The 82431-nt window shown below is 70.3% G+C and carries 68 protein-coding genes and 2 pseudogenes; 18 read left to right on the top strand and 52 right to left on the bottom strand.

Annotation, left to right across the window (positions count from 1 at the left end; genetic code table 11):
• Positions 1 to 86: 86 nt before the first annotated feature.
• From ACFQ6X_RS29380 to ACFQ6X_RS29310, 15 genes are all read right to left on the bottom strand, one after another.
• Positions 87 to 1853 (bottom strand): discoidin domain-containing protein, encoded by a 1767-nt coding sequence (locus ACFQ6X_RS29380; RefSeq protein WP_383185794.1) that lies wholly within the window; start codon positions 1851 to 1853, stop codon positions 87 to 89.
• A 92-nt stretch (positions 1854 to 1945) separates the two neighbouring features.
• A complete protein-coding gene (locus tag ACFQ6X_RS29375; RefSeq protein WP_383185792.1) occupies positions 1946 to 3061 on the bottom strand; it encodes a DUF1996 domain-containing protein in 1116 nt (371 codons plus the stop codon).
• 593 nt (positions 3062 to 3654) lie between these two features.
• Positions 3655 to 4788: a S1 family peptidase gene (locus tag ACFQ6X_RS29370; RefSeq protein ID WP_383185803.1), complete on the bottom strand. Its 1134-nt coding sequence runs from the start codon at positions 4786 to 4788 to the stop codon at positions 3655 to 3657.
• A gap of 231 nt (positions 4789 to 5019) precedes the next feature.
• Positions 5020 to 6528, bottom strand: coding sequence for a carboxylesterase/lipase family protein (locus tag ACFQ6X_RS29365; protein WP_383185790.1), 1509 nt, complete (start codon positions 6526 to 6528; stop codon positions 5020 to 5022).
• Positions 6529 to 6714: 186 nt separating this feature from the next.
• On the bottom strand, positions 6715 to 8199 hold the full coding sequence (locus ACFQ6X_RS29360; protein WP_383185801.1) for a UDP-N-acetylmuramoyl-L-alanyl-D-glutamate--2,6-diaminopimelate ligase: 1485 nt from the start codon (positions 8197 to 8199) through the stop codon (positions 6715 to 6717).
• Positions 8200 to 8564: 365 nt separating this feature from the next.
• A complete protein-coding gene (locus ACFQ6X_RS29355; RefSeq protein ID WP_383185788.1) occupies positions 8565 to 10118 on the bottom strand; it encodes an ABC transporter ATP-binding protein in 1554 nt (517 codons plus the stop codon).
• A complete protein-coding gene (locus ACFQ6X_RS29350; protein ID WP_383185786.1) occupies positions 10115 to 10924 on the bottom strand; it encodes an ABC transporter permease in 810 nt (269 codons plus the stop codon). Before ACFQ6X_RS29350 ends, ACFQ6X_RS29355 begins: the two co-directional genes overlap by 4 nt.
• Complete coding sequence (locus tag ACFQ6X_RS29345; protein WP_383185784.1) at positions 10921 to 11874, bottom strand: ABC transporter permease; 954 nt, start codon at positions 11872 to 11874, stop codon at positions 10921 to 10923. Before ACFQ6X_RS29345 ends, ACFQ6X_RS29350 begins: the two co-directional genes overlap by 4 nt.
• A complete protein-coding gene (locus ACFQ6X_RS29340; protein WP_383185782.1) occupies positions 11871 to 13466 on the bottom strand; it encodes an ABC transporter substrate-binding protein in 1596 nt (531 codons plus the stop codon). Before ACFQ6X_RS29340 ends, ACFQ6X_RS29345 begins: the two co-directional genes overlap by 4 nt.
• 39 nt (positions 13467 to 13505) lie before the next feature.
• Positions 13506 to 14309, bottom strand: coding sequence for a class I SAM-dependent DNA methyltransferase (locus tag ACFQ6X_RS29335; RefSeq protein WP_383185780.1), 804 nt, complete (start codon positions 14307 to 14309; stop codon positions 13506 to 13508).
• Positions 14306 to 15580 (bottom strand): MFS transporter, encoded by a 1275-nt coding sequence (locus tag ACFQ6X_RS29330; protein WP_383185778.1) that lies wholly within the window; start codon positions 15578 to 15580, stop codon positions 14306 to 14308. Before ACFQ6X_RS29330 ends, ACFQ6X_RS29335 begins: the two co-directional genes overlap by 4 nt.
• Positions 15577 to 16653, bottom strand: coding sequence for a dipeptide epimerase (locus ACFQ6X_RS29325; RefSeq protein WP_383185776.1), 1077 nt, complete (start codon positions 16651 to 16653; stop codon positions 15577 to 15579). The genes ACFQ6X_RS29330 and ACFQ6X_RS29325 overlap by 4 nt, the downstream gene beginning before the upstream one ends.
• Positions 16650 to 17735, bottom strand: a complete 1086-nt coding sequence (locus ACFQ6X_RS29320; RefSeq protein WP_383185774.1) for a PLP-dependent cysteine synthase family protein — start codon at positions 17733 to 17735, stop codon at positions 16650 to 16652. Before ACFQ6X_RS29320 ends, ACFQ6X_RS29325 begins: the two co-directional genes overlap by 4 nt.
• Complete coding sequence (locus tag ACFQ6X_RS29315; RefSeq protein WP_383185772.1) at positions 17732 to 18616, bottom strand: Rossmann-like domain-containing protein; 885 nt, start codon at positions 18614 to 18616, stop codon at positions 17732 to 17734. Before ACFQ6X_RS29315 ends, ACFQ6X_RS29320 begins: the two co-directional genes overlap by 4 nt.
• Complete coding sequence (locus ACFQ6X_RS29310) at positions 18613 to 19869, bottom strand: ATP-grasp domain-containing protein (RefSeq protein ID WP_383185770.1); 1257 nt, start codon at positions 19867 to 19869, stop codon at positions 18613 to 18615. The genes ACFQ6X_RS29315 and ACFQ6X_RS29310 overlap by 4 nt, the downstream gene beginning before the upstream one ends.
• A gap of 274 nt (positions 19870 to 20143) precedes the next feature.
• Between ACFQ6X_RS29310 and ACFQ6X_RS29305 the strand changes: the two genes are divergently transcribed.
• The 7 genes from ACFQ6X_RS29305 (at position 20144) to ACFQ6X_RS29275 (ending at position 26503) form a co-directional block, all read left to right on the top strand.
• A complete protein-coding gene (locus tag ACFQ6X_RS29305; protein ID WP_383185768.1) occupies positions 20144 to 20617 on the top strand; it encodes a DUF5709 domain-containing protein in 474 nt (157 codons plus the stop codon).
• 64 nt (positions 20618 to 20681) lie between these two features.
• A complete protein-coding gene (gndA, locus tag ACFQ6X_RS29300; protein ID WP_383185766.1) occupies positions 20682 to 22124 on the top strand; it encodes an NADP-dependent phosphogluconate dehydrogenase in 1443 nt (480 codons plus the stop codon).
• A 101-nt stretch (positions 22125 to 22225) separates the two neighbouring features.
• A complete protein-coding gene (locus tag ACFQ6X_RS29295; protein ID WP_383185765.1) occupies positions 22226 to 23296 on the top strand; it encodes a Dyp-type peroxidase in 1071 nt (356 codons plus the stop codon).
• Entirely contained in the window at positions 23296 to 24093 is a 798-nt protein-coding gene (locus tag ACFQ6X_RS29290; protein ID WP_383185799.1) for a family 1 encapsulin nanocompartment shell protein, read from the top strand. The genes ACFQ6X_RS29295 and ACFQ6X_RS29290 overlap by 1 nt, the downstream gene beginning before the upstream one ends.
• A 71-nt stretch (positions 24094 to 24164) precedes the next feature.
• Positions 24165 to 25556 carry a diaminopimelate decarboxylase gene (locus tag ACFQ6X_RS29285; RefSeq protein WP_383185763.1) on the top strand — a complete coding sequence of 464 codons (1392 nt, stop codon included), beginning with the start codon at positions 24165 to 24167 and terminating at the stop codon, positions 25554 to 25556.
• Positions 25557 to 25589: 33 nt separating this feature from the next.
• Entirely contained in the window at positions 25590 to 26072 is a 483-nt protein-coding gene (locus ACFQ6X_RS29280; protein WP_383185761.1) for a MarR family winged helix-turn-helix transcriptional regulator, read from the top strand.
• Entirely contained in the window at positions 26069 to 26503 is a 435-nt protein-coding gene (locus tag ACFQ6X_RS29275; RefSeq protein ID WP_383185760.1) for a hypothetical protein, read from the top strand. The genes ACFQ6X_RS29280 and ACFQ6X_RS29275 overlap by 4 nt, the downstream gene beginning before the upstream one ends.
• A gap of 338 nt (positions 26504 to 26841) precedes the next feature.
• Here the strand turns inward: ACFQ6X_RS29275 and ACFQ6X_RS29270 are convergent, their stop codons facing one another.
• From ACFQ6X_RS29270 to ACFQ6X_RS29200, 15 genes are all read right to left on the bottom strand, one after another.
• On the bottom strand, positions 26842 to 27198 hold the full coding sequence (locus ACFQ6X_RS29270) for a GNAT family N-acetyltransferase (protein ID WP_383185758.1): 357 nt from the start codon (positions 27196 to 27198) through the stop codon (positions 26842 to 26844).
• Between the two features lie 47 nt (positions 27199 to 27245).
• On the bottom strand, positions 27246 to 27671 hold the full coding sequence (panD, locus tag ACFQ6X_RS29265) for an aspartate 1-decarboxylase (protein ID WP_383185756.1): 426 nt from the start codon (positions 27669 to 27671) through the stop codon (positions 27246 to 27248).
• A gap of 169 nt (positions 27672 to 27840) precedes the next feature.
• Positions 27841 to 28824: a terpene synthase family protein gene (locus ACFQ6X_RS29260; protein ID WP_383185754.1), complete on the bottom strand. Its 984-nt coding sequence runs from the start codon at positions 28822 to 28824 to the stop codon at positions 27841 to 27843.
• A complete protein-coding gene (locus tag ACFQ6X_RS29255; protein WP_383185752.1) occupies positions 28821 to 30182 on the bottom strand; it encodes a cytochrome P450 in 1362 nt (453 codons plus the stop codon). The genes ACFQ6X_RS29260 and ACFQ6X_RS29255 overlap by 4 nt, the downstream gene beginning before the upstream one ends.
• A gap of 56 nt (positions 30183 to 30238) precedes the next feature.
• A complete protein-coding gene (locus ACFQ6X_RS29250) occupies positions 30239 to 31801 on the bottom strand; it encodes a prenyltransferase/squalene oxidase repeat-containing protein (protein WP_383185751.1) in 1563 nt (520 codons plus the stop codon).
• 53 nt (positions 31802 to 31854) lie between these two features.
• Positions 31855 to 32931 carry a polyprenyl synthetase family protein gene (locus tag ACFQ6X_RS29245; RefSeq protein WP_383185749.1) on the bottom strand — a complete coding sequence of 359 codons (1077 nt, stop codon included), beginning with the start codon at positions 32929 to 32931 and terminating at the stop codon, positions 31855 to 31857.
• Between the two features lie 142 nt (positions 32932 to 33073).
• A complete protein-coding gene (locus ACFQ6X_RS29240) occupies positions 33074 to 34384 on the bottom strand; it encodes a cytochrome P450 (protein WP_383185748.1) in 1311 nt (436 codons plus the stop codon).
• Positions 34381 to 34938, bottom strand: coding sequence for an ATP/GTP-binding protein (locus ACFQ6X_RS29235; protein WP_383185798.1), 558 nt, complete (start codon positions 34936 to 34938; stop codon positions 34381 to 34383). The genes ACFQ6X_RS29240 and ACFQ6X_RS29235 overlap by 4 nt, the downstream gene beginning before the upstream one ends.
• A gap of 40 nt (positions 34939 to 34978) precedes the next feature.
• A complete protein-coding gene (locus ACFQ6X_RS29230; RefSeq protein ID WP_329205137.1) occupies positions 34979 to 35350 on the bottom strand; it encodes a DUF742 domain-containing protein in 372 nt (123 codons plus the stop codon).
• On the bottom strand, positions 35347 to 35775 hold the full coding sequence (locus tag ACFQ6X_RS29225; protein WP_329205139.1) for a roadblock/LC7 domain-containing protein: 429 nt from the start codon (positions 35773 to 35775) through the stop codon (positions 35347 to 35349). Before ACFQ6X_RS29225 ends, ACFQ6X_RS29230 begins: the two co-directional genes overlap by 4 nt.
• Positions 35772 to 37151 carry a sensor histidine kinase gene (locus tag ACFQ6X_RS29220; protein ID WP_383185746.1) on the bottom strand — a complete coding sequence of 460 codons (1380 nt, stop codon included), beginning with the start codon at positions 37149 to 37151 and terminating at the stop codon, positions 35772 to 35774. Before ACFQ6X_RS29220 ends, ACFQ6X_RS29225 begins: the two co-directional genes overlap by 4 nt.
• 1103 nt (positions 37152 to 38254) lie before the next feature.
• Positions 38255 to 38935 carry a DUF998 domain-containing protein gene (locus ACFQ6X_RS29215; RefSeq protein WP_383185744.1) on the bottom strand — a complete coding sequence of 227 codons (681 nt, stop codon included), beginning with the start codon at positions 38933 to 38935 and terminating at the stop codon, positions 38255 to 38257.
• A 129-nt stretch (positions 38936 to 39064) separates the two neighbouring features.
• Positions 39065 to 40504: a gamma-aminobutyraldehyde dehydrogenase gene (locus tag ACFQ6X_RS29210; protein ID WP_383185743.1), complete on the bottom strand. Its 1440-nt coding sequence runs from the start codon at positions 40502 to 40504 to the stop codon at positions 39065 to 39067.
• Between the two features lie 17 nt (positions 40505 to 40521).
• Positions 40522 to 40923, bottom strand: coding sequence for a nuclear transport factor 2 family protein (locus ACFQ6X_RS29205; RefSeq protein WP_383185741.1), 402 nt, complete (start codon positions 40921 to 40923; stop codon positions 40522 to 40524).
• Between the two features lie 79 nt (positions 40924 to 41002).
• A complete protein-coding gene (locus ACFQ6X_RS29200; RefSeq protein ID WP_383185739.1) occupies positions 41003 to 42565 on the bottom strand; it encodes a purine-cytosine permease family protein in 1563 nt (520 codons plus the stop codon).
• A 77-nt stretch (positions 42566 to 42642) separates the two neighbouring features.
• Here ACFQ6X_RS29200 and ACFQ6X_RS29195 point away from each other — a divergent pair, with 77 nt between their 5' ends.
• Positions 42643 to 44094: a PucR family transcriptional regulator gene (locus ACFQ6X_RS29195; protein WP_383185738.1), complete on the top strand. Its 1452-nt coding sequence runs from the start codon at positions 42643 to 42645 to the stop codon at positions 44092 to 44094.
• Positions 44095 to 44148: 54 nt separating this feature from the next.
• Here ACFQ6X_RS29195 and ACFQ6X_RS29190 read toward each other — a convergent pair whose 3' ends face one another.
• The 4 genes from ACFQ6X_RS29190 to ACFQ6X_RS29175 all read right to left on the bottom strand — a co-directional run bounded on the left by ACFQ6X_RS29190 (position 44149) and on the right by ACFQ6X_RS29175 (position 49931).
• Positions 44149 to 45063, bottom strand: a complete 915-nt coding sequence (locus ACFQ6X_RS29190; protein WP_383185736.1) for an adenosine kinase — start codon at positions 45061 to 45063, stop codon at positions 44149 to 44151.
• A 172-nt stretch (positions 45064 to 45235) separates the two neighbouring features.
• Positions 45236 to 46807, bottom strand: coding sequence for a GMC family oxidoreductase (locus ACFQ6X_RS29185; protein WP_383185735.1), 1572 nt, complete (start codon positions 46805 to 46807; stop codon positions 45236 to 45238).
• A gap of 32 nt (positions 46808 to 46839) precedes the next feature.
• The gene (locus tag ACFQ6X_RS29180; protein WP_383185797.1) at positions 46840 to 48348 is read right to left on the bottom strand and encodes an APC family permease; all 1509 of its coding nucleotides are present in this window, start codon (positions 48346 to 48348) and stop codon (positions 46840 to 46842) included.
• A 113-nt stretch (positions 48349 to 48461) separates the two neighbouring features.
• Entirely contained in the window at positions 48462 to 49931 is a 1470-nt protein-coding gene (locus ACFQ6X_RS29175; RefSeq protein WP_383185733.1) for an aldehyde dehydrogenase family protein, read from the bottom strand.
• 222 nt (positions 49932 to 50153) lie between these two features.
• On the opposite strand from ACFQ6X_RS29175, the gene ACFQ6X_RS29170 reads away from it, so the two are divergent.
• The gene (locus tag ACFQ6X_RS29170) at positions 50154 to 51473 is read left to right on the top strand and encodes a geranylgeranyl reductase family protein (RefSeq protein ID WP_383185731.1); all 1320 of its coding nucleotides are present in this window, start codon (positions 50154 to 50156) and stop codon (positions 51471 to 51473) included.
• Between the two features lie 42 nt (positions 51474 to 51515).
• Here ACFQ6X_RS29170 and aroQ read toward each other — a convergent pair whose 3' ends face one another.
• From aroQ to ACFQ6X_RS29125, 9 genes and pseudogenes are all read right to left on the bottom strand, one after another.
• Positions 51516 to 52133, bottom strand: coding sequence for a gamma subclass chorismate mutase AroQ (gene aroQ, locus ACFQ6X_RS29165; RefSeq protein WP_383185729.1), 618 nt, complete (start codon positions 52131 to 52133; stop codon positions 51516 to 51518).
• Between the two features lie 37 nt (positions 52134 to 52170).
• Positions 52171 to 54276, bottom strand: coding sequence for an MMPL family transporter (locus tag ACFQ6X_RS29160; protein ID WP_383185727.1), 2106 nt, complete (start codon positions 54274 to 54276; stop codon positions 52171 to 52173).
• 112 nt (positions 54277 to 54388) lie between these two features.
• The gene (locus ACFQ6X_RS29155; RefSeq protein WP_383185726.1) at positions 54389 to 54883 is read right to left on the bottom strand and encodes a MarR family winged helix-turn-helix transcriptional regulator; all 495 of its coding nucleotides are present in this window, start codon (positions 54881 to 54883) and stop codon (positions 54389 to 54391) included.
• 120 nt (positions 54884 to 55003) lie between these two features.
• Positions 55004 to 55900 carry an RNA polymerase sigma-70 factor gene (locus ACFQ6X_RS29150; RefSeq protein WP_383185724.1) on the bottom strand — a complete coding sequence of 299 codons (897 nt, stop codon included), beginning with the start codon at positions 55898 to 55900 and terminating at the stop codon, positions 55004 to 55006.
• 323 nt (positions 55901 to 56223) lie between these two features.
• Positions 56224 to 57423 carry an NAD(P)/FAD-dependent oxidoreductase gene (locus ACFQ6X_RS29145; RefSeq protein ID WP_383185722.1) on the bottom strand — a complete coding sequence of 400 codons (1200 nt, stop codon included), beginning with the start codon at positions 57421 to 57423 and terminating at the stop codon, positions 56224 to 56226.
• Positions 57424 to 57831: 408 nt separating this feature from the next.
• Positions 57832 to 58770: a hypothetical protein gene (locus ACFQ6X_RS29140; protein WP_383185721.1), complete on the bottom strand. Its 939-nt coding sequence runs from the start codon at positions 58768 to 58770 to the stop codon at positions 57832 to 57834.
• On the bottom strand, positions 58767 to 59249 hold the full coding sequence (locus ACFQ6X_RS29135; protein ID WP_383185719.1) for a hypothetical protein: 483 nt from the start codon (positions 59247 to 59249) through the stop codon (positions 58767 to 58769). Before ACFQ6X_RS29135 ends, ACFQ6X_RS29140 begins: the two co-directional genes overlap by 4 nt.
• A 3-nt stretch (positions 59250 to 59252) precedes the next feature.
• Positions 59253 to 60476: a macrolide family glycosyltransferase gene (locus ACFQ6X_RS29130; RefSeq protein WP_383185717.1), complete on the bottom strand. Its 1224-nt coding sequence runs from the start codon at positions 60474 to 60476 to the stop codon at positions 59253 to 59255.
• A 511-nt stretch (positions 60477 to 60987) separates the two neighbouring features.
• Positions 60988 to 61650: pseudogene (locus ACFQ6X_RS29125) on the bottom strand (nitroreductase); the annotation flags it as partial.
• A 137-nt stretch (positions 61651 to 61787) separates the two neighbouring features.
• Between ACFQ6X_RS29125 and ACFQ6X_RS29120 the strand changes: the two are divergent.
• Positions 61788 to 62438: an FMN-dependent NADH-azoreductase gene (locus ACFQ6X_RS29120; RefSeq protein ID WP_383185716.1), complete on the top strand. Its 651-nt coding sequence runs from the start codon at positions 61788 to 61790 to the stop codon at positions 62436 to 62438.
• Between the two features lie 367 nt (positions 62439 to 62805).
• Here ACFQ6X_RS29120 and ACFQ6X_RS29115 read toward each other — a convergent pair whose 3' ends face one another.
• The 3 genes from ACFQ6X_RS29115 to ACFQ6X_RS29105 all read right to left on the bottom strand — a co-directional run bounded on the left by ACFQ6X_RS29115 (position 62806) and on the right by ACFQ6X_RS29105 (position 66742).
• Positions 62806 to 63291, bottom strand: a complete 486-nt coding sequence (locus ACFQ6X_RS29115) for a MarR family winged helix-turn-helix transcriptional regulator (RefSeq protein ID WP_383185714.1) — start codon at positions 63289 to 63291, stop codon at positions 62806 to 62808.
• 84 nt (positions 63292 to 63375) lie between these two features.
• Positions 63376 to 65877 carry a SpoIIE family protein phosphatase gene (locus ACFQ6X_RS29110; protein WP_383185712.1) on the bottom strand — a complete coding sequence of 834 codons (2502 nt, stop codon included), beginning with the start codon at positions 65875 to 65877 and terminating at the stop codon, positions 63376 to 63378.
• A gap of 505 nt (positions 65878 to 66382) precedes the next feature.
• Positions 66383 to 66742, bottom strand: coding sequence for an alpha/beta fold hydrolase (locus ACFQ6X_RS29105; RefSeq protein ID WP_383185710.1), 360 nt, complete (start codon positions 66740 to 66742; stop codon positions 66383 to 66385).
• 155 nt (positions 66743 to 66897) lie between these two features.
• On the opposite strand from ACFQ6X_RS29105, the gene ACFQ6X_RS29100 reads away from it, so the two are divergent.
• From ACFQ6X_RS29100 to ACFQ6X_RS29080, 5 genes are all read left to right on the top strand, one after another.
• The gene (locus ACFQ6X_RS29100; RefSeq protein ID WP_383185708.1) at positions 66898 to 67371 is read left to right on the top strand and encodes a carboxymuconolactone decarboxylase family protein; all 474 of its coding nucleotides are present in this window, start codon (positions 66898 to 66900) and stop codon (positions 67369 to 67371) included.
• Between the two features lie 527 nt (positions 67372 to 67898).
• On the top strand, positions 67899 to 68798 hold the full coding sequence (locus ACFQ6X_RS29095; protein ID WP_383185795.1) for an RNA polymerase sigma-70 factor: 900 nt from the start codon (positions 67899 to 67901) through the stop codon (positions 68796 to 68798).
• Positions 68799 to 69319: 521 nt separating this feature from the next.
• A complete protein-coding gene (locus tag ACFQ6X_RS29090; RefSeq protein ID WP_383185706.1) occupies positions 69320 to 70240 on the top strand; it encodes an RNA polymerase subunit sigma in 921 nt (306 codons plus the stop codon).
• Between the two features lie 252 nt (positions 70241 to 70492).
• Positions 70493 to 71995, top strand: coding sequence for an SDR family oxidoreductase (locus tag ACFQ6X_RS29085; protein ID WP_383185704.1), 1503 nt, complete (start codon positions 70493 to 70495; stop codon positions 71993 to 71995).
• Entirely contained in the window at positions 71992 to 73380 is a 1389-nt protein-coding gene (locus ACFQ6X_RS29080; protein ID WP_383185702.1) for a cryptochrome/photolyase family protein, read from the top strand. Before ACFQ6X_RS29085 ends, ACFQ6X_RS29080 begins: the two co-directional genes overlap by 4 nt.
• Before the next feature lie 5 nt (positions 73381 to 73385).
• On the opposite strand, the pseudogene ACFQ6X_RS29075 reads toward ACFQ6X_RS29080, so the two are convergent.
• The 4 genes and pseudogenes from ACFQ6X_RS29075 to ACFQ6X_RS29060 all read right to left on the bottom strand — a co-directional run.
• Positions 73386 to 73672: pseudogene (locus ACFQ6X_RS29075) on the bottom strand (hypothetical protein); the annotation flags it as partial.
• 135 nt (positions 73673 to 73807) lie between these two features.
• On the bottom strand, positions 73808 to 75103 hold the full coding sequence (locus ACFQ6X_RS29070) for an MFS transporter (protein WP_383185700.1): 1296 nt from the start codon (positions 75101 to 75103) through the stop codon (positions 73808 to 73810).
• A gap of 219 nt (positions 75104 to 75322) precedes the next feature.
• Entirely contained in the window at positions 75323 to 76165 is an 843-nt protein-coding gene (locus tag ACFQ6X_RS29065; RefSeq protein ID WP_383185699.1) for a DUF1206 domain-containing protein, read from the bottom strand.
• A gap of 58 nt (positions 76166 to 76223) precedes the next feature.
• Positions 76224 to 76751, bottom strand: a complete 528-nt coding sequence (locus ACFQ6X_RS29060; protein ID WP_383185697.1) for a DoxX family protein — start codon at positions 76749 to 76751, stop codon at positions 76224 to 76226.
• Positions 76752 to 76979: 228 nt separating this feature from the next.
• Between ACFQ6X_RS29060 and ACFQ6X_RS29055 the strand changes: the two genes are divergently transcribed.
• Both ACFQ6X_RS29055 and ACFQ6X_RS29050 read left to right on the top strand, forming a co-directional pair.
• Positions 76980 to 78995, top strand: a complete 2016-nt coding sequence (locus tag ACFQ6X_RS29055; protein ID WP_383185695.1) for an FAD-dependent oxidoreductase — start codon at positions 76980 to 76982, stop codon at positions 78993 to 78995.
• A 34-nt stretch (positions 78996 to 79029) separates the two neighbouring features.
• Positions 79030 to 79587: a PadR family transcriptional regulator gene (locus ACFQ6X_RS29050; protein ID WP_383185693.1), complete on the top strand. Its 558-nt coding sequence runs from the start codon at positions 79030 to 79032 to the stop codon at positions 79585 to 79587.
• 24 nt (positions 79588 to 79611) lie between these two features.
• Here ACFQ6X_RS29050 and ACFQ6X_RS29045 read toward each other — a convergent pair whose 3' ends face one another.
• Positions 79612 to 80661 carry a hypothetical protein gene (locus ACFQ6X_RS29045; protein ID WP_383185691.1) on the bottom strand — a complete coding sequence of 350 codons (1050 nt, stop codon included), beginning with the start codon at positions 80659 to 80661 and terminating at the stop codon, positions 79612 to 79614.
• Positions 80658 to 81515, bottom strand: coding sequence for a phosphatase PAP2 family protein (locus ACFQ6X_RS29040; RefSeq protein ID WP_383185689.1), 858 nt, complete (start codon positions 81513 to 81515; stop codon positions 80658 to 80660). The genes ACFQ6X_RS29045 and ACFQ6X_RS29040 overlap by 4 nt, the downstream gene beginning before the upstream one ends.
• A 165-nt stretch (positions 81516 to 81680) precedes the next feature.
• On the opposite strand from ACFQ6X_RS29040, the gene ACFQ6X_RS29035 reads away from it, so the two are divergent.
• Positions 81681 to 82331 (top strand): TetR/AcrR family transcriptional regulator, encoded by a 651-nt coding sequence (locus ACFQ6X_RS29035; RefSeq protein ID WP_383185687.1) that lies wholly within the window; start codon positions 81681 to 81683, stop codon positions 82329 to 82331.
• Positions 82332 to 82431 lie beyond the last annotated feature (100 nt).

Raw genomic sequence — 82431 nt, 5'->3', positions numbered from 1 at the left:
GGGCCACGGATCTCCGTGGCCCGCCGCGGACTTCCCTGCCGCACCGACAGCGGGGAGAGAGACGGCGCGGCAGGTCCTACGAGCGCTCAGCTCCGGTAGACGCCGAACTCGTAGAGCGAGTAACCCCAGGGGGTGTCGCGTACCGAGGTGTTCACGCGCACGTAGCGCGCATCGCCCGCGACGTCGATGTCGTCGATGCCGCCGTTGCCCTCGGTCACGGTGTGCACGGTGGTCCAGTCCTGGCCGTTGTCCGAGGTCTGCAGCGTGTACCCCTTGGCGTATGCCGCCTCCCAGGCCAGCTGCACGTGGTCGAACGAGGTCTTCGCCCCGAGGTCGACCTGCAGCCACTGCTGGTCGGCCCAGTCGCTCGCCCAGCGGGTGTCGAAGGACCCGTCGACGGCGTTGCCCGCGGGGCAGGGGCAGCCGACGCTGTCGGGCTGGAAGGTGGAGGCGGTGGCCGGCTTGCCCGCCGCCACGTTCGTACCGCCGACCTCCGGGGGCACGACCTCGAACGACTTCGTCTCGATGCCGACGTTGCCCTTGCCGTCCGACGTCTTGAGGTAGACCTTCCACACGCCGAGCCGGTCGGGGGCGGTGACCTCGAAGGTGCCGTTGCCCTTGTCCGTGAACGGCGCGTCCGTCAACTGGCCGTTGTTGTCGAGGTACTTGCTGCCGAACAGCACCTGGTGGGTGAGCGCGTCACCGTCCGGGTCGGAGAGGGAGGCCTTCACGGTGAACGGCTTGCCCGCCTGGACCGCCGAGGCGTTGTCGACCGTCATCCCGGTGATCACGGGCGGCGTGTTGTCGCCCGAGGTGTCCGCTCCGTACGCTTCCTTGACCGCGTAGTACGAGAGCCTCTTCTGGCCGGCCGGGAGCAGGTTGAACCAGACACCGCCGAAGTCGTACTCCGTGCCGTAGTGGAAGAGCGTCGCGCCGAGCGCCACTCCGCTGTGCCCGGTGATGCACTGCCAGGCCCTGCCGTAGCCCTCGGCCTTGGCCACGTCGGTCGGCTCGTCCGGTACGCCGTTGGCGTCGTCCGGAACCTCCCACTCACCGGCGGGGCCGCCCTCGGTGACGATGTAGGGCTTGTCGAAGCCCCCGTTCTCCCAGGTCTGGCGGATGTCGCAGACGGCGCCGTAGGAGTTCACGGCGTACAGGTCGAGGTCGGGCGCGTTCTTCTTGTAGTACGGCCAGGCGCCGGTCCACGCGTCCGTCGACGTGACGGGGTGGTTGGGGTCGACTGCGTGGATCTTCTTGGTGATGTCGTTGACGAACGTCGTGTACGCGTCGCGCTGCTGCTCCAGGGCGTCACCGCTGTAGCAGTTCTGCAGACCGAGCACGGACTCGTTGCCTACGTTCCACATCAGGACACCCGCGTGGTCCTTGTAGGTCTCCACCCACTTGGGGAACTCGGCGAGCATGTTGTTCTTGTACTCGGTGTCCGTCAGGTAGTTGACGCACCCACCGCTTCCCGGACCGCCGCCCGGCTGGAGCCAGAAGCCGGCGATGACCTTGATCCCGTTGTCGGCGGCGCTGTCGAGGAGGGGTTTCGTCGTGGCGTCCGTGCCCCAGGTGCGAATGGTGTTGACGCCCATGGACTTGACGTCGGGCATGTACTTTCCGGCGTCGGCTACGGCAGGGCCCCAGGTCAGACCCTTGACCGTGTACGGCGATCCGTCGACGGTGAGCCGCCAGGCGCCCTGCGATCCCTCGACTTTCACCACGCTTCCGGCCGCCTGCGCCGCGGGCACGGGCATGATGGCCGCTCCGGCGGCTACGAGTGCGGCCACGGTGAGGCGGGCCGTCGTACGCCTGCGGCGGTGGGCCGACAGGTTGAGATGTGGCAACTTCATGGGGGGAGACACTTCCTTGCGGGAGTCGTAAGCGTTGGAGAGCGCTCTCCCCGATGGGCACACTGCACCCATCAGGGAGAGCGCAGTGGGGGTCAGGGCAGTTCGTAGTTCTCGTCCAGGACAGCACCGTCACCGGGACGGTTCTGGTCGTAGCCCCGGGCGTCGCACTGGAGACCGCCGACGACACAGTGCCTGACCATGGCGTTCAGCGTGGCGTCGTCCCAGGCGTTGAAGAAGTCGTAGTGGAAGGAGTGGCCCGTACCGCTGGCCAGCCTCACCTGCGACATGTCACCGTTGACCGGCCACGCCATCTTGAACTCGATCATCGGCAGAGCCACCGGATGCGACGTCGGGCAGACGTTCTGGTTGGCTCCCTGGGCACCCGGATAGGCCATGTGGGCCTTGTGGTCCGGGGTGTCGAGGTTCTTCCCGTCCCAGCAACTGGGCGCCTGCATACGGAGGTTGAGCTGCACGTCCGGACGGGACGGGCAGGTGGCCGGGAAGTCGAAGTTGTGGTAGCTCTCCCCGCACTCCCAACCCTCCACCCTGCCCGGGTGGTTGCGGAACTCCTCCAGCGTCTGCGTCGGACTGCCGACGACGAACCGCAGCCCCTTCGGGAAGGGCCTGACGCTCCGGTAGTCGGTCACCCCGGACTTGTAGTAGATGGTCTGCGGTCCGACCGGGCGCACCTCCTGGTTGCCGTTGTAGAGGGTCGGCATCCAGTACGCGGACAGGTCACCGGGCGCCTTGCAGGCGGTTCCGCCCCCGCCGAGCGAGGCGGTGGTGCTGTTCTCGTCCGTGGTGTCGTTGCCCATGAAGGTGTGGTTGTGGGACTTGCCGGTCTGCCCCGGGTAGACGATCGGGTCCACGGAACCGGTGTGGTTGACCGAACAGTTCGCCTGGAACTCGTGGAAGTACCGGACCGGAGGGATCTCGGCGGACGGCGTCACCCCGGTGACCGGTGGATTCGCCGGAATGTATCCGTCGCCGTCCGGGTCGTCGCCCGACGGAACGGGATCGGCCGCCGCCATGACGTGTCCCTGCATGACATGCGACGCCGCGGCGGGCTCGCCGGCCGTCTGCGGGGAGGCATCGGTTGTTCCGGCACCCGCGTTCGTGATCGCGTTGAGCCCCAGGGCCACCAGGGCCAGGGCCGTGGCGACGATGAGGGCGGACACCAGAGTGGTTCTGCTGAATCTTTCGGCCATGCGGACCTCCATGCCGCTCTTCATCCGCGCACATCGGGTGCGCAGTGGGGGGAGAGTGGAGCTGGATGGTGCACCCGGGAGGGACCGACCCAGTGCGGCTCGAGGCCGGGCCCCCTTGCGGGGACCCCTGGGAGAGCGCTCTCCAAAGCGGTGCCAGTGTTACGCCGCCGCTGAGAGCATGTCAATACTCTGTGAACGATGCGCCATGCAAGGGCAGTTGGTGCGGGCCCGCGGCAACGGCGCGAGGAGGGCCGTCTCCCGGTCGAATTCCAGCACCGGACAGCACACGCGACAGCGGGCGGGAAAGACGGGTCTCCGCCGACGGGGTGCGGGCGCACAACCCGCACGCGCAGAGTACGGGCGGAAGGGCGGGCACCAGGCCGGCGCGCGGGGTGAGAACCACCTCCGGTGCGCACGCCGTTCGGGAGAGACCGGCCGCATGGAGGAACAGGCAGCCACCTCGGCCGACGCACGAACGGCCTGCTGCGGCAGGGGGCCACCCTGACTGCCGCAGCAGACCGTCGTATTGCCGCCGGATCGCCGGGAGACCGGCGACGGCATGGGGCGGGGGCCGTGCGCGCCCCCGCGGATCGTCAGGCCGTGTGGAGCGTCAGCCCGTACCGGTTGAGGATCTCGTTGATCGGCTGGTGCCAGGTCTCGCCACCGCCGCTGCAGTTGCCCCAGCCGCCCGAAGTGACACCCTGCGCCTGGTCGCCGCTGATGAACGAGCCGCCCGAGTCACCCGGTTCGGCACACACGCTGGTCTTGGTCATCTGGTGGACGGCGCCCTGGCTGTAGTTCACCGTCTCGTTCTTGGCCAGTACGTTTCCGCAGTGCCAGTGCGTGGTGGAGCCGGAACGGCAGATCGAGGCACCTATGGGGGCCTCGTTGGAACCGCGGACCAGCTGGTCGGAGACGGTGCCCCAGCCGAGGACCACCGGGACGGTCCACCAGCCGCTGCCCACGTTCACCCAGGCGTAGTCGTTGTCCGGGAAGGACGATCCCTGGAAGTTGCCGATGGCCGAGCCGTCCCAGCCCCTGACCGCGCCGCCGGCGCCGCCGCAGTGCCCGGCGGTGACGAAGCCGCCGTGCACCGAGAAGCCGATGGAACAGCGGACGTTGCCCGTGTAGTACGGGTCGCCGCCGACCGTTCCCGCGGCAAAGGTCTGCGGTGCCGCGGCGGTCTGCTTCACTGTGACCGGCCCGGCCTTCCGCGCCTTGGCGACGAAGGCGCGGACATCGTTGTCACCCTGCTCGGAGGCGACGACGTTCACCACGACGCTGTTCGCCCTGGGATCGACGTGCCAGCTGCTGACCCCGCTCGGCGCGGAGAGTGCGTCCAGCCGGCTCTTGGCCGCGTCGAGCTGCTTCGCGGTGTGGTCGACGACGCGGACGTCGGCGCCGGTCGCCCGGACGGAACGGGCCGTCCCGCTGTCGGTGACTGCCACCGTCAGCCTGCCGCTGTCCGCGTCGAACCAGGAGCCGCCGAACGACGCTCCCGCAGCGCGTTGCGCAGGGCCCTGCAGGGCCGTTGCCGCCTTCTCGGCGGTGAGTCGCGCCTCGGCCTGACTTTTCGTCAAGCCCAGGTCCTTCTGCATCGCCGCGATCAGGGCGGCGCCGGCCCGGGGTTCGGCGGCGGAGGGGGAGTCCGCCGCGCTGGCCTGGGTGAGGCCGGCGGTTGCCCAGGTGCCGATGATGAGCAGGGCGGACAGACCGGTCCGCACCATCGTCGTATGTCTCAAGGGAGTGCCCCTTCGTGTTGTTCCAGCTTCGTGGGGGTGGAACAGGAAGCATCCGAGAGTGTTCTGAGAGCGCTCTCAGAAGTGCCGCAACGGACTGTAGTGCAGATCGATAGACAGGTCCATGCCAATGACAGCCCGGTTGGGCAGATGCACTCATCCGGTGAGCCGTCAGCAGTCCTGCTGTCACAGGAAACGGACGACTCGGCAGGGTCCCGGTCAGGGTGCCAGCAGCGGAAGCCCGGCTCCGCGCCACCCTGTACGGAACGTCTCCCATGCGTCGCGGGAGTCGCCGGCGGCGGTGTCCCAGATCCTCACCGCGCCCGTGGAATCGTCGATCGTCGGCCACCCTGGATCGCCGGTGGCGACGAAGCCGGCCCACGCCCGCACCATGCGCCCCGAGAGCTCGTGATCGGCGGGGGCCGGAGGGCCGCCCACAAGGAAGTGGACGCTCTCCTCGTGGAGGTTGCCGAAGGCGAACGGGATGTCCGCGCAGTGCCAGGCACGGACGGGTTCGCCCCGGCCACCGCGCTGCCGGGCGAACCGGGACAGGAAGGCCCGGCCGCCTGCCCGTGCGTGGGATTCGGCGAGTCTGCTGCTGTACTCGCCGAACAGCAGGTCTCCGTACACGGCGAGGAAGACATCGAGTACGGGAGCACCGGGCATGAGTGCGCGGTAGCCGTCCAGCAGCGCCGCGGGCAGCTGGAAGTCCGAGGCGAAGAGGGCGAGTTGTTCCTCCGTGGTGATCTTCGCGCTGCTGCCGACGGCGTCCAGCAGCCAGTACTCCTCGGTCGTGTGGCAGACAAGCAGGTCGACACCGGACGCGCCGCCGGCGGCGGACGCCGTCAGGGGGTCCAGCGGAAGTGTGTCACCGCCCGACACCGGCCCGTAGATGGCCGGGTCGTAGTGGCGCTGTCCCGATGCCGGATCACGGCGGTAGGCGTCGGCCACGGCGTCCGAGGCGTCGACGAGGGCGCCCGGGGAGGCGGAGAAGAGGCCGTCGTACGTGGCCGGTACGCCCGCTGCGGCGGCCACCTCCCGGGTGGTGCGGGCGGCGGATTCCGGGGAGGCGCAGGAGTTCACGGCGCTGTGTGCGACGGCACGTCGGAACAGTCCGCGCGCCCGGTCCATCGCCATCAGGCAGGCCACTGATGTCGCTCCGGAGGACTGTCCGGCCACGGTGACGTTGTCGGCGGCGCCGCCGAACGCGGCGATGTGCTCCCGCACCCACTCCAGGGCGGCGATCTGGTCGAGCAGGCCCCGGTTGTCCGGGCAGGGCTCCCCGCCGACGGGCGGGACGTGTCCGAACCCCTCGAAGCCGAGACGGTAGTTGAGCGTGACCACGACGAGTCCGTGTCCGGCGACGGCCGTGCCGTCGAAGTCGGGCTGCGCGGAGGAGCCGAAGACGTAGGCTCCGCCGTGGATCCAGACGAGCACCGGGAGCGCGTCGCCGAGGCCGCCCGGGGTCCAGATGTTGAGGCTGAGGACGTCCTCGTCGCCGGGTGACCAGCGGGGCGCTCCGGGCAGTTGTGCGGACTGCGGGGCGACGGGTCCGAACGCCGCGCAGTCCCTGATGCCGTCCCAGGCGGCGGCAGGGCGCGGGGCCCGGAACCGGCCGACGCCGAACGGCGGTGCGGCGTACGGGATTCCGCGCAGCACGACGACTCCGGGATTGCTCGCGGCCCGCAGTCCGCGGACCGCTCCCGACCTCGTCCTGAACACCGTCATCCGCGCTCCCCCGTTGCGTCCACCGCCCCCTCGGACGGCACGGTGTTCAGCCTTTCATCGGGCGGGCTGTCCTGGCCAACACCAAGATCGCATCCGCTGACGCACTTCCGATGTGAATCGGGGCCCGGCCCTGTGGGGCCGGGGTGACGTGTCCCGCCGGGGCCTGCCGCGGGACGTGCGGCGGACCTACAGCGGGCTCTGCGGCAGGGCGATCTCGCGCACGGTGGCCATGTCGCTGAACGGGATCAGCTCGTCGCCGACGATCTGGTGGGGCTCGCTCCCCTTGCCCGCGATCAGCACGATGTCGTCCGGGCCTGCCGCGGACAGGGCGAACTCGATGGCGCTGCGGCGGTCGGCGCGGCGTTCGAAGGGGGTGCCGGTCGCCTCGATGCCGGGTGCGACCTGGTCCAGGATCGCCTCGGGGTCCTCGTGGCGCGGGTTGTCCGAGGTGAGGACGCACAGGTCGGAGTGGGTACCGGCGATCGTTCCCATCTCGGCCCGCTTGGTGGTGTCCCTGTCGCCGCCGCAGCCGAAGACGGTGATGACCTTGGCCGGGGCGAAGCCGCGGATGGTGCCGAGGACCTTGTTCAGCGAGTCCGGGGAGTGCGCGTAGTCCACGATCACCGATGTTCCCTGCGGTGTCGTGAAGCGTTCGAACCGGCCCGGGATCTGCGGCATCCGCTCGAGCGCGGCGACCAGCCCGGCGAGGTCGTGTCCCAGGAGGTGGCAGGCGGCCACCGTGGCCAGCGCGTTCGCCACCGAGAACCGGCCGGGTGAGGGGATCGCCGCCGGGTACTTACGGCCGTCGTGGTGCAGCGTGAAGCGGGTGCCCGAGGCGTCGACGGAGAGGTCGGTCGCCCGGTAGTCCGCATCGGTGTCGAGGGCGTAGGTGGTCACCGCCCCGGGCATCAACGCCTGGATGCCGGCTCCCACCGGGTCGTCCGCGTTGACCACGGCACGCCGGCACAGCCCCTGGAAGAGGCGCAGCTTCGCGTCCCGGTAGTGCTCCATCGTTCCGTGGTCGTCCAGGTGGTCCTGGCTCAGGTTGGTGAAGACACCCACGTCGATGAAGGTGCGGTCCACACGGTGGGTGAGCAGGCCCATCGATGTGGCCTCCAGGACCACATGGCCCACTCCCCTGTCGCGCATGCACCCCAGCAGGTACTGCAGGTCGGGCGATTCCGGTGTGGTCAGCACGGACTGGGGCATCGGGATCAGCTCGTCGCCGATGCGGCTGCCGGCGGTGCCGATGACGCCGCTGCGCACGCCCTCGGAGATCCGCAGCACGGACTCGACCATGTACGAGACGGAGGTCTTCCCGTTGGTGCCCGTGATCGCCACCATGTCCATCTGCTTCCCCGGCTCGCCGAAGTAGCGCGATGCGACGACCGCGGCCGCGACACGGGTGTCCGGCACCCGCACGACGCAGACGTCGGCCGCTGCGGCGGGCAGCACGCAGTTGTCGTCCACGATGACCGCCACCGCGCCCCGGGCAAGGGCGGGGGCCACGGATTCCGGGCCGCCCTCGACATGTCCCGGCACCGCGATGAACAGGGATCCCGGTGCCACCCGGTCGGCGTCGAAGGTCGTTCCCGCGGTGATCCAGGTCTTCTCCGGGTCTCCCTGGAGTAGGTCGTGGTCCTGCCCGGCCAGCAGCGCGCTCAGCTTCAAGATGTTCCCTTCGAGGGTGGCTGTGGCCGTGGTGGGGCCGTCGCCGGGGCGCAGCGACGGCGGTGCGCCGAAGCTGCGGTGGTGAAGTGGGGCTCGTGCGCCGTTGCGACGAGCGGTGTGCGACGAGCGAGGTGCCATGGGCGGTACGCGTGGCGGAGCAGCGGGACGGGGCAGAGCCCAGGTCAGGAACCGCTGAAGATCGCTAGCCGTGTCCGTGCAGGACGGTGCGGCAGCTCGCGGACGCATCGAGGGCGGCCTGGTGCAGGCACTTCCCCATGACACTGATGCGACCCATGAGCCGAGTGTACGTCCGTACAGGTGATCCGGATTCCGCTTTGCCGAGGTGAGGCGGCCGTGCGGCCCGGTCAGGGGCGTGCGGCCGCCCCCCGGCGCCTCGACGCACCGAGCAGCGCCACGGTGAAGGGGTGGCTCGGTGCGGTCAGGATCTGTTCCCCGGTGCCCTCCTCGACCACCTCGCCACCGTCCAGTACGACGATGCGCTCCGCCCGGGCCGCGGTGTCCAGGTCGTGGGTGACGAGCACGATGCCGAGACCGTTCACTCGCCGGACCGGTGCGGCGAGCAGGTCCAGCAGGGAGCGGCGGGCCACCGGGTCGAGTCCCGAGGTGATCTCGTCGCACACCAGCACCCGGGGCCGGGCGAGCAGTGCCCTGGCGAGCGCCGCACGCTGGAGTTCGCCGCCGGAGAGCCGCCCCGGGAGCCTCCGTACGAGCTCGTCCCCCAGCCCCAGGTCCGCGAGGGTCTGCCGGGCCTCCCGCACCGCCTCCTCGCGGCCGGTTCCCCGCAGCCGTACTGCCGTGCGTGCCACCTGGTCCAGAACGGGCCGGTGTTCGTCGAAGGCCGCCCGCGCGTCCTGGAAGACGTACTGCACGGCGGCGAGCTGCTCGCGGCTCCGGGCCCGCAGGCTCCGCGGCAGGGCCTCGCCGTCGAGCGACACGTCCCCTTCGTGGTCGCGGTGGAGTCCGGCGAGGCACCGCGCGAGCGTGGTCTTGCCGCTGCCCGAGCGGCCGACGACGGCGAGGCATTCACCGGTACGGAGGACGAGTCCGGCCACACTCAGCACCCGGACGGGTGCGCCCCCGGCGCGGTGGTGGGCGACGAGCCGGTCGACCCGCAGCACCTCCGTCCCGGGGCCGGTGCTCCGTGCTTCCGTTTCCGGCACGGTCGCCGGTCCGGCCAGCAGCTCCTGCGTCCACGGATGTGCGGGGGTCGCGAGCACGCGGTGCGTCGGCCCGTGTTCCACCACACGTCCGCCCCGCATCACCAGTACCTCGTCCGCGAGTTCGCGTACGACGTCCATGTCGTGGCTGAGCAGCACGACGGCGATGCCCCTGCGGGCCACCGCCGCCAGCCGGCCGACGATGCGGCGCTTGGTCAGGGCGTCCTGCCCGGTGGTGGGCTCGTCGGCGACGACGATGCGGGCGCCGAGCAGCAGCGCCTGGGCGATGACGACACGCTGCTGCTGCCCCCCGGACAACTGGTGCGGAAAGCGTTCCAGCAGCGCTTCGGCATCGGGGAGCTGGGCGTGTCCGAGCGCTTCGATCACGCGCTGTCTCGCTGCCGTACGACGCCGGGCCAGGGGCAGGCCGCGCACCTGCTGCCGTGCCATGTCGTGCAGCAGGGCGCCGATGCGGCGGGCCGGGTTGAGGACGGCCGCGGGATGCTGGGGGACATGGGCGACCCGGGTGTCGTGCACCCGTACCTCGCCCGTCACGCGGGCGCCCGCGGGGTACTCACCGAGGAGGGCGAGGCCGGTCGTCGTCTTGCCGCTGCCGGACGCGCCGACGAGTGCCGTGACCGTGCCGGCCCGGACCTGGAGGCTGACGCGGTCGACGAGGGCGCGTCCGTCGATCTCGACGCTCAGGCGGCTGATCTCGGCGAGTACGGGGTGCTGGTTCATGGGCGTCGGCCCTTCCTGGGCGGCGTGCGGCTTTCCATGGCCGCGTCGACGAGCAGGTTGCTGCCCATGGTCAGCGCGACGATGAGCAGGGCGGGTACGAGGACCGCCCACGGCTGGACGAGCAGCCCGGTCCGGTTGCGGTCCACCATCACGGCCCAGTCCGTGGCGTCCGGGGCGACCCCGATGCCCAGGAAGGCAGCTGTGGCGACGAGGTAGAGCACTCCGGTCAGCCGGATCCCGGCGTCGGCTGCCAGGGTCCGCAGGATGGACCGTCCGACGTAGCCGACGGCGATGCGCCACCAGTTCTCGCCCTGCATCCGCAGCGCCTCCACGGCGGGCCGGGAGGCCGCTTCCGCGGCAGCCGCGCGCACGATGCGGGCGGCGTCCGGGACGGAGACGAAGGCGACCAGCAGGGCGAGGCCGAGGGCACCCGGCGGGAAAGCGGCCGCGACCAGAAGGATCATGAGGAGCGAGGGCACGGCGAGCAGGACGTCCAGCGGGCGCATCAGCAGTTCCTCCAGCCAGCTGCGGTGGGTGAGGGCGCTGATCAACCCGAGGGGCAGGGCGACCAGGTAGGCGAGGGCCGTCGCCACGAGCGCGACCAGGACCACGGACCGTCCGCCGAGCATCACCTGGTCCAGGACGTCACGGCCGACGAAGTCGGTGCCGAGCCAGTGGCCGCCGCCGAGTGTGAAGGAGGCGGCGCGGGCCGAGGGTTCGCCCGCGAGGAGCGGCCCGAGGACGGCAAGGCCGAGCGGCACTCCGGCGACGGCCGCACCGGGGCCGTACCTCCCGAGCCGCTTCACGCCGCCACCCCCGACCGAGGCGCGAAGCGGTGGGTGACGAGGTCGGCGCCGAGGTTGATGACGACCGTGGCGAGGCCGAAGACCACGGCGAGCCCCTGCACCACGGGGATGTCGCGGTCGGCCACCGCGTTCATGAGTACGGTGCCGAGTCCGGGGATCACGAACAGCGCCTCCACGACGACGACTCCGCACAGCAGCCAGTCGACGGTGCGGGCGAGCTGCTGGGTGGCGGGAGCGAGGGCGTTGGGCAGTGCGTGCCCGTACCGGATGCGTGCGCCGGAGATTCCGTAGCGGCGCGCCTGGGCGGAGTACGGGGCGGCGAGCGCCTCGATCATTCCCGCCCGGACCAGCCGGGACAGCGAGCAGACCGGCCGCGCGAGCAGCACCAGGACAGGCAGCACGAGGGCGGCCGGATGGGCGAGCAGATCGGTGCCGTAGCCCACGGCGGTCGGCGGGAACCAGCCGAGCCGGAGGGCGAACACGCTGACCAGCAGTACTCCCAGGGCGAATTCGGGGACGGCGTAGACGCCGAGGGTCGCCGAGCTGATGAGCCGGTCCGTGAGGCGGCCCTCGTGGCGGGCGGCGAGCACTCCGAGGCCGACTCCGACGGGGACCAGGAGGAACAGGGTGAGGGCCGCGAGGAGCAGGGTCGGTCCGAAGCCGTCCGCGAGGAAGGCCGCCACGGGCCGGCCGGAGGTGAGCGAGGTCCCGAAGTCACCGTGCAGGAGGCCCGTCGCCCAGTCGGCCAGCCGGATGTGCGCGGGTTCGTCGAGTTCCATCGCCTCGCGTACGGCGGCGATGCGTGCCGGGTCGGGCTGGTCACCGGCGAAGGCCACGGCGGCGTCGCCGGGCAGTGCCTCGGTGAGTGCGAAGACCAGCAGCACGACGGCCCCGGTCTGCGCCACGCCGAGGAGCAGCCGCCGGGCGATCCAGGAACGCAGTCCGTTCACGCCAGCCAGACCTTGTCGAAGCGCGCCCAGTCCAGGGTGTTGGCGGGTGCCTCGCGCGCGACGCCCCGTACGGAGCGTGCGGTGCCGAGGATCCAGTCCCCGAACCCCCAGACGAGGAACCCGCCCCTGGAGTGCAGTTGTCGCTGCATGCGGCCGTAGAGGGCATCGCGTCCCGCCTTGTCCTTGGTGGACTGGGCCTGCTGGTAGAGCGTGTCGAAGCTCTTGTCCTGCCACTTGGTCGCGTTGGTGGTGGAGCCGATGAGCAGCCGCTGGGAGATGTGCGACTCGATGGGCATGGCCCCGGACCGGTAGCAGCACAGGGTGCCGGAGTCGAGGATGTCCTTCCAGTAGGAGTCCTTGCTACCCATCCGGACGGAGACGGTGACCCCGGCGCGGGCCGCCTGGTCGCGGAAGATCCCGGCGGCTTCGGTGAACCCCGCGGCGACGGCCGATGTGTCGAGGGTGACCTTCAGGTTCTCCGCGCCGGCCTGCTTGAGTAGGTGGCGGGCGCGGTCGATGTCCTGTACGCGTTGCGGGAGTTCGTCCGCGTAGTACTCGTACCCCTTGCCGAAGAGGTCGTTGCCGATCTCGCCCGCGCCGGAGAGCGCACCGTCCACGAGTTCCTTGCGGCCGGCGATGTGGAAGAACGCCTCGCGGACGCGGGGGTCGTCGAAGGGCGGCCGGTCGGTCTTCATGGCGAAGGCCTGCATGGCGCTGTTCCGCAACCGGACGATCTCGATGCTGCCGGCCTTCTCGTGTGCGCGGCCGGTGGCGGGGTTCAGCTCGTGCGCGTACTCGACCTGGCCGCCGAGGAGGGCGTTGACGCGGGCGGACTCCTCGTTGGCGACGACGAACTCGAGCTCGTCGAGGTGCGGGGCGCCGTCCCAGTAGTCGTCGTTGCGGCGCAGGACGGTGGAGCGACCGGGCGCGAAGGAGACGAACCGGAAGGGCCCCGAGCCGACCGGCTGCCGGTCGAATCCCGTGGCGCCGTCCGGGACGATGTACGTGCCGAACGCGGCGAGCACGTTGGGGAATTCGGCCGTCGGCCGCTTGAGTACGAACTCGACGGTCCGCTCCCCCGTGGCGCGACTCGCCTTCAGGTCGATGGGCTCCAGGGAGGCCCGTGCCCGGTACGCCTTCTCCGGATCGGCGATGCGGCGGTAGCTGTACAGGACGTCGGCGGCGGTCACAGGCTTCCCGTCGTGGAAGGCGGCCTGCCGCAGGGTGACGGTCCAGCGGTCGAGCCCTGCGTTCGGCTCCCACTTCTCGGCCAGTCGCGGCGTGGCGGACAGGTCCGCGCCGTAGTCGGCGAGTTTGTCGAAGAGTGCCTTGGCACGGGCCGCGTCCGCGAAGAGGTTGCCCAGGTGGGGGTCGAGCGTCTCGCTCGCACCACCGCCCGCGAAGGCGGCGCGCAGCCGTCCGCCGCGTCGTGGCGTGCCCTCTCCTCCGCCGGCGGCACTGTCGGTGGTACCGCTGCCGGAGCATCCGGTGAGTGCGAGGGCGCCGAGGCCGGCCGCTCCCCCGGCCGCGGCCAGGAAGCCGCGCCTGCGAAGGCCGGGGTAACTGTCTTGTGTACTGGGAGAATTGGGCATGACTGATCTCCTGTTGACGGAAGGTGTGGAAGGTGGTTCTCAGGCGGTGCGGCGGGCCACGACGTGGAGGCGGTCACCCTCGGCCGTGCGTCCGGGGCCGTCGCCCGGCCGCCAGGCCGGTTCGGTGCGCGGCCCGGGACCGTCGTGCAGGGCAAGGACCTCGAAGCCGTGGGCGGTAAGGAAGTGGCTCAGTTCCTGGGGGAACAGCAGCCTCCATGCGGAGTGCTCCTCGACGGGCGGTGTGCCGTCGTCCGTGCTCCACGTGCGGGTACGCCGCAGGAGTTGGGCCGTGCGGTCCACGTCCAGGACGGTGCTTGAGCGGTAGGTGGTGCCGTGCCAGGTGAATTGCGCGACGGCAGGCCCGGCGGATGGTTCGTTCCGGCCGAGGAAGTACGCGCCGTTGCGCATCTCCGCGACCAGCAGGCCACCGGGCGCCAGGGCGCTTCGGCAGGACGTCAGGAAGCCGTCGAGCTGTTCGTTCGTGTGGCAGTACAGCAGCGAACTGTCCAGGCATACCGCGGCGTCGAAGGCCCGCCGGCCGAGATCGAATCCGCTCAGGTCGGCGCGTGCGTAGACCGGTCCGGGATGGTGGACACGGGCGTGGTCGAGCATCGTGGCGGAGAGGTCGACCGCCGTGACGTGGCGTCCGGCACGGTGGAGGTGGGCGGCGTCGCGTCCGGTGCCGCAGCCCAGGTCCAGGACCTCCGGGCCTGCCCCGTACCGACGCAGGCAGTCCTCGGCCCATCGGCCGGCGAGCCGGCCGGGGTCCGGGAACCGGGCCTCGTACAGCGCGGGACGGTCGGTGAGCAGGTTCCCCGCCTCTTCGCTCCCCATGTGCTTCATGCCGTCACCGGTACGGGTGCCGGGTGCGCCACGGGAAGGGTGCCGGTGCGGTGGAGCCATGCCACACCCCCTGCGGATACGAGGCCGAGCACGAGGCAGCAGACCCAGGGCAGCAGGCCGGCGGCGCTCCCCGCCCCACCGCGCCCGGCCGCGTCCATCGCCCAGCCGACGGCCGCGTTTCCGACTGCCGCGGCGATGCCGGACACCGCGTAGAAGATCCCGAAGTACGTTCCCGTCAGCTCGGGCCGCCCGAAGCCGGGGATCAGTTCCATGACGAACGGCTGCGCGGTCATGATCCCGAGATGGAGCAGGAGCGCTCCGGCCAGCACGGGCAGGGCGCGCAGGACGGCGTCCGTGGGACCGCTGGGCGCTGCTCCGGTCCCGGCCAGTGCCATCGGCGGTACGAAGGCGAGGGCCATGAGGGCAAGACCGGTGGCTATCCAGCGGCCCCTGCTGCCGCGCTGCTTCAGTACGCGGGTGATGCGGAGCTGCAGGGCGAGGCCGGCGAGCGTACCGACGAGGAGGACAAGACCAGCAGCACCGTCCCAGCCGGTGGCCCGGCGCGCGCTGTCGGGCAGCAGCAGATAGAGCTGGTTCTCCAGGGTGAACATGCCGACCATGACCAGGGCGAAGGCGAGGAAGGCGCGGTTGCCTACGGCCTCCCGCCAGTCGGCGGTGACGCTGCTCGTGGCCGGTGGCACGTCGCGGGCGGGGAGAACCATGGCCTGGGCGACGGTGAGCAGGACGAATATCGCGGCGGCGGTGAGAGCGGAGGCCCGGAAGTCGACGAGGAGCAGGGCGCTGCCCAGGAGCGGTCCCAGCAGGGCGCCCGTGGTCGCGAAGACGTTGAAGAGCGCGAAGGCCTCGGCCCGGCGCTCCCCCGCCTCCTGGGAGAGGTAGGTGCGGACGGCGGGGTTGAACAGGGCTCCTGCCACCCCACTGAGTACCGAAGCTGCGAGGAGGACGGGCAGTCCGTCGCCGAGGGCGAACAGGGCGAAGCCGACGGTGCGTATCGCGCAGCCGGCGATGATGACGCCGCGCGCCCCCAGCCGGTCGGCGGCCGACCCGCCGATGAGGAAGAGGCCCTGCTGGCTGAGGTTGCGGACACCGAGGACGATGCCGACGACGGCCGCGGACATACCCAGGTTGTCGCCGAGGTGGACGGCGAGGAAGGGGATGAGCAGGTAGAAGCCCGTGTTGACCCCGAGTTGGTTGACGAGGAGGAGCCGGATGGCGAGCGGGAAGCTGCGGATCTCGTGCCAGGTCCTCATGACGCCGTCTCCTCGGACACCCCGTGCTCCACGGCGGTGCGCTGTCGCACGCCGAGCCCCGGCCGGCCGGTCGTTCCCACAAAGCCGTCGGTGCCGCCGATGCCGGTCCAGGGGTCGTGGGCGAGCAGCAGGTGCCCGTCGAGGTCGATCCAGCGGGCACGGTCGGCGATATGGACCGCCGGGGCGATCCCGAGGGTGCTGGCGGTCAGACAGCCGAGCATCAGGTCCGTGCCGCTGCCCTCGATCAGGGTGGCGATCCGCAGTGCGGCGTGGACTCCCCCGCACTTGGCGAGTTTGACGTTGATTCCGTGGACGCGTCCGGCGAGCCTCCGGGCGTCCTCGTAGGTGACCGCGTCCTCGTCGGCGATGACGGGCAGCGGGGACCGGGCCGCGAGTCGCGCCAGGGCCTCCGGGTCGCCGGGGGCGAGCGGCTGCTCCACGGCCTCGATGCCGAGTTCCGCGAACCGGGGCAGGAGCCTGCGGGCCTGGCCCGCGGACCAGGCGCCGTTCGGATCGAGGAGGAGCCGTGCACCGGGGGCTGCCGCACGGACGGCCCGTACGCGGTCCAGATCGGTTTCCTGGTCCCGGTCGCCCGCCTTGATCTTGATGACGGAGAACCCGGCGTCGGCGAGCAGGCGGGCCCTGGCTGCCGCCCGGCCCGGCGAGGTGAGGGAGATCGTGCGGGCGGTGGCGGCCCTCGGTGCTTCGGGGGAACCGAGGAACCCGTGTACGGAGGTGGCGGTGCGCTTGCCGACCAGGTCGAGGAGCGCCGCTTCCGTTGCTGCGGTCACCGCGGCGGGGGTCTCCGGGGTGGTGAGCTCACCGACGCGTAGCGCGTGCAGGGCGGTCTCAGGTCCGGAGAAGCGTGTGAGCCGCCCCGCCATGTCGGCCAACAGCCGTTGCAGAGCCGGGGTGTCGAGGCCGTAGAAGACGCTGGTGACGGCCTCGCCGTGACCGCGCAGACCTTCGTGCTCGACGGTCAGCCGCACGGCGTCGCGCGAGGTCATGGTCGAGCGCGAGATGCGCAGCGGTTCCGCGAGGACGAGCCGGCCGGTGTGCTGGGTGACGTTCACCGCTGCCTCTCCAGGTGTTCGGCGAGGGGATCGGTGACGGTGGTGCACCTGGCCCATCCGGTGTTCTGGGCGGCGCGCGGGTGCGGGATCTCGACGGGTTCGGTGGCCGCGAGGTCCGGGGCGATCCCGTGGGCGGTCGTGAAGTCGTCGTCGTAGACGCTTCCGAGGTAGCGGTGGGGTCCGTCGGGGAAGACGGTGGCGACGGCCGCGCCCGGATGGGTGCGGGCGGCCCACGCGGCGACGCGTGCGACGGCGCCGGTGCTCCAGCCGCCGCTGACGAAGTTGCCCCGGGCGAGGCGCCGGCAGGCGTCGGCGGCCTCGGCCGGACCGATCCAGTGGACCTCGTCGAAGACGTCGTACGCCACGTTGCGCGGAAGGATGCTGCTGCCGAGCCCGCGCATCAGGCGGGGTGCCGCGGACTGCCCGAAGATCGTGGAGCCGGTGGAGTCGACGGCGATCATGCGCAGGGCGGGCCAGTGCCTGCGCAGCGGTCCGGCGATCCCGGCACTGTGCCCGCCGGTGCCGACGCTGCACACGAGGATGTCCAGGTGGTCGAGCTGCGTGGCCAGTTCGGCGGCGAGGGAGGCGTAACCGGCAGTGTTGTCGGGGTTGTTGTACTGGTCGGGCCAGTACGCATCGGGCAGTCGGCCGAGCAGGTCGTGCAGTCGTTCCAGGCGGGCGCCCTGCCAGCCGCCCCGTTCCGCGGGACGGTCGACGAGCTCCAGCCGGGCGCCGTAGGCGCGTAGCAACTGCCGCATGGACGGTTCGAGTTCACTGTCGCCGACGAGGACGACGGGGTGGCCGAGCGCCTGCCCGGCGAAGGCGAGACCTATACCGAGGGTGCCGGAGGTGGACTCCACCACGGGTGCTCCGGGGCGCAGTTCGCCGCGTTCCTCGGCTCCGAGGAGCATCGACACCGCGGCCCGTGCCTTCATACCGCCGACGGCGTGCCCTTCGAGCTTGGCCCAGAAGCCGGGGTGGGGCGCCGGGAGACCTGTCGTGATCCTGGCCAGCGGGGTGCGGCCGAGGAGTGCGAGGAGTTCGCGGTGGGGAGCGAGGGCCTGCGGTGCTGCTGTGGTCACAGAGTGCCTCCGTCGTCCGCCGGGTGGTCGTGTTCGGTACCGGGGCCGACATCGCCCGCCCGGTAGCGGTGGACGGTGCCGGGTCCGCCGTCGAGCCAGAAGAAGGGGTACGGCTCCGCGCAGACCGCGGCCACTCCGGCGCCGAGGAAGCGGGGCAGCACCGCGCTCCCTGTCTGGGCGAACATGACGAGGGGCTTGCCGTGGTCCAGGGCGTGCCGACGCAGCGGATCGAAGGTTCCGTTGCCGAGCGTCATGCCGGAGGCCAGCACGGCGTCGCAGCGTGCGACTCCGTCCATGGCGTCGGTGGCGACGGTTTCGCCCCATTCGGTGGTGCCGCCCTTCAGGTCGCACGGCAGGACGGTGAGGCCCCGTGTGCGCAGTTCGGCCAGCAGGGAGTTGACGACGCCGACCACGAGGACGGTGCCGCCGGGTGCGACGGCCAGCAGGTCGACGACGGCCTTCGCCCGCGCACGGGAGCGCTCGATCGACGTCCCGGCGGGTACGGCCACGGCGTGCGCACCGTCCGCCCGGGTGTGGGGCAGGACGTCCATCAGGTAGGCGTCCAGCGCCGCGACCCGTACCGGCAGCAGCGGATGGGCGAGGAGGCCGGCCACGTCCGCACCGGCGCACTCGTCGACCGTCCCGGCAGGGAGCGCGCCGGGTTCGACGGAGCACGAGCCGACGGCCCGGCCGAGCCGGAGGCTGAGCACCTCGTTGCGGTACCCGCCGCGCCGCCCGTCGTGCCGTACGGCCTGGGACGTCGTGAAGGCCACGGCGATCCGGCGGGTACGGGGATCCGGACCCAGTTCCCCGGCCAGTGCGCGGTGCACGAGCACGTCGAAGGTGAGGGTCTCGGCCTCGGTGGGAGGGGTCCTCGTCATGACCGCACCAGCCGGGGGCGCAGGCCCGCGAGCAGCGACTCGACGCGTTCACGGGCACCGAGTCCTACGGTGTCGCCCGCCATGACGTGGCCCAGGTAGGCGTTGTTGCTGTCCACCGCCTCGACCGTCCGTCCCGGCTCGGCGAGCTGGACCTCGAGCACTCCGTCGGCGTCGCGCATCCCGGCGGCGCCCTCGACGGAGGCGAGCGTGCCCGTGGTGTCAGGGACCAGGAATCCGATGGCGGCGCTGCGCAGTCCGGTGTCGCGCCGAAGGAGATCGGGCCGGCGGCCGAGCGCCACGTCGACACAGGCGGCGGCGAGGTCGATGCCGGTGACGTGACGTACGAGTTCGGTGATGCGGTTTCCCGCGGGGCGCGGGTTGACCTCCACGACGCGCGGCCCGTCGGCGGTCAGTTTGATCTCGGTGTGCGCCACGACGTCGTCGAGTCCGAGTGCGGCTCCGGCGCGTACGGCGGTGTCCGCGACGGCGGCGATCCCGTCGGGCGTGAGGTCGGCGGGGAACATGTGACCGGTCTCAACGAAGGCCGGCGCACCGCCGACGCTCTTGTCGGTCACCCCGACGACATGGACGGTGCCGTCGTACGTCACGGTCTCGACGCTGACTTCGGGGCCCCGGAGGAACTCCTCGAGGAGGATGTGGGCCGTGCGGCGCTGTCCACGGGCGTTGACGGGGAACGCTTCCAGGGCACGGCAGGCCGCGGCCAGTTGTGCCGCGTCGTCCACCCGCCGGACGAGCATGCCCGCGCACAGGTCCACCGGCTTGACCACCAGCGGGTAGCCGATGTCCCGCGCGGCCACGTCCGCGGCGACCGCGTTCTCGCAGACCGCGAACCGGGGTCCCGGGACACCTGCGTCGGCCAGGATCCGGCGGGTGGCGTCCTTGCGGCAGGCGTTCTCCATCGCGACAGGTGCCGGACCCCGCAGACCGAGCCGGGCCGCGATACGGGCGGCCGCGGGCAGGTAGTAGTCGCAGGAGGTGATCACCCCGTCGAAGGGGAGGGCTCCGTGCAGCCGCTCGGCCAGCGGAAGCAGCGCGCCGAGGTCATTGGTCGGTGCGGTGACGACGTTCCGTGCGGTGAGCAGCGGATGGGCCGTGCCCTCGGGTGCGGAGCGGAGGTAATGCTGCAGGTCGCGGGTGAGGAAGGTGAAGTGATGCCCACCCTCACCCAGAGCCCGCGGCAGCAGCCTGCTCATCGATCCGACCCAGCTCTCGACCACCAACAGGTGAGCCACGAGCTCCCCCTTCTCACAGTGCCGTTGGGAATGGCGGGCAGGCAGATCTCACCCCTGCACGGGGGCTGCCCTGTCCGACGCTTCACACGCTATCGATAATCGTTTTCATTGTCATCTAAGACTTCGTCACGCCCTTCCGTGCACCGCTTCCGTTGCGGTGCGCCCTCGACCGGAGTGGAATTGCGTACAGGGACCCGGAACGGGCGCGACGAACCCCGGCGCCCCGCGGACGCGGCGGCAGCCCCACCCACCCCCGGATCGAAAGGAAGACACCATGAGCGACACCGACCGGGGGGACGACGTCTACCAGCCCCAGGAACCGGAAGCCTCCGACCCCGACGACCTGCTCGATGTGGAGGACACCCTGGACACCACAGGGGTCACCGACGTCCTCGACGAGGGGTACACACCGCCCGAGCGGCCGTGGGCGGTGAACGACGAAGGCACCACCGCGACGGAAGGACACACGGGCCAGTCCCTCGACACCCGTCTGACCAGGGAGGTTCCCGAGGTCTCCGAAGACGGCGACGGGCCGGGAGATCTGGCCGACGGTGACGGCGAGCTCTACGACACGGAAGTGGGCACCGACCGCGCCGGCCGCCTCACCCAGGGTGGCGACGGCCACGTCCCGGCCACCCTCACCGCCCAGGACGTCGGCATCGACGGTGCGGCGGCATCGGCCGAGGAAGCGGCGATGCACGTGATTCCCGAGGAGGAGGACCTCCTGGGCGAGGAGACCGCCCGCTGAACACCCACCCGCCGAAACCCGTATCCCTGACCGGCATCCCCGAACAGATTGCAGGAGCACCCACATGAGCGGCACTGCGCAGATCGGCGTCACAGGACTCGCGGTGATGGGCCGCAACCTCGCCCGTAACTTCGCCCGCAACGGCTTCACCGTCGCCGTGCACAACCGCACCACCGCGAAGACCGACGCCCTCGTCGAGGAGTTCGGCCAGGAGGGCACGTTCGTCGCCGCGCACACCCCACAGGAGTTCGTCGCCGCCCTGGAGCGCCCCCGCCGCCTGGTGATCATGGTCAAGGCGGGTGAGCCGACCGACGCCGTGATCAAGGAGTTCGCCCCGCTCCTGGAGGACGGCGACGTCATCATCGACGGCGGCAACGCCCACTTCGAGGACACCCGGCGCCGCGAGAAGGAGCTGCGCGAACGCGGGATCCACTTCGTCGGCGTGGGCATCTCCGGCGGCGAGGAGGGCGCGCTGAACGGGCCGAGCATCATGCCGGGCGGTTCCGAGGAGTCCTACGCGTCCCTGGGACCGATGCTGGAGAAGATCGCCGCCAAGGCGAAGGACGGCTCACCGTGCACCACCCACATCGGGCCGGACGCCGCCGGGCACTTCGTGAAAATGGTCCACAACGGCATCGAGTACGCGGACATGCAGCTCATCGCTGAGGCGTACGACCTGTTGCGGTCCGTCGCGGGCTACTCCCCCGCCCGGATCGCCGAGACTTTCCGCAGCTGGAACACCGGGCGCCTCGACTCCTACCTGATCGAGATCACGGCCGAGGTGCTCGCCCACACGGACGAGGCGACGGGGCGGCCCTTCGTCGACATCGTGCAGGACCGGGCGGAGCAGAAGGGCACCGGCCGCTGGACCGTGCAGATCGCGCTCGACCTGGGTGTGCCGGTGTCCGGGATCGCGGAGGCCGTCTTCGCCCGCTCCCTGTCGGGCCACGCCGATCTGCGTGAGGCGGCCCGTGGTCTGCCGGGACCTTCCGCCACCGCACTGGACGAGGCGGACGCGGCGGCCTTCGCCGACCGGGTCGAGCAGGCGCTGTACGCATCGAAGATCGTCTCGTACACGCAGGGCTTCCACCAGATCAGGGCGGGCAGCGACGCCTACGGCTGGGACATCGACCTCGGGGCGGTGTCGGCGATCTGGCGGGCCGGGTGCATCATCCGCGCCGCGTTCCTGGACCGGATCCGGGCCGCGTACGACACCCGCCCCGACCTGCTGAGCCTGCTCTCCGACAAGCAGTTCGCCGAGGAGATCGGCGCGGCACAGGACGACTGGCGCTCGGTGGTCGCCGAGGCCGTACGCCAGGGTGTGCCGACCCCCGGTTTCGCCGCGGCTCTCTCGTACTACGACGGGCTCCGCGCCGACCGGCTGCCGGCGGCGCTCACCCAGGGCCAGCGGGACTTCTTCGGGGCCCACACCTACCGGCGCACGGACCGCGAGGGCTCGTTCCACACGCTCTGGGGCGGCGACAGGTCGGAGACCGCCACCGGCTGACAGGAGCGGTGTCTTCGCCCGGCCGGACCGCCCGGGGTGCGGCCGGGACGGGGCTGTGGATAAGTGGCAGGGAGCCCTGCCACCACCCACGGAGTGCGCGCATGCCCGAGGCCGTCCCGGATCCCGTCGCCGTCCAGCCCGTCGTCACGCCGCTGACCAGCGCCGCGCTGGTCCTGGTCGCCACGATCGAGCCGGGGGGCGAGTCCGCGGTGCGCGAGGTGCTGCCCGATCTCGCCGCCTTCGCCCGCTCGATCGGCTTCCGGGTGCCGAGCGCCGGGCTGGCGTGCGTGACGGGTTTCGGCTCGGACGCCTGGGACCGGCTGTTCTCGGGTCCCAGGCCGGCCGCTCTGCATCCGTTCCAGGAGTTGCGGGGTCCGCGGCATCATGCTCCGGCCACCCCCGGCGATCTGCTGTTCCACGTCCGGGCGGAACAGATGGACGTCTGCTACGAGTGGGCGTCCCAGCTGCTCAGCAGGCTGGGCGGCGCGGTGAAGGTCGTCGACGAGGTCCACGGGTTCCGCTACTTCGACCACCGGGATCTGCTCGGCTTCGTCGACGGTACGGAGAACCCCGTGGGCAAGGACGCCCTGACCGCGGCCCTGGTCGGCGACGGCGATCCCGACTTCGCGGGCGGCAGCTACATCATCGTGCAGAAGTACCTCCACGACCTCACCGGCTGGAACGGTCTCAGCACCGAGCAGCAGGAACGGATCATCGGCCGCACCAGGTTCAGTGACATCGAGCTCGCCGACGACGTCAAGCCCGCCGACTCCCACGTCGCGCTGAACACCATCACCGATCCGGACGGCACCGAACACGACATCCTGCGCGCCAACATGCCGTTCGGCAGCTTCGAACAGGGCGAATTCGGCACGTACTTCATCGGGTACGCCGCCGATCCCGGGGTGACCGAGCAGATGCTCCGCAACATGTTCCTCGGCAGCCCGCCCGGCACTCACGACCGCATCCTCGACTTCTCCACGGCCGTCACCGGCACGCTCTTCCACGCCCCCAGCGCCGATTTCCTCGACGCCCCTCCGCCGTTGCCCGCCCCCGCCGGTTCCGAGGCCCTGCCGGAGCCGGCGTCCGCGCCGGTGCCGCAGTCCCCGTCCGCCGCCGCGGTCCGTGACGGTTCGCTGCGCATCGGCAGCCTGCAAGAAAGCTCCCCATGATGAACAACCTCCACCGCGAACTGGCCCCCGTCACCGGCGCCGCCTGGGACCAGATCGAAGAAGAAGCCCGGCGCACCTTCAGCCGCCATGTCGCCGGCCGTCGTGTGGTGGACGTCCAGGACCCGGCAGGTCCCGGTCTGGCGGCCATCGGCGACGGGCACCTGCGCGACATCGACCCGCCCACCCCCGACGTGATCGCCCGCGCCCGTACGTCCACGCCCGTCATCGAGTGGCGGGTGCCGTTCACGGTGACCCGCGCGGCCGTCGACGACGTGGAACGCGGCTCGGAGGACAGCGACTGGCAGCCCGTCAAGGACGCGGCCCGCACCTGTGCGTTCGCCGAGGACATGGCCGTCATCGACGGGTACGCGGCGGCCGGCATCACGGGCCTGCGGGACGGTTCCTCGCACACCCCTCTCGCGCTTCCCGCCGACGCCCGGGACTACCCGGCCGCCGTGAGCCAGGCACTGACCCGGCTGCGGCTGGCCGGTGTCGACGGGCCGTACCGGCTGCTCCTCGGCGCCGACGCGTTCACCGAAGCCACCGAGACCTCCGACCACGGCTATCCGGTGGCCACCCATCTGGCCCGGGTGCTCGACGAACCGATCCTGTGGGCGCCCGCGGTCAAGGGCGGGGTGCTGCTGTCCACCCGCGGCGGCGACTTCGAACTGTGTCTGGGCCAGGATCTGTCCATCGGCTACCTGGACCACGACGCCACGGACATCCGGCTCTACTTCCATCAGGCCTTCACCTTCCGGATGCTGACGCCCGAGGCAGTGATCGGGCTCATCGCCTGACGCGCGTGCCCGGGACCGGCGGCCGGGAGCAATCGCGTGCCCAGGGCCTGCGCAGGACCGACACTGGCCGTATGACGTCGACGACTCCCGTGAGCGAAACGGATTCCCTGCGCACCCCGTCCTCCACCAGGTTCACCGAGACGATCCGCCGGGCGGTCGCCGACGGTCTGCTCAGCGAGGAACAGCCCGTCGCGGGCTTCCTCGACGCGGACGGCGTGCGCGACTCCGTCGCCGCGCTGCACGACGCGTTCGCGGCCGTCCCCGGGGTACGGGTGCTGCACACCTTCGCGGCCAAGGCCGCGTCCCTGGTCCCCGTACTGCGGTTGCTCGCCGACTGCGGCATGGGGTGCGAGGTGGCGAGCCCCGGCGAGCTGAGGCTCGCCGTCGAGGCGGGATTCGCCCCGGCGAAGATCGTCCTCGACTCGCCCGCCAAGACCCGCGACGAACTCCGGCTGGCCCTGTACCTCGGCGTCGCCGTGAACGCCGACAGCTTCTCCGAGCTCCGCCGCATCGGGGAACTGCGTTCGACCGGATCGGCGTCCGTGATCGGGCTGCGGATCAATCCGCAGGTGGGAGGTGGTTCCATCGGGGCGATGAGCACAGCCACCCCCACATCGAAGTTCGGTGTCGCCCTGGGTGATCCGGGCGTCCGCAAGCAGGTGGTCGAGGCGTTTGCCGAGCGCCCCTGGCTGACCCGGCTGCACGCCCATGTCGGCTCGCAGGGCTGCCCGCTCGAACTCATCGCGGAGGGGATCGCCGAGACCTACCGGCTCGCCGAGGAGATCAACGAGTCGGTGGGCACCCAGCAGATCACCGGCATCGACATCGGCGGCGGGCTGCCCGTCAACTTCGACGACGACGACGTCCGCCCGTCCTTCACCGACTACGTCGCGGCGCTCCGCGCGGAGGTCCCGGGCCTGTTCGACGGCCGGTATGCCCTGGTCACCGAGTTCGGCAGGTCCCTGCTCGCCAAGAACGGCTTCATCGGGGCGCGCGTCGAGTACACGAAGGACGCGGGCGGACGCCGTATCGCACTCACCCACGCGGGGGCGCAGATCGCCACCCGTACGGTCTTCATGCCCGACGCCTGGCCGCTGCGGGTCGGCGCCTTCGACGCCGAGGGCCGCCCCCGGACCGGGCCGCCGATGGTCCAGGACGTGGCGGGGCCCTGCTGCTTCGCCGGAGACGTCGTGGCCCACGCCCGGGAACTGCCCGAACTGCGGGAGGGCGACTTCGTGGTCCTGTACGACACCGGGGCGTACTACTTCTCGACCCACTGGGCCTACAACAGCCTGCCCCGCCCCGCCGTGTACGGCTTCGTCGACGACCCGGGCGGAGGCGGTGTGCGCTTCGCTCCGGTCCGGGACGCGCAGTCGCTGGACTCGGTGGCGGCGGAGAGCGGGCTGGGCCACGCAGCCGCGCTGGTGGGCCTGAGCGCGGGAGCGACCCATGAAAAACAGTAGCCATGTACATAATATCTATGTACCGTATTTCTCATGAGCAGCACACCCTCCAACAGCACTCCCGAAGGGCCGACACCCGGGTTTCTCGTCTGGCGCCTCTCCATGAAGTGGCGCGTAGCCGTGGACAGGGCGCTGGCTCCACTGGGCCTCACGCACGCGCAGTACTCGCTGGTGGGATCGCTCCACGGCATGCAGCGGTCCGGCGTACGCCCCAGCCAGCGCCGCCTCGCGGACCACACAGGCCTCGAACCCCTGTACGTCTCCAAGCTGGCCCGCTCCCTGGAAACGGCCGGCCTGGTGGAGCGCACACCCGACCCTGCCGACACCCGGGCGGTCCAGCTGGCCCTCACGGACGAGGGCAGCGCGGTCGCACTGCGAGCGGTCGAGGTGGTCCGGGAGCTCATGGACCGGCTGCTGGCACCGCTGGGCGGGCCGGCCGGATCGGAGGCGGAAGCGTTCACCCGGACGCTGACAGCACTGCTGGACGAGCCGAACACTTCCAAGGAGCAGCCATGACCAGCACCATCACCGTCAACGGCCAGATCATCGGCAGGGCCCACTACGCCACGCGAGCCGTGCTCGAACGTGTCCTGGCCCGGTCCGGAATCACGTTCCACCAGGCGGTGGCGCTCAACGCGACCGCCGACGACGGCGGCGCGACGGAGCGCCACCGGCTCACCGACCGTATGACCGGCACCCTCAAGGTCGACGCGGACACGGCTACAGCTGCGATCGACACGCTCATCGCGTCCGGGCTCCTCGCGGACACCGGCTCCCGCCTGGCACTCACGACGAGCGGCAGCGCTCTCCAGCACGACATCCGGACCGGGACAGCCGAGATCACCGCCGGTCTCTACGCGGACCTGTCCGCCGAGGACCTGGCCACGGCCGGGCGCGTCCTGGCCACGGTCACGGAGCGGGCCGACGCGGTACTGGCCGCCGGGTGACGCGGCGCCCGCGGCTCATCCCGCGGGCTGCGGCGAGGGCTCCGGCTCGGGCACGGGCTCCGGGTTCGGGCTCGGCGGCGCCGGAATCGGATCCGGAGCCGGACCGGGCGGTACGGGACCCGGCCGCACGGGCGGCGGCGAAGGCACCGGCGTCGGTGGCCCCGGCACGGGCGGCGGCGTCGGCGCGGGCGGTACGGGGTCGGGATACGGGTGGGTCATCTCGGGCCTCCAGACTGCGGCGAAAGGCGGAGTGGATCTCATCTCCACCGTCTCCCCGTGCGGCTGCCCGCGCCTGCCGAGTCCATACGTACGGACCGTGCGACTGGAGGTCGCAGGGGTCAGAGCAGCTCGGGATGCGACTCGAGCTGCTTCCTCGCCCCTTGCACGAGCTCTTCGGGGGCCTCGGGCGCCTGCTCGGGATGACGCTGGGCCCATTTGGCGACGTACGGGCAGAGGGGGACGACGGGAACACCCTCGCGCGCGGCCATGACGTAGAACTCGGCGGCCAGGGCGCCCGCGATGCCCTTGCCCGCGTGCTCCGGCTCCACGACGGTGTGCACGGCGACGAGGGCACCGGGCTCGGGGTGCATCACGAAGTACGCGATGACCCCGATGGCCTTTCCGTCCTCGTACGCCTCCAGCCTGCCGCATTCCCGGTCGTCCCGGATCTCGACTGCGGTGTCTCCTGCTGCCATGGCGGCTACTCCCTCGATCCGGTACGGCGCGGGCGGGGCGGGTGGCGTCAGCCGTGCGCGGGAACGGCGTGCGGGCTGCGCTCGGTGCGGGTGCCCGGCACCGGCGCCGAGGCATCCGTGCCCAGAGCGACCACGCGGTTGTCGGCGTCGACGTGCACGATGCTCGGCGTGAGCGCACGGGCCTCCGCGTCGTCGACCTGGGCGTAGCTGATGAGAATGACCAGATCGCCGGGGTGCACGAGGTGTGCTGCCGCCCCGTTGATCCCGATGACGCCGGAACCGCGTTCACCCTCGATGACGTACGTCTCGAGCCGGGCACCGTTGTCGATATCCACAATATGGACAAGTTCGCCGGGAAGCAGATCGGCGGCGTCCATCAGATCGGCATCAACCGTCACAGATCCGACGTAGTGCAGGTCGGCCTGGGTCACCGTGGCCCTGTGGATCTTCGACTTGAACATGGTACGCATCATCGAGGCACTCCAGAATCTAGGCTCCCTGCCTGCGTATATGCAGGTCAAGTGCGGTGCCCATACCTTACATCGAGACGCTTGTCCGGTCAGCTCCCCCAGGCTCTTCGGAACTCGTCCTGACCGCTCGTCACCGACCACGTCCCCACGCCGTCGGTGCCGGAGCGGATCGTCAGGGAGCGTAGCGGGAATGTTCGATGTGCCAGACGTAGGAGGCGGCGACGGCCTCCAGAGCCCGAGCGTGATCGGCAAGCTCTCCGACGGAACCGGTGGTGAGATCGGTGATGCGGCTGCGCAGGATGACGGCCTCGTCTTCACACATCCGGGCAGCTCGCCGGAAAGCCGTCTCGAGGTCGCAGTCGTACTCACGCATCAGTAGCGTGGGCAGGCTCAGCGGGCTCGGCCCCTCGTGGGCTGCCTCCTTCGCATAGGAAGCGACATCGTTGATCCATCCGGCGAGGTCGGCCACGGCCGACTCCAACTCCCGGACCGCCGCCGAGGAACGCTGCTGCCGGGTGAGTTCGTATCCGCGCGCTACCTCCACGGCAGCCATGACGGTGCGTACGAAGACCGTGTGGGGACGCATGGCCCGGTAGTCGCGGAGCGTGACGTGGCCGGGGGTGTGGAGGTGGTGCGCCTCCCAGAGGATTCCGAAGAGGTTGTCGCGCAGGTGGGCGGTGATCCTCAGGTACTGCGTGGGCGTGGCCCTTTCCTCGAAGCGGACCAGGAGGTCTCGCAGGGAGGCGCCGAAGACACTCGGCTCGGCGGCGGACTGTTCGTCGTGGTGTCCGGCGAGCAGCTCGATGAATTCGCCGCTTCTGCGGACCAGTCCGGCGAGGTCGTCGGCTCCCGCGGTCTCGCCGCAGGTGTCGTCGAACGCGGTCAGCCACAGGAAGAGGTCCGCGCAGAGAAAGAGGCTGCCGATGTCGGCCGTCGGGAGGGTGCGGGCGATGCCCCGGCTCGTGATGTTGCACAGCGCCCTTCGCGCGCGCGGCGAGCCGATCAGGGGATAGGTGTCGAGCCAGTCGTTGGTGTGCCGCTCGATGGCGTCCACGTGAGGGCTGATGGGGAACGGGCCCGGGAAGGAGTCGCGGAGGTCCGGCATCGGCAGTGCGGCGGGGCGCGAAGGAGACGTCTTCGAAGGGAAGTCACTCATGCCGCGGCCTCCACGACCGCGGGCTTCCTGACCTCGATGATCATGTCGAGGGAGGACGGGTGCACGGTGATCTCGGGTACCGGGCGGACCGGCTTCCCGGGAGCTGGGCGCAGTCGCCACCGGGACGCGACGAGTGCCGTGATGACGACGGCCTCGGTCAGGGAGAACTGGTCGCCGATGCACATCCTCTTGCCGACCCCGAACGGGATGAAGGCTCCTCGCGGCGGCTGGGGCCGTTCCGGCAGCCAGCGGTCGGGGTCGAAGCGCAGTGGTTCGGGAAACAGTTCTGCGTCCCGGTGCATGGCGTAGGGGCTCCACATGACGTCTGTCCCTGCCGGCAGGCGGAATTCGCCGAGTTCGACGGGCGAGATGGCCTGCCGGGTGAGGATCCAGGCGGGATTGTGCAGACGCAGTGTCTCGTCGATGAGCCTGCGGGTGAAGACGAGTTGGGGGATGTGTTCGAGGGTGATCGGTTCGCCGGCGAGCACCGAGTCGACTTCCTCGTGCAGTCGGCGCTCCAGTTCCGGATTGCGGCCCAGCTCGTGGAAGAGCCAGGCCAGGGTGACCGCGGTGGTCTCGGATCCTGCGGCGAGCAGCGCTGTGACCTCTGCCATGACCTCCGCGTCGCTCAGGTGGCCGCCGGTCTCGTCGGGGACGGTCATGAGCAGGGACACGAGGTCGTTGTGCGCGTCGGGGTTCGCCCGGTGGTCGGCGATGACGGCCGTGATCGCCTCGCGCAGTACGGCGTTGGCTGCCTGTGCCCTGCGGTTGCCGCGGGTCGGCAGCCGTTCCAGGGCCGAGATGGGCACCATGGCGTGCGTCAGCGCCGCCTTGAACACGGTGTCGACGCTGTTGAGGATCTTCTGTGCCGGTCCGGGTTCCGGGGTGGAGGAGAACAGGGCAGCCATGACGACGCCTTGGGCCATCAGCTGCATTTCGTTGCACACGTCGATGGTTCGGTGGTGGTGCCACCCCGAGATGAACGGTTCCACGGTGTCCCGCATCGCCTCGATGTAGCCCTTGACCTGTTCGCGGTGGAGGGCCGGGGACATCATGCGCCGTCGGTTCAGGTGCTGCTTCCCCTCTGCGACAGGCAGCGGGTTACCGCCGAAGAGCTTGAGCTTTTCGAAGAGCAGCCCCTTGTTGAAGTGCTGGGAATGCCGGGTGAGTACGTCGTGGAGCAACTCGTGCGAGTTGATCACCACCATCGGCTTGGGGCCGATGTTCATGCGCACGATGGGCCCGTAGGAGCGGAGTTTCTGGACGTATGCCAGCCGGTCCCTGATGAGAGGTACCGCGTGTCCTACGAGTGGCAGTCGACCCGGTGCGGTCGGCGGCAGATACTTCTCGGCGCTCAAGTGCCTGTCCTCATTGCTGGATGATTCACGGGTGTCCGTAGTGATGGTCGAGCGGCTCAGAGGTGACGGATCCGCAGCATCTCCCGCGCTGCGAGGATCTCGGCTTCGATCATCGCGGAGGGCGCGTAGAGGGTCTTGTCGTGCCACAGGGCAGGGTGTCGGGTGCCGGCGTCCCGGACGGCGTCCAAGTACGCCTCCGCACGATCGAGGGCGCGGACCTGGCCGCGTCCGGGTGTGGGAGGGGCTGTGGAGAGCAGGATCTTGACGGCGTACGCGGTCTCCTCGGCGGTACCGCCCCAGACGCCCCATGAACCGTCGTCCCGCTGGGTGTCCGCTGTCCAGGCGACGGCTCGCGCGACCGCGGCGGAGGCATGATGTCCGCCGTGCTGGGCCAGTGCGCTCACGCACCGCTCGGTGGAGTAGTACGGAGAGGCGTGCCACTTGTCGGGCCAGTGTCCTTCGGCCCTCTGCTGGCCGATCAGCCAGTCGCACAGCTTGTCCGCGCGGGGATCGTCGATGCCGTCCTCCGGGGGGAGGCGTCGCGAGCAGCCGGCCAGTGCCTGGAGTGCGTGGGCATTCGCTGTGACCGACCCGGTGTCCTCACCGATGTAGCAGTCGAAGTGGCTGCCGTTGTGGAACGCGTCGAGCGGGCCGGGCCCGTACGGTCGGCCGACCAGTGACGCCACCAGCACGGCCATGGCGGTGTCGTCGGCGTCCTTCATGAGGCCGGGTGCGCCTCGTACGCCTTCGGGATCGTAGATTTCGTCGACCCACCTGCGCATCGTGGGCAAGGTGGCGGTCGGCAGTCCGGCCCGGGCCAGCGCAGCGGCTACCCAGAGCCGTTCGAAGACACGGATCGGGGCTGCTTCGGGGAAGAGGCCGTCGTATCGATGTGCGACGGGTTCCAGGTGCGCGACAGCCTGCTTCACGGCGGCAGGTGTACGTGATGCGGCCCAGGCGGCGGTCGCGGCCGGTGAGCTCCCCAGGAGACCGTCGATGTCGGGTGTGAGAGTCCGGGGTATGTGCCCGGCTATGCCTTCGAAGGTGTGGTGGAGCTTCATGGGAAGGGCACCCGCTGCCTTGAACCGTGCGGCGACGTACGCGGGTGCTCCCTCGTGATACCCGCCCGGTGTCGCCAAGGGGTCTGCCACGGCTCCGCCGAGGCCCGGCACCTCTTCGGAGGCGAGGGCCAGGTGTTCGTTGACCTTGGAGATCAGACCGGGAACGAGGAGCTCGGCTGCGGCCGTGTCGGGCCACGGGCCGTCCGGCGGAAGGGCGCGCAGCGCGGTCAGACCTCTGGCCGCTGCGCCGGTGAGCCGGGACCTGACGTCCCCGGAGACGGTGGCCCGCCGGAGAACCGCCAAGGCGGCCTCCACCCCACTGAGTGTCGGGAGCAGACGATAGGGCTCCGGGCCTTCACCCCAACTGCCGTCGGATGCCTGCTCATCGAGCAGATATCCGACCCGTCGCGCCTCACCGGGCAGCCAGGGTGCCGCTGAGATGACACGGGCTGTCTCGTACAGGGAGGGCCGGACACTGCCCCACCTGTCCTGGTCGACCCTGGCCGCCAGATCTGCGGCCTGCTCGGGAAAGGTCGTACCGGCGTGCGCGTTGCTCATGGGGGTGATGTCCTCCTGATGGTCGGGATACATGGGGATGGGCGATGCCGCCCTTATGCCTGGCGTGTGGTCGCGGCGTCGGCGAGCCGGCGCAGGGAGGCCGTCGTGACGCCCGGGAAGGGGGCCTCGTCCAGGGCCGCGAGCGCGGTGGTCCGTCGCACGGCGATCATTTCCTCCACGCTCTCCCGGGCGCCTGTGGAGTCGAGGACGGTACGGACCTCGTGGGCCTGGTCCTCGTTGAGGTCGCTCCGGCCGACGAGGCTGCGCAGGGTGCTCAGCTCGGCGGGAGACGCTCGTTGCACCGCGAGTGCCATCAGTACGGTGCCCTTGCCGGCACGTAGGTCGTCGAGTACCGACTTGCCTGTGTCGACGGAATCACCGAAGACGCCGAGCAGGTCGTCGCGCAGCTGAAACGCTTCTCCCAAAGGGATTCCGAAGGCGGTGCACGCTTCCAGTACCGGTGGGGCGGCGCCGGCCAGTGCGGCCCCGATGTGCAGAGGGCGCTCTATCGTGTATTTCGCCGTCTTGTACCGGATGATGTGCAACGCCGTCTCGACGTCGTCGGACAGACGGCCGGTGGTCTGAAGATCCAGGAGCTGGCCGTACATGACCTCACTCCGCATTTTCGCCAGGAGCGGCCGCACCTGGGCAAGTCGGCGAGGGGCGGCCCCCGCTGTCTCCAGCAGTTCGTCGGACCACACGAGCGCCAGATCTCCGAGGAGTACGGCGGCGCCGAGGCCGTGGGCCTCGGCCCTGTCGCGGCGCCCACCGCTGTCGGTGTAGGCCGTGGCCAGCGCGCGGTGGGCGGACGGCTGCCCGCGGCGGATGTCGCTGTCGTCCATGACATCGTCGTGTATCAGGGCGAACACCTGGAAGAGTTCGAGACTGGCAGCCGCGCGTACGGCGGCCGCCGGGTCTCCTGTCGCCCCTGCCGCCTGCCATCCGTAGAGGCACAGCCGGGAACGCAGGCGCTTGCCGCCTGCCAGGAGCCTGCGGAGGGTGGACGTCAGGTGCAACAGCTCGGTACCCGGCGCCGTTCGGTCCTTGGAGTCCAGGAAGCCCGTCAGGGCGGAGCCCACCTTGTGGTGCAGAGGAGAGAGGTCAGGGAGGGCGGGAAGTATTTCCGTCATCGGTCGATCCCTTAATCGAGAGCCGTCGTGATGTTTTTCGTGCGCACAGGGGACGGGCCCGGGACAAGGACTCTCCTGGATGACGCGGTGGTGCCGGCCGCTTCTACGGACGGCACCACCGCGTCACAACGGCCGTGTGGAGCTAGGCCGATGGCCTCGACGTCGCGCTGAAGTCCGCATCCGCGGTGGCCGACCCGTCCTTGTTCCTGGGATCGACGGGACTCCGGGACCAAGGCGTTGCCCCCTTGGCGTCGGGGGTCAGCGGGGTGAACCGTGCGGGCAGCGCGGTGAGTGTCCGGTGAACGGCCCCGGCCCGGTAGGCGAGTTGGTCCTTGGGAACAGCCAGTTCGATGTCCGGCAGATAGCTGACGAGCCGTTCGATCGCCGTGGTGGCGATGAGCAGTGCCACGTCACTGGCGGGACAGGCATGTGGACCGGCTGCGAAGGCCAGGTGCGCCTTGGTACCCGAACGGTAGCCGTCCGACGGGGTGCCCGAGTGGGGACAGGTGTTCGCGGCGGCGTACGAGACCATGACGGGCGAGCCCGCGGCGATGGCGGTCCCGTGGAAGTTGATGTCCTCCTTGGGCACGTGGAAGCTGTAGTTCGCCAAGGGCGACTCGTTCCACAGCGCGTCGTTGATCGCATGCTGGATGGGCAGACTGCCCGTGGTCAGCGTGCCGAAGTAGCGCTCGTCACTCAGCATGCGCACGAGTGTGTTCGCGATGAGGTTGACCAGCGGCTCGTTACCCGCGCCGAGCGTGATCAGGATCTGGTTGGTGGCCTCTTCCTGGTTCAGGCCGTTGGGGTGGTCGATGAACCACGAGGTCAGATCCTGGCCGCGCTGGACGGACTTGGTGGCGTAGAGCGTCTGGAGGTAGGCGCCGAACGTCTGCCCCCCGGCCGCCTGCTTCTCCGGATCGCTGTCCATCATCGCCGCGAGAGCCCACACGAGCTGTGGGCCGTGTTCGTCCGGCATGCCGAACAGGGCGTTGAAGATCATCAGGGGCAGCTGCTGCGCGTACTGCCGGACGAGGTCGACGTTCCCCGTGTCGGCGAAATCCTGGAGCAGCGTGTCCGCGTACCGGCACGTCAGGGCGCGTACCTCGTGGGGGTCCAGGAGGCCGAAGCTGTCGGTGATCACACGTCGTAGGTGTGCGTGCTGCTCGCCGTCGGCGAAGAAGAGGCTCGGCCGCCACTCCACGAGGGGCCTGATCGGGCTGTCCTGCGGCACCTGGTGCAGCCAACTGCGGGTGTCCTTGGACCATGTGTCCGTGTCCCGCAGGAGTTCGACTGCGGCTTGATAGTCGGTGACCAGATGGACAACGACACCGGGGGCGACCTCGGCGACGCCGACGGGTCCCTGCCGGCGCAGCAGTTCATAGCTGCGCTGGGGGTCGGCAGCGTGCTCGGCCCCGTGGAGGGACACGGGCGCATCGGTCGGGGTGATGGTCACGAGGTTTCGGCTCCGGCTACGGCAGAGGAGATGGAATGGGCGGTAAGGGCGATGAGAGCTTCCAGGCTGCTCTTCATGTCACGTGCGTCGCAGGTGACCAGGGGGGTGGCCGGGTCGAGGTCGAGCTTCGAACGGAGCAGCTCTATCGGGTAGTCGGGTGAGTCAGGGAAGGTATTGACTGCGACTGCGTACGGCAAACCGCGCTCCTCGATGAGATCCATCACCTCGAAGGATTCGTCCAGGCGCCGGGTGTCGGCAAGGACGAGGGCTCCGAGAGCTCCGAAGGCGATGCCCTCCCACAGGGGAAGGAAGCGGCGCTGCCCCGGCGTCCCGTACAGGTACAGGACGATCTTGTTGCCCGGCAGGGTCCGGCGGCCGAAGTCGATGGCCACCGTGGTCGTGGTCTTGTTGCGCAGCCCGACGAGGCTGAGGTCGTCGGTGGTGGCGGCAGCGTCGGTCATGACCTCGTCGGTGTGCAGTGTCGGTATCTCCGACAGCGTTTGTATCGACGTCGTCTTGCCTACACCGATGGGACCGGCGACAAGAATCTTGATGCGCTTGTGCGTCCCCTCCGGCAGGTAGACCGGGCGCGGGCTAGGCGACGAGGAGTTGGCGGAGTCCACTCAGAACCTCTTCCATGACTGCTTTCGACGGACGGTCTGCGCGCAACGCGGAGAGAGCGTCCGGGACCGGGTCGCTCGCCTCTAAATGCCCCTCGCTGACGAGCTGCCCCGCGATCATGAGGCTCGCTCCGACCGGGAGCTTGAGGTAGCCGGCCACCTCGATGACGCTGAGGGAGCCGTCCAGGACAAGCTCGACCATGCGCAGTTGTATCGGTGTGTGATAAGAGGGGAGAGGAAGGCCGGTCGCACGGAGGGCTGTCAGCCTGTCGAGGCTGCCGGCCGTAGGGGCCTCGGAGCCCCCCGTTCCCAGATAGGGCGGAAGCAGCCTCCGCTCCCGACTCATGACAGGCCGTCCTGGGCGCGGGCGGGAACGGACATACTCTGCTGGCCGAGCTTCATGGCCTGGCGGGCCATGGCGCCCGCCACCACGCCCATGGGCATGTCGTCAGTGCCCGCAGCCGCGATCAGGGTGTTGTCCCCGGCCGGCATGACCATATAAATCCCGTGCTCGTTCTGCGTGGTCGCGGTGACGAGCGGTGTGTTCTCCGGCTGGCCCAGGGCCGTATTGGTGGCAGCCCGCGCGGCGGCGTAGAAGGCGGACGTCATCGCGCCTATGCCTTCCGCGTCGTCCCGCCCGAGATTCTCCGAGGTGGCCTGGACCATCCCGTCGCGGGTCATCGTCAGGGCATGCAGGACGCCCTTGATCTCGGTGATGGGTTTCAGGTACCAGGCGGCCTGATCGGGCTGGCTGTAGTTGTTGAGCGTCACGGTGTTTCCTCCGAATCGGTGGTTGCTCGGCCGCTGGCCAGCCCCTCCTGGAAGTCGTTCCAGGTGTCCTGGGCACGGCGAGGATCCTGGGGCCGGTACCGGGGAGCGACATCCTCGGTGGCGGACACCGCAACGGTGCGCCTGTTGCGCTGGGGCAGTTCCGGCGCGGCGTCAGCAGCAGCCGGGCTGCGGCTCGGCTCGGAGGAGGACGCAGGCTGGGCAGGGACGGAGCGCTTGCGGACCTGGGGTGCCGAGGCGGGCAGCGGAGCCATCGCGGAAGGAGGCTTCGCCTCCTCGTTCATCGAGGTGAGCAGGTTCGGCGGAATCGACAGCACGGCACGCACCCCTCCATAGGCGGATTGGTGGTTGATGGAGACGGAGAAGCCGTAGTCGGCCACCAGCCGGCCGACGGCGGCGAAGCCCTGCGACGGTGGGTCACCGAGCTCGGTGAGCATCACTTCCTGCTGGTCTCCCGACAGCAGGCGCGTCCCGCGGATGGTTGCCTCCGCGGTCATGCCCGTGCCCGAGTCGTCGAACGTGATGCACACGTTGCCGTTCCCGGTCTGGATCACGCTGACCTCCACCATCAGGTCGTCGCGTGAATGCTCCAGCGCATTGGCCATCAGCTCCGCACAGGCCATCGCGATGGGCTCGGCGGCACGTCCGACGACGCCGATGTCGGAGGACCGGAGCCGGGAGATGATCTGGATGCGTTCGAAGCCACGCAGTCGCGAGGAAGCGCCACCGATGATCTCGGTCACGTACGTGTCCTTGCGGACGTGTCCCGGCCAAGCCCCGTACGCCACGGCGGACTTCTGCAGGAGCCGCAGAAGCTGCTCGTTGAGGTGGTCCGCCTGGAGCAGCCTGCTCGTCAGGCTCTGCGGAGCGCTGAACTCGTGCTGCAGCTCGTCGATCTCCGTCTGCAGACGGTAGGAGAGCGCCTGCGCGTCCTGGTTCGTGCCTCGCAGGGCGGCCCGGGCAGCAGCGTCCACGCGGCGTCGTTCCTTGAGCAGACTGACCGATACGTGCTCGAGTACGGAGTCCAGGAGAAGACCGTCGTCGGAACCGGCAAAGTTCTCGTGCAGCAGGCCGGGAACGGGGTGGTGCGAACTGATCAGATTCAGTGCCAGCGCGGGCAGCCGCGCGGAGACGAGGTGACGTACCTCGTCACGGAAATCCGCTGCATAGGCTTCGACCTCGTCGGCATGGGTCTCAGCAGATTTCCTTTCCTTCGCTGCCGTCAGCGCACGCCCTTCGGCATCTCGCATACGGGATTCGAAGCCGTCGCGGGCTGATTCATATTCCTTGCCGCGCCGTATGTGTTTCTTGCGCGAGCGTGCCAGCAGCACGACGGCGACGGCCAGAAGGACTGTCACGGCGCCGAGTGCTATGGCGGATTCTGATTCCAAGGTCACGGGAGAGGGGTCCTAGGGTCGGGTTCGAGCTTCCGGGAACTTGCCCGGCGGACACGGTCACAGAAAGGCCGGCTGCCATTTCCGGATACGCCTGGAGGGACTGTCGGGCCTGTGGTCGAGCGGTTCATCCATGGGGTGTGAATGATCCGTGAAGATTGAGAAAGCGGAGGCGACCCTGCCGCTCCTCGGCCGCCGAGGTGGCGCGGAGCCGACGAAGACAGCCACAGGGGCGGCAGCGCGATGCCTGGCGGGCTTTCCCGGTCGACTATCGGACGCCACGTCACAACCACTGTCACGACGGGCCCTTGCACGGGCCGAGGGGCCGTGTCCGGCCATCGGTAACAGGGCGTCAGGATCCATCAGGGCTCCGTTGGGGACGGGGTCACAGGCGATATCCGGGCTCTCCGCCATCGAGCGCGGTGGTGCAGCAGCGACCTGGCATGCCAAATCGCGGTCATTGTACGGGGGTTGAAGCGCTTGCGCAGGGTGGGGCGAGTGCGACAACCGGAACCTATTCAGGGCGAAGTGGATCATCGCCGCAGGGGCCGCGGGCCGCGGACGGGAGCACCTTCCCCGCACGCCACGGGAAGTTCATCACCGCTCATCAGACAGAGAGAGCTCGGATGCGCCAACTCGGATGGTAATTCGCGAGTTGGTGTCGGTTTCGTGATTACGTTCGAGTGAGGTGCGGCGGGTAGCGGGCTTGTGGCTGCTGCTACGGACGGAGCCGGACGAACAATCCGGGCCCGTTTCGATGACGATGCTGCAGCTGACCGGAGGTGAAACGGTGCAGGCCCGGCCCACCGCCCGGTGGGGGCAGGAGACAGCCCGTCAAGGGTCCTCGCTCTGCGCCGCGCCGGCTTTATGGCACCCGCTCCCCGGTCAGTGAGAACCGGGGAATCCCGGACGTGCCTGAATTCATGGACACCCGGACGACAATCCAGGGAGCGGGTTCGTCCCGGACTCGAATCCGGAGAATTCCGGAGAATATCGAGGTCCGGTTCTCCCCCGCGGTGAGCGGAACGAGGCGGTTCCCGCACACGGCACCACCGTCCCCCGGTTCGTCAACGGCGGGGAACGTCTGCGGCGCCTCCGCCCTGCTCTTCGTCGCGATCGGTCTGCCGTACGCAGGAGACGACCACCACGAGCGGCCAGAACGACTGCGCGAAGGTCAGGACGCGCTCGGCGGCTCCAGCCGTGTCGTGCGCGAACAGGGCCAGCAGGAACCAGACACCGCCGATCCACATCAGCACGGTCGCCATGAACGACGGACCCGGGCGAAGACCCCACGGCGTGCTCCGGGCCAGAAGCATGCCCATCGGACGCCGCTCGCCTGCACGGCGTTGGCCCGGGCCCCGCCGTACCGCCAGAATCGGCCAGACCGCGAGAAGCGAGAAGCCGACCGCCACCACCGCGCCGTGGTCCAGGGATCCCCCGCTGCTCGGCGCAGGGAACAGGACCAGCAGCATCGCCGACACCCCTCCGCCGGCCAGCGCCACACGTCCTGGGGGTGCTGCGGACCGCAGCCCGCACGCGGTGATCACATGGCAGGCGCCCAAGGCCACCAGGGCCGAGGTCATCACCCAGTACCCGTCGGCGCCCCTGGCGGCAAGGGTGCTGATCGTTCGCGACGCGGGATCGTAGTCGCGCCCCTGGAGCACTGCCGAGATCGCCCAGCCGCCGACCAGCAGAATCGGAGCGCACACCGAGGAGAAAAGGGCCCACCAGGGGACAGACCGGCGCATCAGAGCACCGTAGAACATCCCGTCCATCGGTTCCCGGCGCACACGCGGCCCCACGGGCCATTCAGCAATGTGGCCTCGCACCGCCCGCCCCGCTGGACAGTGCCGGGGCGGGCGACGGATTCCCTGATGTCAGAGCGACGTCATGACGTGCTTGATCCGGGTGTAGTCCTCGAAGCCGTACGCCGAAAGGTCCTTGCCGTACCCGGACTTCTTGAACCCGCCGTGCGGCATCTCGGCGACGAGTGCCATGTGGGTGTTGATCCACACGCAACCGAAGTCGAGGTTCTTCGACATCCGCATCGCGCGGGCGTGGTCCTTGGTCCACACCGAGGAGGCCAGCGCGTACTCGACCCCGTTGGCGTACTCGAGCGCCTGGGCCTCGTCCGTGAACGACTGGACGGTCATCACGGGGCCGAAGACCTCGTTCTGGATGATCTCGTCGTCCTGCTCGAGGCCGGAGACGACGGTCGGGGCGTAGAAGTAGCCCTTGTCACCGACCCGGTGGCCGCCCGCCTCCACCTTGGCGTGCTCGGGGAGCCGCTCGATGAAGCCGCTGACCTGCGCCAGCTGGCCCGCGTTGTTGAGCGGGCCGTACAGCACGTCCTCGTCGTCCGGCAGGCCGGTCTTCGTGTCGGCGGCAGCCTTGGCGAGCGCGGTGACGAACTCGTCGTGGACGGACTCGTGGACCAGGATGCGGGTCGCGGCCGTGCAGTCCTGTCCGGCGTTGAAGAATCCGCCCACCACCAGGTCCTCGACCGCCTTCGCCAGGTCGGCGTCCTCGAAGACCACTGCCGGGGCCTTGCCGCCGAGCTCCAGGTGGACGCGCTTGACGTCCTTGGCGGCGCTCTGGGCGACCTGGATGCCGGCGCGTACCGAGCCGGTGATCGAGGCCATCGCGGGCGTGGGGTGCTCCACCATCAGGCGGCCGGTCTCACGGTCGCCGCAGACCACGTTGAAGATTCCGCGGGGCAGCTCCAGCTCCTCGAGGACACCGCCGATGATCTCGGCCATCAGCACCGTGGAGGCCGGGGTGGTGTCCGAGGGCTTGAGGACCACCGCGTTGCCCGCCGCGAGCGCCGGGGCGAACTTCCACACCGCCATCAGCAGCGGGTAGTTCCACGGCGCGACCTGTGCGCACACACCGACCGGCTCACGGCGGATGATGGAGGTCAGGCCCTCCATGTACTCACCGGCCGAGCGGCCCTCCAGCAGCCGCGCCGCGCCCGCGAAGAAGCGGACCTGGTCGATCGCGGGGGCCAGTTCCTCGCTGAGGGTGAGGTGGAGCGGCTTGCCGGTGTCCCGGCTCTCCGCGGCGACCAGCTCGTCGGCCCGTGCCTCCATCGCGTCGGCGATCTTCAGCAGTGCGCGCTGTCGCACGGACGGCGTGGTGTCGCGCCAGACGGGGAACGCCGCGGCCGCGGCGGCCATCGCCGCGTCGACGTCTGCCGCCCCCGAGAGCGGTGAGGTCGCGTAGACGTCGCCGGTGGCGGGGTCCACCACATCGAGCGTGCGACCGTCCGAGGCGTCGGCGAGTGCACCGTCGATGTAGTTGCGGAACGTGGTGCTCATAGAAGCGTTTCTCCTGCTCAGGCGGCGGTACGGGCGGACAGGTGCTCGTGGACGGCGGTCCAACGGCCGTCGTCGGCGCGGGTGAAGACGATCGTCTCCCGCTCCTGGACGGTCTCCTCGCCGGCCTCGGTGGCGACCCGGGTCTCCACGTCGTGGCTGAAGACGGCCGTGTCGCCGAAGTGCTGGATCAGCTGCGCGGACGAGGTGCAGCCGAGGATGCGGAAGCCGTCCTGCTCCACCCACCGCTGCCAGAGCGCGCGGTACTCGGCCGTGGAGCCGAGCCGCTCCGGGGTGGTGTGGAAGACGAAGGTCGCGTCCGGGGCGAAGGCGCCGAAGTAGTCGTCGAGGCGGCCCTCCGCGAAGGCCGCGACGAGCGCGTCGGCGGCGGCCCGGACTTCCTGGACGGTGGTGGTGCTCATGCACAGCTCCTGGTCACGGGCGTTCCGGCGGGCGGTGCCGGAACGCCCGGCTTGCGGTTACGGGGGGGTCGGCGGGGGTTCAGTGGGCCGCGGCGGGCTCCGTGACGGTCTCCTCGGCGCCGCCGGTGATCGGCGGCACGGAGGCGTCGGACGCCCGGACGAAGCGGGGGCCGGCCGGTCCGTAGACGGCGCGCGGCTCGGGGAACACGGCGAGCAGGGCGAGGTAGAGCACGGTCGCGAGGACGAGGCCGACCGGCAGCGAGATGTCCGTACCGTTGGCGAGGTTGCCGAGCGGGCCGACGAACTGGCCGGGCAGGTTGGTGAAGAGGAGCGCCACGACGGCGGAGACGAGCCATGTGGCCATGCCGCGCCAGTTCCAGCCGTTCGTGAACCAGTAGCGGCCGCCGCGCTGGCGGCGGTTGAAGACCTGCAGCGCCTCCGCGTCGTACCAGCCGCGCCGGGTGACGTAGCCGAGCGCCATGACGATCATCCACGGTGCGGTGCAGGTGATGATCAGCGTGGCGAAGGTGGAGATGGACTGGGCGAGGTTGAGCGCGAAGCGGCCGACGAAGATGAACGCGATGGACAGGGCACCGATGAAGAAGGTGGCCTGGACGCGGCTGAAGCGCGTGAAGACGCTGGAGAAGTCGAGGCCCGTGCCGTAGAGGGCCGTCGTGCCGGTGGAGAGGCCGCCGATGAGGGCGATCAGGCAGAGCGGCAGGAAGTACCAGCCGGGCGAGATCGCGAGCAGTCCGCCCACGTAGTTGGGGGCGGCCGGGTCGACGTACTTCGCGGCCTTCGACGCGATGATCGACGCGGTGGCCAGGCCGAAGAGGAAGGGCAGCAGGGTGGCGATCTGGGCGAGGAACGCGGCCCCCATCACCCGGCGGCGCGGGGCCCCGGCCGGGATGTAGCGGGACCAGTCACCGAGGAAGGCGCCGAAGGAGACCGGGTTGGACAGCACGATCAGCGCGGCGCCGATGAACGACGGCCAGAACAGCGGGTCGGCGGTGGAGGCGAAGGCACCCGCGTACCCGGGGTCGAAGTCGCCGGCGAAGGCGAAGGCACCGAGCACGAAGAGGGCGGAGGCCGCGAGCACCGCGATCTTGTTGACCAGCAGCATGAACCGGAAACCGTAGATGCAGACCACGAGGACGAGCCCGGCGAAGATCGCGTACGCGATGCCGTAGGTGACGTCCGACTCGGGGAGGTCGACGAGCCGGTGCGCGCCGCCGACGAGCGCGTCGCCGGAGGACCACACCGAGATCGAGAAGAAGGCTATGGCGGTGAGCAGGGAGAGGAACGAGCCGACGACCCGGCCGTGCACGCCCAGGTGCGCGGAGGAGGAGACGGCGTTGTTCGTGCCGTTGGCGGGGCCGAACAGTGCCATGGGGGCCAGCAGCAGCGCACCGGCGACGAGGCCGAGGACGGTCGCCGCGAGCCCCTGCCAGAAGGAGAGGCCGAAGAGGATCGGGAAGGCGCCCAGCACACAGGTCGCGAAGGTGTTGGCACCGCCGAAGGCGAGCCGGAACAGATCGATCGGGCGGGCCGTGCGGTCCTTGTCCGGGATCCTCTCGACACCATAGGTCTCGATTTCGGTGATCGAGGTCGTCACGGGTGGCTCCACCTTCCGTTCATGCATGGGGACGGTCCCACAGTGTGTGGCCCATGCACGATCATCGACAACTGTGCCGATCACGGAGCAGTAGGCTCTCTTCTGTGGCCAGCAACAAACTAACCGTCGAGGATCTGCTCTCCTTCCCCGCCCTTCAGCTCACCGTGAAGGCAGGGGGCGACGGTCTGGGCCGGTCCGTGTCCTGGGCGCACGCCATCGAGCTCGCCGATCCGACACCCTGGCTCCTGGGCGCCGAGATGATCATGACGACGGGTCTGGCGGTGCCGCGCACCGCCGCCGGGCAGCGGGCCTACCTGGAGCGGCTGGACGATGCCGGGGTGTCCGCGCTCGCGCTCTCCGCGCAACTGCACATGCCGCCGCTCTACGACGCGTTCTTCCGCGCGGCCGAGGAGCGGGGCTTCCCGGTCCTCGAAGTGCCACTCTCCGTTCCGTTCATCGCGGTCGCCCAGGAGGTGGCAGCCTCGGTCCAGGAGGACGCCAGACACCGGCTGGGCGCACAGCTCCAAGTGTTCGGCTCGCTGCGCTGGCTGGTCGCCGAGGGCCTGGACACGCCGACACTCCTGCGCCGGCTGGAACGCCTGTCGGGTTACGACGTCTACCTGTGCACGCCGCAGGGCCGTCCGCTCCTGCCCGGCGTCCCCACGCCGGATCCCGCAGTCCTGCCCGCCTCCGTCGACGCCCCACCGACGATCCCCGGCGGATTCGTCCTCCCGGTACCCGCGCCCGGCGGCCCGGCGGGCTTCCTCGTCGCGTACGAGCGTCAGGGCGCCCAGCCCGCGGGCATCGCCGTCGTCCAGCACATCGCCACCGTGGCGGCGCTACGGCTGGCGATGGTGCGCAACGAGCGCGAGACCCTGCGCCGCGAGGGCGCGGAGACGCTGGCCGAACTCCTGCAGGAGGTGCTCGACCCGGAGGCGGCACGCCGCCGGCTCGCCCGGCACGCGATCGAGGGCGACACCGTGCTCCTCGTGGTCCGCCACACCACCGACGAGGCACTGCTGCTCTGCCTGGAGGACCATCCCCATCTGCTGCTCACCTGGGGCGAGGACCGCTATGTGCTGGGAGCGCCGGAGCTGGCGGCAGCCGTCGGTGAGCTGCCGGGCGTGGCGGCCGGGATGAGCCGCCCCTTCCTGCCGGGCGCCGCGCTGAAGGTCGCCCAGCGCGAGGCGCTCTGGGCGGTCTCCAAGGCCGCGGAGTCCGGCCGCCCCGTCGTCCGGTACGGCGACGACTCCACCGGCCGGTGGCTGCCCGACGACCCCGCCGTCCTGACCGCGCTGGTCGAGCATGTGCTCGGCGAGGTCCTGCGCTACGACGAGGCCCACGACTCGCAGTTGCTGGTCTCCGCGCGCACCTGGATGGAACGCGACCGCCGCACGGAGACGGCGGCGGCGGCGCTGCACATCCACCCGAACACCCTCGCCTACCGCCTGCGCCGCTTCGGCACACTCGCCCGGCGCGACCTGGCGTCGACGGGGGCCCTGGCCGAGGTCTGGCTGGCGATCCAGGCAGCGGGAGCGCTGGGCCTCACCGACTGACCGGGCGCGGGGCAGGGCAGGAGCCGGGCGTACCTGTCGGGGCGGGTGACGGCGTCACGCCGCCGCCTCGTACTCGGCGACCCGGGCGAGGAGCTCGGCCCGGCCGATGGGGTCGGCCCGCGTCGCCGGAACGGTGCACGCGTGGGCTCCGGCGACCGCGCCGTAGAGGCCGCACCGCCGGGGCGGTTCGCCGGTCAGACGGCCGAGGAGATAGCCGGCCGCGAAGGCGTCGCCGGCACCGTTGGAGTCCACCACGGGTCCGGGCGGCGTGACGGCCGGGATGTGGCTCAGCTCCCCGTCGACCAGCAGGTACGCGCCCTCGGCCCCGGCCGTCGCGACGACCGCGCCGGCCCGGCCGCGCTCCGCTATCCGGCGCATGGTCCCTTCCGTGTCCGTCAGGGCGGTGGTGGACAGGAAGACGATGTCCGCCTCGTGGGCGAAGGCCTCGTGGTAGGCGTTGGCACCGTCCCAGTTGTGCAGGTCGGTCGAGATGCTCACGCCGGCCTCCCGCAGCTCGGGGAGGGCGAAGGCGCACGGGTAGGTGATGGAGACATGGGCGTGGCGGCTCTTCGCGGCCAGGGCACGGACCGTCGCCGGCGGCAGCCGGTCCTCCTCCCGCGAGCGGCTGTCGTCATACAGGGACAGCCGCCGTCCGTCGGGGCCGACGAGATTGACCGCCCGCTTGGTGCCGCCGGGCAGGGGTACCTCGGTCAGTGCGATGCCCCGGTCCCTGTGCAGAGCGCGCACCAGGTCGCCCGCGTGGTCGTCGCCGATCATGTCGAGGTGGTGGGTCCGCAGACCGAGCGCGCTCACCCCGAGAGCGACGAAGTCCCCGGTCTGCCCCGCCCGCGTCTCGATCCCCGGCCGCACCATGTAGCTGTCGGCGTAGGGCAGCGGCAGCTCGGGGACGTACACGATCGTGTCCACACCTGCGCCTCCCAGGACGAGCACGTCGGTCTCGGTGTTCATGGCGTTCCTCTCGGACCTGACGCGGGGCGAGGGTGGGGCGTCGACGTCCCTCGCGGCCGACCGGACGCACCGTCAACTGTGGTCACCGACGGGTGAGTCAAGCAGGCCGTCACGGTTCGAGCAAGAACGTGCAGAGAATTTCCGCAACTTATTGCAGGGGTGGCCGGGCGGATCAGTCCCGGTCCTCCCTGATCATGTCCGCGCACTTCTCCCCGATCATCATCGTCGTGATGCACGGGTTGACCGCGGGCAGGAACGGCATCACGGACGCGTCGGCCACCCGCAGACCCCGCACACCCTTCACACGCAGCCGCGGATCGAGGACGGCCTCGGGGTCGTCGGTGGCCCCCATCCGTACCGTTCCCGCCGGGTGGTAGACCGTGTTGTGGGTCCGGCGGATGTAGTCGAGGAGTTCCTCGTCGGTCCGGGCGTCGGCCCCGGGCGCCAGTTCCGTGCCTGCCCAGGAGGCCATCGGCGCCCGGGAGACGATGTCCCGGGCGAGCCGCAGGCCGTGGGTCATCACCCGTACGTCGTGCTCGTCGGTGAAATAGCGCGGGTCGACCCGCGGCTTGTCCCGGAAGTCACGGGTGCGCAGCCGGACCGTGCCCATGGAACGGGCGCGGGTGACGTTGGGCGTGAGACAGAAGGCGTTCTCGGAGGTCGGGTAGCCGCGCCGGTAGGTGTTCATGTCGAAGGGTACGGACCCGTAGTGGAACATCAGGTCCGGGCGGTCGAGGCCGGATTCGGTGTCGGCGAAGATGCCGATCTCCCACCACTGGGTGGACGTGGTGACCATGGGCTGCAGCGCCTCCCACATGATCACACCCTCGGGGTGGTCCTGGAGATGGGCGCCGACCGCCGGGGAGTCGACGCGTACCTCCACCCCGGTCTCCCGCAGGTGCTCAGCCGGGCCGATCCCGGACAGCATCAGAAGCTTCGGCCCGTCGATGGAGCCGCAGGACACGACAACTTCCCGTCGCGCGCCGACGGTACGCGTGTGGATGAGGTCGGGTGCCAGGTACTCGACGCCGGTGCACCGCTGTTCGGCGTCGAGGATCAGGCGCTTGGCCTGCAGTCCTGTGCGTACTTCCAGGTTGGGACGCCGACCGAGAATCGGGTGCAGGTAGGAGACGGAGGCGGACGAACGCGTCCCGTCGGGGCGGGCGTTGATCTGGAACCAGTGCGCCCCGCGGACGACCGTCGTACCGGTATTGAACGGCGTGGTGGGGATTCCGGCGGCGGCGCAGGCCTCCAGCAGGGCTGTCCCGCAGGGGTCGTTCGGCTGGATCGAGCGGATGGTCACCGGGCCGTTGCGCCCGTGGTGGTCGCCGGGCGCGTCGTTGGTCTCCAGCCGCTGGTAGAGCGGATAGCAGTCCGCGGCACTCCATCCCGTGCACCCGAGGGCGGCCCATTCGTCCAGGTCCTCGGCCGGCGCCCAGAAGGCGATGCAGGAGTTGTGGGACGAGCAGCCGCCGAGGACCTTGGCGCGGGCGTGCCGCATGAAGCTGTTGCCGTTGTCCTGCGGCTCGACCGGGTAGTCCCAGTCGTAGCCGGATTCCAGCAGCCCCATCCACCGGTCGAGCCGCAGGATGTTGTCGTCGCCGACGTCGGAGGGGCCCGCCTCCAGTACGCAGACGGTGACGGACGGGTCCTCGGACAGCCGGGCGGCGACGACCGCGCCGGCCGTACCCCCGCCGACCACCACGTAGTCGAACTCGTCCTGCGCTTGGCTCTCAGCCGGCATCTGTGTCTCCAGAGGTCATGGGGTGCGGGCGGCTAGCCGCGCGGTGGCGCGGGCGGGGTCGGGTCGGGCACCTCGGTGCGGTGGGCCTCGAGTACGCCCGTCTTGTGCCGCTGCACGAACCAGTAGTAGGCGAAGCCGCCGACCGCGACGACGCCGATGAAGAGGAAGGCGCCCCAGCGCAGATACCAGTGCTGTGCCCCCGTCGCGTTGTAGACCTCGGCGCGGGGCCAGGCGAGGTTGAGCGACATGGCCGCTCCCCACAGCACGGCGACGATGTTGATCGGCAGCCCGAACCTGCCGAGCGAGAAGCTGCCTTCGACGGGCTTCCAGGTGCCCCGCAGCCGTCGGATCAGCATGGGGGTCGTGACCATCAGATAGGCCAGATAGATCATGATGATCGCGATGCTCGTGATCACCGAGAAGATCTGCGGCTGGTTGACGTTGATCACCAGGATGATGACGCCCACCACGCCGATCACGACGGCAGGCACCACGGGGGTCTGGAATCGGGGACTGACCCGGGCCAGGATCGAGCCCGCTGGAAGGTTGTTGTCGCGTGCCATGGCGAACATCAGCCGGATGCCCGCGGCCTGCACGGCCAGCACGCAGACCGTGATCGCGATGACCACGCACCACAGGAAGATCTCGCCGATGGTCGAACCGAGAACCTCCAGCACCACATACTGCAGGCCGCCCGTCGACAGCTCCTTCGCGGCCAGGTCCGGCACCGACAGCAGCGCGAAGAGCAGGATCAGACCGCCGATGATGAATGACGCGACGAGCGCGCGCAGGATGGCGCGGGGCGCGTTGCGGGTCGGGTTGTGCGACTCCTCGCCGAGCGACGACGCCGTATCGAATCCGTACATGACGTACGCGGATGCGAGCGAGGCGGTGAGGAACGCACCGAAGTAGCCGAGGGTCTGTCCCTCTCCGAGCCCGTATGTGTCCGTCAGGGCGGTGCTGGGGCCCCGGGTGATGTGCGCCGCCAGAAAGATGATCAGGCCGACCGCGGCGATCAGCTCGATGAACACGCCCGCCGAGTTGATCCGAGCCATGAGCTGGACGCCGAAGGCGTTGACCAGGGTCGAGAAGAGGATCAGGACCGTGCCGAGGAGAACGGCGTTGGCCGCCGCATCGTTCTTGCCGGTGCCGTCACCCACGAACTGGAACCCGCTGTCGATCGCCGGCAGCGTGATCTGGTAGGCGAGCGCCACGGCCGAGAGCGTGACCATGGTGGCGGTCATCATCATCCAGCCGCCGAGCCAGCCGATGTGCGGGCCGCCCATGCTCTTGGCCCAGTTGTAGACCGAGCCGGCCACCGGGTAGCGGGCGGCGAGCTCGCAGAAGCACAGGGCGACCATCAGCTGGCCGGCGAAGACCATGGGCCAGGACCACCAGTAGGCCGGGCCGCCGAAGCTGACGCCGAAGTAGAACAGCTGGAAGGTGCCGGTCAGGATCGAGATGTAGCTGATGCCCGCGGCGAAGGTGTGGAAGTTGCCCAGGGTTCGCTTGAGTTCGGGCTTGTAGCCGAGTTCGTGGATCGAGTCGTCGTCGTGGGTGCCGTCGGCCCGGGTGCCGGGGGGCGGCGTGCTGGTCGCGCCGGGACCTGTCGCGCCGGGACCTGTCGGGTCGGGACCTGTCGGATTGGAATGACTCACTCGAACCACCTCTGCGGCCGGGCTGCGGTGTTGCGCCAGATGTGCTTGGCCTCCTGGTACTCCGCGAGACCGGCGGGACCCAGTTCGCGGCCGACGCCGGACTGCTTCATTCCGCCCCACTCGGCCTGCGGCACGTACGGATGGAAGTCGTTGATCCACACGGTCCCCGCACGCAGTCCGGCGGCCACCCGGTGGGCACGCTCGCCGTCCTGCGTCCAGACGGCCCCGGCCAGTCCGTAGACGGTGTCGTTGGCCAGGGCGACGGCCTCGCCCTCGTCCCGGAACCGCTCCACGGTCAGGACCGGGCCGAACGACTCCTCCCGTACGACCGTCATGTCCGGGGTGCACTCGTCGAGCACGGTCGGCAGGTAGTAGAAGCCGCTCTGCAGCGAGGGGTTGTCGGGGCGGGCGCCGCCGCAGCGCAGTACGGCGCCCTCCGCCAGTCCCGCGGCCACGTACGCCTCGACCTTGTCGCGATGCGCGGCCGAGATCAGCGGACCGCTGCGGGCGTCCTCGTCGAACGGTCCGCCGAGCCGGATGGCCCGGGCGCGCCGTACGAGCTCGTCGACGAACGTGTCGTGCAGCTCGTCCTGGACGAGCAGCCGCGCACCGGCCGAGCAGACCTGCCCGGCGTGCAGGAACACCGCCATCAGCGCGTAGTCGACCGCGGTGTCGAACTCGGCGTCGGCGAACACGATGTTGGGGTTCTTGCCGCCCAGTTCGAGCGCGATCTTCTTCACGGTGGGTGCGGCCGCCGCCATGATGAGCCGGCCGGTGACCAGGCCGCCGGTGAAGGAGACCATGTCCACGCGCGGGTCCTCGCTCAGCGGCGCGCCCGCGGTGGCTCCGGCGCCGAGCACCAGGTTCGCGACACCGGGCGGCAGTCCGGCCTCGCTGAGCGCCTTCATCAGGAGGATCGCGGTGTGCGGCGTCAGTTCACTGGGCTTGAGTACGAAGGTGTTGCCCGCGGCGAGCGCGGGGGCCACCTTCCAGGCCGTCTGCAGCAAGGGATAGTTCCACGGAGTGATCAGCGAGCAGACGCCCACCGGTTCGTGGACCACCCTGCTGTCGATCCCCCGGTCACCGGTGTCGACGACGCGGTCGGTGCCGCCGGAGGCGGCCAGGTTCCCGAAGTAGCGGAAACAGTTCGCGATGTCGTCCATGTCGTACTCGCTCTCCACGAGCCGCTTCCCCGTGTCCAGGGTCTCGGCTCTGGCGAACGTGTCCTTGTCCCGTTCCACGAGGTCGGCGACGCGGAGCAGCAGTCGGCCGCGATCGGCGGCAGGCGTACTCGGCCATGGCCCCCGGTCGAAGGCCTCACGCGCCGCGGCGACTGCCGCCGCGGCGTCCTGCGGCCCCGCCTCGTCGACGGTGGCGACCGGGGCGCCGTCGGCAGGGCAGCGGATCTCACGCGTTCCGCCCTCGATCGCGGCGCTCCATCGTCCACCGATGAACAGATCGGGCATGCGTCCCTCCGGGCCCGCACGAGGAAGGGGAAGGAGATGTAGCCGACCGTGCTGAGCTCGACACCCAAAGTAAGCTCCCGTCGGCATACTCGCGCGCCGAACGGCGCCGTCACCCCGCCCGGACCCCCGGGCCTTGTTCCGCACCGGCTCGTCCTGATCAATGATGAGGTGCCGGGCTGCCGTCCTCGGTACGGCACCGGCTGACCCAGGAAGGGGTTCCGCGTGCGGGAAACGAAGCCGGACCGTTCGGACGATCGCGCCGTCCACGGCTCGGACGAAGAAGCCGACGTGATCGTGGTGGGGGCGGGCCCTGCGGGCTCGTCCGCGGCCTTCCACCTCGCCCGGGCGGGCGTCGATGTCCTGCTCCTGGAGAAGGCCGAGTTCCCTCGGGAGAAGGTGTGCGGGGACGGCCTGACCCCGCGGGCGGTGCACCAGCTCATCCGGATGGGTGTCGACATCAAGGCTCCGGGATGGACGCGTTCACGCGGTATGCGATGGGTGGCCGGGGACCATCAGGTGCACATCGACTGGCCCGACCTGGGGCGCTATCCGGACTTCGGCCTCTCGCGCAGTCGTCATGACTTCGACGACATCCTGGCCCGCCACGCCGTTGCCGCCGGAGCACGTCTGCGCAACGGGGTGAAGGTGACCCGGCCCGTGACCGACCGGGCCGGCCGCATCACCGGCGTCGGCGCCACGGCCGGGGACAAGCAGCAGGTGGCCTTCCGCGCGCCGATCGTCATCGCCGCGGACGGCGCCTCCGCCCGACTCGCCCTCGGTATGGGCCTGCAGCGGGACATGAACCGGCAGATCGCGACGGCTGCCCGCCGCTACTACCGCAGCCCGGAGCGGTCCCAGGAGGAGTACCTGGAGTTGTGGGCGGATCTCCGCTTCCCGGGGAGCCGTCACTACCTGCCCGGGTACGGCTGGATCTTTCCCATGGGGGACGGCCGCGTCAACGTCGGGCTCGGTGCACTGCCCCACCGACGGCACGGCACCGCGGACCTGCGGGCCACGCTGGACGAATGGCTGGCCCGCACTCCGCCCGAGTGGGGACTGCGTGAGGAGAACGCCGAGGGCCCTGTCCGGAGCGCGGCGCTGCCCCTGGGATTCAACCGCCACCCGCTGTACACCCGCGGTCTTCTCCTCGTCGGCGACTCCGGCGGCATGATCAGCCCCTGGAACGGGGAGGGCATCGGCCAGGCGATGGAGGCCGGCGAGGTCGCAGCCGAGAGCGCGGCGCTGGCCCTCGCCCGCCCCCCGGGCCCGGGGCGGGAGCGGGTGCTGCACGGCTATCCGGTCGAGATGAACCGGCGCTGGGGTCGCTACTACCGTCTCGGCAACGCGGCCGCCGACATCGTCTTCAGCCGTTCGGGTTTCCAGCCGATCCTCAACCGCTACGTCATGGGATCACCTTTCCTGCTCAACACCTTGGCCCGGATGCTCACCAACCTCACGGACAAGCCCTCGCACGACGTGATCGACCATGTGCTCAACACCGTCGTCCGGCTGGTCCCCTCACCGAAGGTGCGCAGGCGCTGACCTCGTGCCCCGCGCGGCCGGCTGACGATCGCTCGCGGCCGGTCAGACCGGGCCGGCGAACGGCCGCGAGCAGACGGAGCGCAGAGCGTGCGTCAGTGCCGTCGTGCGGAGACGGTCGAAGTGCCGGTCGCGCCGTACGAGCGCCTCGGCAACCCTCAGTATGCCGCCGCAGGAAGGGGCCGCGCGTGCCGTCGCGGAGCCGGCGATCGTGCGGACCAGGTCGGCGTTGACGCGGTTGATCTCCTCGCGCACGTCCGTGAGGTCGGGGCGGCCCGTCGGTGCGCCGGCGGGGTTCGCGTCCCAACTGCGGTGCAGAGCACGCTGTACGCGCTTGTTCGCCTCGATCTGGTCCCGGAGGATCCGTACCGTCGCACCGGGATCGGCTCCCGCTTCGCGGGCCTGCCGCGCCGCCGTGTCGAGGACCTGTTTCTCACGGACCGGGTCGTCGACGGGGCTGCCCGTCCCCCATTTGGCGGCGGCGACAAGCTCGGCCGTGGCGAGACGCCGGGCCGAGAGGTCGGCGAGCGGGCGGAGCCGCGCGAGGGTGTCCCCGCCGTGGCGCGCGCCTGCTGCGGGGGCAGGGGCGGCCGGGCCGGCGCAGACGGCGGCCGCGACCACCCCGACGAACAGGAGGCGTCCTGCGTACGCGGGCGGCTGCATGGGCGGATCGTACGGTTCCGTGCCGGCCCGCCCGGCGTCACACGCGGTCCGCTGTCGCCTCCGTTTCCCGGCTGAGTGCGCCCGGCCACCACGCGACGCGTCCGATGTCCCTGACCAGGGCGGGCACCAGCAGTGAGCGGACGACCAGGGTGTCGAGCAGTACGCCGAAGGCGACGATGAACGCGATCTGGACCAGGAACGCGAGGGGGATCACGCCCAGGGCCGCGAAGGTGGCCGCCAGGACGACGCCGGCCGAGGTGATGACCCCGCCGGTGGTCGTCAGCCCGCGCAGCACGCCCTGCCGTGTGCCGTGGATCAGGGACTCCTCGCGGACCCGGGACATCAGGAAGATGTTGTAGTCGACCCCGAGGGCGACCAGGAAGACGAATCCGTACAGCGGCACGGAGGAGTCCGTACCGCTGAATCCGAACACGTGCTGGAAGACCAGGGACGAGATCCCGAGGGTGGCCAGGAAGTTGAGTGCCACCGTCGCGACGAGGAGGAGCGGCATGAGCAGGGAGCGGAGGAGCCCGATCAGGATCACCAGAATGATCACGAGTACGACCGGCACGATGAGGGCGCGGTCCTGCTCGGCGGTCTTCTGGGTGTCGTACTGCTGCGCGGTGTAGCCGCCGACCAGCGCTTCCGCGCCGGGCACCCCGTGCACCGCGTCGCGCAGGCGGGTGACGGTCTCCTTGGCGGCGTCGCTGTCGGCCGCGCTCCTCAACGTGGCGTTGATACGGACCCGGCCGTCCACGACGAGCGGCGCTCCCACTCCCGGCCGCCCGGAGACGGTCACCACGGAGACGTCCGCGACACCGGCGACCTGATCGGCGGCCTCGGTCACCTCCGCCGCCCGATCGGCCTCCGCGATCACCACGGCGGGGTTGCCGGATCCGCCGGGGAAGTGCTTGCTCAGGGTCTGCTGGGCGGCAACGGAAGGTGCGTCGTTGACGAAGATCTCCTCGAGGGGCACCCCCTTCGAGTTGAGGGTCGGCATGAATGCGGCGCAGGCGAGAAGGACGACCAGGGTGACTCCCCACACCTTGCGCGGGGCCCGGTCGACCAGGGCCGCGATCCGCGACCAGATTCCCGCCGAACCCGATGCGGCTTCGCCCTTCTTCGGCCGGGCGGGCCAATACGCGGTCCTGCCGAGCAGCACGAGTACGGCAGGGAGGAAGGTGAGCGTGCTCAGGACGGCGCAGACGATGCCGATGGCGCCCACCGGCCCGAGCGCGCGGTTGTTGGTCAGGTCGCTGAGCAGGAGGGCGAGCAGCCCCAGGGCGACGGTGGCGGCGCTGGCGACGATCGGTCCGGCGGACTCACGCAGCGCGGCACGCATGGCGGTCCACCGGTCGGAGTGGCGGCCCAGTTCCTCCCGGAACCGTGCGGTGAGGAGGAGGGCGTAGTCGGTGGCGGCGCCGATGACGAGGATCGACAGGATCCCCTGGACCTGGCCGTCGACCCGTACGAGGTCGTGGTCCGCGAGTACGTACACGAGCGCGCAGGCCACACCGAGCGAGAAGACGGCTCCGATGATGATGACCAGCGGCAGCAGGACGCTCCGGTAGACCAGCAGCAGGATGACCAGCACGGTCACGAGGGCGACACCGAGCAGCAGTCCGTCGATTCCGGCGAAGGCTTCGGAGAGGTCCGCCTGGCTGGCCGCGGGGCCGGCGACCTGCGCACGTGTTCCGGGTACCCCGTCGGCCGCCTTCCGGATCTGCTCGACCGCGTCGGGGAGCTCGTCCCCCAGGTCGGATTCCAGCTGGACGATGCCTTCGAGTGCCTTGCCGTCCGCCGACGGCAGTGCCGGGGTCACGTCACCCGCCACCCCCGGCCCGCCGTTGAGCGAGTCCAGGGCGGCCGTGGCCGCCTGCCGCTGCTTCGGGCCGAGGTCCGCGCCGTCCTTCTCCGACGTCCAGACGACGATGGCCGGGACGGTCTCCTGCCGGCTGAACGCCTTCTGCTCCTCGACGACCCGGGTGGACTCGGCGCTCTGCGGGAGGAACGAGGCCTGGTCGTTCGTGGCCACCTCTCCGAGTTTCCCGGCGTACGAGCCGAACGCACCGCCGACGGCGAGCCAGACGGCGACGAGGAATACGGGGATCAGCCAGCGAACCGGCCTCGATGCGATGGGCATGGTGCTCCCGGGTCGGGGGAAACTCTTTCAATCATCGAGTATCTCAATTATTGAAACATATGGGCACCCGGCTCCTGCCCGGCGGCCGAGGACAGTCCGGCGGAGGGGCGGGTCAGCGCTGGGGGGCCTGCATACGGGCGAGTTCCGCGTTCATGCGGGCGAGGAAGCGGAGCGTGGCCGCGAGTTCTTCCGGATCGGACGAACTGCGGGCCCCGGACGCGGCTTCGGCGAGGGGCATGAAGAACGAGCGTGCGGCCGCCTTGGCCGTGGGCTCGTAGTGCAGATGCACGACGCGCCGGTCGGCGCTGTCCCGTGAGCGACGGATGTGGCCGACGCGCTCCAGACGGTCCAGACACGCCGTCACCGCACCGGAGGTCAGACCGAGATGATCGCGCAGCCGGCCGGGAGTCAGCGGAACATCCGCGTCCAGGATCGCCGCGAGCGCCTGGACATCCGTGGCGTGCAGGCCCTGGGTGTGCGCGAAGGCGTGCACCAGGCGGTTGATCTCGCCGTTCATACGGCGCAACTGCATCGCGAGCGCCTGGAGCTCCGCGACCGCCGACGCTCCCGTGCGTGATCCCTCGCGAGCGTCGTCTGCACTGTCCACCGGACCATACTAGGGTCTTTCGTTTTGGATCAGGCCTGATCAGGGACGCCTCGTCCGACGAGCTGGTCCGGAAGGAAGGTGTTCGCTCCGTTGGTGCGAGCCGACCTGGCGGGGGGACGGTCAGCGGGAGGTGAGGGGGGTTTCGAACTCGACGCGGGTGAGCTTCTCGGGGTTGCGGACGTAGTAGAGGCCCGTGACGCAGGCGTTCTCCACGCGGAGGGCCAGCACACCGTCGATCACGCCGTCCAGGCGCAGGATGATTCCGGGGTTGCCGTTGATCATCGTGGGCTCACCGGTGAGGGTGCCGCCGGCCTTGTCGATACTGCCGGCCATGTAACGGAGCACCTTGTCGGCGCCGACGACCGGGCGCAGAGCCGCCAGCCTGAAGCCGCCGCCGTCGCTGACGAAGACAACGTCCGGGGCGAGTACGTCGAGCAGCCCCTGCAGGTCCCCGGTCAGGAGCGCGCGCCGGAACGAATTCAACGCTTCCCGGCCTTCTTCCGGGGAAGCCGGTGTGCGCGGTCGGCGGGCGTCGACATGTCGGCGGGCGCGGTAGGCGATCTGGCGTGCGGCGGCGGGGCTCTTGTCGACCGCGGCCGCGATCTCGTCGTAGCCGAAGTCGAAAACCTCGTGCAGCACGAAGACGGCGCGTTCGGTCGGTGAGAGGGTTTCAAGGATGAACATGAGTGCCAGCGACAGGCTCTCGGACAGCTCGACGTCCTCGGCCACGTCCGGTGCGGTGAGCAGAGGCTCGGGCAGCCAGGGGCCGACATATGCCTCCTTCCGCCGTTTCAGGGTGCGTAGCCGGTTGAGCGCTTGCCGGGTCGTGATCCGTACCAGGTAGGCGCGCTGGTCCCGCACTTGCGCCAGATCGACCTCGACCCATCGCAGCCAGGCTTCCTGAAGGACGTCCTCGGCGTCCGCCGCCGATCCGAGCATCTCGTAGGCGACGGTGAACAGCAGATCTCGGTGGGCCACGAAGGCCTCCGTAGCGGGGTCGGTGACGTGGTTGTTCATGTCGTGCGCCTCACTCTTTCGTGGTCGGCCCAGGGACCGGAAGCAGGCCGTGGAACATGTACCCGGTCCGGTGGCGGGTCGTCGGAGCAGCCTCCCCACCTGTCAGGCCACGCCGGGTGGGCGGGGTGGTGGGAATGGCGTCGCGGCGCCCGGCTCTGGCATACGAGGCCGTGGCGTTGTGTGCTTGGGAGCGGGGCAGGTGCGTGCAGTCGCAAGGCGGAGGAGGGAGCCCACGCGACGGGGCCCCCTGCTCGAACGGGGCCGAGAGCTTGGGCGAATGCGTGCCGGACCCCGCGAGCCCGCCATGATCCAGACGAGAGGCCCTAGGCCGCGGGTCGGGTGCTGGACGGCGTCGTGCGGTGTTCCGGCTGAGGCGAATCCGGGCGGTCGGTGCTGTTGCCGTGGGATGCGCGGGCACCGGCTTTTCGTGCCCCGGACACCAACTTGTTGAGGGTGAACCGGCAGGCGATCTCCTTGACGCCGGCTCCGGCCCGCCCGCTGATGCTGAGCGCGTTGACCTTGTCGCTCGGGTAGGAGAACTGGGTGACGCCCTCGTTTCGGCCGAGGCTGAGGCACTGCCCGGCGAACCACATCCGGACGGGGGAGGGCGTTTTCCCCGCGATCCGGCGCAGGATCGTGTCGGCGGCCGCCGGGCCCAGCTGCACGGCCGCCTGGCAGCTCATCCGGAACGGATGCTCCGGCATCACCCCCGCGTCCCCGGCGGCGACGATGCGCTCGTCGTCCACACAGGTCAGCGTCGTGTCGGTGACCAGACGGCCGGCGGCGTCGGTACGCAGCCCGCTGCGGGCAGCCAGGTCCGGAACCTTGAATCCCGCGGTCCAGATCGTCACCGCGCTGGGCAGCTCGCGGCCGTCGCCGAGCCGTACGGCGCCGTGCGTCACTTCCGTCACCTGCATGCCGGGACCTTCGAGGACGGTCACTCCCAGTTCGGCGAGCCGGCGGGCGACCGGGCGGCGGACCCGGGCATGCAGGGAGGGGCCGAGCACGTCGCCGCAGACCAGGGTGACCTTACGACCCGCTTCCGCCAGCTCGGCGGCGGTCTCCAGGCCGGTCGGGCCGGCCCCGACCACGGTCACAGGAGCCGACGCGGGCGCCACATCCAGCGCAGCCCGCAGTCGTTCCGCCCCCTCGAGGTCCGACACCCAAGAGGCGAACTCCGCCGCTCCGGGCACTCCGGGATCGGCGGCGCCGCTGCCCACCGCGTAGACGAGGTAGTCGTAGGAGACCGTGCCACCGCCCGCCAGCGACACCTGGCGCTCGGCAGCGTCGATCCGGGTCGCGGTGTCGACCACCAGCCGGACGTTTCCGCCCATGACCTTCCCGAACTCCTCGGTCGCGTCATCGGAGCCGGTCACGCGCTCGTGCAGGCGGATCCGCTCGACGAACTCGGGACGTGGATTGACCACGGTCACCGACACACCATCGCGCCGCGCCAGGCTGTTCGCCGCCGTCACGCCCCCGTACCCGCCGCCGATCACGACTACCTCTACGTTCCCGTTCATCATGTCTCCCATGTGTTGTGGACTCGGCATTGAGACACCGGCCGCGCCTCCCGTGTAACAGCCCGCGGATGAGATGCGGCCCACATCGGACGCGTCGGAGACTGCCTCTCCGCCTCGAGTCGCCTGACGCGACCCTGCTCCGGTCGGGCAGGGGCGGGGAGTCTCGCGGTAGCGGGGAGCTGGACCCGGAATGGAGGTCCGGAGAACGGCTGGGCCGCCACCGCCGGAAGATCGGGCGGTCGATCTCGTGACCGGGTGAGGTCCGCATCCCGCGGGCGGCATCGGCACAGCGGCTGAGGTTCTCGACTCCGTTGCTCGTGGATTCCTCCGGGGGCGATCCGGTCGGCGACGTCACGGTCGAGGTTCCCGGCCCGGTCGACCCTGCAGTACGCACTCCGGTCGAGGCGCTCATGGCGACGGGTGATCCGTCGCCACGGTCGCGCTGTGATGAGCGCGGATGAGCGAGATCACGGTGTCGGCCGTGCGGTCGAGGTGGCTGCGGCCGTCAGGCAACCGGGCCGTCGTGCTGATGTAGCTGTGCGGCCCGACGTGCGTGGCCGGGTCGAGTCGGTGCACGGTGATCTTCCCCGCGCGGTCGGCCCGGTTCCATGCGCTGCCCCTGAACAGGCGCCAGCGCTGAGGGAAGATCCAGGTACCGACTCGCTCGATCCGGTCGCTCGCACTGGTCAGGCGATGCAGGTGCTCGGCTCGGCCGAGGTCGTTGGCGCCGTTGTGGAACCCACCGAGGGTGATCAGCAGGAGCGGACATCGCAGCTGGGTGTGCAGTTCGTCAACCGCGCCGCTTGCGACCTGGGCACCGCCGCTGTAGCTGAGCAGCACCACGGGAATGCCGCTGTCGGGCTGATAGCCCGCGAGCCTGAGTTGCGTGGAAGTTTGGGAGCCGACGGCCCGGTTGTACAAGGGGCGGTACCGCTGGTCGGCGGCGACGAAGATCTGCATGACGTTGTGCAGGAACAGCAGCAGCTCGGTGCGGCGGCGCAGCCACGCCCACACCGGTCGCTCAGCAAGCGGATCGGCCAGTGGCGAGTAGGGCTGTACCTGACCCAGCACCCGGAGCTCCGGCGCTCCGGCGATCAACGCCTTGACCAGCTGGCCGCCGTCCCGACTGTCGCGAACGCGGCGTTTACCGATGCCGTCGAGGTAGACCAGGTAGGCATCCGGGGGACTGTCGGACGCCGCGCCCCGTGCGTAGGGCACACCCGCCGGAAGCCGGGAGACGGGGGCCCGCCAGCCGGCACCGTAGGCCAGTACCTCGTAGCGGGCCAACAAGGCTTCGGCAAGGAGAGCCGGCCCGATCGCGAAGACCCAGAGCAGGAAAGCACTCATGCGATCGACCCTCGCCCTTCGGCCGCGCTGATCCTCACGACCACGCGCCGAACTGCCTCCACAGCGACACCAAGCCCTGCCCCGGCGACGGCCGCACAACCAGCGGCGCCCCACCAGCCCAGCTCGGTCGCCTCTGCGAGCGGGCCGGCCAGACCGGCTCCGACCCCCACAAAGAGCAACAGGTGGAGGAGGGGCCCGAGCAGGGGGAAGGCAAGGACGGCAGCCAACACCAGCGGAGCGACCAGATCCGGCGTCCAGGCCAACCCGGCGCCCGTCGGTGCAGAGGACAGCACCAGCTCGGCCAGGGTCCACGCGGTCAGCGGCCACAACGCGAACACAGCGCCCTCGACCAAGCCGCCTGCACAGAGCAGCGCTGCCACCCGAGTCCGCGACATGCCAGGTCGGCGCACTGCCAGGGGCAGGATGCGCCCGGCAGCCTCCGACATTCCGGCGAACAGCAACAGGACCACGAGTGCCATGGCTCAGCCTCTCTGTGACGGATCGACAGGAACTGGTTGACCGGCCGAGCCTGTCTCGTACAGGTACCGTTCCAATGCGTCGGCGGCGCGCCGATACCCACCCGCCTCGTGCTGGGCAACCCGCAGTGTGGCGGCGGCTGCCCGGAACCGGGGGGCGTGGAGAAGGCGCCCGGCGAGGGCAGTTACGGATTCGTGGGTGACGTCCTCGGTACCGATCGACAGACCGGCGCCGAGCTCTGCGACGCGACGGGCCACCATCGGCTGGTCCGCGCCCTGTGGGACCACCAGCATCGGAACCCCGGCGTACATGGCCTCGTTGACGCTGTTCATCCCCCCGTGGGTGACGAAAAGCGCCGCGCGGGCGAGCACCTCGGGTTGGGGAACGAAGCGGCGGGCGAGCACATTCGCGGGCAACAGACCCAGTGCGGCGGGATCGGTCTGCCCGGTGGAGACGATGACGGTGCCGCCCAGTGTCGCGAGCGCGGTGGCGAAGGTGCGCAGAAGCTGCGGGTCGGCGTTGAACACCGTGCCCAGCGACGCGTAGAGCACCGGGCCCCGCAGCCGATCGGCCGGGAACGACGGGTCAGCCGGACGGGCGCCGATGCACGGGCCTACGAACTGGTAGGACCGGTCGAATTCTTCGGCGGCAGGCTGGAACGCCCGCGAGGTGTAGACCAGATTCAGCGGCTGACTGATGTTCCCCAAGTCGAGCAGGGGCAGCCCACCCGTGTCGTAGCGGCGGCGCAACCCCCAGCGCGATCGCAGGTACCCCTGGACGCTGCCCGGTCGCCTCGTCGCCGCGGCCAGCAGGTCCCACGAGCCTCGGGTGGGGCTGGGCACGTGCCGGTCGAAAGCGAACGTGGTGAACGACGACGCCGCGGGCACCTTGAGTTCGCGGGCGGCAACCGCGCCCCACGGACAGGCGTTGTCGTGCACGATCAGGTCGGGCCGAATGCGGCGCAGGTCTGTGAGCACCGCAGGCAGCAGGCGGACGGCTGTGCTTGCGAGCCCCTCGATCAAGGTGACCGGCGTCGGCGGATCGGGGAGCGGCTGGTCGCCCCCGGGGTAGAGGCACACCGTCGCGCCGACAGTCTCGATCTCCTCACGGAAGGCGGGCGAGGTGTGGTACGTGACGGAGTGACCGCGCCGAACGAGCTCGGCGACCACCGGCAGCGTCGGGTTGACGCGTCCGTGCATGGCGATGTTGAGAAACGCGATGGTACTCACAGGACAACCTCCGATTGCGCCGCTCCGAGCACGCCACCGGCGCCCACCACTACGGCGACGGGACGGGGAAGTGCGTCCAAGCCGGCCGCCGCGAGCCCCTGGGGCGGCAGGCTCGATGACAGGGGAGGCGCACCTTTGTCGCTCGTCAGGGTTCGACGCCTCTCACGGCCACGACCACTCGTCGAGACGCCCCCACTGAAGCCCGAACGGGCCCATGAGACCGGTGTCCGACCACAAGCAATCTTAATGATCAACATTCTCACCACAGCACGAAATCGAATTGGCTTTCTCAGCCATGTCCGGGCGGCAGCCCGATCTGTGACACCAACCGCCGGATCTGTTCGGTGAAGGCGCCATTGAGACGTGTGGAAATGCGCCGCGCCAGTCGGCATCGAGGTGCATGGCGCCTCCCGAGATCCGCGGTTCCGGCTCCTGGACCAGGAGGCTGCGAGGTCGAGGAGATCGCCGCCGTCCCCGACGTGGAGCGAACTCGCCCTGAGTTGTCCACCGTGTCGACGAACGTGACCGTTTCGTCGAGCGGCGCCCGACCCGTTCGGGCTTCACCCACCGTCACGTCTTCGAAACCGATCGACATGCCACAGAAGAGCATGAGCTCGTCCGGGGGCGTCAGGATCTCGGCGACGGTCCTGTGATATTTCGCCCACGCCATCTGCGCGCAACTGTGCAGCCCTTCGGCGCGGAGGAGCAGCATGACGGTCTGCAAGTACATGCCGACGTCGGACCATTGGGGCCGGCCCAGGTCGCGGTCTATGTAGCAGAACAGGGCGGCGGGCGCGCCGAAGCATTCCCAGTTCGCGGTAGCGGCCCTCTGGCGCGCCTCCAGGTCGTCGCGCGCAACACCCTGTGCGCCGTAGCGCTGCTCACCGAAGGCGGATCGACGTTCGCGATAGGGAGACTTCAGTGCGGGCGGGTACTGCTCGTACTCCGGCTCGTCCCAGGGGCCACCCGCCGAGACGCGCCGACCGACGCGCTTCTTGAGTTCGGCCAGCGGCGCGCCGGTCAGCACGAAGGCGCGCCACGGCTGGAGGTTCGACGCAGACGGCGCCCAGGCCGCGGCGGACAACACGCGCTCGAGCACCTCCCTCGGGACGTGCCGGTCGGTGTATCCGCGCACCGCCCGTCGGCTGGTGACCGCTTCATAGACGTCGACCATCGCCACCCCATTCACTCCACATCGACCTTGGTTACACTCGCGATGGTATCATTCAATACAATCACGCATGCAACTATCCTCGCTGCGCGGTCAGCCTTTGACTCCCCGCCCCGGGGACCACCCTCTGGAGGAAGCCCATGGCCACACTGCTGCACATCGACTCGTCCGCGTTTCCCGGCAAGGCGTCCTCGTCGCGTTCGGTGGCGAGGGCCTTCCGCAGTGCATGGGAGGAGCAGCACCCGGAGGGCACCGTGCTCTACCGCGACGTCGCCGCCACCCCTGTCCCGCACATCACCGCCGACGCCTTCACCGCCGGATCCACCGCCGCGTCCGCGCACACCCCGGAGCAGTCCGCCGCGTTCGCAGCGCGCGTGAGGCTCATCGAGGAGCTGGAGCAGGCGGACGCCGTCCTGATCGGCGCCCCGATGTACAACTATTCGATCCCGTCGACCCTCAAGGCGTGGCTGGACAACGTGATCCTGCCCGGCCGCACCGCGGGCGCGAACCCCTCCGCCCAGGGCACCCCCGTCACCGTCGTCGCCAGCCGAGGAGGCTCCTACGCGCCGGGCACACCGAAGGAGAGCTGCGAGTACGTGCAGAACTATCTGCAGGCCGTCCTGGGGGGCATCCTCGGTCTGGACGTCGACTTCATCGTCCCGGAACTCACCATGGCCCCCCAGAACCCGGCCATGGCTGAACTGATACCCCTCTATCAGGCCTCGCGCGAGCGCGCCTTCGAGGACGCGGCCACCAAGGCCAAGGAGCTCGCGGAGCGCCTCGCCGTGTAGGCCCGGGCAGGGACGCCGCGTGGCGCCTCGATCCAGGACGTCACGCGGCGCCTTCTTCGACGGCGCCTGCCGGACGGTGGCACATTGCCCCTGAGGGGACAGCAGCCGGGCGCCGGGGCTACGGCCTGAGCGACCCCGGCCGCACATCGGGACGAAAGCGCTGCCCGCGAGAGCGGAAAGCCCACCGCCGCTCAAATAGGCTGCGCGGTGGGGAGCAGCTCGGCCCCCTGTTGGCCACGAGCCACGACTGCTGCGGCAGCCAGTCAGGCGTGTGGTTGCGAGGCCGCACCACTCGAGGCCGGGTTCGCGGCGGCAGCCGCAAAGGTCGGTGAAGCGCCCCCGAGGGGCAACCCGCGCGGGGACGCGCTTACGACTCACCGTCAGCGGGATAGGCAAAGCGGGTCAGCAGATCTCTCAGCTTCTCGGGCTCACCGGGACTCAGGTCGGAGATCAGCCGCTCAGCCAGCGGCGCCGCCGCCACATGAGCTGCATCGAAGAGCTCGATGCCCTGATCCGTGATCTCGACTGCCCTTGCTCGCCGGTCCCCCGGAACAGCCTTGCGTACCGCCAGCCCCCTACGCTCCAGATCGTCCACCACTCGCATGATGCCCGCCTTGTCCGTCCCCGTCTCCGCCGCCAAGTCCCGCTGCACCGTGGCGCCACGGTCGACCAGCACCATCAGCACGGCGAAATGCCGCAGCTCGACGCCGAGCGGCCGAAGCGCCTCAGCCATGACTGCGGCCGCGCGCCAGTGCGCCCGGCGCAGCAGCAAGCCGAGAGCGAATGGCGAGGCATCCCCCGGGCGGTCGGTCGCACGCGAGGCGGTCGTGTGGTCAGAAGCATCGGTGCCCATGTGGGCAGATTACCAGCTATCCTTTCATTCGATACGATATCGAATGAAATTAGCGTGGCTGCTGCTACACCCTGATCCCACGGGTCACGCTACGACGCGCCGGCCAGGCCCCGAGCCGACCGCGCCGAAGCTCGGCGAATGCCTTTCCAGGTCTTCTTCAGCCCAGACGATCTTGCCGTCCGGTATCGAGCGGGAGCCCCATCTGCGGGACAGGTGGGCGACAAGGCCGAGCCCGCGGCCGTTCTCGTCGACGGTGCGCGCGCGACGCAGACGTGGCGAGCAGGCGTCGGTATCGGACACTTCACAGGTCAGGACCTGATGCCGGATCAGACGCAGCTGGACCGGACCGGTGCTGTAGCGGACCGCGTTCGTGACCAGTTCACTGACGATGAGCTTCGTGGGGCCCTCGAGACCTTCCAAGCCCCAATCGGTCAGCTGCCGGGCCGCCATCTGCCGGGCCGAGCGGGCAGCAGTCCGATCGTTCGGCAATGTCCAGGAGGCGACGCGGTCCGGGCCGAGGGAACGAGTCCGGACGACGAGCAGGGCGACATCGTCCGACGGCCCCCGACCCGGGAAGGTATCCATCGCGCGGGTACACACTTCTTCCAGGGATCGGCCCGGTTGCGCCAGAGCAGCCCCCAGACGGTTCATTCCCGCGTCGATGTCGTGATCACGGGTCTCGATCAGGCCGTCGGTGTACAGGGCGATGAGGCTTCCCTCCGGCAGTTCGAGCTCCACGGCCTCGAAGGGGACCCCCAATCCGGTGCCGAGTGGCGTGCCGCCGGGAAGGTCGGCGAAGGTGACCCCGCCTTGCGGGTCGACGATCGCGGGCGGAGGGTGCCCGGCCCCTGCCATGGTGCACTTCCGGGTGACCGGATCGTAGACGGCATAGACACACGTCGCGCCCACTGCGGCGGAGCGCTGGTCCGGAACGGCGGCGTCCTCCTCCGCCAGTCGCCGCACCGTGTCATCGAGGTGGGCCAGCACCTCGTCGGGGGGCAGTCCCATATCGGCAAGCGTGTGGACAGCGGTACGGAGCCTGCCCATGGTCGCGGCAGCGTTGACGCCGTGCCCCACCACATCACCGACGACGAGGGCCACCCTGGCGCCGGACAGTGGGATCACGTCGAACCAATCGCCTCCGACGCCGCGGTCCAATTCCGCGGGCAGGTAGCGCGAGGCCGCCTCGACCGCATCACCGCCCCTCAGACGGTGCGGGAGCAACTGGCGTTGAAGCGCAAGAGCCACGGAGTGTTCCCGCGCGTACTGGCGTGCGTTGTCCAACGACACCGCGGCCCGGCTGACGAGTTCTTCAGCCAGGAGCCGGTCGACCTCTTGGAACGGCGCCGGGTTTCCGGTGCGAATGAAGAAAGCCACCCCCAGCAGGGCCTGTCGCACGCGGATGGGTACAACCATCAACGAGTGCACGCCGCTCTCCTGGATCTTCTGCGCCCGCACAGGGTCCCGGTCGATCCATGTACCTGGAGCGGTGTCCACGATCGGCTCCAGGTGGGACCTGCCGGTGCGCAGAGCGTCGGCGACGGGCGAAGCAGGCGGCACGGGGACCGGCTCACCGCGCACCCACGGCGACTCCGGGGCTCCTTCGCGGATCGAGGCCACACCGGCCCGTCGGAAGGCGGGCAGGCGCCCGCCCGTCGGCCCGACGCCGGCCGGGGGCCCCTCGCCGAACGGGACCGGCTGTTCCAGGTCGACTGCGGCGTAGTCGGCGAACAGTGTCACGGCAATGTCGGCCAGTTCCTGGCTGGTCCGCATCACGCCCAGAGTTCTGCCCAGGCGCATACCGGCCTGGCCGAGGACGGCGAGGCGCTCGCGCAACCGCCGCCTCTCCGTGACATCGACGTTGATGGTGCACACTCCCAGCGCCCTGCCGTCGGCGTCCTGCAGGCAGGAGGACGAAGCGGCAAACGTGTGCTCGCGAACCGGACCCGCCGCCGGCCTTGGCCGGTACTCGTGGACCCTGGTGGTGCCGCTCTCCAGTACCTTCCGCATCACGGCCTCAAACGCATCGGGCTCGGCACCGGGCAGTACATCGGCGAAACGACGGCCGAGCCTTCGGTCGCGGGAAATACCGTCGTGACTCTCCATCGTGTCGTTCACCCAGGTGCAACGCAGCCGCAGGTCACGAACAGAGATGCCGATCGGCGTGCGGATGAGAAGCGACTCCCGCGCGGATCCGTTCACCGCCTGGCCGCCGGGCGTGCCCACGTCGCTCACGGACATGAGCCATCGGATTGATTCGTCCTGCCCCCGCAACATCGAGATCCGCAGGTGGACGTCAAGCATGCGACCGTTTCGGTGGCGTACCGCCGTCACGCCCGGCCAGCCGTTCCGGGTACGGCACTGCTCGGCGAACGCCGACATCGTCGGGGCCGCCTCGGAGCACGGCAGTACAAGTGCAGCGGGCCGACCCATTACGTCCCCGGCCGAGTACCCGACAAGCCGCTCGGCGGCTTGCGACCACGCGACGACCGTCCCCTGCTCGTCGACCATCGCGATCGCCGGCTCGGATGCCTCACGCGTCTTCGGATCTTTACGACCGAGTGTCACATCGTCAGTACTCGTCATGGGGACACTGCCCTCAGATAGGTGGGAGAAGACCGGTAGGGGCCGGCTGCGAGCCCAGGAACCACGGCAGGGCGGGCACTGGAGCGGCCCTCGTCGGCGTTCTCGGTTCCAGCGGAGACGCAGCCACCGGACTGGCTGCCATCTGCCCCTTTTGAGCAATTGACCGGATAGGGCGCCGCTGTGTGACACCGCCGCATCCGCCGTTGACCTGGGCCACCCCGGCGTTGTCGACTGCGAGGCGGGCGGATGCCCGGCAGGCTGCGGCGGGCCCGGCGACGGGGAAGCTCGCGGGAACCTCACAGGCGCCCTGCCACCGGGCCTGGAGGTCCCCGGGCCGATGCGGTCCTTCCGTACTGGATGGGTTCGGCGCCCTGGGCGCGAATGAACCCAGGCAGAGGGGCAATTGGTTGCCACGCTCCTTGCCTTCGGGGCACCCGGTCGCGCCATGCAACCAGGCGCCCCGCCCAGGGGCGGCGCTCGGCGATCGGGCAAGGCCCTCCTGCGCTCAAGCGGTGGCCTGCGCCGCCTCGTTGATCAGGCGTGCGACGTCTCCGGGGTGCGAGACGCTCACCGGGTGAGAGGCGGTGACGGTGACGGACGTGGCCTCGGCCCGCTCAGCCTTGAAGGTTTGCGTCTGCGGCGGGATGTCCAGGTCCTCCGTAGCCACGAGAACCCAGGACGGGATCTCCTTCCACGCCGGGGCGGAGGCGCCTTCGGTCAGGGCGGCGTTGGTCACGGGACGCTGGGTGGCAGCCATGAGTGCCGCCGTCTCCTCTGGAACGTCGGCGGCGACCTGGTGGTGGAACCTGCCCATCTCGATATACAGGTCCGCGGTCCGGCTGCCGTCGGGGAGCGTGAGAGGCACCGGGCGGAGCGCCTAGTCAAGGCTGCTGCCGGGGAACCCCGCGCGGTGGCGCGAAGACATCGAGAGAGACGTACGTCACGGCCCATCGCTGTCACGGTTTGCCGGGTACTCCGGTCAGTTCGGTGTAACTGTCTCTACACCGAGGAGATCCCGCCATGGAATCGCGCATCAACTACTTCGGCAATCCTCTCGCCGGCAAGGTCATGAAGCACCTCAACTCGGCCAACAAGGTGGTGGCCGATTCAACCCTGCCGATCGCGACCCAGGAACTGGTGAAGATCCGCGCCAGTCAGATCAACGGCTGCGGCTTCTGCACCGACATGCACACCAAGGACGCCATCGCCGCAGGTGAGATGCAGCAGCGCCTGAACCTGGTGGCGGTCTGGCGCGAGGCCAAGGTCTTCACCGATGCGGAGCGGGCGGCCCTGGAGATAGCCGAGCAGGGCACCCGCATCGCGGACGGCGCGGGCGGTGTCCCGGACGACGTCTGGGCGAATGCCGCGAAGCACTTCGACGAGGACCAGCTCGCTGCGCTGATCTCGCTGCTCGCGATCATCAACGCCTACAACCGCATCAACGTGATCAACCAGCAGCCTGGCGGGGACTACAAGCCCGGCATGTTCGGCTGAGACGGTCCGGGTCGCCGGACACCCACCGTCCGTCTCCCCTGTGGCCAGGGCCAACGACGGGGAGACGGACTCCCGGTGTCCGGACGCGCCGAAGCTGGGCCGTTCCGCTGGGCAGCCTCCTTGATGCCGTCGTGCGTGGATGCCGTCGTGCGAATCGCGGAGCCGGACCGCGCGGTCCACCCGATGCGTCGCACAAGTACGCAGCCAGGTCCGGGATGTCCCTCCCGGGTCGGTGTCCTGCGACTACCGGTTCCGACGGGCCGAACCTGCCGGAAGCGGGCCGCGGATCCAACTGCTCCTCGGCGACGGCCATGCACGGGGCGCTGAAGGCCCAGGAGCTCCTCACCTCACAGTGAGAACGTGCACGCGGACGTCTGGTCGGTGAACGGTGCCGACGGTCAGCGACTGGATGGGGCAGGTGCCCGACGGGGCACAACCTCAGGTCAGAGACCGTGTGAGTGGCTCCGCGCCGCAGCAGCGTGCCGTCCACGACGGTTGTAAAATTGGGCTGGCCGGAAGGGGGCATCATGCAGGCTGCGGATGACACCGAGTCGCTCGAAAGAGCGACGCAGGAGTTCCTCGCGGCGCGCCCGCAGTTGTTCGGTGTCGCCTACCGCGTGCTCGGCAGTTCCGCGGATGCCGAGGACATCCTCCAAGAAGCCTGGCTGCGATGGCAGAGCACCGACCGCGGGGACATCATCGAGCCTCGGGCCTTCCTGACGACAGTAACCACTCGGCTGGCGATCAACCTGGCGCAGTCCGCCCGGATGCGGCGGGAGTCGTATATAGGACCGTGGCTGCCCGAGCCGGTCGACACCAGCCGGGACCCGAACGTCGGCGCGGAACGCGCCGAAGCGGTGGAGATGGCGGTCCTGCTCGTCCTCGGGAAACTGAACCCGGTGGAACGGGCCGCGTACGTGCTGCGGGAGGCATTCGACTACCCCTACCCGCAGATCGCCGAAATGCTGGATACCAGCGAGGCCAACACTCGCCAGTTGGTAAGCCGGTCGCGCAAGCATCTGGCCGCCGAACGCAAGGAGCAGCCGGTCGGCCGGGCCGAGCACCGGCGGCTGCTGGAGGTGTTCCTAGGTGCGGCGCAGACTGGTGATCTCGCCACGCTCGAGCACGTGCTTTCCGAGGACGTCATCAGTTACTCCGACGGTGGCGGCATCCGGGGCGCGTCGAAGATCCCGGTCGTGGGGCGTCAGCACGTCTCCCGATACCTCAAGGCATTCGCCCCGCAGTTCTGGCCCGGCTCGGAAGTCAGCTGGGTCGAGGCCAACGGCCTGCCCGCCGTCCTGGTCACCTCGGGCGGCAGCGCGGTCGCGCTGCTGTCCGTCGACGCGTCGAACCGCGGCCTCGAGCGGATCATGTGGATGATGAACCCGGTCAAACTGGCGCCCTACGTGACGTCGTTGGCCGCATGAAGCCCCTCACTCCGACCGGCACCCGATCCGTCCGCGCACGGCGACGCCTTGCGCGACGATATTTCCCGCCCCTGTGGGACGTGCACGGGACGGTACGCAGCGCTGACTGTCGGCCACCGGCTCCTCCCCGTACCGCCTGACGTCTCCTGGGGCAGGGTGCGGGGCCTTCCTGGTGCTGCCAGGGCAACTTGCCCGCCAGGTCGAGCGCGCTCTCGCAGCCGCACTGAACTTCCCGCAGCGCCCCTGCCTGCAAGAGCCCGAATCATGAAGGCCTACAGCTTCCTGCGGGGTCGCCCCCTTCCCGTCACAAGAGCTGTGCCTGGTCGGTCTACATGAGCGAGGGCGCAGAGAAGAAGGGGTCGTGCATGAGGCTTCTGCACCGCACGTGCCGAGTGCGAGGCGTGAAGGAAGTCATACCGCCGACAAGGCGGTGGGCCATCCGTAGCATTCGGTGAATTACGGGAGGACGATCGAGGCGGTCGCCCGTTTTGCGCGGTGCCGTCCGGGTGGGAGGACGCCGTATGGACGATGCCGGTGATTCCGAGTCCATCGCGGAACTGCTGGACGAGCGGCGGCATCTGCTGGATGTCGCATGCTGGATGCTGGGCAGCGGCCCTGAGGCGGAAAGTGTCATTGCCGAGGCCTACCGACGGTGGTACGGGCTGTCCGATCCGGCGCGGGCGCGGATCGCGGCCCCTCGGTCCTGGCTCACGAAGGTCGTAGGCAATATCTGCTCGGCCCGCCTGATCCTGCCCGACCAGCAGCAGATCCCCGCAGCTGAGGAGGACGACGGCGAGGCGGAAGAGCTCCACCAGCCGCTGGAGGACGAGGCCGGCACGGTTCTGCTGAACGCGCCGGATCCCTTGTCCCCGGCCGAGCGGGGAGCGTTCCTGCTTGACGACGTCTGCGGGATGACTCCCGGCGCATCCGTCGGCATCGGGGGACGGCCGGAACAGGAGCGCACCGAACTCGCTCACCGCGCTCGCCGCAGTCTCCGGGCGCAGCGCTCGCGTCCCACCACACCGCAGGAGCACGACACCGTGGTCCGTGCCGTCCGGCAGGCCTGCGTCACTGAAGACGCACCTCTTCTGGCTTCTCTGCTGGCATCCGACGCCACGGCGCATTTCGACGGCGGCGGCAAGGTCCGCGCCCTGACCACACCCGTCCACGGCAACCTGCAGGTCGCCCGCAGCCTGCTGACCCTGCTCGCCCGGTGCCCACGCACCACTCTCGCCCCCCACTCCGTCAACGGCCGCACCGGAATCGTTGTACGTTACGGCCACCAGGTCGCCGCGATCATCAGCCTCGACATCGCCGGACGCCACGCCGTGCAGGTATGGGTCACCCTCAACCCGGACAAACTCCGCTCCTGGAACCAGCCGATTGCCGTTCCCGGACCGTCAAAGGCGGAAGGCAACGGTTCTGGAGCACAGGAGGAATGACATCCGACTCACAAGACGCTCCAGCCACGGCGAGCGAGCGCCCCTCACCTGCAGTAACGGCTATGGGGCATCGCACAGCCCCGGGACGCTCACGGCCCATAACTCCTCCGTGTCTATTCCGTTGAGCAGGCACAGGGCCGGACACCGCCGCCCCGACGGCGCCCCGGTCCGCCCCGGCCGGCCACCGACAAGCGGAACAGCCTGTGGGGGGACACCGTGGAAGCAGTACATCCGAGCCGGATCGGAGAGGTCATGGAGAGCAGCGACGACAACGGACTGCGGTGCCTGGTGACCGGCGCGACGGGGTACATCGGGGGTCGCCTCGTGCCCGAGCTCCTGGACGCGGGCCACACGGTCCGCTGTCTGGCGCGGAGCCCGGAAAAGCTGCGGGACTACCCGTGGGCGGGCCAGGTCGAGGTCTCCAAGGGCGATGTGACCGACGCGGAGTCCGTCGCGGCCGCCATGCAGGGCATCGAGGTCGCCTACTACCTGGTGCACGCCCTGAGCAGCGGGGCGGGGTTCGAGGAGACGGACCGGAAGGCCGCCCGGATCTTCGGTGAGCAGGCACGCGCCGCGGGCGTCCGGCGCATCGTGTACCTGGGCGGGCTCACTCCGGCCGACGTCCCCGAGCAGGAACTGTCGCCGCATCTGCGCTCGCGTGCCGAGGTCGGCCGCATCCTGCTCGACTCGGGTGTGCCGACGGCCGCGCTGCGTGCAGCTGTCATCATCGGCGCCGGGTCCGCCTCCTTCGAGATGCTGCGCTATCTCACCGAGCGACTGCCCGTGATGGTCACACCGAGCTGGGTGTCGACACGGATCCAGCCGATCGGGGTCCGGGACGTGCTGCGCTATCTCGTCGGCAGCGCGCGCATGCCGGCCGAGGTGAACCGCACCTTCGACATCTGCGGGCCCGACGTGATGACGTACCGGGCGATGATGGAGAAGTACGCCGAGGTGGCCGGACTGCCGCACCGGCTGATCCTCCCCGTCCCGATGCTGACGCCGAGACTGTCCAGTCACTGGATCGGGCTCGTCACCCCGGTCCCCGCCTCCATCGCCCGTCCGCTCGCGGAGTCCCTGCGGTACGAGGTCGTGTGCCACGAGCACGACATCGCCGACCATGTGCCGGACGGCGCCGGGCAGCCCTTCTCCTTCGCCACGGCTCTCGGCCTGGCCCTGCAGAGGGTTCGCGAGGCCAGGGTGACGACCCGGTGGTCGTCCGCGTCCACCCCGGGCATCCCCAGCGACCCGCTGCCCACCGACCCCGACTGGGCGGGCGGCAGTCTGTACACGGATGTGCGGGAGCACGATGTGGACGCCTCGCCCGAGGCGCTCTGGCGGGTCGTCGAGGGAATCGGCGGTGACAACGGCTGGTACTCCTTCCCCCTGGCCTGGGCGGTGCGGGGCTGGCTGGACCGGCTGACGGGCGGTGTGGGGCTGCGTCGGGGCCGGCGGGACGCCCAACGGCTGCGCGTCGGGGACTCGCTGGACTTCTGGCGGGTGGAGGAGATCGAGCCCGGCCGTCTGCTCCGGCTGCGCGCCGAGATGCGGCTGCCCGGTCTGGCCTGGCTGGAGATGTACGTGGAGGAGGGCGGGGGCGGCCGGTCCCACTACCGGCAACGGGCCATCTTCCACCCGTCCGGACTTTTGGGACACGCGTACTGGTGGAGCGTGTCACCGTTCCACGCGCTCGTGTTCGGCGGGATGTCGCGCAACATCGCGCGCGCGGCCTGCAAGGACGGTGGGACGCGATGAGCGTATCGGTGGTCCTGTTCACGTCCGATCTGCGCCTCCACGACCATCCGCCCCTGCACGCGGCCCTCGCGTCGGCCGACGAGGTGCTTCCGCTGTTCGTCCTGGACGAGGGCATCGAGGACGCCGGGTTCGGCGTCCCGAACCGGCGTGCGTTCCTCGCCGACTGCCTCCGGGACCTGGACGCCGGGCTCCGAGACCGGGGCGGACGACTGGTGATCCGTTCGGGCGAGCCGGCCGAGGAGGTCTGCCGGATCGTCACGGAGACGGGTGCGCGCGACGTTCACGTCGCGGCGGGCGTCAGCGCCCACGCACAGCGCCGCGAGGAACGGCTGCGGACGGCGCTCGGATCCCAGGGCTGCCGGCTGCACGTCCATGACGCGGTGATCACCGCGGTCGCGCCCGGGGCGGTGATCCCCTCCGGCGGGGGCAAGGACCACTTCGCCGTCTTCACGCCGTACTTCCGCCGCTGGTCCGGGGCGCAGGTGCGGTCCCCCTTCGGGGCGCCGCGCACCGTCCGCGTACCGGAGGGTCCCGCATCCGCGGCCGTGCCCTCACGTGCCGGTCTCCCGGGGGTCTCGGCGGGACTGGCGGAGGGCGGGGAGAGCGAGGGCCGCAAACGTTTCGCCGGATGGCGCCGCCACGGACTCGGACGGTACGAGACGCGCCACGACGATCTCGCGGGCGACGGCACCTCACGGCTCTCCCCGCACCTGCACTTCGGCACGCTCTCCCCCACCGAGCTGGTCCATCGGGCACGCGCGGCGGGCGGTCCGGGCGCGGATGCCTTCGTACGGCAGTTGTGCTGGCGGGACTTCCATCACCAGGTCCTGGCCGCCCGGCCCTCCGCCGCCCGTACCGACTACCGTTCGCAGCACGACCGTTGGCGCACCGAGCGGTCGGCCGCGGACGAGATCACCGCCTGGCAGGAGGGCCGCACCGGCTATCCGGTGGTCGATGCCGCGATGCGCCAGCTGCGCCACGAGGGCTGGATGCACAACCGTGGCCGGCTGCTGACCGCGAGTTTCCTCGTCAAGACGCTGTACGTGGACTGGCGGATCGGCGCGCGCCACTTCCTGGATCTGCTGGTGGACGGGGACATCGCCAACAACCAGCTCAACTGGCAGTGGATGGCGGGTACGGGCACGGACAGCCGGCCCAACCGGGTGCTGAACCCGGTGCTGCAGGCCAAACGGTACGACCCGGACGGTGCGTACGTCCGCCGCTGGCTGCCCGAACTGGCGGGGCTCGACGGCGGTGCCGTCCATGAGCCGTGGAAGCTGCGGGCCGCGGAGCGCGCCCGGTACGACTACCCGGAGCCGGTCGTCGGACTGGCCGAGGGACTGGCCCGGTTCAAGGACGCCCGCGGAATCGACCAGGGCCTGTGACGTTGCAGTCCGCCGCGGGACCTGCCCAGCAGGGCCTGGCTCAGCCGGTGCTTGCGTCGGCGTCGGACGCGTCACCTTGCGGCCTGTCCGTTCAGTCCTTCCGGGCCGCCCCCTTTCGCCGGGCTTGCTCGTGCTCGCGGGCTGCTCTCTCCAGGGTGCCCATCAGGCCCGTGCCCACCCTCATCGCGGCGGCGTCGTGGTGAGCGCGCACGCTGGTGGAGTCCACGCCCATCAGCGACAGGTCGGTTCTTCCCACGCGAGCCGCTTCAGTGATCATGCCTTCCAGCAGAGCGACTCCCAATGTCTGTCCGTGAGTTGCCTACGCGTCACAGCCCCGTTCTATCGGCTCCAGCCTCTCAACGGGGCAGAACTCAGCACTGATCACGACGTCACACAGGCCTTAGCGGCCCCCGGCCGGGGGCCGGAGTCAGTCCGCGGTCTTCGTGAAGTCCAGGTCGGCATGGCGGACGGCGTAGGAGGCGGTGGAGACCGTGGCGCCGAGCATGCTGACGCAGCCGAAGAGGAGGAAGGTGGGGCCGGCGCCCCACCCTTCCACCAGGAGGCCGAAGAGCGGGAACATCACCGGGGTGATGCCGACAGCGCTGAGCGCCTGGACGGAGGCGACCCGGCCCTGGAAGGCGAGGGCGGTGTTGGCCTGCATCAAGGCCAGGGCCAGACCGCCGCAGAGGCCGGAGACCAGGCCGGAGACGAGCGCCACGGCGACCGCGAGGGCGAGGTTCGGCATGACGCCGATCAGGCCGATGCCGGCGGAGGCGACGAGCAGGGCGATGTTGTGCCAGTGGCCGGCCCGGCGGAAGCGGCCGCGCACGACGAGCAGGAGCGAGGTCGTGCAGACGCCGGTGCTGAGGGCGGCGTTCACCCAGGCACCGCCGGAGGGGCCCCAGCCGCGTTCCTCGGCGAGCATGATGACGCCGATCGCCATCGGCGGGATGCAGCCGATCATGGAGAGCAGTCCGGAGAGGACGAGCGGGCCGACGACGGGCTCGTGGCGCAGGTAGACGATGCCGTCGACCAGGTCGCGGCGGGCGGTGGAGTCCGCGGCGGGCTCTTCCTCGGGCGGCAGCGGGGCGAGCCGGACCGCGACCAGGAGGAACAGCGAGAGGGTGAAGAGGACGCCGGTCACGGCGAACGCGGCGGCGGGGCCGCCGAGCCCCATCGAGAATCCGGCGAGCGGCGGACCGGCGATGTGGCCGGACCGCTGCACCAGATTGCGCAGGCTCTGCACCCGCATCAGCTGGTCGCGGCCGGTGAGCCGGGGCGGCATGGCTCCGACCGCCGGCATGAACAGGGCGTCCACGACGCCGAAGACGAGGGCGAGCGCGACGAGCAACCAGAGGCCGGGGGTGCTGAACGCGAGCGCTGCGGCGGCCGCGAGGATCACCACAGCGCGGACCGCGTCGGAGGAGATGACCACCCTGCGCGGGCCGAACCGGTCGGCGATCACACCGCCGCCGAGCATGAGGATCGCCCGGGGTATCGCGCCGACCGCCATCACCAGGCCGACCTGGGCCGGTCCGGCCACCTTCTGCGCGGCCCAGCCGAGCGCCACGAAGTAGGCGGCGTCGCCGACCACGGAGAAGGTGTAGGCGATCAGCCAGCGCAGGACGTTGCCGTCCCGGTGTGCCGGGGTGGAGGGGGTGACGGCCACGGCGGGGGCGGGCGGGGCGGCGTCGTGGATGGGTTCATCTGCTCGCGAGGTCACAAACGCGCATGATCTCCCACGACGTCGGCCCCGTACAACGGAATTACCTGCCGGATGTCATGGCCCTCCGGCGGCGGGCCGGGGCCGCCGCCGTCAGCCGCTACGACAAGACCCCGAAAGCTACGACGTCGGCCTCCACCTCCGAGCCTCCATGATCTGGCTCAACGACCTCACCCCGACGACAGAGTGATCGCGACCCCACACAGGCCCTGGGGCCTCTCAGACCTTGCGCCAGCGGGCGTTGGCCCAGGAGAAGGCACCGAAGGCGGCCAGGCCGAGCGCGACCAGTGCGAGCAGCCAGGGGCCGGCCGGAGTCTCGGTGAAGGAACGCAGGGTGTCGTCCATTCCCTTCGCCCGGCCCGGTTCGTGCCGGACCGCGGCGGCGACGGCGAACCCGCCCGCCGTCGCGAAGACGATGCCGCGGACCGCGCCGCCGAACATGCCGGAGAAGTCGACGGCCCGGCGGACCTTCTGCGTCATCTCGGACATCTTCAGGTGCTTGCGGTACTTACGGGTCACGGCCCGGAAGGCGATCCAGAGCCCCGCTCCGACGACGGCGGCACCCGCGATCCCGACGATCCACTGGCCCCCGGTCCATTCCAGGGCCTTCGCCGTGACGTCGTCGGTCTGCCGGTCGCTCGATCCGCTGCCGCTGCCCTGGTCGCCTGCGGCATAGGAGAGCACGGAGTACGACACGAAGCCGTAGAAGAGGAAGCGGGCGGCGGCCATGGCGCGCTTGCCCGGCTTGTCACCGTCGGGGCCCGCCAGTCCGAAGAGCGCCTCGGACAGGCGCCACAGGGCCATCCCGGCCAGAGCCACACCGAGCGCCCAGAGCAGGACGCTCCCGAAGGGCTTCTCCGCTATCTCGGCGATGGCGCCGCCTCGGTCCGCCTGCTTCCCGCCGCTGTCGGAGAAGGCGATGCGCAGGGCGAGCAGTCCGACCAGGAGGTAGATCACCCCGCGCGCGACGAACCCCGCCCGGGCGCCCGCGGCCACGGCCTTGCTGTTCGCGGCTCTTCGGGCGGTACGACGTCCGTCGGCCGACAACGCGTTTGTATTCATGAACTGCCGGTTGCCCCCGAAGCGGCGATCAATGCGGGCCCGGCGCCACGGACACTCCCTACTCCTCCTCCGGTGCCGCCGCCACCTGCCCCTTCGCGCGCCGGCCCACGACGGCCGCGGCGCCCAGGGCGCTGCCGGCGAAGGCGAGGGCCAGCGTCCACGGCCGGTCGAGGACGTGGTGGGTGGCGTGGTCCAGGGAGTAGCGTCCGGCACCCGTCAGGCCGATCGCCGCGGCGGTGAAGCCGAGGAACGCCGGGTACTCGTACCCGCCGCCCATCGCGAAGAAGCCCGCAGGGGCGTGGACGGCGACCGCACCGGCCATCGTGCCGGCCGCGGCGGCTCCGGCGGCCGGGGTGGCGAGACCGAGGGCCAGCAGAACCCCGCCGCCGGCCTCGCCGAGGCCGGCGGCCACGGCGCTGTACTTCGGCGGGTGGAAGCCCATGGCCTCCATTCCCGCGGTGGTGCCCTCGATACCGCCGCCGCCGAACCAGCCGGCGAGCTTCTGGCTGCCGTGGGCGGCCAGCACGGCTCCCGTACCGACCCTGAGTATGAGAAGTCCGAGGTCACGCCGGTTGATGCAGGTCATGGGGGTCTCCCGTCGACGCGGAAAGCGCGGAGGTGCGAAACCGTACGAATCCACTGTCGTCGGGCCCGGGCGGTGGGGTGCGGCAGTGCTGGGCCGTTCGGGGGCCGCCCGTGCGGGGACTGCTCCCCCGGAGTCACCGAGTGCGACGTACGTCATTGTGCAACTAGTTGCACAATGACGTTCCCCTCGTCTACAACTGGCACGACGACACTGTGCGAGGAGACCCGGATGAGCCCGTACCCGAACCTGCTGAGCCCGCTCGACCTCGGATTCACCACCCTGCCCAACCGGGTGCTGATGGGATCGATGCACATCGGCCTGGAGGAGGTCGAGCGCGGTTTCGAGCGGATGGCGGCCTTCTACGCGGCCCGCGCGCGCGGCGGCGTGGGCCTCATGGTCACCGGCGGAATCGCCCCCAGCGCCCGCGCCTGCTCCTTCCCCGGCGGCGCCAAGATGACGAACGAGGCCGAGGCGGCGCAGCACGCGGAGGTCACCGCGGCGGTGCACGCGGCGGGCGGCCGGATCGCGATGCAGATCCTGCACTTCGGGCGCTACGCACACCACCCCGACCTGGTCGCACCGAGCGCCCTCAAGGCGCCGATCAGCGGCTTCACCCCGCACGCGCTGGCCGACAACGAGGTCGAGGAGACCATCGAGGACTTCGTGCGGGCCGCGGAACTGGCCCAGCGCGCGGGCTACGACGGTGTCGAGATCATGGGCTCCGAGGGCTATCTGATCAACGAGTTCATCGTGGCCGCCACCAATCACCGCGAGGACCGCTGGGGCGGCAGCTACGAGAACCGCATCCGGTTCCCCGTCGAGATCGTGCGCCGGGTACGCGAGCGGGTCGGCACCGACTTCATCCTCATCTACCGGCTCTCCATGCTGGACCTGGTGCCCGGCGGCTCCACCCTGGAGGAGGTCGTCCAGCTCGCCCGCGAGATCGAGGCGGCCGGCGCGACGATCATCAACACCGGCATCGGCTGGCACGAGGCACGCATTCCCACCATCGCGACGTCCGTGCCGCGCGGCGCCTTCACCTGGGTGACCGAGAAGGTGCGCGGTGCCGTCTCCGTACCGCTGGTGACCAGCAACCGCATCAACACCCCCGAGCTGGCCGAGGAGATCCTCGCCTCGGGCCGTGCGGACATGGTGTCCATGGCGCGGCCGTTCCTCGCCGACCCGGACTTCGTCGCCAAGGCGGCCGAGGGGCGTGCCGACGCGATCAACACCTGCATCGGCTGCAACCAGGCCTGCCTGGACCACATCTTCAGCCTGCAGATCACCTCCTGCCTGGTCAATCCGCGCGCCTGCCACGAGACCGAGCTGGTGCTCTCGCCGACCCGTACCCGCAAGCGTGTCGCCGTGGTCGGGGCGGGTCCCGCCGGTCTGGCGTGTGCGGTCACCTCTGCCGAGCGCGGGCACGCGGTGACGCTGTTCGACGCGGCCGACGAGATCGGCGGCCAGCTCAACGTGGCGCGCCGGGTGCCCGGCAAGGAGGAGTTCAACGAGACGCTGCGCTACTTCCGGACCCGGCTGGCCGAGGAGGGCGTCGAGCTCCGGCTGTCCACGCGTGCCGGTTCCGCCGAACTCGACGGCTACGACGAGATCGTCCTGGCGACCGGGGTCGAGCCCCGCTCCCCCGCGATCCCCGGCATCGAGCACCCGAGTGTCGTCAGCTACCTGGACGTCCTGCGCGACGGGGCGCCGGTCGGCGACCGGGTCGCGGTCGTCGGGGCCGGCGGCATCGGCTTCGACGTCGCCGAGTTCCTCACCGACGGCGGGGACGCGGCAAGCCTGGACCCGGAGGTGTTCTTCCGGCAGTGGGGCGTGGACACCGACTACGCGGACCGCGGCGGACTGCGCGCCCCCGAGCGTCCCAAGTCCCCCCGCACGGTGCACCTGATCCAGCGCAAGGCCAGCAAGGTCGGGGCCGGACTCGGCAAGACGACCGGCTGGATCCACCGCACCGAACTGCGCCACCGCGGCGTCACGATGATCGCGGGCGCCTCGTACGACCTCATCGACGACGAGGGCCTGCACCTCACCGTCGACGGCGAGCAGCACCTGCTCCCGGTCGACACCGTGGTCCTGTGCGCGGGCCAGGAACCGCGTCGTGAGCTGTACGAGGAGCTGCGTGCCGCAGGCCGTCCGGTGCACCTGATCGGTGGCGCCGATGTCGCCGCCGAACTGGACGCCAAGCGCGCGATCCGCCAGGGCACGGAGCTCGCCGCAGCGCTGTGACGGCCCCGCTCCACCCCTCCTTAGGATGCACTCCATGTCCCTCCCGCACGCGATCCTCACCGCCCTGCTCGAGAAGCCTTCGTCGGGGCTGGAGCTGACCCGCAGGTTCGACCGGTCGATCGGGTACTTCTGGCCGTCGACGCATCAGCAGATCTATCGCGAGCTGGGGAAACTGGAGCAGGCCGGGCACATCCGGGTCCTGCCGTCGCCGCAGCCGGCCCGTGGGCAGAAGAAGGAGTACGAGGTCCTGCCCGCGGGCCGCGACGAGCTCAGGGCCTGGGTGGCGGTGTCCGAGGACCCGCGCCCGGTCCGCGATCCGCTGCTGCTGCGGATGCGGGCGGCGGCGGTGGTCGGGGCCCCGGGGCTGGCCGGCGAGCTGCGCCGGCATCTCGCCCTGCACGAGCGGCAACTGCAGGAGTACCTGGACATCGAGGAGCGGGACTTCCCGCCGGAGCGGACCGCGGACGAGGACACCCTGCGGCATCTGGTGCTGCGCGGGGGCATCGATCTGGAGACCTTCTGGACCGGCTGGCTGACCAGGGCCATCGGCGATCTGGACGGGCTCGCGGCCGAGGAGGACCCGGCTACGTGAGGCCGGGTCCTACGGGCCGCCGACCTATGTCCTGACCGGTTCGGGCCTCAGCCCGAGCGGGTCGGCGGCCCGCGGGCCGCCGATGACCTGGCTGCCCGTGCCGGGGCTGCTGTCGACCGGGCTGCTCTGTACCGGGCTGCTGTTCACCAGGATCGGGGCGACCGGGCTCGTGACGGGCGGCCGGCTCGCGATCGACGCGCTGCCGGTGACGACCCGCGACGGCGTGTCCGCACCGGACGGGCCTGGTGCGGTCCGCTGCTGGGCGCGGCTGAGCAGGATCACGCCCCGTACCGCGGCCGCCGTGCCCAGGAGCGCCGGGACCAGGCCGGTCACGCCGCTCTGCAGGTGCTCGCCCAGCAGGGCCAGACCGATCACGGCGGCGGCGATCGGGTTGGCGAGGGTGACCACGGCGAGCGGGGCCCCGAGGCCGCCCCGGTACGCGGTCTGGGACAGCAGCAGGCCGCCCATGGCGAACACGGAGACGAGCAGAGCCACCGTCACCAGCCGCCAGCTGAGCAGCGGACCGGTGTGGTCGGTGGCCGCGACCGTGAGCGTCTGGGTGAGCGCGGAAGCCACGCCCGAGGTGATGCCGGATGCCGCGGCGTGCCGGAGGCCCGGGCGGGCGCCCGGCCGGCTGAGACCGGCGACCAGCGCCATCGTCACGGCGGAGACGGCGAGGGCCTCGGGCAGGCTGAGCGTGTCGTGCGGCCCGGCGCCTCCCGCGGCCATCAGCAGGGCGCCGAGACCGAGCAGTGTGAGGAGCGTGCCGCGCCACTCCGTGCGGCTGACCCTGCGACCGGCGGCGCGGGCTCCGAGCGGAACGGCCGCGACGAGAGTGAGCGCACCGAGCGGCTGCACGAGGGTCAGAGGTCCGTACTTGAGCGCGGCGACGTGCAGCAGCGCCCCGCCGGCGTTCAGGCTGACCGCCGACCACCAGGCACCCCGGCCCATCAGGCGCAGCACTCCGGTGGACGGTTCGGTGCGGCCGGCGAGCCGTGCCTGCGCCACCGCGGCTGCGGCGTAGGCGGCTGCGGAGACGAGTGACAGCGCGACGGCGACGAGTGTGGCGTTCATCGCGGTGCTCCGGATCGTGCGTACGGCCCGGACGCGGATGCGTACGCGGGGCTCGGGACGGGCGTCGGCAGGTACGGCCCGTCCGCCGGGATCCCGGCGGACGGCCACGGCAGGTGCGCGCGGACGGGCGCGGTGCGCGGCAGCGGGATCGCCGCGAGGACCACGGCCAGCAGGGCGGAGACCACGATCGCGTCGAGCCAGTAGTGGTTGGCCGTACCCACGATGACGAGCAGGGTGACGAGCGGGTGGAGCAGCCAGAGCAGTCGCCACCGGGAGCGGGTGGCGACGATCAGTCCGACGGCGACCGTCAGCGCCCATCCGAAGTGCAGGGAGGGCATCGCGGCGAACTGGTTGGCCATCGAGTCGGTCGAGGGCGTGGCCCCGTACACCGTCGGGCCGTACACCTGTCCGGTGTCGACGAGAGCCGCGGCGTCCAGCATCCGCGGCGGTGCGAGCGGGAGGAGCACATGCAGCGCGAGCGCGGCACCGGTGAGGACGGCGAGTATGCGGCGCGACCACACGTAGTGGCGCGGCCGCCGCCAGTACAGCCAGACCAGGAACAGCAGGGTGACCGGGAAGTGCACGGTCACGTAGTAGGTGTTCGCCGCCTGCACGAGCGTCTGGCTGTGGAGCAGCACGCCCTGTACGACCCCTTCACCGGGGAGGTGCAGTGCCCGCTCGAGATTCCAGACGTGCCCGGCGTTGCGGTAGGCCTCCTCGACGTGTCCGTTCGCGGCCTGCCGGCCGAGTTTGTAGACGAGGAAGAGTCCCGCGACCAGAAGAAGCTCGCGGACGAGGGGCGGTCGGGCAGAGGTGTCCGGCTCCCGGTCCGCAGGCTCGCTGCGGGTGTGCATCACCCGTGCCCCTTTGCTGACGAAGCGCTGTTACGGCGGCATGGTCAAGTCCATGCCGTATCGATACGCCAGTGTACCGATACGAAAACGTATCGGTACACTGGCGTATCGATACACTGGAGTGCAGAGGGTCCCCGCCGCAGCGTCGCAGAGAGGGAAAAGCGCATGTCATCGCCCGGTTCCACGCAGTCGGCCGGTTCCGCACAGGAGTCGGCACCCACATCGCGCCGGTCGAAGATCACACCGGAACGGGCGCACGAGCTCTACACGGCCGTCCTGGACCTGCTCCGGGAGAGCGGCTACGAGTCGCTGACCATGGAGGGCGTCGCCTCGCGTACCCGGTGCGGCAAGTCGACCCTGTACCGGCAGTGGGGATCCAAGCCGGAGCTGGTCGTCGCCGCACTGCACAGCACCCGCAGGCCGGTGCTCGCGGACATCGACACGGGCACCCTGAGCGGCGACCTGCACGCGGCCGCCGAGGCCGTCTGCACGGCGTCCGACCGCGACTCCACCCTCGTCCACGCGCTCGGCCACGCCGCACTCCAGAGCCCCGACCTGCTGCGGGCCCTGCGCGAGGCGCTGATCGCGCCGTCGATCGCCGCGATCGACGGCATGGTCCGGCGCGCCGTCGACCGCGGCGAGATCGAGGCGGACAACCCCGCGGCGGAGTACGTCGCCGCACAGATCCTGGGCATCATGCGCGCCCGGCCACTCCTGGAGGGGCGGTACGGGGACGACGCGTTCGTCACCCGCTTCATCGAGTGCGCCGTCCTTCCCGCGCTCGGCCTCCCGGCGGCCCCACCCGGGCCCTCATGAACGTGGGCCGTCGTCCGAGCGGATGACGACGGTCCGCCCGCGCCGCACCGTGGGGACGGGGGTGGCGCGCAAACCGGCCGGCCGGCGGCTTCCTCGGAAG

This window comes from Streptomyces sp. NPDC056452 (genome assembly GCF_042796085.1).
GTDB lineage: Bacteria > Actinomycetota > Actinomycetes > Streptomycetales > Streptomycetaceae > Streptomyces.
The sequence above is the reverse complement of the archived record's forward strand: the minus strand, read 5'-3'. Positions and strand labels throughout refer to the sequence as shown.

Coding starts and splice junctions, on each gene's coding strand:
- ACFQ6X_RS29120 (WP_383185716.1), top strand. CDS start 61,788: ATGGCCACACTGCTGCACATCGACTCGTCCGCGTTTCCCGGCAAGGCG.
- ACFQ6X_RS29315 (WP_383185772.1), bottom strand. CDS start 18,616: ATGACGAGGACCCCTCCCACCGAGGCCGAGACCCTCACCTTCGACGTG.
- ACFQ6X_RS29210 (WP_383185743.1), bottom strand. CDS start 40,504: ATGAGCACCACGTTCCGCAACTACATCGACGGTGCACTCGCCGACGCC.
- ACFQ6X_RS29200 (WP_383185739.1), bottom strand. CDS start 42,565: ATGCATGAACGGAAGGTGGAGCCACCCGTGACGACCTCGATCACCGAA.
- ACFQ6X_RS29085 (WP_383185704.1), top strand. CDS start 70,493: ATGGAGAGCAGCGACGACAACGGACTGCGGTGCCTGGTGACCGGCGCG.
- ACFQ6X_RS29040 (WP_383185689.1), bottom strand. CDS start 81,515: ATGCACACCCGCAGCGAGCCTGCGGACCGGGAGCCGGACACCTCTGCC.
- ACFQ6X_RS29370 (WP_383185803.1), bottom strand. CDS start 4,788: ATGGTGCGGACCGGTCTGTCCGCCCTGCTCATCATCGGCACCTGGGCA.
- ACFQ6X_RS29270 (WP_383185758.1), bottom strand. CDS start 27,198: ATGGCAGCAGGAGACACCGCAGTCGAGATCCGGGACGACCGGGAATGC.
- ACFQ6X_RS29115 (WP_383185714.1), bottom strand. CDS start 63,291: ATGGGCACCGATGCTTCTGACCACACGACCGCCTCGCGTGCGACCGAC.
- ACFQ6X_RS29060 (WP_383185697.1), bottom strand. CDS start 76,751: ATGACCTGCATCAACCGGCGTGACCTCGGACTTCTCATACTCAGGGTC.
- ACFQ6X_RS29365 (WP_383185790.1), bottom strand. CDS start 6,528: ATGACGGTGTTCAGGACGAGGTCGGGAGCGGTCCGCGGACTGCGGGCC.
- ACFQ6X_RS29080 (WP_383185702.1), top strand. CDS start 71,992: ATGAGCGTATCGGTGGTCCTGTTCACGTCCGATCTGCGCCTCCACGAC.
- ACFQ6X_RS29110 (WP_383185712.1), bottom strand. CDS start 65,877: ATGACGAGTACTGACGATGTGACACTCGGTCGTAAAGATCCGAAGACG.
- ACFQ6X_RS29330 (WP_383185778.1), bottom strand. CDS start 15,580: ATGAGGACCTGGCACGAGATCCGCAGCTTCCCGCTCGCCATCCGGCTC.
- ACFQ6X_RS29250 (WP_383185751.1), bottom strand. CDS start 31,801: ATGAGCAACGCGCACGCCGGTACGACCTTTCCCGAGCAGGCCGCAGAT.
- ACFQ6X_RS29335 (WP_383185780.1), bottom strand. CDS start 14,309: ATGAAGCACATGGGGAGCGAAGAGGCGGGGAACCTGCTCACCGACCGT.
- ACFQ6X_RS29055 (WP_383185695.1), top strand. CDS start 76,980: ATGAGCCCGTACCCGAACCTGCTGAGCCCGCTCGACCTCGGATTCACC.
- ACFQ6X_RS29280 (WP_383185761.1), top strand. CDS start 25,590: ATGAGCAGCACACCCTCCAACAGCACTCCCGAAGGGCCGACACCCGGG.
- ACFQ6X_RS29090 (WP_383185706.1), top strand. CDS start 69,320: ATGGACGATGCCGGTGATTCCGAGTCCATCGCGGAACTGCTGGACGAG.
- ACFQ6X_RS29065 (WP_383185699.1), bottom strand. CDS start 76,165: ATGAATACAAACGCGTTGTCGGCCGACGGACGTCGTACCGCCCGAAGA.
- ACFQ6X_RS29145 (WP_383185722.1), bottom strand. CDS start 57,423: ATGAACGGGAACGTAGAGGTAGTCGTGATCGGCGGCGGGTACGGGGGC.
- ACFQ6X_RS29290 (WP_383185799.1), top strand. CDS start 23,296: ATGAACAACCTCCACCGCGAACTGGCCCCCGTCACCGGCGCCGCCTGG.
- ACFQ6X_RS29160 (WP_383185727.1), bottom strand. CDS start 54,276: ATGCCCATCGCATCGAGGCCGGTTCGCTGGCTGATCCCCGTATTCCTC.
- ACFQ6X_RS29095 (WP_383185795.1), top strand. CDS start 67,899: ATGCAGGCTGCGGATGACACCGAGTCGCTCGAAAGAGCGACGCAGGAG.
- ACFQ6X_RS29205 (WP_383185741.1), bottom strand. CDS start 40,923: ATGAGCACCACCACCGTCCAGGAAGTCCGGGCCGCCGCCGACGCGCTC.
- ACFQ6X_RS29375 (WP_383185792.1), bottom strand. CDS start 3,061: ATGGCCGAAAGATTCAGCAGAACCACTCTGGTGTCCGCCCTCATCGTC.
- ACFQ6X_RS29285 (WP_383185763.1), top strand. CDS start 24,165: ATGACGTCGACGACTCCCGTGAGCGAAACGGATTCCCTGCGCACCCCG.
- ACFQ6X_RS29355 (WP_383185788.1), bottom strand. CDS start 10,118: ATGAACCAGCACCCCGTACTCGCCGAGATCAGCCGCCTGAGCGTCGAG.
- ACFQ6X_RS29140 (WP_383185721.1), bottom strand. CDS start 58,770: ATGAGTGCTTTCCTGCTCTGGGTCTTCGCGATCGGGCCGGCTCTCCTT.
- ACFQ6X_RS29295 (WP_383185765.1), top strand. CDS start 22,226: ATGCCCGAGGCCGTCCCGGATCCCGTCGCCGTCCAGCCCGTCGTCACG.
- ACFQ6X_RS29135 (WP_383185719.1), bottom strand. CDS start 59,249: ATGGCACTCGTGGTCCTGTTGCTGTTCGCCGGAATGTCGGAGGCTGCC.
- ACFQ6X_RS29190 (WP_383185736.1), bottom strand. CDS start 45,063: ATGAACACCGAGACCGACGTGCTCGTCCTGGGAGGCGCAGGTGTGGAC.
- ACFQ6X_RS29340 (WP_383185782.1), bottom strand. CDS start 13,466: ATGCCCAATTCTCCCAGTACACAAGACAGTTACCCCGGCCTTCGCAGG.
- ACFQ6X_RS29100 (WP_383185708.1), top strand. CDS start 66,898: ATGGAATCGCGCATCAACTACTTCGGCAATCCTCTCGCCGGCAAGGTC.
- panD (WP_383185756.1), bottom strand. CDS start 27,671: ATGATGCGTACCATGTTCAAGTCGAAGATCCACAGGGCCACGGTGACC.
- ACFQ6X_RS29150 (WP_383185724.1), bottom strand. CDS start 55,900: ATGAACAACCACGTCACCGACCCCGCTACGGAGGCCTTCGTGGCCCAC.
- ACFQ6X_RS29215 (WP_383185744.1), bottom strand. CDS start 38,935: ATGCGCCGGTCTGTCCCCTGGTGGGCCCTTTTCTCCTCGGTGTGCGCT.
- ACFQ6X_RS29185 (WP_383185735.1), bottom strand. CDS start 46,807: ATGCCGGCTGAGAGCCAAGCGCAGGACGAGTTCGACTACGTGGTGGTC.
- gndA (WP_383185766.1), top strand. CDS start 20,682: ATGAGCGGCACTGCGCAGATCGGCGTCACAGGACTCGCGGTGATGGGC.
- ACFQ6X_RS29045 (WP_383185691.1), bottom strand. CDS start 80,661: ATGAACGCCACACTCGTCGCCGTCGCGCTGTCACTCGTCTCCGCAGCC.
- ACFQ6X_RS29305 (WP_383185768.1), top strand. CDS start 20,144: ATGAGCGACACCGACCGGGGGGACGACGTCTACCAGCCCCAGGAACCG.
- ACFQ6X_RS29275 (WP_383185760.1), top strand. CDS start 26,069: ATGACCAGCACCATCACCGTCAACGGCCAGATCATCGGCAGGGCCCAC.
- ACFQ6X_RS29175 (WP_383185733.1), bottom strand. CDS start 49,931: ATGCCCGATCTGTTCATCGGTGGACGATGGAGCGCCGCGATCGAGGGC.
- ACFQ6X_RS29260 (WP_383185754.1), bottom strand. CDS start 28,824: ATGAGTGACTTCCCTTCGAAGACGTCTCCTTCGCGCCCCGCCGCACTG.
- ACFQ6X_RS29245 (WP_383185749.1), bottom strand. CDS start 32,931: ATGACGGAAATACTTCCCGCCCTCCCTGACCTCTCTCCTCTGCACCAC.
- ACFQ6X_RS29230 (WP_329205137.1), bottom strand. CDS start 35,350: ATGAGTCGGGAGCGGAGGCTGCTTCCGCCCTATCTGGGAACGGGGGGC.
- ACFQ6X_RS29050 (WP_383185693.1), top strand. CDS start 79,030: ATGTCCCTCCCGCACGCGATCCTCACCGCCCTGCTCGAGAAGCCTTCG.
- ACFQ6X_RS29035 (WP_383185687.1), top strand. CDS start 81,681: ATGTCATCGCCCGGTTCCACGCAGTCGGCCGGTTCCGCACAGGAGTCG.
- ACFQ6X_RS29380 (WP_383185794.1), bottom strand. CDS start 1,853: ATGAAGTTGCCACATCTCAACCTGTCGGCCCACCGCCGCAGGCGTACG.
- aroQ (WP_383185729.1), bottom strand. CDS start 52,133: ATGCAGCCGCCCGCGTACGCAGGACGCCTCCTGTTCGTCGGGGTGGTC.